At 52.3% G+C, this 115,343-nt stretch carries 98 protein-coding genes (2 of these 98 cut by a window edge); 53 read left to right on the forward strand and 45 right to left on the reverse strand.

All coding sequences use genetic code 11. From position 1 onward, the window contains the following. Positions 1-612, forward strand: partial view of a class I SAM-dependent methyltransferase gene (locus tag ABD931_RS18550; RefSeq protein ID WP_345269375.1) — the 3' portion only. Its footprint begins 93 nt before the window's first position; the window shows 612 of its 705 coding nt (coding positions 94-705); the start codon falls outside the window, past its left edge; the stop codon is at positions 610-612. 69 nt (positions 613-681) lie between these two features. On the opposite strand, the gene ABD931_RS18555 is transcribed toward ABD931_RS18550, so the two are convergent. Beyond that, on the reverse strand, positions 682-1,560 hold the full coding sequence (locus tag ABD931_RS18555; protein ID WP_345269376.1) for a mechanosensitive ion channel family protein: 879 nt from the start codon (positions 1,558-1,560) through the stop codon (positions 682-684). Positions 1,561-1,737: 177 nt separating this feature from the next. Here ABD931_RS18555 and ABD931_RS18560 point away from each other — a divergent pair, with 177 nt between their 5' ends. The 4 genes from ABD931_RS18560 to ABD931_RS18575 all read left to right on the forward strand — a co-directional run bounded on the left by ABD931_RS18560 (position 1,738) and on the right by ABD931_RS18575 (position 5,095). Further along, the gene (locus tag ABD931_RS18560; RefSeq protein WP_345269377.1) at positions 1,738-2,709 is read left to right on the forward strand and encodes a polyprenyl synthetase family protein; all 972 of its coding nucleotides are present in this window, start codon (positions 1,738-1,740) and stop codon (positions 2,707-2,709) included. Between the two features lie 16 nt (positions 2,710-2,725). Next, positions 2,726-3,346 (forward strand): rhomboid family intramembrane serine protease, encoded by a 621-nt coding sequence (locus ABD931_RS18565; RefSeq protein WP_345269378.1) that lies wholly within the window; start codon positions 2,726-2,728, stop codon positions 3,344-3,346. Between the two features lie 21 nt (positions 3,347-3,367). Continuing rightward, complete coding sequence (locus ABD931_RS18570; protein WP_345269379.1) at positions 3,368-4,228, forward strand: LytR/AlgR family response regulator transcription factor; 861 nt, start codon at positions 3,368-3,370, stop codon at positions 4,226-4,228. 147 nt (positions 4,229-4,375) lie between these two features. Beyond that, positions 4,376-5,095 (forward strand): DUF2306 domain-containing protein, encoded by a 720-nt coding sequence (locus ABD931_RS18575; protein WP_345269380.1) that lies wholly within the window; start codon positions 4,376-4,378, stop codon positions 5,093-5,095. On the opposite strand, the gene ABD931_RS18580 is transcribed toward ABD931_RS18575, so the two are convergent. The 3 genes from ABD931_RS18580 to ABD931_RS18590 form a co-directional block, all read right to left on the reverse strand. After that, entirely contained in the window at positions 5,073-5,687 is a 615-nt protein-coding gene (locus tag ABD931_RS18580) for an SGNH/GDSL hydrolase family protein (protein WP_345269381.1), read from the reverse strand. The two genes, ABD931_RS18575 and ABD931_RS18580, sit on opposite strands and share 23 nt — an antisense overlap. A gap of 213 nt (positions 5,688-5,900) precedes the next feature. After that, a complete protein-coding gene (locus tag ABD931_RS18585; protein WP_345269382.1) occupies positions 5,901-6,623 on the reverse strand; it encodes an ABC transporter ATP-binding protein in 723 nt (240 codons plus the stop codon). Between the two features lie 72 nt (positions 6,624-6,695). Then, complete coding sequence (locus tag ABD931_RS18590; RefSeq protein ID WP_345269384.1) at positions 6,696-9,704, reverse strand: tetratricopeptide repeat protein; 3,009 nt, start codon at positions 9,702-9,704, stop codon at positions 6,696-6,698. 173 nt (positions 9,705-9,877) lie between these two features. Here ABD931_RS18590 and glgX point away from each other — a divergent pair, with 173 nt between their 5' ends. From glgX to treY, 3 genes are read left to right on the forward strand one after another with little or no spacing between them, the layout of a single operon-like run. Then, positions 9,878-12,004 (forward strand): glycogen debranching protein GlgX, encoded by a 2,127-nt coding sequence (glgX, locus tag ABD931_RS18595; protein WP_345269385.1) that lies wholly within the window; start codon positions 9,878-9,880, stop codon positions 12,002-12,004. Continuing rightward, positions 12,001-13,842 carry a malto-oligosyltrehalose trehalohydrolase gene (treZ, locus tag ABD931_RS18600; protein ID WP_345269386.1) on the forward strand — a complete coding sequence of 614 codons (1,842 nt, stop codon included), beginning with the start codon at positions 12,001-12,003 and terminating at the stop codon, positions 13,840-13,842. Before glgX ends, treZ begins: the two co-directional genes overlap by 4 nt. Further along, positions 13,835-18,067, forward strand: coding sequence for a malto-oligosyltrehalose synthase (treY, locus tag ABD931_RS18605; protein ID WP_345269387.1), 4,233 nt, complete (start codon positions 13,835-13,837; stop codon positions 18,065-18,067). Before treZ ends, treY begins: the two co-directional genes overlap by 8 nt. 49 nt (positions 18,068-18,116) lie before the next feature. Here treY and ABD931_RS18610 read toward each other — a convergent pair whose 3' ends face one another. After that, positions 18,117-18,257, reverse strand: a complete 141-nt coding sequence (locus tag ABD931_RS18610) for a hypothetical protein (RefSeq protein WP_345269388.1) — start codon at positions 18,255-18,257, stop codon at positions 18,117-18,119. A 314-nt stretch (positions 18,258-18,571) separates the two neighbouring features. Here ABD931_RS18610 and ABD931_RS18615 point away from each other — a divergent pair, with 314 nt between their 5' ends. The 7 genes from ABD931_RS18615 to ABD931_RS18645 all read left to right on the forward strand — a co-directional run bounded on the left by ABD931_RS18615 (position 18,572) and on the right by ABD931_RS18645 (position 29,510). Continuing rightward, positions 18,572-19,537: a TIGR03885 family FMN-dependent LLM class oxidoreductase gene (locus ABD931_RS18615; protein WP_345269389.1), complete on the forward strand. Its 966-nt coding sequence runs from the start codon at positions 18,572-18,574 to the stop codon at positions 19,535-19,537. Positions 19,538-19,587: 50 nt separating this feature from the next. Beyond that, entirely contained in the window at positions 19,588-20,793 is a 1,206-nt protein-coding gene (locus tag ABD931_RS18620) for an SDR family NAD(P)-dependent oxidoreductase (RefSeq protein WP_345269390.1), read from the forward strand. Positions 20,794-20,865: 72 nt separating this feature from the next. Further along, positions 20,866-21,663: a tellurite resistance TerB family protein gene (locus ABD931_RS18625; protein WP_345269391.1), complete on the forward strand. Its 798-nt coding sequence runs from the start codon at positions 20,866-20,868 to the stop codon at positions 21,661-21,663. Positions 21,664-21,916: 253 nt separating this feature from the next. After that, positions 21,917-23,440 (forward strand): F0F1 ATP synthase subunit beta, encoded by a 1,524-nt coding sequence (atpD, locus tag ABD931_RS18630; RefSeq protein ID WP_345269392.1) that lies wholly within the window; start codon positions 21,917-21,919, stop codon positions 23,438-23,440. Positions 23,441-23,537: 97 nt separating this feature from the next. Continuing rightward, positions 23,538-23,780: an ATP synthase F1 subunit epsilon gene (gene atpC / locus ABD931_RS18635; RefSeq protein ID WP_345269393.1), complete on the forward strand. Its 243-nt coding sequence runs from the start codon at positions 23,538-23,540 to the stop codon at positions 23,778-23,780. Between the two features lie 69 nt (positions 23,781-23,849). Beyond that, entirely contained in the window at positions 23,850-24,677 is an 828-nt protein-coding gene (gene prmA / locus ABD931_RS18640) for a 50S ribosomal protein L11 methyltransferase (protein WP_345269394.1), read from the forward strand. Positions 24,678-24,680: 3 nt separating this feature from the next. After that, the gene (locus ABD931_RS18645; RefSeq protein ID WP_345269395.1) at positions 24,681-29,510 is read left to right on the forward strand and encodes a hypothetical protein; all 4,830 of its coding nucleotides are present in this window, start codon (positions 24,681-24,683) and stop codon (positions 29,508-29,510) included. Between the two features lie 85 nt (positions 29,511-29,595). Here the strand turns inward: ABD931_RS18645 and ABD931_RS18650 are convergent, their stop codons facing one another. Both ABD931_RS18650 and ABD931_RS18655 read right to left on the reverse strand, forming a co-directional pair. Then, complete coding sequence (locus tag ABD931_RS18650; protein WP_345269396.1) at positions 29,596-30,516, reverse strand: PfkB family carbohydrate kinase; 921 nt, start codon at positions 30,514-30,516, stop codon at positions 29,596-29,598. 127 nt (positions 30,517-30,643) lie between these two features. Continuing rightward, positions 30,644-31,828, reverse strand: a complete 1,185-nt coding sequence (locus tag ABD931_RS18655; RefSeq protein WP_345269397.1) for a GNAT family N-acetyltransferase — start codon at positions 31,826-31,828, stop codon at positions 30,644-30,646. 150 nt (positions 31,829-31,978) lie between these two features. Between ABD931_RS18655 and cysS the strand changes: the two genes are divergently transcribed. The 3 genes from cysS (at position 31,979) to ABD931_RS18670 (ending at position 34,910) form a co-directional block, all read left to right on the forward strand. Continuing rightward, positions 31,979-33,472, forward strand: a complete 1,494-nt coding sequence (gene cysS / locus ABD931_RS18660; protein ID WP_345269399.1) for a cysteine--tRNA ligase — start codon at positions 31,979-31,981, stop codon at positions 33,470-33,472. 68 nt (positions 33,473-33,540) lie between these two features. Beyond that, positions 33,541-34,530: a M28 family peptidase gene (locus tag ABD931_RS18665; RefSeq protein WP_345269400.1), complete on the forward strand. Its 990-nt coding sequence runs from the start codon at positions 33,541-33,543 to the stop codon at positions 34,528-34,530. Then, a complete protein-coding gene (locus tag ABD931_RS18670; protein ID WP_345269401.1) occupies positions 34,527-34,910 on the forward strand; it encodes a hypothetical protein in 384 nt (127 codons plus the stop codon). The genes ABD931_RS18665 and ABD931_RS18670 overlap by 4 nt, the downstream gene beginning before the upstream one ends. A 3-nt stretch (positions 34,911-34,913) precedes the next feature. Here ABD931_RS18670 and nadD read toward each other — a convergent pair whose 3' ends face one another. From nadD to ABD931_RS18705, 7 genes are all read right to left on the reverse strand, one after another. Then, positions 34,914-35,486: a nicotinate (nicotinamide) nucleotide adenylyltransferase gene (gene nadD, locus ABD931_RS18675; RefSeq protein WP_345269402.1), complete on the reverse strand. Its 573-nt coding sequence runs from the start codon at positions 35,484-35,486 to the stop codon at positions 34,914-34,916. A gap of 10 nt (positions 35,487-35,496) precedes the next feature. After that, complete coding sequence (gene gmk / locus ABD931_RS18680) at positions 35,497-36,096, reverse strand: guanylate kinase (RefSeq protein WP_345269403.1); 600 nt, start codon at positions 36,094-36,096, stop codon at positions 35,497-35,499. 10 nt (positions 36,097-36,106) lie between these two features. Beyond that, the gene (locus ABD931_RS18685; protein ID WP_345269404.1) at positions 36,107-36,343 is read right to left on the reverse strand and encodes a hypothetical protein; all 237 of its coding nucleotides are present in this window, start codon (positions 36,341-36,343) and stop codon (positions 36,107-36,109) included. Positions 36,344-36,506: 163 nt separating this feature from the next. Then, entirely contained in the window at positions 36,507-37,112 is a 606-nt protein-coding gene (locus ABD931_RS18690; RefSeq protein ID WP_370469334.1) for a sigma-70 family RNA polymerase sigma factor, read from the reverse strand. Between the two features lie 322 nt (positions 37,113-37,434). After that, a complete protein-coding gene (locus tag ABD931_RS18695) occupies positions 37,435-37,941 on the reverse strand; it encodes a hypothetical protein (RefSeq protein ID WP_345269406.1) in 507 nt (168 codons plus the stop codon). Continuing rightward, positions 37,938-38,777: a rod shape-determining protein MreC gene (gene mreC / locus ABD931_RS18700; RefSeq protein WP_345269407.1), complete on the reverse strand. Its 840-nt coding sequence runs from the start codon at positions 38,775-38,777 to the stop codon at positions 37,938-37,940. The genes ABD931_RS18695 and mreC overlap by 4 nt, the downstream gene beginning before the upstream one ends. 102 nt (positions 38,778-38,879) lie before the next feature. Then, positions 38,880-39,905 carry a rod shape-determining protein gene (locus ABD931_RS18705; protein ID WP_345269408.1) on the reverse strand — a complete coding sequence of 342 codons (1,026 nt, stop codon included), beginning with the start codon at positions 39,903-39,905 and terminating at the stop codon, positions 38,880-38,882. 181 nt (positions 39,906-40,086) lie between these two features. Between ABD931_RS18705 and ABD931_RS18710 the strand changes: the two genes are divergently transcribed. The 10 genes from ABD931_RS18710 to ABD931_RS18755 all read left to right on the forward strand — a co-directional run bounded on the left by ABD931_RS18710 (position 40,087) and on the right by ABD931_RS18755 (position 52,658). Beyond that, a complete protein-coding gene (locus ABD931_RS18710; RefSeq protein WP_345269410.1) occupies positions 40,087-41,595 on the forward strand; it encodes a GH3 auxin-responsive promoter family protein in 1,509 nt (502 codons plus the stop codon). Continuing rightward, positions 41,588-42,754, forward strand: a complete 1,167-nt coding sequence (locus tag ABD931_RS18715) for a 1-deoxy-D-xylulose-5-phosphate reductoisomerase (RefSeq protein ID WP_345269411.1) — start codon at positions 41,588-41,590, stop codon at positions 42,752-42,754. Before ABD931_RS18710 ends, ABD931_RS18715 begins: the two co-directional genes overlap by 8 nt. 154 nt (positions 42,755-42,908) lie before the next feature. Then, positions 42,909-44,225 (forward strand): RIP metalloprotease RseP, encoded by a 1,317-nt coding sequence (gene rseP / locus ABD931_RS18720; RefSeq protein ID WP_345269412.1) that lies wholly within the window; start codon positions 42,909-42,911, stop codon positions 44,223-44,225. A 2-nt stretch (positions 44,226-44,227) separates the two neighbouring features. Further along, entirely contained in the window at positions 44,228-44,740 is a 513-nt protein-coding gene (locus tag ABD931_RS18725; protein ID WP_345269413.1) for a DUF6702 family protein, read from the forward strand. 179 nt (positions 44,741-44,919) lie between these two features. Continuing rightward, entirely contained in the window at positions 44,920-47,409 is a 2,490-nt protein-coding gene (gene lon / locus ABD931_RS18730; RefSeq protein WP_345269414.1) for an endopeptidase La, read from the forward strand. Between the two features lie 32 nt (positions 47,410-47,441). Then, positions 47,442-48,647, forward strand: coding sequence for an AGE family epimerase/isomerase (locus ABD931_RS18735; protein ID WP_345269415.1), 1,206 nt, complete (start codon positions 47,442-47,444; stop codon positions 48,645-48,647). A gap of 90 nt (positions 48,648-48,737) precedes the next feature. Then, entirely contained in the window at positions 48,738-49,622 is an 885-nt protein-coding gene (locus ABD931_RS18740; protein ID WP_345269416.1) for an aldose 1-epimerase family protein, read from the forward strand. 109 nt (positions 49,623-49,731) lie between these two features. Then, entirely contained in the window at positions 49,732-50,832 is a 1,101-nt protein-coding gene (locus tag ABD931_RS18745; RefSeq protein WP_345269418.1) for a lactonase family protein, read from the forward strand. 213 nt (positions 50,833-51,045) lie between these two features. Then, the gene (locus ABD931_RS18750; RefSeq protein ID WP_345269419.1) at positions 51,046-51,381 is read left to right on the forward strand and encodes a hypothetical protein; all 336 of its coding nucleotides are present in this window, start codon (positions 51,046-51,048) and stop codon (positions 51,379-51,381) included. A gap of 155 nt (positions 51,382-51,536) precedes the next feature. Next, on the forward strand, positions 51,537-52,658 hold the full coding sequence (locus ABD931_RS18755) for a DUF1186 domain-containing protein (RefSeq protein ID WP_345269420.1): 1,122 nt from the start codon (positions 51,537-51,539) through the stop codon (positions 52,656-52,658). A 4-nt stretch (positions 52,659-52,662) separates the two neighbouring features. Here ABD931_RS18755 and ABD931_RS18760 read toward each other — a convergent pair whose 3' ends face one another. The 3 genes from ABD931_RS18760 to ABD931_RS18770 all read right to left on the reverse strand — a co-directional run bounded on the left by ABD931_RS18760 (position 52,663) and on the right by ABD931_RS18770 (position 55,412). Further along, positions 52,663-53,043: a hypothetical protein gene (locus ABD931_RS18760; RefSeq protein ID WP_345269421.1), complete on the reverse strand. Its 381-nt coding sequence runs from the start codon at positions 53,041-53,043 to the stop codon at positions 52,663-52,665. 90 nt (positions 53,044-53,133) lie between these two features. Next, positions 53,134-54,168 (reverse strand): zinc metalloprotease, encoded by a 1,035-nt coding sequence (locus tag ABD931_RS18765; protein WP_345269422.1) that lies wholly within the window; start codon positions 54,166-54,168, stop codon positions 53,134-53,136. 122 nt (positions 54,169-54,290) lie between these two features. After that, complete coding sequence (locus ABD931_RS18770) at positions 54,291-55,412, reverse strand: AI-2E family transporter (RefSeq protein WP_345269424.1); 1,122 nt, start codon at positions 55,410-55,412, stop codon at positions 54,291-54,293. A gap of 266 nt (positions 55,413-55,678) precedes the next feature. Between ABD931_RS18770 and ABD931_RS18775 the strand changes: the two genes are divergently transcribed. From ABD931_RS18775 to ABD931_RS18795, 5 genes are all read left to right on the forward strand, one after another. Next, the gene (locus ABD931_RS18775; protein ID WP_345269425.1) at positions 55,679-56,620 is read left to right on the forward strand and encodes an alpha/beta fold hydrolase; all 942 of its coding nucleotides are present in this window, start codon (positions 55,679-55,681) and stop codon (positions 56,618-56,620) included. Positions 56,621-56,684: 64 nt separating this feature from the next. Next, positions 56,685-56,924 (forward strand): hypothetical protein, encoded by a 240-nt coding sequence (locus ABD931_RS18780; protein ID WP_345269426.1) that lies wholly within the window; start codon positions 56,685-56,687, stop codon positions 56,922-56,924. After that, on the forward strand, positions 56,912-57,214 hold the full coding sequence (locus ABD931_RS18785; RefSeq protein WP_345269427.1) for a type II toxin-antitoxin system RelE/ParE family toxin: 303 nt from the start codon (positions 56,912-56,914) through the stop codon (positions 57,212-57,214). The genes ABD931_RS18780 and ABD931_RS18785 overlap by 13 nt, the downstream gene beginning before the upstream one ends. A 100-nt stretch (positions 57,215-57,314) precedes the next feature. After that, a complete protein-coding gene (locus ABD931_RS18790; RefSeq protein WP_345269428.1) occupies positions 57,315-57,743 on the forward strand; it encodes a MarR family winged helix-turn-helix transcriptional regulator in 429 nt (142 codons plus the stop codon). Positions 57,744-57,934: 191 nt separating this feature from the next. Continuing rightward, positions 57,935-58,150 carry a PQQ-binding-like beta-propeller repeat protein gene (locus tag ABD931_RS18795; protein ID WP_345269429.1) on the forward strand — a complete coding sequence of 72 codons (216 nt, stop codon included), beginning with the start codon at positions 57,935-57,937 and terminating at the stop codon, positions 58,148-58,150. Between the two features lie 154 nt (positions 58,151-58,304). On the opposite strand, the gene ABD931_RS18800 is transcribed toward ABD931_RS18795, so the two are convergent. After that, the gene (locus ABD931_RS18800; protein WP_345269430.1) at positions 58,305-58,820 is read right to left on the reverse strand and encodes a DUF6265 family protein; all 516 of its coding nucleotides are present in this window, start codon (positions 58,818-58,820) and stop codon (positions 58,305-58,307) included. 80 nt (positions 58,821-58,900) lie between these two features. Continuing rightward, a complete protein-coding gene (locus tag ABD931_RS18805) occupies positions 58,901-59,785 on the reverse strand; it encodes a universal stress protein (protein WP_345269431.1) in 885 nt (294 codons plus the stop codon). Positions 59,786-60,619: 834 nt separating this feature from the next. Here ABD931_RS18805 and ABD931_RS18810 point away from each other — a divergent pair. After that, the gene (locus ABD931_RS18810; RefSeq protein WP_345269432.1) at positions 60,620-61,708 is read left to right on the forward strand and encodes a DUF6544 family protein; all 1,089 of its coding nucleotides are present in this window, start codon (positions 60,620-60,622) and stop codon (positions 61,706-61,708) included. Positions 61,709-61,712: 4 nt separating this feature from the next. Here ABD931_RS18810 and ABD931_RS18815 read toward each other — a convergent pair whose 3' ends face one another. After that, positions 61,713-63,623, reverse strand: coding sequence for a RecQ family ATP-dependent DNA helicase (locus ABD931_RS18815; protein ID WP_345269433.1), 1,911 nt, complete (start codon positions 63,621-63,623; stop codon positions 61,713-61,715). A gap of 104 nt (positions 63,624-63,727) precedes the next feature. On the opposite strand from ABD931_RS18815, the gene msrB reads away from it, so the two are divergent. Both msrB and ABD931_RS18825 read left to right on the forward strand, forming a co-directional pair. After that, the gene (gene msrB / locus ABD931_RS18820) at positions 63,728-64,135 is read left to right on the forward strand and encodes a peptide-methionine (R)-S-oxide reductase MsrB (RefSeq protein ID WP_345269435.1); all 408 of its coding nucleotides are present in this window, start codon (positions 63,728-63,730) and stop codon (positions 64,133-64,135) included. A gap of 73 nt (positions 64,136-64,208) precedes the next feature. After that, a complete protein-coding gene (locus ABD931_RS18825) occupies positions 64,209-65,489 on the forward strand; it encodes a D-alanyl-D-alanine carboxypeptidase/D-alanyl-D-alanine-endopeptidase (RefSeq protein WP_345269436.1) in 1,281 nt (426 codons plus the stop codon). On the opposite strand, the gene ABD931_RS18830 is transcribed toward ABD931_RS18825, so the two are convergent. After that, complete coding sequence (locus ABD931_RS18830) at positions 65,486-66,790, reverse strand: APC family permease (protein ID WP_345269437.1); 1,305 nt, start codon at positions 66,788-66,790, stop codon at positions 65,486-65,488. The two genes, ABD931_RS18825 and ABD931_RS18830, sit on opposite strands and share 4 nt — an antisense overlap. A gap of 51 nt (positions 66,791-66,841) precedes the next feature. On the opposite strand from ABD931_RS18830, the gene crcB reads away from it, so the two are divergent. The 5 genes from crcB (at position 66,842) to ABD931_RS18855 (ending at position 74,539) form a co-directional block, all read left to right on the forward strand. Next, positions 66,842-67,234, forward strand: a complete 393-nt coding sequence (gene crcB / locus ABD931_RS18835; protein ID WP_345269438.1) for a fluoride efflux transporter CrcB — start codon at positions 66,842-66,844, stop codon at positions 67,232-67,234. Between the two features lie 101 nt (positions 67,235-67,335). Then, positions 67,336-68,778 (forward strand): M14 family zinc carboxypeptidase, encoded by a 1,443-nt coding sequence (locus tag ABD931_RS18840; RefSeq protein WP_345269439.1) that lies wholly within the window; start codon positions 67,336-67,338, stop codon positions 68,776-68,778. 210 nt (positions 68,779-68,988) lie between these two features. Further along, complete coding sequence (locus tag ABD931_RS18845; protein WP_345269440.1) at positions 68,989-71,880, forward strand: TonB-dependent receptor; 2,892 nt, start codon at positions 68,989-68,991, stop codon at positions 71,878-71,880. Between the two features lie 34 nt (positions 71,881-71,914). Continuing rightward, positions 71,915-73,606, forward strand: coding sequence for a beta-helix domain-containing protein (locus ABD931_RS18850; RefSeq protein WP_345269441.1), 1,692 nt, complete (start codon positions 71,915-71,917; stop codon positions 73,604-73,606). A gap of 180 nt (positions 73,607-73,786) precedes the next feature. Beyond that, the gene (locus ABD931_RS18855; RefSeq protein WP_345269442.1) at positions 73,787-74,539 is read left to right on the forward strand and encodes a M48 family metallopeptidase; all 753 of its coding nucleotides are present in this window, start codon (positions 73,787-73,789) and stop codon (positions 74,537-74,539) included. Positions 74,540-74,614: 75 nt separating this feature from the next. Here the strand turns inward: ABD931_RS18855 and ABD931_RS18860 are convergent, their stop codons facing one another. Continuing rightward, positions 74,615-75,772, reverse strand: a complete 1,158-nt coding sequence (locus ABD931_RS18860) for a hypothetical protein (protein ID WP_345269443.1) — start codon at positions 75,770-75,772, stop codon at positions 74,615-74,617. Between the two features lie 398 nt (positions 75,773-76,170). Here ABD931_RS18860 and ABD931_RS18865 point away from each other — a divergent pair, with 398 nt between their 5' ends. Both ABD931_RS18865 and ABD931_RS18870 read left to right on the forward strand, forming a co-directional pair. Continuing rightward, positions 76,171-77,220, forward strand: coding sequence for an alginate O-acetyltransferase AlgX-related protein (locus tag ABD931_RS18865; protein ID WP_345269444.1), 1,050 nt, complete (start codon positions 76,171-76,173; stop codon positions 77,218-77,220). A 209-nt stretch (positions 77,221-77,429) separates the two neighbouring features. Further along, positions 77,430-77,918 (forward strand): RrF2 family transcriptional regulator, encoded by a 489-nt coding sequence (locus tag ABD931_RS18870; protein ID WP_345269446.1) that lies wholly within the window; start codon positions 77,430-77,432, stop codon positions 77,916-77,918. A 3-nt stretch (positions 77,919-77,921) separates the two neighbouring features. On the opposite strand, the gene ABD931_RS18875 is transcribed toward ABD931_RS18870, so the two are convergent. From ABD931_RS18875 to ABD931_RS18885, 3 genes are all read right to left on the reverse strand, one after another. Then, positions 77,922-79,418, reverse strand: coding sequence for a DUF4301 family protein (locus ABD931_RS18875; protein WP_345269447.1), 1,497 nt, complete (start codon positions 79,416-79,418; stop codon positions 77,922-77,924). Between the two features lie 100 nt (positions 79,419-79,518). After that, positions 79,519-79,938 (reverse strand): rRNA maturation RNase YbeY, encoded by a 420-nt coding sequence (gene ybeY, locus ABD931_RS18880; RefSeq protein ID WP_345269448.1) that lies wholly within the window; start codon positions 79,936-79,938, stop codon positions 79,519-79,521. A gap of 124 nt (positions 79,939-80,062) precedes the next feature. Beyond that, positions 80,063-82,333 (reverse strand): ATP-dependent helicase, encoded by a 2,271-nt coding sequence (locus tag ABD931_RS18885; protein ID WP_345269449.1) that lies wholly within the window; start codon positions 82,331-82,333, stop codon positions 80,063-80,065. 231 nt (positions 82,334-82,564) lie between these two features. Here ABD931_RS18885 and ABD931_RS18890 point away from each other — a divergent pair, with 231 nt between their 5' ends. From ABD931_RS18890 to ABD931_RS18900, 3 genes are read left to right on the forward strand one after another with little or no spacing between them, the layout of a single operon-like run. Continuing rightward, positions 82,565-83,140, forward strand: a complete 576-nt coding sequence (locus ABD931_RS18890) for an RNA polymerase sigma factor (protein ID WP_345269450.1) — start codon at positions 82,565-82,567, stop codon at positions 83,138-83,140. Between the two features lie 57 nt (positions 83,141-83,197). Then, positions 83,198-83,818 (forward strand): hypothetical protein, encoded by a 621-nt coding sequence (locus ABD931_RS18895; protein WP_345269451.1) that lies wholly within the window; start codon positions 83,198-83,200, stop codon positions 83,816-83,818. Continuing rightward, positions 83,802-84,860, forward strand: a complete 1,059-nt coding sequence (locus ABD931_RS18900; protein WP_345269452.1) for a hypothetical protein — start codon at positions 83,802-83,804, stop codon at positions 84,858-84,860. Before ABD931_RS18895 ends, ABD931_RS18900 begins: the two co-directional genes overlap by 17 nt. Before the next feature lie 77 nt (positions 84,861-84,937). Here ABD931_RS18900 and ABD931_RS18905 read toward each other — a convergent pair whose 3' ends face one another. The 5 genes from ABD931_RS18905 to tpiA all read right to left on the reverse strand — a co-directional run bounded on the left by ABD931_RS18905 (position 84,938) and on the right by tpiA (position 89,577). Then, a complete protein-coding gene (locus ABD931_RS18905) occupies positions 84,938-85,441 on the reverse strand; it encodes a cupin domain-containing protein (RefSeq protein ID WP_345269454.1) in 504 nt (167 codons plus the stop codon). A gap of 55 nt (positions 85,442-85,496) precedes the next feature. Further along, the gene (locus ABD931_RS18910) at positions 85,497-87,086 is read right to left on the reverse strand and encodes a sensor histidine kinase (protein ID WP_345269455.1); all 1,590 of its coding nucleotides are present in this window, start codon (positions 87,084-87,086) and stop codon (positions 85,497-85,499) included. A 26-nt stretch (positions 87,087-87,112) separates the two neighbouring features. Next, complete coding sequence (locus tag ABD931_RS18915) at positions 87,113-87,628, reverse strand: hypothetical protein (RefSeq protein ID WP_345269456.1); 516 nt, start codon at positions 87,626-87,628, stop codon at positions 87,113-87,115. A 9-nt stretch (positions 87,629-87,637) separates the two neighbouring features. Then, the gene (locus ABD931_RS18920; protein ID WP_345269458.1) at positions 87,638-88,654 is read right to left on the reverse strand and encodes a hypothetical protein; all 1,017 of its coding nucleotides are present in this window, start codon (positions 88,652-88,654) and stop codon (positions 87,638-87,640) included. 158 nt (positions 88,655-88,812) lie between these two features. Then, positions 88,813-89,577, reverse strand: a complete 765-nt coding sequence (tpiA, locus tag ABD931_RS18925) for a triose-phosphate isomerase (protein WP_345269459.1) — start codon at positions 89,575-89,577, stop codon at positions 88,813-88,815. A 242-nt stretch (positions 89,578-89,819) separates the two neighbouring features. Between tpiA and ABD931_RS18930 the strand changes: the two genes are divergently transcribed. Then, positions 89,820-91,079, forward strand: coding sequence for an aspartyl protease family protein (locus tag ABD931_RS18930; RefSeq protein ID WP_345269460.1), 1,260 nt, complete (start codon positions 89,820-89,822; stop codon positions 91,077-91,079). Positions 91,080-91,196: 117 nt separating this feature from the next. Here the strand turns inward: ABD931_RS18930 and rpmB are convergent, their stop codons facing one another. After that, on the reverse strand, positions 91,197-91,436 hold the full coding sequence (gene rpmB, locus ABD931_RS18935) for a 50S ribosomal protein L28 (RefSeq protein ID WP_345269461.1): 240 nt from the start codon (positions 91,434-91,436) through the stop codon (positions 91,197-91,199). A 60-nt stretch (positions 91,437-91,496) separates the two neighbouring features. After that, positions 91,497-91,670: a C1orf53 family protein gene (locus tag ABD931_RS18940; RefSeq protein WP_345269462.1), complete on the reverse strand. Its 174-nt coding sequence runs from the start codon at positions 91,668-91,670 to the stop codon at positions 91,497-91,499. A gap of 121 nt (positions 91,671-91,791) precedes the next feature. On the opposite strand from ABD931_RS18940, the gene rocD reads away from it, so the two are divergent. Further along, positions 91,792-93,039, forward strand: coding sequence for an ornithine--oxo-acid transaminase (rocD, locus tag ABD931_RS18945; protein WP_345269463.1), 1,248 nt, complete (start codon positions 91,792-91,794; stop codon positions 93,037-93,039). Between the two features lie 79 nt (positions 93,040-93,118). Here rocD and ABD931_RS18950 read toward each other — a convergent pair whose 3' ends face one another. The 3 genes from ABD931_RS18950 to ABD931_RS18960 all read right to left on the reverse strand — a co-directional run bounded on the left by ABD931_RS18950 (position 93,119) and on the right by ABD931_RS18960 (position 96,079). Further along, entirely contained in the window at positions 93,119-93,721 is a 603-nt protein-coding gene (locus tag ABD931_RS18950) for a class I SAM-dependent methyltransferase (protein ID WP_345269464.1), read from the reverse strand. 166 nt (positions 93,722-93,887) lie between these two features. Beyond that, positions 93,888-94,994 (reverse strand): hypothetical protein, encoded by a 1,107-nt coding sequence (locus tag ABD931_RS18955; RefSeq protein WP_345269465.1) that lies wholly within the window; start codon positions 94,992-94,994, stop codon positions 93,888-93,890. A gap of 59 nt (positions 94,995-95,053) precedes the next feature. Beyond that, positions 95,054-96,079, reverse strand: a complete 1,026-nt coding sequence (locus tag ABD931_RS18960) for a WD40/YVTN/BNR-like repeat-containing protein (protein ID WP_345269466.1) — start codon at positions 96,077-96,079, stop codon at positions 95,054-95,056. Positions 96,080-96,271: 192 nt separating this feature from the next. On the opposite strand from ABD931_RS18960, the gene ABD931_RS18965 reads away from it, so the two are divergent. Continuing rightward, entirely contained in the window at positions 96,272-97,732 is a 1,461-nt protein-coding gene (locus tag ABD931_RS18965) for a S41 family peptidase (RefSeq protein ID WP_345269467.1), read from the forward strand. A 53-nt stretch (positions 97,733-97,785) separates the two neighbouring features. Here the strand turns inward: ABD931_RS18965 and ABD931_RS18970 are convergent, their stop codons facing one another. After that, positions 97,786-98,205 (reverse strand): gamma-glutamylcyclotransferase family protein, encoded by a 420-nt coding sequence (locus tag ABD931_RS18970; protein WP_345269468.1) that lies wholly within the window; start codon positions 98,203-98,205, stop codon positions 97,786-97,788. A 53-nt stretch (positions 98,206-98,258) separates the two neighbouring features. Here ABD931_RS18970 and ABD931_RS18975 point away from each other — a divergent pair, with 53 nt between their 5' ends. Continuing rightward, a complete protein-coding gene (locus ABD931_RS18975) occupies positions 98,259-99,743 on the forward strand; it encodes a TonB-dependent receptor (RefSeq protein ID WP_345269469.1) in 1,485 nt (494 codons plus the stop codon). 65 nt (positions 99,744-99,808) lie between these two features. Here the strand turns inward: ABD931_RS18975 and ABD931_RS18980 are convergent, their stop codons facing one another. Beyond that, entirely contained in the window at positions 99,809-100,399 is a 591-nt protein-coding gene (locus tag ABD931_RS18980) for a hypothetical protein (RefSeq protein WP_345269471.1), read from the reverse strand. Positions 100,400-100,587: 188 nt separating this feature from the next. Here ABD931_RS18980 and uxuA point away from each other — a divergent pair, with 188 nt between their 5' ends. Then, positions 100,588-101,832, forward strand: a complete 1,245-nt coding sequence (uxuA, locus tag ABD931_RS18985) for a mannonate dehydratase (protein ID WP_345269472.1) — start codon at positions 100,588-100,590, stop codon at positions 101,830-101,832. Positions 101,833-101,842: 10 nt separating this feature from the next. Next, a complete protein-coding gene (locus tag ABD931_RS18990; protein WP_345269473.1) occupies positions 101,843-103,951 on the forward strand; it encodes an alpha-glucuronidase family glycosyl hydrolase in 2,109 nt (702 codons plus the stop codon). 46 nt (positions 103,952-103,997) lie between these two features. Here the strand turns inward: ABD931_RS18990 and ABD931_RS18995 are convergent, their stop codons facing one another. The 6 genes from ABD931_RS18995 to ABD931_RS19020 form a co-directional block, all read right to left on the reverse strand. Further along, positions 103,998-104,399, reverse strand: coding sequence for a T9SS type A sorting domain-containing protein (locus ABD931_RS18995; RefSeq protein WP_345269474.1), 402 nt, complete (start codon positions 104,397-104,399; stop codon positions 103,998-104,000). 161 nt (positions 104,400-104,560) lie between these two features. After that, the gene (locus tag ABD931_RS19000; RefSeq protein WP_345269475.1) at positions 104,561-105,808 is read right to left on the reverse strand and encodes an MFS transporter; all 1,248 of its coding nucleotides are present in this window, start codon (positions 105,806-105,808) and stop codon (positions 104,561-104,563) included. Positions 105,809-105,839: 31 nt separating this feature from the next. Beyond that, the gene (locus ABD931_RS19005; RefSeq protein WP_345269476.1) at positions 105,840-107,087 is read right to left on the reverse strand and encodes an MFS transporter; all 1,248 of its coding nucleotides are present in this window, start codon (positions 107,085-107,087) and stop codon (positions 105,840-105,842) included. A gap of 38 nt (positions 107,088-107,125) precedes the next feature. Continuing rightward, complete coding sequence (locus ABD931_RS19010; RefSeq protein WP_345269477.1) at positions 107,126-108,394, reverse strand: MFS transporter; 1,269 nt, start codon at positions 108,392-108,394, stop codon at positions 107,126-107,128. A 72-nt stretch (positions 108,395-108,466) separates the two neighbouring features. Continuing rightward, on the reverse strand, positions 108,467-109,462 hold the full coding sequence (locus ABD931_RS19015; protein WP_345269478.1) for a hypothetical protein: 996 nt from the start codon (positions 109,460-109,462) through the stop codon (positions 108,467-108,469). 20 nt (positions 109,463-109,482) lie between these two features. Then, positions 109,483-111,390 (reverse strand): M1 family metallopeptidase, encoded by a 1,908-nt coding sequence (locus ABD931_RS19020; RefSeq protein WP_345269556.1) that lies wholly within the window; start codon positions 111,388-111,390, stop codon positions 109,483-109,485. Between the two features lie 614 nt (positions 111,391-112,004). Here ABD931_RS19020 and ABD931_RS19025 point away from each other — a divergent pair. Then, on the forward strand, positions 112,005-112,688 hold the full coding sequence (locus ABD931_RS19025) for a hypothetical protein (protein WP_345269479.1): 684 nt from the start codon (positions 112,005-112,007) through the stop codon (positions 112,686-112,688). Positions 112,689-112,799: 111 nt separating this feature from the next. Here the strand turns inward: ABD931_RS19025 and ABD931_RS19030 are convergent, their stop codons facing one another. Continuing rightward, on the reverse strand, positions 112,800-113,333 hold the full coding sequence (locus ABD931_RS19030; protein WP_345269480.1) for a DUF2911 domain-containing protein: 534 nt from the start codon (positions 113,331-113,333) through the stop codon (positions 112,800-112,802). Positions 113,334-113,408: 75 nt separating this feature from the next. After that, positions 113,409-115,343 carry the 3' portion of an excinuclease ABC subunit UvrB gene (gene uvrB / locus ABD931_RS29275; RefSeq protein WP_370469333.1) on the reverse strand. 1,740 nt of this gene lie beyond the right edge of the window, so the window shows 1,935 of its 3,675 coding nt (coding positions 1,741-3,675); the start codon falls outside the window, past its right edge — the gene reads right to left on this strand; the stop codon is at positions 113,409-113,411.

Raw genomic sequence — 115,343 nt, forward strand, 5'->3', positions numbered from 1 at the left:
CTGACTCCCGAAGTCCTTTCCGGCAAAACCATTTTTGTTCCACTCTGCGGCAAAGCCGTCGACATGGTTTACTTTAGCTATTATGCCGGGCGGGTAATCGGTGTCGAAATCGTGGAGAAAGCCGTCTTGCAGTTCTTCGCCGAGAATGACCTTCGGTACGAGCGCATTGGCAACAAATTCGTGTCGGGCAACATTACCATTTACTGCGCCGACATCTTTTCGTTAACAACGGAAGAAATCGGTGAGATCGACGTAATCTACGACCGGGCCTCGCTGGTAGCACTCCCCTACTCCATGCGGATAAACTACCTGCGGAAGCTGGAAGAACTGACCGAGCCGGGCTGTGTCTATTTCCTGAATACGCTGGAATATGCGCCAACTATGGATACTCCGCCGTTCAGCATTCCGCCGGATGAGGTAGATCGGTATTTTGGCAATTATGTCATTGTGCATGTCGAGCATGAGTTGCAGTCCAACCACGGTATAGTGCGAAAATTCGGTTTGACCTACCTGATTGAGCATGGTTTTATCATGCAGAAGCTGCACAAATCACACCACATACCGGCGGCCGAATTAGTCGGCAACCGCTATAGCTTTTCGTACGATTCCTGATTAAGGTCTTTACACCACTCACAACACTACTACTACATGAACCAGGCCGGGGCTAATGTCCCGGCTTTATTATTCTGTGGTTGCCGTCTCGTTTTGTCGGCGGTTTTTGAGGTCGAACGTGCTGGGCGGGAACATAATCAGGATCTGGTTGCGGTCGAAAGCTTCTTTAATCGTTTTAATGGCTTCGCTGGTAGCCAATGGCGCACTGGTTAAGGTCTGGTCAATCCAGAACCAGAGCATAAACTGCACCATATCGGCGGTAAAGGCTTTATAGTGCATTTGTAAAGGACGGTCTTTCCGGATGAATGGTAGCGTGTTGAGCGCCTTTATGGCTACCTCCTGCGCTTTTGCCAGATCATCGAGATACGATACCCCAGCCACAATTTCCAGCCGCCGTTCGCCCGATCGGGAGTAGTTGATGATGGGTTTTTGAAAAACGTCTTTGCTGGGAATTTCTATTTCCTGCCCCTGCATATTGTCCAGCACCACCGATCGAAGTTTGATGGAAATAACCCGCCCGGTAAAGCCATTGGTCTCAATGGTATCGCCCAGTTCAATTGGCCGCTGGATGGCAATCATGGTGCCGGAGATAAAGTTGGTGGTCAGGTCCTGAAAGGCAAAGCCAACCGCCAGGGCAATAACCCCCGCCCCGGCCAGCAGAGATGTAACTGTTTTGTCGAGCCCCAGCACGCCCAGCGCAAAAAATAGCCCCACCACATTAATGACCATGACCACAATGGTTTCAATCAGTCCTTCGAGCGATGCACTGCCGTTAACATGGCTAAGAACGCGAACCAGCACCCGCCGGACCAGCCGGGCAATGAGATTAAAGATAAGGATGACCAGAATGGCGACGACCAGGTTGGGTAGGTGACTGATCGCCAGTTTAGACCATAATTCCAGCCGCTGCATAATCAGCTTCACCATATCATTTACGTCCATCAGCATAAATACGTACGTTGAGGTTTTCTATAAAAACCACCTGCCATCTGTACTGTTTGCCGCAGTGTTTGTGACAGGCTGGATAGTAAGTGGTTATTCAGACAGGTATGCGAAGCCATGCTAAGTAAGCCAATGGTTACCGGCTAAGCGATTTTTGTTATTTTTGGCCCAAAACCCACAGGCATGACCCCAGCCAATTTTATTGAGGCACTTCATCAGGAGATTCACCAGACCCGGTACGGCCAGTACCCCGCCGAGCTATACGACCCTATCCGGTACATAATGAATCTGGGGGGCAAGCGCCTGCGCCCGCTCATGACGCTCATGGCCGCCTACCTCTACACCGACGACTGGCAGAAGGCCCTCAAACCCGCCGTGGCCGTGGAGGTATTTCACAACTTCACCCTGATGCACGACGATATTATGGATCAGGCTCCGCTGCGCCGGGGGCAGCCAACGGTCCACGAAAAGTGGAACCATAACATCGCCATTTTGTCAGGCGATGTTATGCTGGTGAACGCCTACGAACTGCTGCTGGCTGTGGAGACTCCTCACCTGAAACGGGTACTGGCGCGGTTTAACCGGACGGCCGCCGAGGTCTGCGAAGGTCAGCAGTGGGACATGAACTTCGAGACCCGCTGGGATGTCACCGAAGCCGAATACCTGGAGATGATTAAGCTGAAAACCTCTGTTCTGTTAGGCTTTGCCCTCGAACTGGGCGGGATTATTGGTGGTGCCGACGAAACCAACGCGACCCGGCTGCGCGAAGGAGGCATTGATATGGGTATCGGGTTTCAGTTAAAAGATGATTTGCTGGATGTGTATGGCGACCCGGCTAAATTCGGCAAGCAGGTGGGCGGAGACATTATTGCCAACAAAAAAACGTTTCTTTTGATAGAAGCGCTTCAACAAGCTACCGGCACCATAAAAGACGAACTGATCGGCTGGCTGAGCCGTACGGAATTCGACAAGCAGGAAAAAGTGCAGGCGGTTACGGCCATTTATGACCAGTTGGGCATTCGCGAAATCACCGAATCCCGCATTAACAAATACTTTGCCGAGGGATTTGCTAATTTTGAACAACTGGAAGCTAATTCCACCCGCAAGGAAATGCTGCTGGCTTTTACACACCAACTGGTAGAGCGCGAAAGCTGATTTAACCCCCGACATCATGAGTATCACCATCGCAATAATTGTCATTACCGTCATCATCAGTTTGTGGGCGATGAGAAATCCGTCTCTCATGGATCGCTGGGTGATGAATCCCTATAAAGTAGCCCATCAGGGACAGTATTACCGCCTGATTACGTCCGGTTTTCTGCACGCTGATTTTGGACACCTGTTCTTCAATATGTTCAGCTTCTGGATATTTGGCGGGCTGATTGAACGTATTTTTCTGGGGCTGTTTGGGACTAGTGGAGGCTTGTTTCTGCTGGCTTTTTACATTGCCGGCATTATTGTTTCCGACATTCCGACCCTGCTCAAGCACCGCAACAACAGCCGGTACAATTCGCTGGGGGCATCGGGCGGAGTGTCGTCTATCATCTTTGCGGCTATCCTGTTTTTCCCGCTTCAGGATTTGTGTCTGTACGGCATTTTTTGTCTGCCCGGCTTTATCTTTGGTATCCTCTACCTGATTTACTCCTACTATGAGTCCCGGCGCGGGGCAGGTTTTATCAATCACGATGCGCACTTCTACGGGGCTCTGTTCGGCGTACTTTGCATGGCCATTGTGTACCCGCCCGTAATACCGTCTTTTGTGGAACAAATTGCCGGCTGGCGGCTTTTTTAAGCAAATCAGGTAGCGTGTTTTATGCTGCGTATTCTGAAACAGCCTTATCCGATAGAAGAGGCAGGCAATCGGCTGATGTTCCGGATTGCCTGCATTGGTGCTTTTGTTGGTTTATTTCTGCTGCTCTTTCAGCCGTTTGGACTGAGTCTTTGGCAAACTGAGTACAAGACGCTGAAAATACTTGGCTTTGGGCTGATTACCTTTGTTATTACGGCGTTTAATTATTTTGTCTGGCCGGCTATCTGGCCCCGCCAGTTTTCGGATGAGCGCTGGACGGTTGGACGGGAGATCGCGCTCGTCCTCCTAAACATATTGCTCATTGCCCTGGGCAATATGTTATACATGACCTGGATGATTGGCCATCCGGCCTACGTGACGGATCTCGTCAGCGCAATCCTTATTACCTTTCTGGTAGGCATTTTTCCGGTAGCCGGCTCCATTATTTTCAACTACATTGTTCAGCTAAAAAAATATAGCCGCACAGCCGCCGAAGCACCCGTTCACGAACCGAAACCGGTACTCCCTTCAGGTGAGCAGCCGCTGGTGCTGCTGGCCGAAAACGAGAAAGATACCGTTACGGTAAAACCGTCTTCACTGCTATACATCGAGTCCAGCGACAACTATTCGACTATTGTAACGGATGAGGATGGACGGGCTCAGAAGACCTTGCTCCGCAGCAGCCTCAGCCGACTGGAGGGCCAGATTACGCATCCGGCCATTGTGCGGTGCCACCGTTCCTATATCGTGAACCTCGACCGGGTGGAGAAAGTGACCGGCAACGCACAGGGGTATAAACTCCATATGCTAAACGCGCAGCACGTGGTTCCCGTCGCCCGCAAGTATAACGACTCGTTCATCAGCCGGCTAAAAGCGACGGCCTGAGGGTTGTCAAACGTCCCAAACAGGCTGCCGGTTGTCCCTCCATTTGTCAAATAGCCCAAAAGATGGCTGTATACCCCTTTGATTTGATCCGTTCTGGGTAGCCGTGGTATGTTTGTTTCGTTCTCAAACGGCTAAAACCAACCTGTTATGGATCTCCTGGTAAAAAGTATGCTGATTGCCCACGTGGCGGCTGGGTTTACCGCTCTGGTAGTGGGTATTGTTCCGATGATCGCCAAAAAAGGAAGCCGGCTGCACAACCGCACCGGTCTGGTATTTTACTGGTGCATGGCCATCGTCTGCATTACGGCGGTGTATCTGGTGTTCTTTAAACCCAGCTCCCTGTTCCTGCTGTTCATCGCCATTTTAAGCTTCTACTTCTGTTTCTCCGGACGCCGGATGCTGCGGCTGAAAAGCCCCAACGGGCAGCCCACCCGCACAGACCGGCTGGCGGCCTGGCTGGCGGTCGGCGCAGCCATGACTATGATTGGGCTGGGGGGCTATAATCTGTACGGGCTATATACCGGTACCTTCTCGGTTTTTGGAACACTGTACATCTTCTTTGGCTTTTTGTTGCTGGGTAATGCCCGCTACGATGTGGTCCGGTTCCGCAATCCGGCAAAAGCAAAATACGGCCGTATGGAGTGGTTTTTTGGTCATATCACCCGAATGGTTGGGTCATATATCGCAACCCTCACCGCCTTTGCTACGGTAAACACCCGGTATATTCCGCACCAAAGTATCTGGGTTGACCTGGCTGCCTGGACTCTGCCGGGGATCATCGGCGGTATGCTGATTGCCCGGTGGATTATCTACTACAAGGCGAAGTTTGCCGAAAAGTCGGTGATTACTTCGCCAGTAGTTTCTTAACTACCGGCAATGCCTCTTCGGCCCAGAGCCGGTACTGCCGACCGGAGAAGTGGAGCCCGTCGGCCGCAAATTGGGAAGCGTCGCCGGCGGCTTTGCGGGATGTGGGCGTAATATCTATATAGGCGGTGTTCAGGGTTGCGGCTTCTTCCCGAGCTACGGCATTGAAGGCGTTTATCTCGGCGGCAATCTTCTGGCGGTCGCGGCCCTGGGCAAACGGTGATACACCCCAGTCGGGAATGGAGAGAATGAATACACGATCGGCATTCCCGCCGGCAAAGCGAATAGCCGTCTGGAGCAGCTCCCGAAATTCGGTGCGGTATTTTTCCGGAGTTTGGCCGCGATACTGGTTATTGACACCGATGAGGAGAGATACCAAACTGTAGGTTTTCTGGTTATTACTGGCTCTGATGGCAGCCTGTAGTTCATCCGTTGTCCAGCCGGTGCGGGCGATAATGTCCGGATTGGCAATATCGACCCCCTCTTTCCGAAGCAGTTCGGCTAATTGAATGCTCCACCGGTCTGTTTCGGGTACGCTTTCGCCGATGGTGTAGGAGTCGCCGAGGGAAAGGAAGGTTTTGGCGTGAAGAGTCATAGGGGAAGTGTCTTGCTTGGAGGGAGTGCAAGATAAGATGAGTAAGAAAATTAAGTTTATCATGCAGCGACGCAAAGCGATTTCCCACCGGGACGATAAGAGATTTTCAAGTTGTTGACGATGTGCCGGATGCTATCTTTAATCAATGCGTTGAAGTTTGCCAGCATGCCTAAGCGCATATCGCTTAAACAGAGATAGGTTAGCAACTGTTTGTTAAGACTCCACACCCACCGGCAACTTCGCTTTCCGAATATTCGTATTCCGAATATCGGTTTCGATCAACCCGTCCCGGAGCCGGACCACGCGGTGAGCATATTGAGCAATGTCTTCTTCGTGCGTTACCATGATTACCGTGTTGCCTTTGCTGTGAATCTGGTCGAAGAGGTCCATGATTTCGTAAGAGGTCTTGGAGTCGAGGTTACCCGTCGGCTCATCGGCCAGCAGAATACTGGGGTCGTTCACCAGCGCCCGCGCCACCGCTACCCGCTGCCGCTGACCACCCGATAGCTCATTGGGTTTATGGCCGGCCCGGTTCTCCAGCCCCACGTTTTTCAGCGCCAGCATGGCTTTCTCAGTGCGGTCGGCTTTGTTGTAGCCGGCGTAGATAAGGGGCAGCGCTACGTTCTCCAGCGATGACTGCCGGGGCAGCAGGTTGAAGGTCTGGAAAACAAAGCCAATCTCTTTGTTGCGCACTTCGGCCAGTTCGTTTTCCGACATATTGCTGACGTCCTGCCCGTTTAGCACGTAGCGGCCGGCAGTTGGCGTGTCCAGGCAGCCGATAATGTTCATCAGCGTCGATTTTCCCGAACCTGACGGCCCCATAAAGGCAACATATTCGCCTTTCCGGACGGCAATCGTAATCGACTTCAAGGCGTCAATAACCTCGCTGCCCATGACGTATCGTTTTGAGATGTCGGTGGTTTCAATGATGTTCATGTTTAGGTTACGGGAGTTTGTTGATGGTTGATGCAATGCGCCGGAAACAGAAACTCCCGGATCAAAACTAACTTATTGCAGAAACTTTTGCCGCTCTTTTTCGAGCAACGTCAGTTTATCCTGATAAGCAGCCAGAAACGTTCGATAATCGGTTGGCGAGGTGGCTCCCTGCAACCGCATCAGGGCATCCTCGGCATAGTCGGGTAAGCTCAGGTCCAGACAAAGCATGATATACGTTTTCAGCAGGGTCGGATTATCCTCATTGTATGGTAATGCGTTCAGCACCAGTTGGTAGCCCTGCCTGCTTTGTTTTTGCTGCTGCATCAGCCGGGCGGTGGCCGCTACGATGGAGGCATCCAGTGGGGCCAGTCTCAGCGCCTGTTCGTAGGCTTGCCGGGCCTGAGCGGTTTGTCGGTTGCGCTCGTAGGCCTGCGCTTTCAGAAAGGTTTGCTCCGATAGATGCTGCGGCACCACCGGACGATTTGCCAGCGCCAGCGCCGTATTAACATCACCCTTTGCCACGGCCAGCCGCATGGCGGTTAAGGTCCGGAGCGAAGCGGCAAAGGGCCGCAACTGGTTTTCGGCGGGTAGCTGGGTCAGCAATTGCGCTGCGGCTGGTCGCTGGTCGCGTTGCAGGTAATCGTCAATAACGGCTGTGCCGGCTACCGTCCGTAGATTAGGGTCATTTATAGTGGCCAATATTGTTTCCCGGTCGGTGGCATCAGGTCGGTAAGAGACATAAAAGGCTTTTTCTAAATCAGTTTCCGGCCGCTTAATGTCGTATAATGCCTGCTTCAGCGAAGCAACACCAGCGTCGTTGGCGGAGGCCATTTCCCACAAGGAACGGGCGGCTACCAGATCGCCCGCTTTGGTGAGCGCAATGGCCCGGTAGTAGGCCGACAGGGTATCCGGATTGAACTCAAAATTTTCGGCAGCTCGTCGGTATAGCCCCTGCTCCATCATCCACAAACCCGACAGCGTCCGGTAGAAGGCTCCGTTGCGTGCGTCGCCCTGGGCTAACTGACCCATCAGATCCAGCGCTACCGGATGATGGTGGTTGCGGTATTCGGCTACGGCGCGGGCCAGCAGCAGATCATCCGTAAAGTCCTGGTTAACGGGCTCCTGCGAGAGCCGTTGCAACGTGTTAGTTAGCATGGTGTCTGGGCGGCCAGCTTTCAACGTGTAATTGTAGATGCTGGCAAAGCGGCCAACGCTCAGCCCTTCTTTTTTCTTGTCGCCGTTGAGCCAGGCCGGGCGCTCAGGCTGGGTGGTATCCGTACCGGCGATCAGGCGGAGGGCTAAGGCATTGGCCTGGTACGATTCGTAGGAATTGTCTTTTACCGTGCTCAGCAGCGAATCGGCCGACAGCACCCGGGGGTTCCGTGCCCATAAGGCCAGCAGGTTCGTTTCCGGCACCTCCGAGCGGGCCGTGTTGCCGGTGGCCGACTGCAAAAAGTAATAGGCCGAATCGGCTACGCTGGTCCGGGCGTACAGGTAGCCCAGGTTGTTCTGCAACTCTCCGCTTCGGGGAAACGTTTTAATACCCCGTTGTAAATGCTTTACGGCTTCAAAGAAGAGATTGTTCTGAAAATAAACATTGCTCAGACCAGCATACGCTTCCGGACTAGGCTGCTTGAGCAGCGCCTGCTGGAAGTAATAAGCCGCCGTGGTCTTTTCGTCCTGCGCCAGCGCCAGCGATGCCAGGGCGTAGTTCGATTTATGGTTCTGAAACTCCTGCTTCAGCGCCATTTGGTAGTAGGTATTTGCGGAGGTGGTCTCCCCGGTAGCGGTGTATAAATCGCCCAGACCATTGTAATAACCCGTAATGCCTTGCCGGAGCGGGAAAAAGTTTTCGGTCGACAGTAATACGGCAATAGCGATAACCCCCGCCAGCCGGACCAGGCTCAACTCGATCCTGGGCGGCTTGTACATAATCCGGTACACGGGCAGCCCCTGACGGTACAGCGGCAGAAAGTTAAGCAGGATATACCCGAAGAACAGCACCCCCATAACCAGATGCGAGTACACAATGGCATCTTCAAACATCTCCACCAGCGGGTCATTGGCTGTGGCGAAGGCATAACTCATGGTGAGCGTGGTTAGCAACGCTAATCCCAAATACAGGTAAGCGCCGGCATCCTGAAACGGCAATTGCTCCTGCTGCTCGTTCAGCCGCCGGAATCCCCAGATGCCCAGCACCACCGAAATCAGGTACAGCACAAACGGACTGATGGCCAGCAACTCCCAATCGATGGCCTTCGTGTTTTTCAGCCAGACCAGCAGCAGATTCACCAAGTATAGCAGGCTGATGAATATAAAATTGCCGATGCCCAATGGTCGCCCGGCTACTCCCTGCGCATTTGTCCGCCCTGCCGAGGTGAGCCAGACCATGCCGGCTACAATTTCCAAGGAGATAACGAATATAAAGCCGACACTCAGCACAAGCAGCACCGGCATACCGTAGCTCACGACCGTTAGGGTTGGCAGCGGCACTTCCGCCAGAAAGCCGATGCCAAACACCACCAACATGATCAGCACCAGGAAAATGGTAAGCCGGCGGGGGAAACTGATATCCGGCCGGAAGGCATGGAAGTAGTAGCTGGTCAGCCCAAAGATGAACGCCAGGCCGATAAAGAGCGAGCGGCCGTTGAAGCTGGGCATTCCCATCATCTCCCACCGAAACATTGACAGGGCACCAATAAAGAATGTCATGGCAACCAGGTAATAAATGCGGCTGAGTTGCGAAATTGAACTCATAATCAAGGCAAAGGCGGCACCCATACCCAGCATCAGCACGGTAGCCATCCAGGGGTGTACCTGCATGGCAGATGCCACGAACTGTTCGGAAACGGCGTAGGCCTTGCCCTCGGCTGCGTAATCGAGCATACCGTCGGTGAAGGCATGCAGCGGAGCGGGTAATTCAATCAGTTCGCTGAGGATATCCCAGTGAACCACATTAGCCAGCCCCCGCCACCAGGCGACCAGAAAAACCAGTAAACTCAGCAAAAAAAGCCCGGCACTCAGCAGGTATATTATCCGGTACGACCGGTTCCAGCTATTCCAGAAAAAAAGCGATGTCATAAAGTATAGTATACGCCTTGAATAACGAACACAGGCTGTATATAGTTAGTGTCTTTCGGCTGCCGGTGAAATTTTCGGGAGGACTTATGATAATTTGAGTTATAGGAATGGACCGTTTCCGAATTTGTTGCCATCGAAAAACATACCTGAACGCTAAACATTCTACCTTACACATGACTATTGCTGTTTATCCGGGGAGTCCCTTTCCCTTAGGTGCCACTTGGGATGGCAAAGGTGTAAATTTTGCGCTTTATGCCGATAACGCCTATGGCGTAGACCTTTGCCTGTTTCAATCCAAAGAAGATGATGCCGAATCTGTCAAAATCCGCATTAGTGAGCGGTCACATCATGTATGGCACGTATATGTACCCGACCTGAAGCCGGGTCAGCTTTACGGCTATCGGGTATACGGCCCGTTTGAGCCGTGGAATGGCCACCGCTATAATCCAAACAAACTCCTGATCGATCCGTACGCTAAGGCTATTTCGGGTACCATCGACTGGCACGATGCCTTGTTTGGGTACGAAGTCGGTCACCCGGACGAAGACCTGAGCTTCAGCGGGATCGACAGCGCGCCCTACATTCCGCGGTCGGTCGTGGTCGACTCAGCCTTTGACTGGCAGGGCGTTAAGCAGCCCAAGATTTCCTACCACAAAACCATTATCTACGAAGCCCACGTAAAAGGCTTTACCAAACTGTGCCCGGATATACCCGAAGAGATTCGGGGCACCTACGCGGCTCTGGCCCATCCGGTGACCATCGGATATCTGAAGGAGCTGGGTATCACGGCGCTGGAGCTAATGCCCGTGCATCATTTTGTGGCCGACCGGCACCTGAAAGAGCAGGGACTTACCAACTACTGGGGCTACAATACCATCGGCTACTTTGCGCCCGACGTGCGGTACTCCAGCAGCGGAACCCTGGGCGAACAGGTGACAGAGTTTAAAACAATGGTCAGAGAACTGCACAAAGCCGGCATTGAGGTCATTCTGGATGTGGTCTACAACCATACCGGCGAAGGCAGTCACTTAGGCCCTACGCTGTCGTTCCGGGGTATTGATAATGCATCGTATTACCGCCTGGCGGGCGATGGCCGGTATTACATGGATTATACCGGCACCGGCAACACCCTCAACGCCATGCAGCCCAATGTGCTCCGGCTCATCATGGACAGCCTGCGCTATTGGATTCTGGAAATGCACGTCGACGGCTTCCGCTTCGACCTGGCGGCTACACTGGCGCGGGAGCTGCACGCCGTAGACCGGCTGGGTTCCTTTTTTGACATCATCCACCAGGACCCGGTTATCTCGCAGGTTAAACTTATTGCCGAGCCCTGGGACATCGGCGAAGGCGGCTATCTAGTCGGCAAGTTTCCGCCGGGCTGGGCCGAGTGGAACGGAAAATACCGCGATTGTATCCGGGACTACTGGCGGGGAGCCGATAGTATGCTGGCCGAATTTGCCGAGCGGTTTACCGGTAGCTCCGACCTGTACCGCGACGACTACCGCCGGCCGACTGCCAGCGTCAATTTCGTGACGGCCCACGACGGCTTTACGCTGAACGACCTGGTGTCGTACAACGAAAAGTACAACCTGGCCAATGGCGAAAACAATATGGATGGCGACAGCCATAACCGCTCCTGGAACTGTGGCGTAGAGGGGCCAACCCGGAACCGGGCCGTTAACCAACTCCGGGACCGGCAGAAGCGCAATTTTCTGACTACGTTGTTTCTGTCTCAGGGCGTACCCATGCTGGTGGCCGGCGACGAATTCGGGCAGACGCAGCACGGCAACAACAACGCTTACTGCCAGGATAACGAAATTTCCTGGCTCAACTGGGAAAAGGCCGATAAAGCCCTGCTGGAGTTTACCCGCAAGCTGATCCGGCTGCGGGTCAAGCACCCCACGTTCCGGCGCCGGCGGTGGTTCAAGGGGCAGCCCATTAAGGGTATTGGTCTGGAAGATATTGCCTGGTTTCGGCCGGACGGTACCGAAATGAGCGAAGAAAACTGGAACCACGACTACGCCAAATCGTTGGGCATCTTTCTAAACGGCCGGGGAATTCGCTCCGTCGGGCCGAAAGGCGAAAAAATTCTGGACGATAGTTTTTACATCATTTTCAACGCGCATCATGAGATGCTTACATTCCGGTTACCACCCGAACGGTGGGGGAATCAGTGGATTGAAGTGCTGGATACCAGTGAAAACAAAGTAGCCGACGAAAGTACATCTTACGAAGCCGGCGACACTATTAAGGTAGAGGGTCGCTCGGTTGTCTTGCTTAAACAACCTTTAGTATGAATTCAGTAAGTACCGCGCAACGTTCCCTGGGGGCTACCTTCCACAATAGTAAAGCGGAGGTAGTTGTTTGGTCTCCCCTATCTGTGACCGTAGAAATCTGTTTGGTGAAAAACGCCAAATGCCTGCCGCTTACCGAAAACGAATACGGCTACTGGTCGCTGACAACCGACGAACTTCAGCCTGGTGACCTGTACAGGTTTCTGCTGAACGGCGAAACCGAGCGCCCTGACCCGGCCTCGCTTTCCCAGCCGGAGGGCGTACACGGGGCCTCACAGGCGCTGGACCTGTCGAATTTTAAGTGGACAGATCACCAATGGAAAAACCTGCCGCTGGAGGAGTATGTGATGTATGAACTGCATACCGGCACCTTTACGCCGGAGGGTACCTTTGCCGCTATTGAAGCCAAACTGGACTACCTGAAGCAATTGGGGGTCAACGCCATTGAGATTATGCCGGTGGCGCAGTTTCCCGGCTCCCGCAACTGGGGCTACGACGGCGTTTACCCGTTTGCCGTTCAAAACTCCTACGGGGGTGCCCGTGGCCTGCAGCAGCTGGTGAACGCCTGTCATCAGAAAGGCATTGCCGTGGTGCTCGACGTGGTGTACAATCACATGGGGCCGGAAGGCAATTATTTCAGCAATTATGGGCCGTACTTCACCGATAAATACAACACACCCTGGGGCCAGGCTATCAATTTTGACGATGCCTGGTGCGACGGCGTCCGGCGGTACTTCATTGAAAACGCGCTGATGTGGTTCCGGGATTTCCACATTGATGCCCTGCGGATGGATGCCGTTCACGCCATCAAGGATTTTAGCCCTACTCATATCCTGCGCGAAATCAAACAGCATGTCGACCAATTGATGATCGAAACGAGCCGGCCGCATTACCTCATTGTGGAACTGGACCTGAACGATACCCGGTTTATCAATCCGCTCGACCAGCAGGGCTACGGCATGGATGCGCAGTGGATCGATGAGTTTCACCACGCTCTGCGGGTAACGGCAACGGGTGAGCAAAGCGGGTACTACTCCGATTTTACCGGCATCGCCCACCTGGCCAAAACGTACCGGGACGCTTACGTATACGACGGGCAGTATTCACCGCACCGCAACAAACGCTTCGGCATTAAGGCGGAGGCTAATCCGGGGAAGCAGTTTGTGGTCTTTACCCAGAACCACGATCAGGTGGGCAACCGCATGATGGGCGATCGCCTTGGGCAGTTGGTCAGTTTTGAGATGCAGAAGCTGGTAGCCGGGGCTATGCTGGTCAGTCCGTACCTGCCCATGCTGTTTATGGGTGAGGAGTATAATGAGCCGAACCCATTCCAGTACTTCGTCAGCCATACCGACCCTGAACTGGCCGAGGCTGTGCGAAAAGGGCGCAAGAAAGAGTTCGCTCACTTCCACCTGGAAGGCGAAGCGCCCGACCCGACAGCCGAAGAAACCTTTCAGCAGTCGAAACTACAATGGGAACGGGTAAATCAGGAACCCCACGCTACGCTGTTCCGCTATTACCAGACGCTTATCAGCCTGCGCAAACAACATCCGGCGTTGCGGCATTTGAATCGTCAGCATCTGAAGGTAAACGTTGATGAAGCCAACAAGACGCTGGTACTGCACCGCTGGCATGAAGACCAGCACATGCTGGCCCTGATGAACTTCTCTACAGAACCTCAGCACGTACCGTTTGACGGGTTTAGCGGGCAGTGGCAAAAGCTGCTGAATTCGGCTGACACTCAGTGGGGTGGTGCCGTTCTATCACCTGAATTTGTTTCCAGCGCATCATCCATTACCTTACAGCCCGAATCCTTCTCACTCTATACCAGCCATGTATAACCCCGTTGCCACCTACCGATTGCAGTTTCATGGTGAGTTCACATTCGACGATTTAGATCGCATTATTCCCTATCTCCAGAAGCTCGGAGTGGGTACCGTCTATGCCTCACCTATCTTTGAAGCACCCGCCGACAGTACCCACGGCTACGACGGTGTAAACCCCCATCGCGCCAACCCGGGTATTGGCACCCGAAAGCAATTGCAGGACGTCAGTCAGAGCCTGAAAGACCAGGGCATCGGCTGGCTGCAGGACATTGTGCCCAACCACATGGCCTTCCACCCCGATAACCCCTGGCTGACGGATGTCCTCGAAAAAGGACAGATTTCCGAATATGCGGCTTTCTTCGATGTCGCCTGGACAGGTAAGCTCTACCGGGGCCGCATTATGGTGCCTTTTCTGGGCGCACCGCTGGACGAAGTTATCGCGAACGGCGAGTTAAGCATCGTGTACGAGGACAACCGTTTCTATTTCCGCTATTACGACACCGACTACCCGCTGCACCTGCGTTCCTACGCTACCATCCTCAAATCCGGTCCTGAACAACCCTCCGATGTTGTTCAGCAACTGATTGGTCAGATCAATGACCTGCACGACATCGACGAGCCTAAAGCTTACGCCATCCGCTGGGAAGAGTTACGCCTTCAGATGGGGTCGCTGATGAAAAACGAAGCCGTGCAATCGGGAGTAGATGCCTGTCTGAACGCCGTAAACAAAAATAAGGAGTTGCTGAGACAAATTTCCGACGAGCAGATCTACCGGCTTTGCTACTACGGCGAAACGGATACGCAGATCAACTACCGGCGCTTCTTCACCGTCAACAGCCTGATTTGCCTCAACATCCAGGACAAAGACGTGTTCGACCACTACCACAAGCTTATTAAAAAGATGGTCGGGCAAGGCGTGTTCCAGGGACTGCGCATTGACCATATCGACGGGCTCTTTGACCCTACCGGCTACCTGGAAAACCTGCGCGAAATGGCCGGAGACGAAACCTATATTGTAGTGGAGAAGATTCTGGAGCCGGGCGAGGATATACCCAAAAGCTGGCCCATTCAGGGCAATACCGGCTATGATTTTCTCTCGATAGTCAATAACCTGTTTACCAACCGGGAGAGCGAAGAGACCTTCACGCAGTTTTATCAAAAGCTGGTTGGCGACAGTACGCCGGTGCATGAGCAGATCCTGCAGAAGAAAGCCGCTATTCTTCGGGAGCACATGGCCGGGGAACACGAAAACCTGTACCAGCTCTTTCTGGTACTGAATCTGGCCGATGAGCAGATGCTGGCCGAAATAGGATCCGACGTGCTGAAAGAGGCAATCGGTGAACTGCTGATTCTGTGTCCGGTGTACCGCTACTATGGCAATAAACTACCGCTGGGAGCCGAAGAAACAGCGGCCGTGCAGGAAATCCTGAGCGGTGTCCGGCAGCGTAAACCCGAACTCGGCGCGGCCGTCGATTTGCTGGAAAACGTGATGCTCCGCAAACCGGCCGAAGGCGATGAAGAGTACAACCGCAATGCGCAGCGTTTCTACCAGCGGTGCATGCAGTTTACGGGGCCGCTGATGGCTAAAGGCGTAGAAGATACGCTGTTTTATACCTACAACCGCTTTATCGGTCATAATGAAGTTGGCGACTCGCCTGAGGTGTTCGGCATCTCGCCCGGGGAGTTTCACCGGAAAATGCAGGAGCGGCAGCAAAACTGGCCGCTGTCTATCAACGCCACCTCCACGCACGATACCAAGCGGGGTGAAGACGTACGCGCCCGCCTGAACGTGCTGACCGACCTGGCCGACGAATGGACCGAAGCCGTACAGGAGTGGCAGCGCATCAACGCCGGCCTGAAGAAAAATGATGCCCCTTACTCCAACGACGAATATTTTATTTATCAGACCCTGATCGGCTCCTACCGGATGCCCAATCAGGACGAGGATGATTACAGGAACCGGCTGCAGGCGTATCTGGAAAAAGCCCTGCGCGAGGCTAAGCAACAGTCCAACTGGACCACGCCTAACGAGACCTACGAGCAGGCTACCAAAGACTTTGCGGTTCGGCTTCTGGAAGAGAAAGGCCCGTTCTGGAAAAGTTTTCGGAAACTCCACCAGAAGGTTGTGGATTTTGGCGTAGTAAACTCGCTGGCACAGTTGGTGCTGAAATTTACCTGCCCCGGCGTACCCGATGTCTACCAGGGCACCGAACTCTGGGACCTGAGCCTGGTAGACCCCGACAACCGGCGGGCGGTGAATTACGAGCAGCGGGAGCAATGGCTGGATGATATAGAAGCCCGCGCCAAAGACAAGCCAGAAGCCTTGCTGAAAGAACTCTGGAAAAATCGCTACGACGCCCGCATTAAGCTCTGGTTGGTGCATACGCTGCTGAACGAACGGAAGCAGCAGGCCGACGTTTTTGCGAAGGGCAAGTATATACCGCTCACCGTAGCAGGAAAACACAAAGACCATGTGCTGGCCTTTGCGCGTCGGCACCAGGGCACCTGGTATGTGGTGGCCGTGCCCCTGCACCTGGCAGCACTGAGCCGGAAGCAGAAGGAAGATGTGCTGGATCTGGACTGGAAAGATACCCGGATTGTGCTGCCGGCCAATGCTCCGGATGAGTGGGAAAGCTTACTGCTGAAGACTAAGGGCAAGCATGATAATGAACTTGCCGTCAAAGACCTCTTTAAGCGATTCCCGCTGGCGGTGCTGAAGATGCAGCAGCCGGTAACTAACCGGGCCGCCGGTATCCTGTTGTCCATCACCTCGCTGCCCTCGCCGTTCGGCATTGGCGATATGGGGCCGGAAGCACGGGCGTTTGCTGATTTCCTGTTTCGCAGCCGACAAAAATACTGGCAGCTACTCCCACTCAACATGGCGGAGAAGGCGCAGGGGTATTCGCCCTACAGCGCTATCAGTAGTATTGCCGGTAATACTCTCCTCATCAGTCCCGAATTGCTGGTCGACGAAGGACTGCTGGACAAAAAAGACCTGAAGAAATATCACCTCGAATCAACCGATAAAGTAGATTTTGGGGCCGCTGAGGGAGTGAAAGAAAAACTGTTCGATCAGGCATACGCCAATTTTGTCCAGGGTGCGTCGCCCGAACTCCAGCAGGCGTTTGAGCAGTTCTGCGAACGGGAGGCCAACTGGCTCGATGACTTTGCCGTTTACCTGGCCCTGAAACAGCAGCATAATGGCAAACCGTGGTTTCAGTGGCCGGATCAGTACAAAAAACGAGACCCCGAGGCATTACAGGCGTTTGCCGACGAACACGCCGAGACGCTGCACAAGATCAAATGGCTGCAGTTTGTCTTTGCCAAACACTGGCGGGAGTTCAAGGCGTACTGCAACAGCCTGGACATTCAGCTCTTCGGCGACCTTCCGTTTTACATCAGCTACGATTCCGTGGATGTATGGTCGAACCGCGACATTTTCAACGTCGATGACGAGGGGAAGATGACCGGCGTTGCCGGTGTACCCCCGGATTATTTCAGCGAAGACGGCCAGCTCTGGGGCATGCCTACCTTTAAATGGGATGTGCTGAAAGAACGCGGTTACGACTGGTGGATACAGCGCATCCGCAAAAACATGCAGTTGTTCGACCTGCTGCGGCTGGACCACTTCCGCGCCTTTGCCGATTTCTGGGATGTGCCCGCCGGCGAGAAAACCGCCCGGAATGGCCAGTGGAAACGCGGTCCGCGTGCCGAACTGTTCCGGATTTTGGAAGAAGAATTAGGCCACCTATCGCTGGTGGCCGAAGACCTGGGCGACATTGATGAGCCGGTGTACCAGCTCCGCGATGAATTTAACCTGCCCGGTATGCGCGTGGTGCAGTTTGCCTTTAACGACTCCCTGCCGGTAACCGAACATATTCCGCATAACTACAACACCACCAACTGCGTAGCTTATACCGGAACGCACGATAACAACACTACGGTAGGCTGGTACCGCAAAGATGCCGCCAAAGAGGATCGCAAGCGGCTGGATCAGTATGTGGGCACCGCCGTACGTGAAAAAGACGTGCATAAGGTCCTGGCCCGGCTCATCTACGGCTCCGTGGCCCGCATTGCCATGCTGCCGGTGCAGGATGTAATCGGTCTGGACGAAACCGCCCGGCTGAACACCCCCGGCTCAGGCGAAAACAACTGGCTGTGGCGGCTGAAGCCGGGGCAGTTGACCCAGGCCGAAGAGAAATGGCTGCGGAAAATGACCAGGCTGTTCAACCGGCGATAACTAAGAAGCTGAGTAACCAGCCATGTCGGCTGGTTACTCAGCTTCTTAGTTATTCAAACGTTTCTTTCAGCGTATCCACCCATTTAGGGTCTTCTACCTCATCTTCCAGCAGGAAAGAGTAGGGGTGCAGTTCCGAAAGGTGCGAGCAAACGATACGGACAATGGCAAACAAGGGTTCAGACAGAATCATATCCGGAATGCCCCAGATTAGCTCCCCCGCTACAACGGCAATAATGGTGAAAACAGGCCTCTCTATACCAGCACCCTGCTGGTATAGTTGACAGTAGCATGGTGGATTTTTTTGAACATCAGGTGAATAGGGCGGTTATTCCCCCATACGTTATGATCAACTTATTTAACAATGAAAACGAAATATTGGATTCTGACCTTGACGCTTTCTGACTATACTGGGTAGTATAACGCAATTCGGTTGCGAGTCTAAAACCGAACGAAAAGCCGAAGAGGTACAGGATGCCTACAAAGATCTTTCTGCTCAAATACGTTATGATTAAGATTGGATACCACTCCTCGCACGAACAATTTAAGCCCAGCACATTACTAAGGAACGTTCGACTGGCCCAGCAGGCTGGGTTTACGGCCGGTTCCTGCTCCGACCACTTTCATCCCTGGAGTAATACCCAGGGCGAAAGCGGCTTTGCCTGGTCGTGGCTGGGCGCGGCTTTGCAGGCTACCAACCTGAGCTTTGGCGTGGTCAATGCGCCTGGTCAGCGCTACCACCCGGCCATCATTGCCCAGGCCGCAGCTACCCTGGCCGAATTGTTTCCGGAGCGATTCTGGATTGCTGTAGGCTCCGGGCAGGCGCTCAACGAACATATTACCGGCGACAAGTGGCCATCCAAAGCCGACCGGAACGTTCGGCTAAAAGAGTGTGTCGATATTATGCGAGCGCTCTGGAACGGCGAAACAGTGACCCATAAGGGCCTGGTAACGGTGGAGGACGCTATTCTGTTTACCCGCCCGACCGTAAAGCCCCTGATTTTTGGGGCCGCCGTTACCGCCAAAACCGCCGAATGGGTGGGTAGTTGGGCGGATGGCCTGCTGACGATTTCGCAGCCCCGGGAAAAGCTGCAGGAGGTTGTGGATGCGTTCCGGCGCGGTGGGGGCGAGGGCAAACCCATGAACCTGAAAGTGCAGCTCTCCTACGCCGATACTGAGGAAACAGCGCTACAGGGCGCTCACCAACAATGGCGCTCCAATGTGTTCCCTAACAATGCCCTGACCGAATTACGAATGCCGGAACAGTTTGAAGCCATCGGCCAGATGGTGAAACCCGATGAAATTACCAATATGGTAAACATTTCGTCGGACCCGGCCCGCCATATTGCCTGGTTGCAGACGTACCTCGACATAGGCTTTGAGCAGCTTTATCTACATAATGTCAACCTGGAGCACGAGCGGTTTATCGACGTATTTGGCGAACGAGTGCTGCCTGCGCTGCTAACAAAATAAACATCATCTCTTCCTGATAGTTAACCATAAAGACCAACAAATCAACGATTATGAATACAGAATCACAAAAAACAGCCCTGATCACGGGGGCCTCCAGCGGCATTGGCCGGGAGCTAGCAAAGTTATTTGCTAAGGACGGCTATAACCTCGTTCTGGTTGCCCGGAGCGAAGACAACTTGCAGCAGTTTGGCGATGAACTGAAGCAACAGCATGGCCTTCAGCAGGTCACTATTGTCGACAAAGATTTGTCGAAGGAGAATGCGGCCCGCGACGTGTACGATGAGGTTACCGGGCAGGGTATCACTGTCAACGTGCTGGTGAACGATGCCGGTGTGGGGCTGCACGGTATGTTTGCTACCGAAACAGATTGGGAGAAAGAAAGCGCGATGATTCACCTGAATACCATTACGCTGACGCACCTGACCAAGCTGTTCCTGAAGGATATGGTTGCCCGCAATGAAGGTAAGATTCTGAATCTGGCCTCGATTGTATCCATCATGCCGAATCCGCTGATGGCCGTGTATGCCGGTACCAAGGCGTATGTCTATAATTTCACGCAGTCGCTCGTAAATGAACTGAAAGATACCAACGTCACCATTACGGCGCTGCTGCCCAATGCCACGGATACCGATTTCTTTAACAAAGCCGGTGCCGAGAATACCAAAGTTACCGAAAAGCTGGATGACCCGGTGATGGTGGCTAAAGATGGGTATAAGGCCCTGATGAAAGGAGAAGCCAAAGTGGTTGCGGGCGGCCTGGGTAATAAGTCATATGAGGTGCTGGCCCATATTGCGCCGGAGGAGGCTCTGAACGCCATGATGCGCAAAAACATGGAGCCAAAGGATGAAGAACTGGACGGTTCTTCGACAAACTCAAGCCTGGCCTGGGGCATCGGTGCAGCTGCCGCTATCCTGATCGGTATTGCGGCCGTAGCCGTGTATAACAACACCAGTGCGTACGACCAGCTCCGGTATCGGTATAAGTTCAGCAGAGCTAAGTCGAAAGTGGCCAATGCTTTTAACAATATGAAAGACAGTGTTGCCGATACCTGGTCAGATGCGGAAAACAGCGCTAAAAAGACGTGGGCAAACACTAAAGACGAAGCAAAAGACCGTTGGTCGGCTGGTAAAAATAGCGCCAAAGATACCTGGGCGAGCGGTAAGGATGGCACCCAGGAATCCTGGTCAGACGCCAGACACGGTGCCAAAGATGCCTGGTCCAGCGTTAGAAAAGCAGTCGTCGACGCAATGTCCTAAGGATAGGCTACGTATGGCAACAGGATTGTTTTATACGCTTCTGTTGCCATATTGATGTTAATTCATCAACGTATGGAGCAGCAGCAACAGACCTTACTCAAAGACTACTCATTAGAAGAACGGGGGGCTTACTTTGGCGCATTAGCGACCATGGCTTCGGCCGACGGCAATGTATCGCCCGAAGAACTGGAGTTTCTGCGCCTGATGGGCGAAGCCGCCGAACTCCCCGAGAACATGCGGGAAGAGGTGGTGCAGATTGCCAACAACCCGTCTGCTATTAGCCTTCAGCGCTGCCTGAATACCCTGAAAGGCAGCCAGCTCCGTTTTTCGTTTATCACCGATATTATCAGTTTCGCCAAATCCGACGGCAACTACTCGCCGGATGAGCAGGACCGTATAAAAGATATGGCGGCTTACCTGGAGGTTACCCAGGAGCAGTTTAGTATATTGGATCAGTTTGTCGACAAAGCCGGCGAAGCGCAGCAGCGGGGCGAAGATCCTACTTCGCCATCCTTTCTGAACAAGAGCGGCTTTGGCGATATGTTTAAAAACGTTAATATTTCTCCACAGATGGTGCAGGGGATGCTGGGTATTCTGGCACCAATCGTTATTGCGGGGATGATGCGGGGTGGCCGACGGCGAGGTGGTATGGGTAGCATGATTGGTGGTGGGCTGTTGGGCAGCTTGTTGGGCGGGGGCGGTATGTATCGCGGGAGTGGCCGGCATAGCGGTGGCATGGGATCGTTGATTTCGATATTGGGCGGATTGAATGGCAGGCCGGGGTATGATAGTATGCGTTCGGGCGGATTGGGTGGTTTGCTGGGTGGTATATTGGGTGGCGGCCGTCGACGGGGCGGATTTGGCTGGTAATACATACCATAGAATGGGATGGGGATTATGCCGCCGGGCCTACCTGGCTCCGGTGGCATAATCCCTTTTTTGTACAAATCACCAGTGGGCCGCGTAAGGCAGGCCGGAGCGGCTAAAAAGCTAATTTTAAAACGATTTTTGCTTTAGTGCGCTCATAATTAGATGAAGTTCAGACTTGGGTTTACGCTAATTTTCCTGTAATTTTGCGTGCCGAATCATAAGGCAACTTCTTTTATACCTACTTCAATACGCAATGATAACTGCAACAGCAACAAATAAGGGAAAGGTTACCCAGGTAATCGGTCCGGTTGTTGACGTGAGCTTTGAGGGCGAAGGGTCGCGGCTACCGGCGATTCTCGACGCGCTGGAAGTCACCAAGACCAATGGCCAGAAAGTAATATTGGAAACCCAGCAGCACCTCGGCGAAGACCGGGTTCGGACCATCGCGATGGACTCGACCGACGGTTTGCAGCGGGGTATGGATGTTATCCACCTGGGTGGCCAAATCACCATGCCGACGGGCGAGGGCATCAAAGGCCGTCTGTTCAACGTGGTTGGTGAGGCTATCGATGGTATTCCCCAGCCAAAAAGCACGGGTGGTCTGCCGATTCACCGGGCGGCTCCCCGGTTCGAAGACCTCGCAACCTCAACCGAAGTGCTTTTCACCGGTATCAAAGTGATCGACCTGCTGGAGCCGTACGCCAAAGGTGGTAAGATTGGTCTCTTCGGCGGTGCTGGGGTAGGTAAAACCGTACTTATTCAGGAACTGATCAATAACATTGCTAAGGCGTACGCTGGTCTGTCGGTGTTTGCCGGGGTGGGTGAGCGTACCCGCGAAGGAAATGACCTGCTCCGCGAAATGATCGAAGCCGGTATTATCCGCTACGGCGAGGCCTTTAAGCATTCGATGGAAGAAGGAGGCTGGGACTTGTCGAAAGTAGACCCGGCTGAACTGGCCGAAAGCCAGGCGACCTTTATCTTCGGTCAGATGAACGAGCCTCCCGGAGCCCGTGCCCGCGTAGCGCTGTCGGGTCTGACCATTGCCGAGCACTTCCGCGACGGCGACGGTACCGGACAGGGCCGCGACATTCTGTTCTTTATCGATAACATCTTCCGCTTTACCCAGGCTGGCTCTGAGGTATCGGCTCTGTTGGGCCGGATGCCGTCGGCCGTAGGGTATCAGCCTACGCTGGCTACCGAAATGGGTGCCATGCAGGAGCGGATTACCTCAACAAAGCGGGGTTCTATTACGTCGGTACAGGCAGTATACGTACCCGCCGATGACTTGACCGACCCCGCACCGGCCACTACTTTCGCCCACCTTGACGCCACAACGGTACTGAGCCGTAAGATTGCCGAGTTGGGGATTTACCCGGCCGTGGATCCGCTGGATTCAACCTCCCGGATTCTGAGTGCCGAGGTTGTTGGTGAGGAGCACTACAACACCGCGCAGCGCGTGAAAGAGATTCTGCAGCGGTACAAAGAACTGCAGGACATCATCGCCATCCTCGGTATGGAAGAATTGTCGGAAGAAGATAAGCTGGTAGTGGCGCGTGCCCGTCGGGTACAGCGTTTCCTGTCGCAGCCGTTCCACGTAGCCGAGCAGTTTACCGGTCTGAAGGGTGTACTCGTCCCCATCGAAGACACCATTAAAGGCTTCAACGAAATCATCGACGGTAAGTATGACCACCTGCCGGAAGCCGCCTTTAACCTGGTGGGCACCATCGAAGATGCCGTTGCCAAAGGCGAGCGCCTGATGAAGGAAGCAGGGCAATAAGAAATCGTTTGAGGTTTAAGGTTTAAGGTTTGAAGTTGCTCCGCTGGTTTGACTTCAAACCTCAAACCTTAAACCTCAAACCTCAAACGATAAAAAAATGCAACTCGACATAATTACTCCCGACCGGAAGGTGTTTTCCGGAGAAGCAACGTCGGTGACGTTTCCGGGAACCGAAGGGCAATTTCAGGTGCTGAACGACCACGCTCCGCTGGTGAGTACCCTGGCTCGTGGTCCGGTAACCATCAATGGTGGTGCCGGGCAGCAGGTCATCACCGTAGATGGTGGCGTCGTTGAAGTACTCCGCAACCGCGTGCTGGTACTGGCCGAAGCGGTGCTGTAAAAAGCATTTACTCAAATGGTATGAAGGACAGGCTTACTCAGGGCTTGTCCTTTTTTGTTTTCTTTGGTTATGAATTACATCGAACTGCAAGTAACCGTTTCCCCCGAGTTTTCTGATATTCTGATGGCCGAACTGGCCGAACTGGGATATGAGTCCTTCGTTGAAACCGAGGAGGGGCTGAATGCCTACGTGCTCGAATCCGATTTCGACGCGTCGGCACTGGCGGATTTAGTAACTAAATACGAGCGTCAAACCGCAATAGCCTACCAATTCAGTACGTTAGAGAAACAGAACTGGAACGAGGAGTGGGAGCGTAATTATCAGCCGATTGAGGTAGCCGGTCTGGTGCGGGTGCGGGCTTCTTTTCACAAGCCCGACGAGCGGTACGCCTACGACATGCTGATTAATCCCAAGATGTCGTTCGGTACCGGTCACCACGAAACCACCGCCATGATGCTGGAGCACCAACTAGCCATTGACCATACCGGCAAAACCGTGCTGGACGTGGGCAGTGGCACGGGTATTCTGGCCATTATGGCGATCAAACGTGGAGCCGCCAAAGCCCTGGCTTTTGATATTGAGGAGTGGGCGGTTGAAAATGCCCGCGAAAATGCGGAACTTAACCACTGCCCGCAGATAGAGGTGTTTCAGGGGACCATTGCCGATGTAGACCCGACCAACCGGTACGATGTTGTGCTGGCCAACATAAATCGGAACGTGCTGCTGGCCGAGATTCCATTGTACGCCAATTTATTGCATACGGGAGGTACGCTTCTGGTGAGTGGTTTTTACGAACACGACAGTCCGGATATCGAACAAAAAGCAATCGAAGCCGGTCTGACGATCAGCGGTAAACAGATACGCAACCAGTGGGCCTCGCTTCGTTTTACGAAATAGCTTATGAAACGTTATTACACCTATGGGCCTGCTGGCCGGAGCCTGATGGGATTTCTCATCCTGGCTGCTCTTTCGCTGGGGGGGGCGGTATATGGTCAGGCAGTAAAACTATCCGATAAGCCGGATCAGTTTCTGAGCGATCTTCAGAAATTGATGGCTACCGGTGGCCCGGTTTCGGTCAGGGCGCAGAAAAACCTGCAGGCACTCTGGGAAGAAAATCGCTTAAATCCGCAGCAGCGGGAGCGGATCATGGCCCTGAGCCGTAAGATGAACACCAAACGCTACCAGCCGGTGGCACATTTTACTCCGCTGTACGAGTCGCTGTACCAGGCTAGCTATGCCCAACAACCAGCCCTGCCGGCACAGGAGCTGGATAACCTGCTGACGGTAGCCGAAAAAACGGTTGAGCACAGCGACCAGAAGGCTTTTGCCAAAACAATGGAGACGCTCCGGCTTTTCCTGACGAGCCGGCTGCTCTATGCCGGTAATTACAACAAGCTTTACGCCCACGGAGGCACCTTCTCGCTTCGGTATCTGGATGCCGCCGGTAGAGATGCCGGTAATCAGCCGGACACTAAAACAACGGATGCCGAGGGTACAACGGCGGCTCCGGCTACGTCGTCCAGCCGCTTTGATGGCTGGGATGACCCCATTCCCCTCGATTCCGGCAAGACCCGCCCGCTTGGACCACGATTTATTCCTCAGCTAAAGCCGATGCCTGCGGTTACCGGGCCGGTGCTTACCTTGAAAAACAATACGCTGGCGATGGTTGCCAACGGCGACTCGGTGCTGTTGTCGGAGACTGGCGGGGATCTGATGCTCAAAGACGGTATCTGGGTCGGCAAAGGTGGAAAGTTTACCTGGGAGCTGGCCGGCCGGCCAGATATCTTTGTTACGCTGGATGAATACACCCTTGCCACCATGAGCCCGCGCCTGTCGGCAGATGACGTGACGCTGACGATGGGGCAGGGCTCCCGGCCGGTTAAAGGTGTTTTTGAGTATGTCAGCAAAAAGAGGGCTGCTAATCAGCCGGTTACGTATCCCCGTTTTATGTCCTGGCAAAGCGATGTAACTATGCCGGGGCTTGGCTCAGACCTGGACTACAAGGGTGGTCTTGCGTTGTCGGGCACCCGGCTCGTTGGGGCATCGGCCAGCGGGCAGCTTTCGGTGCTGACGGTTAAGCACAACGGTAAGCCTTCGTTCCGGGTGGCCGGCCGCCGGTTCGAGTTTGTCGATTCAACCATTACGGCTCCCGTTGCCTCCTTTGCCGGCTATATCGAGGCCGACTCGGTAACGCATCCGGCGGTGCAGTTCCGCTTCAACCGCACCGAGCGTATTGCCTGGCTCAATAAAATTGACCGCCTGGGCTATGGTAAAGTGCCCTATGCCGATAGCTACCATAAATTTTATATTCTGCCGGAGGTAGTGCGCTGGGATGTGCCGCGTCAGAAAGTAGACTTTTACCAGATTGGGGCTAAACATGAAGTGCCCATTCGGCTAGAGTCGTTCGACTACTTTGACCCGCAGCGGTACAGTACCATTTCGGTCGATTACGGCTTTCATCCGCTCCAGATTGCGGCCAACTATATTTCTACCAAAAAGACACAGACCTTCCTGCCCGATGATCTGGCGCAGTTCGCTAAGGTCAACGTTAATGCCCTCAGCGCAGCCCTCGACCGGATGGTGCGGGAGGGATACCTCGATCAGGACGCCAATACGGGCCTGATGCGGTTGAGCCGGAAAGGGGTCCTGTACATCCTGGCCTATGCTCAGAAACGCGACTTCGACAACTTTCAGGTGCAGTCGATGTTTGTCTCCAGCGACAGCACCAAGAACGCCAGCATCGATCTGAAAGACAAAAACAAATACCTGACCGTGCGGGGGGTAGACCGCTTCATCATCAGCGATTCGCTGAAAATCTTCGGTATTCCCAGCGATAAAACCCTGCGTATCGGCAAGGGACGTGCCTTTGTGATGAATGGACAGCTCAAGGCCGGCACCATCCGTTACTCTGGCCGGGACCTGGCGTTCGACTATGACAAGTTCTCCATGAACCTCAACAAGATCGACTCCATTACCTTCACTCCGCAGAAGCTGGCGGCACAGGGAAAAACCGGCGAGGTCGGGGGGGATATAAAATACGAAAAACCCGGCGTGGTGTATTTCGGCAGCGCCGACAATAAATCCGGGCGGATCAAAGACAAAAAGACGACCCAGCGGCTGGTTATGCCCGAAGGTATGACCGTGTATTTTAACCAGCCTATACGGGGTGATAAAATCTATAACGAGAAGGTGTATTTCAAAATACCCGCCATCGACAATGATAGTATCGGAAAAGGCGATATATCGTTTGTTGGCACCTTCTACTCCAATGGTATGTTCCCGCCGTTTAAAGCAGAGTTGAAGACCATGCCCGACAATACCCTCGGCTTTGTGCACAAGGCGCCGGCCGCCGGTTATCCTGTCTACGGCAGCAAATCCAACGTAAAGCTGACCGGAGAACTGGTCATGGATAAAGAAGGGCTCCGGGCCGAAGGCGGAGTACTGAATCACCTCACGGCCAGTCTTACCACCGATGGCGTGTTGTTTATGCCCGATTCGCTGGTGACATCGGGTAAAGCCGGCCAGATCCGGGAAGGCGTGGTGGGAAAAGGCTATTTCCCCAACGTTCAGCTCAACAATTACACTATGAAGTGGTGGCCTAAGGCAGATAGCATGGTCATTATAACCAAGGGCAATAACTTCAATTTCTACAACGGCACCACCAAGCTGGACGGCAATGTGGTACTACGCTCCAGCGGCCTGTTCGGCAATGGTACCCTGCGCCGGAATGATATTGAGGCCATATCCGAAAATATCAAGTTCAACAAAGAAGGGTTTTTGGCCGATAAGGCCCGGCTTCGGGTCATTGCGGATAAACAGGCCGGAAAGCCTATCCTGCTGGGTAACGACGTAGATGTTGATTTCAACCAGGTAAAGAGTATCGTCAACTTCACCATCAATAAGAAACAGCAGAGCATTGATGATACCCTCGAATCCAGTTTTGAGTTTCCGTACGCTGCGTATAAAACGTCTATCAACCGCGCTCAGTGGAATATCAGTGCCAAAACCATAGCGATGAAAGGCGATGTGAAAACATCGACGTTTACCGCAACGGGAGAGGAGCAGGAGGGGCTTACCTTTAACGGGTCGGCTGCGGTGTATGAGGTCGAGAAGATGACGCTCAACATCAGCGGAGTACCCTACATCAACTCGGCCGATGCCCGTATTTATCCCGATAAGGGGGTTGTCTCTATTCGGCGTAATGGCGAGATGCTGGCCCTGAAAAATGCCCGGCTGGAGCTGGATACCATTAGCCTGCACCACCGGCTGAAAAACGGTAATATTCAGGTCGTGTCCCGTACCCGGTTTGCCGGAGATGCTACCTACCAGTTTGCCACCGCAGCGGGCGATACGGCAAGCATCAAGATGGGCAGCTTTGATCTAAAGGAAGCGCCCGTGCTGGCGTCAAACGGGGTCGTGGCCGATACCCGATCGGCCCGTCGCCGGAGCAGCCAGAAACCGCTGACCACTTACTATACTGTGGCTCGTGCGGAAATTGAAGAAGACGACAAACTGCTGCTGGCCCCCAAAATGCAGTTCAAAGGGAATATTACCATGCAGGCTCCGGAAAAAGACCTGACCATTGATGGCTATATCAAACCGGCGCTGAAGAAGCGACAGGATCTAATCAGCGGCTGGATACCCTTCAAGGAGAAAGTGGTGGAGTCGATCGAGATTAAAGTCGACAACAAGCTTAAAAACGAGGGAGACCAGCCGCTGGTAGCCGGTATTCATTACCGGCTCGGCAGTACGGGCATCTACCCGACTTTCCTGTCGCCCAAAGAAGATCCGAAAGACGAAGATATCTTCACGGCTACCGGAGTGATGCGGTACGACTCCAAAGATAAGGTGTTCCGGATTGTATCGAAAGGAGCCGACGGACTGGAGGACATAGAAGGCGCATTTACGTTTGATGACAATAAAGGTAGTATGACCTTTAAGGGGCCGCTGACGTTACTGAACCCGACGCAGTACCTGACGGCTTCCGGTTCGGCACGCATCAACGTAGATAGTGCGCTGTACCGGCTTAACACATTTATGGTGTTTAACTTCCCCGTGGCTGAGCCGCTCAACACCGCTATGGCCGAGAAACTGGTTAAGGCCAACCTGGAGGAGAAAAATGATGAGGCTGCCGACGATGACCTGAACCGCTTGTCGGATAAACTGGCTCCCATCATCGGCGCAAAAGCGGTGGAAGAGTATCGGAATAAGGCCCAGAACCAGCACGTACCTCTGGTGCAGGCGTCGCCGAAGCTGAATGCCATGCTGGTGCTGGCAAATGCCAATCTGCGGTGGTCGGAGAAATATAACGCGTTCTACAGCACCGGGCAGTTAGGGATATCCAACATGAACACGGTTGATGTAAATGCGCAGATGGACGGCTTTGTGGAAATTCGCAAAGGGGCAGCCGGCGATGAGGTGACTATTTATCTGGAGTCGTCGCCCGATGTGTGGTTTTTCTACGATTATCATCCCGGCCAACTGGCCATTGTTACTTCCGAGCAGGAACTGAACGATCGCATCACGGCAGGCTCTAAAAACAGCAAATCATCGCTGGAAATTGTGCCGGCTAGTGTCGATGAAAAAACTATGTTTGTCGATCGCTACCTCGATCAGTACAAGACCAAAGCCAAACCCATCCCCAAAGCACCCGGCACCAAAGTGGTGAAGAAAGAGGACGAGAAGAAAAAGGAGAAAGAAAAGAAAGTGGAGGAGAAGGAAGGGTTTTAAGTGGACAGTTCTCAGCAGGCATTGGGCAGTCAACATATTTGATGGTGATGAGTACCTACTGCCTACTGAGAACTGCCCGCTGATTTTACTCTTCTATCCCAAACGCCGACAGGCGAACGAATTCGCTGACGCGCTTGCGGATATCGTCGGCGGTTAGATTGATGATGCGCTCGGCACCAAATTTCTCCACGCAGAACGAGGCCATGGCGGAGCCATAAATAATAGCCCGTTTCATGTTATCGAACGAAATATCATCGGTGCTGGCCAGGTAGCCGATAAAGCCGCCGGCAAACGTATCGCCCGCGCCGGTGGGGTCAAATACTTCTTCGAGAGGGAGGGCCGGCGCAAAGAAGATCCGGTCTTCGTGGAAGAGCAGGGCACCGTGTTCGCCTTTCTTGATAATAACGGTCTTCGGTCCCATCTCCTGTATTTTGGCGGCCGCCCGGACCAGCGAGTATTCTTTGGTCAGAATACGGGCTTCCTCGTCGTTTACCGTCAGCACATCCACCAGCGGCAGCACCTGTAGCAGGTCGTCCATCGCAATTTCCATCCAGAAGTTCATCGTATCGAGCATGATGAGTTTCGGCCGGTTTTTCAGGCGTTCAATCACCGTTTTCTGAATCGCCGGTGCCGTATTCCCCAGCATCAGGTACTGGCAATTCTGGTACGACTCAGGGATGATCGGGTCGAAGTTCTCCATCACATTGAGCTGCACCTCCACCGTATCGCGGGTGTTCATATCGTTATGGTAGCGCCCCGACCAGAAGAAGGTTTTCTCATCCTGGCGAATTTGCAGGCCTTCGGTATTTACGCCGTGCTGCACCAGAATACTAATCATCTCCGGCGGAAAATCGCCACCAACAACGGCCACCAGGTTGTTCTGCTTTGTGAAATACGAGGCCGATAGCGTAATAAAGGTAGCGGCTCCACCGATAATCTTATCGGTCTTCCCGAAGGGCGTCTCCAGGGCGTCGAACGCCACTGATCCAATGGTTAGTAAGCTCATTTCTCTCGTTTGAACGGTCCGCCGTAGCGGGTTTAACGTTTGACGTTTAACGTCTAAAGCCTGAGCATATCTGTTAACCGCCGGGCGGCCCCGCTCAACCCTTAAACGTCAAACCTCAAACGATATATTATATAATCGGGTGGCGTTTGAACTCCTTTGTCCGGTCGAAGAGGTAGCGGTAGGTGATGTGCTTTTTGTTGACCACACCCCCGAACATCTTGGAGACCCGAACCATCTTGACGTTGAAATCGCCGATCCAGTTTAATTCCAGGTGTTTATACTGGTAATCTTTTGTCCAGCAAATCTTTGAATAGGCAATGGCAATGGCCGACTCAATACCCCGCCCCTGATATTCCGGTACTACCCCGAACACCAGGCCGAAAGCTTTCTCATTGATCTTTCTGAGCTTGTAGTACAGAAAAATCAGCTTGCCCAGCAAATTCATCCTGCCGTTGACGTGCTTGAAAATCTGGTTCAGTTCCGGCAGCATAATAAAAAAGGCAATCGGCTCGCCGTTGCTGTAGCCGAACCAGACGAGTTCCTCCTCCAGGATCGGCTTCATCCGGTTCATGATCGCACGGGATTTCTCCACGGTCATATCTCCCACTCCCAGGTGTTTTGCCCAGGCTTTGTTGTAGACAGTCCGGAAGTCTTCGGCGTATTTCTCCAGCTTTGCCTTTTCGATATGCCTGAACTCGTAATCCGGTGAATTCAGAATCCGCTGCGCCCGCTCAAATACCGAGGGGTGAATCATCTGCCGGACTTTATCTTCGGGCATGGGCAGATAAAACGTGAGCTGCGCGAAGTATTCTTTAAACCCATACTGCTCGAAGAACGGAACATAATAGGGCTTGGTGTAGGGCATTCCGTAGTTCGGCTCCTTATCGAATCCTTCGACCAGCAGCCCCCACCAGCGGTCACGCTCCCCAAAGTTGATCGGGCCATCCATAGCCTCCATACCTTTGCTCACCAGCCATTCCTTGCAGGCATCGAACAGGCAGAAAGCCGCCGTCTGATCGTCGATGCACTCGAAAAAGCCCATGCCGCCCGTCGGCTGATCGTTGTTGAGGTTTGCCGTTTCGTTGTTGACAAACGCGGCTACCCGGCCAATAGTCTTCCCGGCATTGTCCAGCAGCAGCCAGCGGATGCAATCACCGTTTCGGAAGAACTTGTTTTTCTGCGGATCAAAAATACCTTCAATATCGGCATCCAGGGGCCGTATCCAGCACGGATCATTTTTGTACAGCCGGACCGGAAGCTTAATAAACTCTTTCCGATAAGCCGGGTTTGTACCCACTTCTACAAGCTGCATAGCAAACGGGGGTGGCTTGACAATCAAAGCGGCAAATATAGTGAAAAGGGGCCGACTTGTCGATTTACGGTCAACATTCCGTAGATTTGTACCCGCCGGAAATGCCTGTCGGCTACGGTGTACCGGCCCTGATTTTCATTGCAGCATCGAATGTCACAACCTGTTAAGTTATACAATACGCTTACCCGGCGGAAAGAGCCGTTTGAGCCGATTAACCCGCCCTATGTAGGTCTCTATGTGTGCGGACCCACCGTTTACAATTACGTTCACCTGGGCAATGTTCGTACCTTTCTTACCTTCGATACCCTGTTCCGCTACCTGACATATGTCGGATACAAAGTCCGCTATGTGCGTAACATTACGGACGTGGGGCACCTGGTGGGCGACAGCGACGAAGGCGAAGATAAAATCGGGCGGATGGCCAAGCTGGAAAAGCTGGAGCCGATGGAGATTGTGCAGCGCTATACCAACGATTTCCATCAGATCATGGAAATCTTCAATATTCTGCCGCCGAGCGTGGAGCCAACCGCCACCGGCCATATGGTGGAGCAGATTGAGGCCGTAAAAAAGCTGATTGCCCAGGGGCTGGCGTATGAGTCCAATGGCTCGGTGTACTTCGACATCAATACCTATAACCGGGAGGGCGGAAACTACGGCAAACTCTCCGGCCGCATTCTGGATGACCTGCTTAATGAAACCCGCGAGTTGGACGGCCAATCGGAAAAGCGCAATCCGCTGGATTTTGCTATCTGGAAAAATGCCTCGCCCGAGCATATCATGCGGTGGCCATCGCCCTGGGGTGATGGATTTCCCGGCTGGCACCTGGAGTGTACCTGTATGAGTACCAAATACCTTGGTAGCCAGTTTGATATTCACGGTGGTGGCATGGACCTGAAGTTCCCGCACCACGAATGTGAAATTGCGCAGGGCAACGCTCTGACCGGCAAAGACCCAGTCCGGTACTGGATGCACTCCAACATGCTGACGGTAAACGGGCAGAAGATGAGCAAATCGCTCGGCAACTCGTTTCTGCCTACCGAACTGTTTACGGGTAACCACCCCTTACTGGAACAGGCGTACTCGCCCATGACGGTGCGCTTCTTTATGCTACAGTCGCACTACCGGAGTACGCTGGATTTCTCAAACGAAGCCTTGAAGGCAGCCCAAAAAGGCTATAAGCGGCTGGCGAATGGCCTCCGGATTGTGAAGAGCATGGCGTTTATAGTAGAAGAAGGCTCGGTGCCGGACGAAACCCATCTGGCCGAGATCCAGAAACTGCGGCAGGGCTGCTTCGATGCGATGAACGATGATCTGAATACGGCTATCACCATTGCGCACCTGTTCAACCTGCTGAAGAAAATTAATCAGCTATATATGAACCAGCTTCAGCCCTCGGCGGTGGGGCAGGAGGCCTTTAACCTGCTGCGGGATACCTTTGTCGGCTTTACCGAAGACGTGCTGGGCCTGCACGAAGAACGTAATGAAAACGGTGACGCCCTGATCGACGGTATGCTTGATCTTTACAAGGAATACAAGGTGCAGAAACAATACGATAAGGTCGACCAGATACGTTCCTACTTCAAAGCGCAGGGGCTGGTTATCAAAGACATGAAGCACCGCATCGACTGGGCTTACGAAGAATAATGTCCCCGCCGGCATCCTTGCCGGCGAGACACTTTGTTCCTATTATCTTCTTCAGGAAACGCATTAACATGTTTAATAAAACCACACTGATCTACCTGCTGGCAACGGTGCTGGCCCTGGGATCCTGCAAAAGCCGGCAAACCCCAAGTGAGACCAAAGCCGAGCAGATAAAGCTGGCTCCGGCACCCGTTTTCAACGCCGATTCAGCCTACAGCTATATCGAAAGACAGGTAGCCTTTGGGCCACGGGTGCCCAATACCCCAGCGCACCAGCGCGCCGGCGATTATCTGGTGGCAAAACTCAAAGAGTATGGCTGGCAGGTGACCGAGCAGCCGTTTACCGCCACCACCTACGATGGTAAAAAGCTGAACGCCCGCAACATTATCGGCAGCTTTAACCCCCAGGCCGCGAAGCGAATCCTGCTGGCATCGCACTGGGATTCCCGGCCAACAGCAGACGAAGGCCAGGGGACACAGAATAAACCCGTGCCGGGTGCCAACGACGGTGCCAGTGGAGTAGGGGTGCTGCTGGAATTGGCCCGTACGTTGCAGCAGAGCCAGAACAAACCTGCTGTGGGCGTCGATATTATCTTTTTTGATGCCGAGGATTGGGGTAATTCCGAAAAAGCGAGCGATGAATACGGTGGATTTCTGCTGGGTTCCAAACATTGGGCGGCCAACCTGCATAAGCCCGGCTATTCGGCTTATTACGGCCTTCTGCTGGATATGGTGGGAGCCAAGGGGGCTACGTTCCTGAAAGAAGGTACTTCTATGCAGTATGCCCCAACCGTGGTGAACAATATATGGCAGATTGCCAGCCAGTTGGGCTACAGCCAGTACTTTGTGGACCAGTTAGGAGCCACGCTGACCGACGACCACGTGCCGGTAAACACCATCGCCAAAATTCCGATGATTGACATCATTCACTTGAATACCGGTGGTGACCGCACCTTCTTTGAAGACTGGCATACCGTTGAAGATGACATGCGCAACATCGACCGCAGTACGCTGAAGGCGGTGGGGCAAACGTTATTACAAGTCCTGTATAACGAAGAATGAAAAAGGCTCTTCTCTACTGCGGCATAGTAGCCATACTGGGTGGTTGTAGCGAGGCTCCGGATAAACTGGGCAGGCTCGATTTAGTGAAGTGGCGGCAGGACCGGGGTGGCTGCAACGGCCTCCGGTCTACGCTGGTTCCGGACCTGAAAGCTGTTCAGCAGGACCTGAAAGGCCGGTCAAGTAACGAAATCGGCCAACTGCTTGGCCGGCCCGATATTAACCAGATTGCTGACCGGGGGCAGAAGTTCTATATCTATTTCCTGGAGAAAGGGCCTCATTGCGACGACACTAAAGCTAAATCAGCCGCTCCCTCGGTAGCGATCCGCATGAGCGCCGTTGGTGTGGCCACCGAAGTGACTTTTCAGAACGGGCTGCCGTAAAATCTACACGTAAAACTTCTTTCGCAGAATCATCTCTTCCACGACCTCTGGCACCATATACCGGATGGAGCGGTTCTGCCGAATGCAGTCGCGGATGTACGTCGCCGAAATATCCAGTAGGGGAGCCTCTACCAACCGGACGCTGGTATGCTGTTTATAGGGGCTTTCAACGGCCCGGGGGCGCGGGTAGACGTACAGGCCGAAGTACTCCAGAATTTTGTCGTAGTTCTTCCAGTTTTCAAACTGCTCCAGGTTATCTTCGCCCATAATGAGCGTAAACTGGTGCTGCAGGTATTTCTCCTGAAGCCGCGCCAGCGTGTCGATGGTGTAGCTCGGCCGGGTCATCGAGAACTCAATGTCCGTCACTTTGAGCCGGCTATTGTCCGCAATAGCGCGTTCGACCATTTCGTAGCGGTCAAACTCGTGCAGGAGGCTTTTGTTTTTCTTAAAGGGATTTTGGGGAGAGACCACAAACCAGACCTGCTCCAGGTCTGTGGCGGTCGCCATGGTGTTGGCAATGATTAGGTGCCCAATGTGAATGGGGTTAAATGAGCCAAAGAATAAGCCAATCTTCATGCCGCATCTGCTAAATCACTACCGCTTTGGGTGGTACTTTCGATTCGTGGATGAAGTCGTCGGCCAGTTTCTGCGCTTTTTTCAAAGCATCTTCCAGGTTATCATTCACCAGAATAACATCAAACTGGTCCTGAAAGCTCATTTCGAAATGAACCTTAAACAGGCGCTTTGATAGGCTATCTTCGGTTTCGGTACCGCGTGTCAACAGGCGAGCCTTCAGCGTTTCTTCGTCGGGTACTCTAACAAACACGGCTAGTGCGCGGTCGCCGTAGTAGTGTTTCAGTTTCAACCCTCCCTGTACATCTACGTCAAACAGCACGTGCTTTCCTTCGTCCCACAACCGCTGAATTTCTGCTTTCAACGTACCATAGAACGCGCCAGTATATACTTCTTCCCACTCGACAAATTCGTCGTTATCAATCTTCTGCTTAAATTCTTCGGGAGTTAAAAAGTAGTAGTCTTTGCCGTTTTGTTCGCTGCGACCCCGACGGTCGCGCGTGCAGGCGGAGATAGAGAAGCCGAAGTTCGGATTGGTGGCTAAGAGGTGCTTGACGATGGTGGTTTTGCCCGAACCTGAGGGTGCCGAAAAAATAATGAGTTTACCTTCCAATGCCGCGAATTTAACTAACGATTTGAGACCGGATTGCCGTTGCCACCTTCTCGGGGCAGCACTTCTTCTCAATCTTACCCTGGAGGGCCTCTTTAATGCATTTCTCCAGTTTGTACATTTCAATACATGGTCGGCAAATATCCATATTCAGTTTGAAGTGTTCTTTTTCTTCCTCGGTTGCCCCTCCATCCAGAATTGCCTGAATTTTCTTCAGACACTCCGCCTGATGCTCACAAGTGTCTTTCATGGGAACTGTCCCCGAATGAACTTCTTCAGACATACCTTCCATACTTACCGAAGCTGATGAACGCAATGAACCTGACATTGGAAAAGTTAAATTAATTCCAAAAAATTTACAACATTATATTTCTTGTCTTTAGAACCGAATCTGTCCGGTAAAAAGTTTCCGGCTACTCATCATTTTTATTGTAACCCATTGATGCAGCATAATCTCTGAGTTTGTCTTTCAACAGGTTCCGGGCACGGTGCAGACGAGAACGTACCGTACCAATTGGAATGTCGAGAATCTTAGCCATTTCCTCGTATGTGAACCCTTCGATATCGCAGAGGATAATAACCGTCCGGAAATCGACCGGCAGCGAGTTGAGCGCACTGGCTACTTCGTCGCCGATCATGTCCTGCACCGTATCTACGCGGAGGTCCGTCGTATGTTCGGTTTCAGACGCTTCATCGGAATTATAGGTTGTTTCTACATCTTGGTAGTCAACCTTTGCCGGCTCCTTACTTTTTTTCCGGTAATCGTTGATGAAGCTGTTTTTCAGAATCCGGAACAACCACGCTTTGGCGTTAGTTCCCTGCTCAAACGAAGAGATAAAGCGAAACGCTTTTAAATACGTATCCTGCACCAGGTCGTTGGCGTCATCTTCGTCCATCGTCAGCCGGAAGGCAAAGTTGTACATAGAGTCTATATGGGGCATAAACTCTTTGTTGAAGACCTGGTGCTTTTGTTCTTCTGTATACCCTTGAAGTTGCGTATCTGCCATAAGTTCGGGCATCGTCGTCATAAAATTATAAAATGTAATAAATGTTTGTCAGGCAAGCCGGGGGGCTTCGGCGGCTTCGACCTTAAAACGCGTACTAATGTTTCATTCAAAAAGGGGTTTACAAGCTCATTACCTGCTTATTAGGGCAGGATTGCCAACCTGCCGGAATTTTAAAAACCTTATTCAATGGATAAAGCAAAAACGAACCGCAATGTTTTATCCTTGTTGCAAAAATCAATCCGATTGCCCCTTTATCCATTGAGCCGCAAGAAATACGACAAGTTGTCAGCGTACAAGGAAAACTGGATATGTGGTAATAAGTCGGCCTGGAAGGCTAATTTCTGGTAAAGAACTGAATCAGCACAATGCAGATGGTCGAAAACAAACTACTGGCTACCGTACGCAGCAAGGTTGGAAAAAACAACGTTACACTGCTCGCTTCAATAAAGAACAGGGCTGCGTGGTGAATCAAAGCAAGCACAAACACATAACGGAAAAAGGCGGCACTCCCCAGCCCTTGTAACGACAATATCAGCCGGGACTCCTGCACGCGCTGCGCCAGTTGAATTCTGACTACTGCCGGACGTAAATAAGCCATCAGCACGGTAGCGGCTGCGTGCATTCCCAGCGTATTATAAAATGTATCAATGATTATCCCTGTGGCGAAACCGATCAGCAGCAGAGCTGTGGTGCTGATTTCAATCGGCAGCAGCAGAATGCAGGCAATGTAGATAAAACTGAAGGCAAAATCGAACAAGACCAGATTACGGACAATCAGAATTTGCAGCGCCAGGTATAAAATAAAAAGAAAAAGGATGTTAATGATTTCGCGAATGGTCATTTTTGTTCAGCGTCAACTAATTTCTGTAACTGGTCCTGCTGCCTGATTAAACTGTTCTCAACGACATACACAAAGGAAAGATTGCCAAAATTAGTCGCCAGATCGATATCTATATCATGAAATGTCTGATTTGGCTGAACGCCCACGCTCCGCACCCGGCCAATCAGGATTCCTGGCGGAAACACGGAGTTATAATCCGAGGTTACCACCGAATCGCCTTTACTCACCGGTTTATACCGCGAAATATCGTATAGCTTCATCCGGTCGGGCAGAACGCCATCCCAGCGGGCGGTACCAATGTCATTTCCCTTTACCAGTCTGGCCGACACCCGGAACTCGGAATGCAGGATAGACGTGGCTACCGAGAAATGTTCGTTGCAGTAGCGAATCTTCCCGACAATGCCCGACGGTGAAATCACCGCCATACCCGGTTTAATACCCTCCGCCGTGCCTTTGTCAATAGTCAGGTAGTTGTTGGCCAGCTGGGTGGTGTTGTTAATCACCTTGGCGACGGTATACTTAAATCGCTTGGCAAAAACGGTATCGGCTCGGTAAGTGGCCGGGGCAATGGGTTGTTTCTGCTGTAACTCCGTCAGCTCGGCATGGAGTCGCATATTCTCGTCGGCCAGATCGGCATTGACCTGCTTGAGCCGCATATAGTTGCGGGCTGCATTGGACCAGGCCAGCATTTGGGCCGCGTAGCGATTGGAGGTGTTGAAAAAGCTGGCACTCCAGTAGTTGTTGGTATTGATAATAAAATAAAAACAGACTACTTCCAGCAATACAAACAGGATAAAATTGCGGCTACGGGCAATAAACGCAAAGAGTTCTTCCATGCACAGCGGAACGGAGGTTGGTATGTGTTGTTAAACGGAGATAGGTTTGAGCCAAAGGCCCAAACCTATCCGGCTTGGTTCATTTTAGGATTAATACTCTGCTTAGCTAATCAGAACGGACTTGTACATGTCCAGGTTCTTGATTACCTCACCAGTTCCTTTCACCACAGCTTTGAGCGGGTCGTCGGCCACGTGGATCGGCAGCTTGGTTTTAGCCGCCAGCCGCTTATCGAGGCCGTGCAGCAACGCACCGCCACCTGTTAGGTGAATACCATTGGTGTAAATATCGGCTGATAATTCCGGCGGTGAAATCTCCAGCGCCTTCATTACCGCTTCTTCAATTTTGGAAATCGACTTGTCCAGCGAATACGCAATTTCGCTGTAGGTCACCTTAATTTCTTTCGGTATACCGGTCATGAGGTCACGACCGCGAATTTCGTAATCAGCCGGCGGATTATCAAGCTCCGGCAGGGCCGAACCGACTTCCATTTTGATCTGCTCGGCCGAGCGCTCACCGATGAGCAGGTTGTGCTCCCGGCGCATATAATCCACAATGTCGCGGGTGAAAACATCACCGGCAATGCGGATCGACTGCTCACAAACAATACCCGACAGCGCAATAACCGCGATCTCGGTAGTACCCCCGCCGATATCGACAATCATTGTACCATTAGGTTGCGTAATATCGATACCAATACCAATGGCGGCTGCAATTGGCTCGTGTACCATATAAACCTCTTTTGCCCCAGCGTGTTCAGCAGAATCCTTTACGGCCCGCTTTTCTACTTCTGTAATGCCTGAGGGAATGCAAATAACCATCCGGTGTGACGGAGAGAACAGCCGGCTGCCTGTATCGATCATTTTGATCAGGCCACGAATCATTAATTCGGCAGCGGTAAAGTCGGCAATAACACCATCTTTGAGCGGCCGTATTGTTTTAATATTTTCGTTGGTTTTTTCATGCATTTGCATCGCTTTGTGACCAATAGCCAGCACTTTGCCGCTGGTTTTGTCCATCGCGATGATCGAAGGCTCATCCACCACAATCCGGTCCTTGTGAATGATCAGGGTATTGGCGGTACCCAGGTCAATCGCAATGTCGCTCGTTAAAAAATTGAAAAGTCCCATTCTAGGCGTGTGCAAAAGAACGATTAATGTCTATCTTTCTAATAGGATGCAAAAATATGGATTATTAGAGATAAACAACGCTGTTCTCTTGCGTGATTTAACACTTTTTTAAGATGATAGTCAGTTGGTTTGTCATATCTAAGCCCTGGGTAACGCCTAAAAGCGTTACCTTTGCAAGACTATGGGAATACGTTCGGTTTTAAGCCGGCCGCTGGCGCGATGGGTAGTTCAGCGGCAGCAGGAGTGGATGTACCGGCCCGCCGAAGCGCAGCAACGCTGGTTTCAGCACCTGGTCGGTCAGGCCCGCAATACACAGTTTGGTGCCGACCACCGGTTCCGGGATATTCAGACCGTAGCCGATTTCCGGCAGGCGGTGCCGGTGCGGGATTATGAAGACCTGAAACCGTATATAGAAAAAGTAGTGGCCGGAGAGCCTGATATCCTGTGGCCGGGCAAACCCTTGTATTTAGCCAAGACCTCGGGTACTACTTCCGGTACCAAATACATCCCGATCACGAGAGATTCCATCCCGAACCATATCAACTCAGCCCGCGACGCGCTGCTGAATTACATTTACGAGACAGGTAACGGCGCCTTTCTGGACAAGAAGCTGATCTTTCTGTCGGGGAGCCCGGAGCTGGATCAGAAGGGGGGGATCAATACCGGCCGGTTGTCGGGCATTGTCAACCACCACGTGCCGGCTTACCTGCGCACCAATCAACTGCCGACGTACGAGACCAACGTGATCGACGACTGGGAGACTAAACTGGACCGGATCATCGACGAGACCATCCATCAGCCCATGTCGCTGATTTCCGGCATCCCGCCCTGGGTGCAGATGTACTTCGACCGGATTCAGGAGCGTACCGGTAAGAAAATCAAGGATGTGTTCCCGCATTTTTCCCTGTTTGTGTACGGGGGCGTCAATTTTGAGCCGTACAGGGCTAAATTATTCGAAACTATCGGCAAAAGGGTAGATTCCATTGAAACCTATCCGGCTTCTGAAGGTTTTATAGCCTACCAGGATACTCAGACCGAAGAGGGACTGCTGCTGCTGCTCGACAGCGGTATTTTTTTCGAGTTTATCCCGGCCGAGGAGTTTTTCGAGGAAAACCCGCGCCGACTGACGATTGGTGAGGTGGAGTTGGGGAAAAACTATGCCGTTATCATCAACAACAATGCAGGCCTGTGGGGGTATTCCATCGGTGATACCGTGAAGTTTGTGTCCCGTGAGCCGTACCGGCTGGTGGTGACCGGCCGGATCAAGCATTTTATCTCAGCCTTCGGCGAGCACGTCATTGGCGAAGAAGTGGAGAAAGCCTTACAGTACGCGATGGCGCATCATCCGGAGACGGAGGTCGTGGAGTTTACGGTTGCCCCCATGGTGGCTCCTGCCGAAGGATTACCGCATCATGAGTGGCTGATTGAATTTGCCGCCCCTCCGCACGACCCGGCCGCGTTTGTTCGTGACCTCGATTCGCGCCTAACCGAACTGAACGTGTATTACGACGATCTGATATCGGGCAATATTCTTCAACAACTTAAGCTGACGGCGCTGCCGCGTGATACCTTCCGGAACTACATGAAATCGCTGGGTAAGCTGGGTGGGCAGAACAAGGTCCCGCGCCTGTCGAATGACCGAAAGATAGCCGAAGGCCTACTGGCTATAGCTAAGCAATCACATGAGTAAGAAACGCCATATTGCCATTCTCGGCTCCACCGGCTCCATCGGCACCCAGGCCATCGATGTTATCAAAGCGCATCCCGACGAGTTTGAGGTGGAGGTGCTGACCGCCAACAGCAACGCCGACCTGCTCATTGAACAGGCCGGCGATGTTAGGCCGAACGTGGTGGTGATCTGCAACGAAGACCTGTACGACCGGGTATTTGCCGCCCTCGACCCGCTTGGTATTAAAGTCTACGCGGGTATTAAAGCCGTAGCCTCGGTGGTGCAGATGGACAGTGTTGATATGGTCCTGACGGCTATGGTGGGCTATGCCGGTCTTTTGCCGACTATTAAGGCGATTGAGGCCGGTAAGCATATTGCGCTGGCCAACAAAGAAACGCTCGTAGTGGCTGGTGAACTGATTACCCGGCTGGCGCAGGAGAAAGGGGTTAATATTTACCCCGTCGATTCGGAGCACTCTGCTATTTTTCAATGTCTGGTAGGCGAGTTTCATAATCCGATTGAGAAGATTATTCTGACCGCTTCGGGCGGGCCGTTCCGGGGACAGACGCGGGAGTTTTTGCAGACCGTAACCAAAGCACAGGCGCTGAAGCACCCGAACTGGAGCATGGGAGCCAAGATTACCATCGACTCGGCCACGCTGATGAACAAGGGGCTGGAGGTGATTGAAGCCAAATGGCTGTTTGGGCTGGAACCGGCTCAGATTGAGGTGGTGGTACACCCGCAGAGTATCATTCACTCGATGGTGCAGTTTGAGGACGGCAGCATCAAAGCACAGATGGGCTTACCTGATATGCGGCTGCCGATTCAGTTTGCCCTGGGTTACCCAAGTAGACTAAAGTCCGATTTTCCACGTTTCAATTTTATTGATTACCCAAAACTGACCTTTGAACAGCCAGATCTTCAGACCTTTCGGAACCTGCAACTGGCCTACGATGCCCTGGCCAAGGGCGGTAATATGCCCTGCATCATCAACGCGGCCAACGAAATAGCCGTTGATGCCTTTCTGCACGACACCATCGGTTTTCTGGAAATCTCCGACATAATTGAAGAATGTACGCAGAAAATCGTGTACATTGGTCGCCCCGGTTACGAAGATTACGTGGAGACCGACAAAGAAACCCGGCGGGTTGCGAAGGAAAAAGTTAAAAGTTTTGTTTAAGTGGTAGAGGTGGTTTGAATCGAGCAAACAAATCATGGATGCACTGATCTGGGGAGCCATAGCCGGGATTGTTATTACACTGATCTTTATGTGGTTACGGAATCGCCGATCACCTTAAGTTGTTAACTCTTTATCGTTTATAGTACTAGACCGAATGGAAATTTTAATAATGGCGGGACAGCTCATTCTGGGGCTCTCCATCCTGGTGGGACTGCATGAACTGGGGCACTTACTGGCCGCCAAAATGTTTGGTATGCGGGTTGAGCAGTATTTCATCGGATTCCCGCCAAAAGTATTCAGCATTAAACGGGGCGAAACAGAATACGGCATAGGGGCGGTACCCCTGGGCGGCTTTGTCAAAATCTCTGGTATGATCGATGAATCACTCGATACCGAACAGATGAAAGCCCCCCCAAAGTCCTGGGAGTTCCGTGCCAAACCGGCCTGGCAGCGGCTTATTGTCATGCTGGGTGGTATCATTGTCAATATCATCACTGGTATCATTGTTTTTGTGGCGCTGACCTACAAAAACGGCAACACCTACCTGGCCGCCGAGGATGCCAAATACGGCATTGTTGCTTATGACCTGGCCCGTGAGATTGGCTTACAGACCGGCGATAAAATTGTAAAAATCAACGGAAAACCCTTCCAGGATTTCAATGCTATCCGAAGCTCAGATGTATTTCTGGGCAACAACAGCTATTACACCGTTGAGCGGAATGGGCAATTGGTTGATGTGTATATTCCTAACAACTTCATTGAAAAACTCTCTGATAAGAAGAGCGTTGGCCAGTTTATTGAACCGATACAGCCGTTTAAGGTAGGGGAACTGGTGTCTGACCAGCCTGCGGCCCGGGCTGGTTTGCAGAAAGGCGATGTGATTACCAGTCTGAACGGTCGCCCAATCCGGTACTACCATGAGTTTCAGGACGCTGTTAAGCCGCTGAAAGGTAAACCCATCATTCTGGGCGTAGAGCGGAACGGGAATCCGATAACGCTGAATCTGGCGGTGACGCCAGAAGGTACCATTGGCTTTTATCCCGAATTTCTGCTGAAGTACACCACGCAGGAGTACACCTTTGGCGAAGCCGTAGTGGTGGGAACCCAGCGGGCGTTTCAGGTCGTATACGATAACGTCAAAGGCTTCGGCAAGATTTTCCGGGGCGATGTGTCGGCCTCCAAAGCCCTCAGCGGCCCTATTGGTATTGCACAGAACTTGTTTGGCGGGGTTTGGGTTTGGGAGCGGTTCTGGTTTGTGACCGGTCTGCTGTCTATGGCCCTGGCCTTTATGAACGCCCTGCCGATTCCGGCCCTGGACGGTGGCCACTCGGTGCTGTTGCTGTACGAAATTGTTTCCGGCCGAAAGCCGTCTGACCGCTTCCTGGAGGCCGCGCAGCGGGTAGGTATGGTGATCCTGCTGGGTCTGATGGCGTTTGCTATATTCAATGATGTGTTTAAAGCCGTATTCTGACGTTGAAGCGACAAAGAAACCTCACCTTATTGGTCGTATTGCTGGCTGGCTTCCTGAGTGGCAGCCGGCCGCTTTTGCTTCATGACTTTCATACAAGTCTGACCCAGATGCAGTATAATGCAAAGGATAAGACCTTTGAGATCAGTATCCGCATCTTTACCGATGATTTTGAAACAGCCCTCACCCAGGAAAACAATGGGCAAAAGGTCCGCCTGACCCCCAATGACAATAACGACCTGCTGGTTGAGAAATACATCCGGAAGCACTTTGCCGTAGTCACGCCCCAAAAGCAGCGGAAGCCGTTTCAATACCTCGGGCATGAGCCCGAGGGTGATGCCAACTGGGTGTATCTGGAGATGCTTTATCCTGAGCCCTTTAAAGGCGGCACCATTCAGTATGATGTTTTAATGGAGCTGTTTGGCGATCAGGTAAACCTGCTGAATTTACAGTACCAGGGCCAGAAAAAGACGCTGATGTTCCGGAAGAATCAACCGATGCAGGAAATTGCCCTCTAATAATAAAATTGTTTTAGAAAGCACAGCCAATTATTTACTTTGCAGGAGACAACGCTGCCTGGAATTGGTTTATGTAAAGCAAGTATCGGCACAGTGCTTGCTCTATATACGCTTCCTTACCTAACGCCTTTTTTGACCGAGACATTTTGCAGAAAGCTGCCGTTTTGGCAGGTACCCATATGAAGTTAACCAACGAATTAGCTACTCGACTCCTTTTGACTGACACTGATCTGGACGACCTGGTGGATGTGCGTCTGGGCGCTCCGGAAGATATAGATGATGATTATGAATTGCCGGCCGATCTGCCCATTCTGCCGGTACGTAATACCGTTTTATTTCCGGGCATGGTCATTCCGGTCACGGTTGGCCGTCAGAAGTCCATCCGGCTGGTGAAAAAGGCTTACAAAGGCAATCGGATCATCGGAGTGGTGGCGCAATTGAATCAGCAGAAGGATGAGCCGGGTACCGACGATCTGTATCGCCTGGGTACTGTGGCGTACATCATCAAAATGATCACGCTGCCCGATGGCAATATTACCATCATTATCCAGGGCAAAAAGCGCTTTGAAATTCAGCAGATTACCCAGGAAGATCCGTATCTGGCGGCATCTGTTAAACAAATCGATGACAATTTTCCCGGCGCGAATAAAAAGGAAGGGAAAGCCCTGCTGCAATCGGTAAAGGAGGCCGCGTATAAAATCCTCCGGCTGAACCCGGAAATCCCGCAGGAGGCTCGTATCGCGCTCGACAATATCGAGAGCCCTATGTTTTTACTGCACTTCCTGTCGTCTAACATCAACGCTGAGGTGCAGGACAAGCAGCGGCTGCTGGAAATGCCCGACGGGGCTCAGCAGGCCACCCTGCTCCTGGAGTATATGCTCCGGGAGGTACAACTGCTGGAACTGAAACGGGAGATTCAGACTAAAGCCAGCTCCGACATTGACCAGCAGCAGCGGGATTACTTCCTTCGTCAGCAGATCAAGGTGCTCCAGGACGAACTGGGCATGGACAGCCCCGACCGGGATCTGGAAGAAATCCGGATTCGGGCCGACCGTAAGCGGTGGTCGGCTGAGACGCGGTCGCATTTCGACAAAGAGCTTTCCAAACTACAGCGTATTAACCCCATGGCCCCGGAATACCCGGTGACGATGAACTATATCGAACTGATGGTTGATCTGCCGTGGAATGAATATACGAAGGATAACTTCGATCTGAAGCGGGCGCAGAAGATCCTGGACGCCGACCATTTCGGGCTGGAGAAGGTGAAGGAGCGGATTATCGAGTACCTGGCCGTTCTGAAAATGAAGAACGACATGAAGGCCCCGATCCTCTGCCTTTATGGTCCTCCGGGTGTGGGTAAAACATCGTTAGGTCGGTCTATTGCGAAGGCCCTGGGGCGGAAATACAGCCGGATGGCCCTCGGGGGGGTTCACGATGAAGCCGAAATTCGCGGTCACCGCAAAACCTATATCGGCGCTATGCCGGGTAAGATCGTGCAGAATATCCGGAAATGTGGCTCGTCTAATCCGGTGTTTATTCTGGATGAGATTGATAAGGTAAGCTCCGATTTTCGGGGCGATCCGTCGTCGGCCTTGCTGGAAGTGCTCGACCCGGAGCAGAATTCTACCTTTACCGACAATTACCTCGAAGTCGAGTATGATCTGTCGCGGGTGCTGTTTATTGCAACGGCCAACTCGCTTGATACCATTCACCCCGCTCTGCGCGATAGGATGGAGATTATTGACATTGCCGGTTATACCGTGGAGGAGAAGATCCAGATTGCCAAAAAATACCTGGTTCCGAAGCAGCGTAAAGATCACGGATTGAAGCCTAAAGATCTTTCCATCGATGATAAAGCGATTCAGCGGATTATCGAAGGCTATACTCGCGAATCGGGCGTGCGGAATCTGGAGCAGAAGATTGGGGCCCTGGTCCGGAAGGTAACCAAAGCCATTGCCCTGGAAGAAGAATACCCGCGTATGATCAAAGCGGCCGATGTGCAGAAAATGCTTGGTGCCGAGATTTTCGACAAAGACCTGTATTCTGACGACGATATTGCCGGTATGGTGACAGGTCTGGCCTGGACGCAGGTAGGCGGAGAGATCCTGATGATCGAGTCCAGCCTGAGCCGGGGCAAAGGGGTATTGACTCTCTCTGGTCAGTTAGGCGAGGTGATGAAAGAGTCGGCGATTACAGCCCTGTCGTACCTGAAAGCACACGCCGAGGAACTAAATATTGACTACCGCATCTTCAACTGTTACGACCTGCATGTGCATGTGCCGGCCGGCGCGGTTCCCAAAGATGGCCCGTCGGCGGGTATTACCATGTTGACGTCGATGGCCTCTATTTACACCCAGCGGAAGGTACGGCCATTTCTGGCCATGACGGGTGAGATTACCCTGCGTGGTAAGGTACTGCCGGTAGGGGGGATTAAGGAAAAAATTCTGGCGGCCAACCGGGCTGGGGTAAAAGAGATTATTCTGTGCAGCAAAAACCGGAAAGATGTAGAGGAGATCAACCTGACCTACATCAAAGATCTCTCGTTTCATTATGTCGACACTGTCGATCAGGTGCTGGAAATTGCCCTCTTGCCGCAACAGGTAAGCAAACCCATGCGCTTTGTCCTACCCGAAGAGCGGGAGCGTGAAGTAGAAAAGGCTACCTATTAATTAATAGAACGCGTTCTGTCACCGTTCCATTCATGCTTGAGTTCCAGCGCTTATCGGCCCTCTACCAAGAGATGCTCCTGGGTACGATTGTGCCTTTCTGGCTCCGGCATAGTGCGGATAGAACCTGCGGTGGTTTCTACAATGTGCTGACAGATGCCGGGGAGGTCGTTGATGCCGACAAAGCTATAACCGTGCAGGCGCAGCAGGCATGGGCGTTTGCCACCCTCTACAAACAGGTCGACGCCCAGGCCGCCTGGCTGGAACACGCCCGCCACGGTGCCGACTTTCTCGCCAACTACGCCCACGATCACAAGCTTAACTGCTACAGTATTGTCGACCGGCGCGGACGACCAGTAGCGCCGGCTACAGATGCGCTACCGGATTGTGCCGTTGCGCAGGCCTATGTCCGTATGTTTGCGGCCACAGGGAATGATGATTGGGCAATGCCGGCTAAGCAAACGCTTCAGAATCTGCTCCGACGCCGGCAGGCCATACGTACCGGCAGGGCGCAGGAAATTGGCGGTTTTCGGCAGTGGCAGCACCTGAGTGAACCCGTAGCGGTGCTGAAAACCTTGCTGGATACCAGAGAGCTGCTGAGCGAGGAGAGCTGGAAAGAAGCCATCGGCGAGGTGCTGCACGAGCTGTTGCACGAGTTTACTGATCGCCGTGCTGACCTGCTGCGCGAGTATGTGTTGCCGGAAGGATCGTTCTGCAATACCCCTCAGGGCCGGCAACTGAGCCCCGGCCTGACGTTTCAGGCGGCTGGTTATATGCTGGACCTGGCGCATCTGACCAACAACCGTAAGCTGTCGATGCAGGCCATAGCCTGGAGTTTGCGAATAGCTGAGTGGGCCTGGGATACGGCTGTGGGCGGTTTTGTGCAGTGGGTGGACATGAAAGACCAGCCTGTGCCGGAGCCGACGGTGAACCACCGCCTGGCCTGGGTTCACCTGGAAGCCCTGTCGACGTTCATTAAAGGCTATCTATACACCCATCACCCTGAATGCCCGAAGTGGTTCAGCCGGGTGCATGACTATACCTTCACCGGCTTTGCCGACCCTACCGGGAAGGGCTGGTACCCGGTAATTGATGCCAAAGGTCAGCCCGTGCTCCCTCTGAAAGCGACACCAACCGAGGGTTGCTACCACCAGATAAAATGTATGCACGAAGCATGGCAAACGCTGGAGCAGTGTGCCCTGTTGCAGCCGGCCGGGCGCTACTCCCGGACGTATCGGTAAGCCATCGGCCTAATAAAACCCTATCCTATTAGTCTGATGGCATAGCCGGTAAGCTGTATATTGCAGGACCAACCGGTTAGATGTTTCCCTATGACTACGCTCGAGAACGAATACCTCCGTATCGATATTCAATGGAAAGGAGCCGAACTGGCCTCCATCTATGACAAAACCACCGAAACCGAACACCTCTGGCAGGCCAATCCCGACATTTGGCCATGGCACGCGCCTAACCTGTTTCCGGTAGTTGGTGGTTGCCTCAACAACCAGCTTCTTGTAGCTGGCCAGCGCTACCCTATGGAGCGTCATGGCTTTGCCCGGCACTCGGATTTTGAGCTGGTAGATTCAACTGATAACCAGGCACGCTTCTCGTTACGTGCTTCTGAGGCTACGATGGCGGTATATCCGTACCGTTTTAATTTTGAGGTTATATACGATCTTGAAGATCGATTATTGAAGATTACTTACCGGGTTATCAATGAAGACGAGCAGCCGGTTTACTGCTCGGTAGGGGCTCATCCGGCGTTCAGTGTGCCATTTTACCCCGACGAACAGTACGAAGATTACTACCTGGAATTTGAGATTGACGAGCCGCTGGAGCGGCATATGTTATCAAAAAACGGGTTCTTTACCGGCGAAACAGAACCCATTGTGTTGCAAAACCGCCGGTTGCCGCTAACCAAATACCTGTTTGATCAGGATGCGCTGGTGTTCAAGAACCTGGCCAACCGGCAGGTAATCATCCGGAGCCGGAACCACGATCAGATTGTATCGGTCTCATTTCTGCCCTTCAATTACCTGGGCATTTGGGCCAAACCGGGTGGGTCGTTTGTGTGCCTTGAACCCTGGCTGGGTTGCGCCGATACCGAAGGCAAACCCGTTGATATCCGGGAGAAAGAAGCCATTCAGCGGGTGGAGCCGGGAGATCTGTTTGAAGCCGCTTTTATCGTTGGCATCAGTCCACAGGATGCCTTATAAACCCACCCCATTCCGTTGTTTGTTTAGTCCTAAAAACCGTACATTTAGCCCCCTTACCTAACTCGTTATTTTCATGAAGCCAGTACTCGTTCTGCTATTCTTATTCCCAATGCTTGCCCAGGTTCAGGCCCAACCCAAAGAAATCCTGTACATCGGTACCTATTCTACCCGTGGCAGCGAAGGCATATACGTCTATTCGTTTGACCGCCGGACGGGAGCCTTGGAGCGCCTTCAGGGCATCACCCAGGGCAAAAGTCCTTCGTTCCTGGCTGTGCATCCCTCCGGCCGGTTTCTGTACGCCGTCAACGAAGGCGATCAGCAGGGAGAGGGCAAGTCCGGTACCGTCAGCGCTTATCGCATTGATCCGGCTACCGGTAAGCTGACATACATTAATCAGCAGTCGTCGCATGGCGGAGCGCCCTGCCACATCAGCATCGACAATACCGGCAAACTGGCTTTTGTCTCCAACTACAGCGGAGGCAGCATTACCGTGCTACCTATAGCCGCCGACGGTTCGCTGGGTACCGAAACCGACCATGTGCAGCATACCGGGAGTGGAGCCAACAAAGCGCGGCAGGAGAAGCCGCATGTCCACTCCGCCATTCTTTCGCCCGACCAACGGTTTATTTATGTCTCCGACCTCGGTACCGATAAGGTGTATATCTACGAAGTTGACAAAGCCAAAGGCAAGCTCAAACCAGCTCAGACGCCGTTTGTTTCTGTTGCACCGGGTTCGGGGCCGCGCCATTTTACCATTCACCCCAATGGCCGGTACGCCTATCTGGTCGAGGAAATGATCTCGTCGGTAGCCTCCTTCTCGCGGAATAGCAAAACTGGTGCCCTGACGCTGATGCAGGATCAGGTAAAAGCCCTGACGGATGAGTTCGACCCCAAAAATTCGGGTGCCGACATTCATACCGATCCCCAGGGCCGTTACCTGTACATGTCAATCCGGGGGCGAAATCTGCTGGCGGGTTTCAGTATCGGCAACGACGGGAAAATCCAATTAATAGGTCAGCAGGATACCCAGGGGAAGACGCCCCGCAATTTTATGGTGGATAACAAGGGGCAATTTATCCTGGCAGCAAACCAGGATACCGACAACGTGGTTCTGTTTTCGCTGGATGCAAAAACCGGCAAACTGACACCCACCGGGACCAATATACAGGTACCTGCCCCCGTTTGTCTGAAGATGGTGACGCTTAAATAATTACTATAGCAAACAGGCAAAATAATAAAAGCACCAAACCAAATCCCGAATAGCTGGTTTAAAATAGTGCAGTAACAACAAAAAGACACCCTCGGGACCTGGGTTGTAACGAGGTATGGTTTAATGGATGAATGCACTATGATTATGGAAGGGAATGTTGCTTTTGTATTAGAACTACTGTTTATACTGTCATTTTTTTTGCTGTGCGTATGGTTGGCAGTACGGTCAGACAACGAAACGAACACGCAGCAGGTACTGGTTACAGCGCCCGTGCCGGCATCGTACTTCGAAGAAGTGAAGCAGCGGAATGTGTCGCTGCTGGAGAAGGGGTACTACCTGCTGAAGCAAAAAGGTCAAATGCCTGTCAGTTGGGTTCGCCGGCAAACCTTGATTCATATCAAGACATCGCGGGAACGGCAACTGGAGCGCATCGAGCAGGATTACCGAATGAATCGTATTTCGGAAGCGCAGTATCTGGAGCTGATGGATCAGATCCTGGATTTGCTGAATCTGGAAAAGGCAACGCAGGCCGAAGAAGTGCTGGATTAACCGAAGCAGGAAAAGGCCCATAGCGATAATGAGCTGCCTTCCGCCTTTTCCTGCTTCTTTACTCTGCAACCTTAACTCGCTTTTCCGTTACCATTCCAGCAAAACAGTCAGGGTTCTCCCTTGCAAGCGCTCCTTTGTCATAAAACGTATAGACTATGGCAGCGCTAAACCCTAACGAGTTGGCCCAGATGATGGCCAACGCCGAGCGAATAGAACAAAGCCGTGAAGAAGCCATCACGGTCGATGGCGAGTTTCACTACGACGACCGCCAGACAACTGAGCCACCGGCGTTTCACCACCCCGAAATGCAATGGCTCTACACCCACGAATTTGACATCCCCGAAGAGAAGTTACAGACGCTGCTCGCCTTGCCCCGCGTCACGTTAACCGACGACCTATCAAAGGTTATGCTGGATATCCTGTACCGGCTCAACTACTTCGGTGAGCAGGAGTGGGAGCCGCAGACTCACGCTTTCCCGCTTCATGCCCTGCTGCTGATGGCTGAGCTAAAGGCCGATGAATGCCTGCCTGCCGTCCTGGAAACGCTCCGGCAGGATACCGAATTCCAGGAATTCTGGTTTGCCGATTGGCTGGATAATACCTACGGCCGCTATATTCGGTCTATTGCCGACCGGCAGTTTACGGCCCTCGCCAATTTTCTGAAAGAACCCAATGTCAATACCTACGCCAAAGGTGTCGTGGCCAGTGCTTATTCGCAGTGGGCACAAGACCAGCCTGAGCGTCGGCAAATTGCCCTGGCCTGGTACAAAGAGGTCTTTGAGTACCTGATCCGCCACGCCGACAATCCGGAACTGCTGGACACCGACTTCATGGGTTTCCTGATTGCCGAAATTACCGATTTACAACTCCGTGAGTTACTGCCACTAGTGGCCGAAGCATTTGAGCAGGGACTGGTAACCGATATGATTGTGGGGACTTACGCAGACGTTGAGCAGAAGATTAATGGTCCGGAACCTGCCGACCAGCGTTTGCCGTGGCGATCACTCACGGAACAGTACGCCTATATGCACAATCCGCACGCTACTCAGGAAGCAGATCTTCCTGAACTGGGCGACCTTCCGGCGGTTATCCCGCCAACGCCCCGCCTGGTGGAGCCACCGCCTTTTTATGAATCGAACGAACCATACAGAGCGGAGCCTAAAATTGGGCGTAACGAGAAAGTATCGGTCCGTTACAGCGACGGAAAAGTAGTCCATGACGTAAAATACAAGAAGATCGAAGCCGACCTGAACGCGGGTAAGTGTACGCTGCTATAGCTGTTTAGTTTCTTGTCGACTCCTCCGGCGCAATGCCTTTAGCACTCGCAATGATGGTTTTTACAACATTCGCCAATTCGTTAGGGGGCGTTGTGTGGTCGAAGAAGTTGGACTCGTAGGCTTGTTTGTCTGTTTTTACGGTAACCTGCGCACTATAGGCCGCATCAACGGCGGAGCGCTCGATGCTGGTTTTGATGGCCGGCAGATTGGCCAGTTTAATAGACTGGAGATTTTCAAGAAGTTGTTTCCATTGCTGTGGCTGCGTCTTGCGGGTGTAGACCTTATCGTTAATGGTAACCTGCGTCTGCTGCTGAGTAATGGTAATTACTTTCTGGTAGCCTCGGGTTTGCTGAGACAATGTCACGGATTCAATGGTCTCAGACATGGGCTTATTGGAGCAGGCCGTCAATAAAAAAAGCAAAAGATAAAATTTCATAAAGAAAAGCCCTCCCATTTCCGGGAGGGCTATTTTAGGTTAAGGAGTCGTTACAAAGCTGCTTCTGGGACCACCCGAAGCGAAAACAGCTCTGGCCCGAGTCTTCTGCCCTTCTGTGAACATGTACATGCAGGCGTCATATGTGTAATCCATATAGTTCATCGTCATCATATTGTTACCACAACCTACCGTGGGGTAGCCCGGACACCGATAGTTAGGACCGCCGGCCAGCGGAGTATCCGCAACAAAATCATCAACCCCACAGCCACCGTCTCCCCAGATATGTCGTAGATTCAGCCAATGGCCTATTTCGTGTGTAGCGGTTCGGCCTTTATCATAGGGAGCTTCCAGGTAGAAATTATTACTTACCGCAGAACTCCCAAAATATTGTGGTCCAACAACCACTCCATCGGTAGCTAAACTACCACCCGGAAACTGGGCGTAGCCAAGAATACCTCCGCCGATATTGCAAACCCAGATGTTCAGGCTGGTTTCAGGATTTATAGGGTCAGAGCCACCCCGCTTAGTGCTTTTTACGGCATCGTTGGTACCCCATTGGGTTTTGGTAGAACTCTTTCGGATTGTACGTGCCAGGACAAATTGAATGTTGAAATTGGCTACACGCGAAGCAAACTCGGCGGGTGTTTGGCTGGCATCACTGTTCAGTTTCTGGAAATCAGCATTCAAAACAGCAATCTGCGACTGAATCTGGGCATCGGAAATGTCCTCCTCCGGCTTATTTACATTGGAAACAACATGTACGTAGACAGGAATGGTAATAGTGGCAGTTGTTGAGACGGGTCCGCCACCTCCGCCACCAGGTTTCGAATTGCCCTTTTGGGCGGCAAACCGTTGGGTATGCTCTTCGATCTCCTGCATCTTCCGGAGCAGACCGGGGTTCTCTTTCACTTTTTCTTCCCATACTTTCATGGTGGCGCAGCGATCTTCTTCTGAAGCTACACGGGCATTGTGATCCGATAAGCTGCCGCCAGGTTCCTGAAGGGTAGGTTCAAAACAGGAAGAGACAGCGTACGCTATAAATCCGGCAACAAGGGGTAATGTGATTTTTTTCATGTCGTGATGAGGTTAAGAAAAATACTATACTGGTTGCGGTAATAACAAAACTAAAAAAAACCGTTATTAACGCTATAGTGCTATGGGCCAAATTGTTATCTTACTATTAAATGGTAACCTGCTTAGGCTGGTTTTTTCGTTTCTTTAACCCGGATGCGCCGTCGGTTCAGTCTGAACAGGCCGGTGCGGGTTTCGTCCGGCGTTTCATCGCCCAGCAGCATACCCCAGGGTTTAAGCCCTTCTACCCGGTCGAAGATAACTTTCATGATGGCTATGGCCGGAATCGACAGAAACATACCGGCTACCCCCGCAAGTGCTCCGCCAATCAGCACGCCTACAATCGATGCTAAGGCATTAACGCGCACCTTAGAGGCTACAATGAGTGGCACTAGTAGGTTATTGTCGATCAGCTGCACAACAAGAAAAACTCCTAAAACGCCCAGTAGCGTCCCTACGTCCTGGTGGTTGATCAGCGTAACAGCTACGGCCATACAGGTGGCTACAAGGCCGCCAATGTACGGAATCAGGTTCAGAATGGCCGCTACTACGCTTAGCAGGATGGCGTACTCGATACCCAGCAGCAGCAACCCGACCGCGTTGAGGGCCGCTACGCCCGCGGTCTCGATCAGCAGCCCAACCATATAGCTTTGAATAATTCCCTTGACCTGCCCCAGCACCTCGCGGACCCGTTTGTAGTGCTGCTTGGCAAATAAGGCAACCAGCACGTTAAGCAGCATAGTCCGGTAATACAGCAGCAGAAACACGTAAAAAGGCATCAGCAGCAGCGTGCCAAGTGGTCCGGTGATTAATCCTAGGGTCTCTGTTCCCTGCAAACTTTCCATCGTTTGGGCCTGGGCCTTTTTCAGGTATTGCTCCTGCCGGCTGTAGGTAACGTTGTACTCCTGACGAACCCAGCGCCGAACATTTCGGTACACATTATTAAAGCTTTGTTTCAGGCGAGGCAGATCGTCCGTAAAATCGGCAAGCTGGACCGATAGCAAAAAGGTTACGCCGGCCACTACGGTAATGGCCAGCATAACGGCCAGGATAATGGCTATGATTTTGTGCATGCCCAGACGAATAAACCAGTTCTCGACCGGCCGCAGCAGCACCGCCAGCAGGCCCGATAAGGCTAAAGGCACCAGAATATCCTGCCCAAAATAAATGCCGGCGATTATAAGCGCCAGGGAAAGCAGCGAGTGCGACAAACGATGGTAAAAGGGTTTGGGAGCATCTGAAAGCATAGGTATGGTGTCTCTGATAAATATACCGCAAAATATAGCGGATTTGTGGGAATGTACGTGAGTGGGGGAAAATACCTATTCAGGAGGAAGGGAATACCGTAGGAGAGGAGGGAGGGAATAGGCGATTGTAGGAGGGGATTGGTCGGGATTTAGCGGGATTGGTCGGCTTATAGCCGGGCTTCGGTCAGATAAACTGGCAAGGCCTTTTGGGGCAGCGTAGCTTTGTTCGGTTGTATAATCAACCACACCATTTTTTTGAAAAGCTTATGAAAACGCTGCTTTTATCTCTCCTTAGCCTGATGGTTGCTGTTGCCTCCTACGCGCAGCAGGTTCCTGAAGAAACGTTCTATTTTACCACGTCTGATAGCACCCGCCTGTATGTCCGGATGGTGGGGCAGGGCGAGCCTTGCCTGTTTCTGCACGGTGGACCCGGGTCTACCAGCCATTACTTTGAGGCTTCCGGTGGGCACAAGGTCGAGGAGTTTATGCGCATGATCTATATCGACCTGCGGGGCAGTGGCCGCTCGGGCAGTGCGCCTTCCGGCAACTACGCCATAGCCCGGTTGGAGCAGGATCTGGAAGAACTGCGGCAGCACCTCGGGCTGGCTCAATGGTCCGTAATGGGTCATTCCTTTGCCGGTCTGCTGATGACCAACTATGCAGCACACCATCAGGCCTATATTCGCTCATTAATTTATGTAAATACTACCCTTGACCTGACCCGCTCGGCTGAAAGCTGGGTGGACTTTGGTCTTCAGGAACTGAAAATTGCCGATGCCACGCCGTACAAAGATCCATCCGTGCCGGTGATGGAGCGGATGGGGCGCATTAGTGAGCAGCTTCAAGCCCATAAGGTCTGGTACAAGCTAATGTTCAAAACGCCGGAGGCCAAAGCCCTGAGCGATTCGATCAGCTTTAACGCGATCAGGAACTTCAACGGGGAATATGGTATGAAAGTCTGGGGCAATGCTGAGTACATGCAGGATATGACACCCCTGACCGCACACATCTCCGTGCCGGTGCTGGTCATTGCCGGTGCTCAGGACTATGCCGTAGGGCCTGCGCACTACAGAGTCTTCCGCTTTCCTAAAGCGCGGCTGGTTATGTACGACGGCGGTCACGCGCCGTACCAGGAAAGCCCGGAATGGTTTGTTGACAAGGTCCGGAAGTTTATCAACCGGCAGCCGGTGGGTGTGTCTCTTTTATGAGATAAGCTGGGAATTGCAACCCAAACCGGGCCCTATCTGGTTATAGTGTTAAACAGACCGCACTATGGAGGCAATGCAGGTACGTGCCCGGTTTCACGAATTGATAGACCGGATTGAAGACACCGATCGATTAAAGACCATATACGATGCGCTGGCGGATGCCGATCAGCTATCGGCCGAGGTGACCGACGAGCTCATTGATGAGCAGCGGCAGCGGCTCGAACTTTCTATTGAACAGGTAAAATTAGGTGAGGTAGTTCGGCACCAGGACCTTAAGAAAATGATCTCCCGATGGCTAAAATAAACTGGACGCGCGAGGCTACCCGAGAGTTGCAGATGCTTATTACCTACCTGCGCGGTAACTGGTCGAAAACGGTAGCCGAAGAGTTTGTGACGACCTTACATGAGAAGCTGAAGCTGCTACAGGAGATACCCGAAACAGGGGTGGTTTCCTATGAGTATGACACCATCCGGCGGCTGCTGATTACCCCAAACAGGGTGCTTTATTACCGGGTCACTAACGACCAGATTTTTATATTAAACGTGTTTGACCTGCTGGTAAATGCAGAAGACAATCTGTATCCTGGCTTTTAAAATAAGCAGTAGGACGGCCAGTATAATTCTTGCCTGATGTATGGGCTTCCACGTGGAAAGCAGTACTTTTGGCGATGTTGCATATCCAACAAAATTACCCGTGGATCACCAGAATAATTTCGCCCGGCTGGTAGGTGAAGTAGCTACCGAACTCGCCCGCAAGGTCGAGAGCCAGATGAAGACTGCCGGCCTGCCCATCACCCCCGAACAGTATCGGGTGATGGCAGTACTTTGGAACAAAGACGGTATCTCCCAAATTGAACTGGCGGCCCGCAGCCGGCGCGATCGGGCCAGTACGACCCGTATTGTCGATTTGCTGGAAGAAAAGCGCCTGATCGCCCGAATACCCGACAGAAATGACCGGCGAATCAACCTGGTTTACCTGACCAAGCAGGGCCGGGAACTTGAGAAGCCCGCCAGCGCCTGCGTTGAGCGCTCCATCGCCGAATTGCTGACGCCCCTGGCTATGGACGAGCAGTGGAACCTCACAATATTACTGCGAAAGATTTTGAAGGAAACAAAAAGCTAAAATCATTGTCATCCTCTGTTGAGTATGCAATTGTAAGACATGAAACTAATATTGACCTGGTTTCACGATGTTCACCAGTGCCTTGCCAAGAAAAAATAGGGTGATCGGAGACGGGAGACGTAACATTTCTGAACTGCCGGTATCTTTCAGAAAAGCAAAATTGTACCAGGTTCACCTGCGGCTTCCGTCTCATGAAAGCAATTTCCTTTAGCCTCTTTCCGGCTTTAAGTTTGCCGGCCTTAAGCCGGTTGGCTACGCCTGTTCATATCACCGATGATCGTAGGACACCCGGTGTTAAATGGAAGATAAAAACGCAGGAGCTGGTGATCGGGTCTCCGGTAATTCAGGGCAATCTGGCTTACGTCGGTAGTCTCGACAGCACTCTCTACGCCATCGACGCGACGTGAACACCGGCCGAAAGGGGAGATGCAGGGTTCGCCGGTGGCTGGTAACGGACTACCGCATGGGTGCTATCTTCTCCGTCCCGGCGGTGTCTGGCAAGCGGTTAATCATCGGCAGCGCCGACGGTGTGGTTTACTGTTTGGAGGAGACGTGAGGTGCTTACCGAACCCGGTTAAATACGAACAAATCGTTGAAGGCCCACTTGCCGTCCTTCTGCTGACCCCGCTGGATGACCAGTTGATCGGGTGAGCGCTTTTCGTAAATAATTCGGATGGAGCCGTCTTCTTTCTCGAACAAAGCGCGGTCTTTGCCGGCTTCAATAAACTTGTAGCGGTCCGAGACATCTTTCTCTTCACGGCCTACCAGGCCGGGGCCGAAGTGCTTCACCAGGACAATGGGGCCGCGATCGGTCTGTTCAAAAATCAGCATCTCGTACATGGTGACTTTGTTGTCTTTCATCATGCGCATGAAGCCGCTGAGGTTGTCGCCGGCCGGAGCAATCCAGGCCGCTTCAATGGGGCCGCCGTTAAAGGTGCCCAGCCAGCGGCCTTCCATAAAGGCAACATCGGCAAGCGAACCGGTTTTGGCAGTAGTCTGAGCGGAACTATCCAGGCTGATGAAACAGCTAACCAGGCAGAGAAGCGCCAGTGTGGCGCAGAAGCGAAACTTGTTCATGAACGGGTAAGAGTTTATAGCCAATCAGCTCGAAAGATACAGCAATTGGGCGTTAAACCATTCACCATTTTTCTCAACCGCTAGGCTTTTACCGCCGAAGAACTGTCAATCACCGCCATCTGCAACGGAATACTCATCACCGGAATACTGGCGTGGCCGACGGTGTCTTCGGTGACGCTGCCGAACAGCAGATGCGAAAGCCCCCTCCGCTGGTGTGTACCCATAGCTATCAGGCTGGCGTTTTGCTCTTTCGCGAAATTGACAATGGCCTCTTCCTCATCAAAAATGTTTTCTTTGGTGGTATAGACGCCTGCCAGCTTCAGACCGGCCGCTTCGGCGAGTTCGTACGCACGGGCTTCAATGGCTTCTTCGTCGGGCAGATCGGCCGGGTTGTTCAGATACAGCAAATGAACCTCGTTTTCGCAGACCTGCTGAAACTGTGCCAGAAACTGGAATGACGCTGCCTGATCGTCTTTCAGCGTTGACGGAAAAACAACGGTAAAAAAGTTTTGACTATCATACTGTAGCGGAATGGTAAGCACCGGGCAGGAGACGCGCCGGATCACTTTCTGCGTATTCGAGCCTACCAGATAGGCATCGGAGTTCCCGGCTCCCAGGGTGCCCATTACCACCAGATCGGCATTTTCTTCCTGCACAACTATGGTCAGTATATCGGCCAGTTTGCCCGCCCAAACTGACGTCCGGATAGGAATGCCGGCAAAGGTTGTGTCGGCGGCCAGTTCCTGCAAAATTCTGGCAAAGCGTTCATTTACCTTCTCCTCATAGATTTCTGCCAGGCTTTTATCAAACTCGCGGGCTTCAATAAGCGGAGTGGTATAGGCCATTATGTCGTTTGTGTGCATCAGCACAAGTTCACTGCCCGATTTGCGGGCCAGGTTGGCGGCTGCGCGGAGAGCCTGTCCGGAATGCGCCGAAAAATCAGTAGGGACCAGAATCGTTTTCATCAGAATAGCTTGGGGGTTCTTAAAAGACGATACAAAGCTATTCCTGGATTTGGCTCATAGCCCTAATAGCAGTTAGCCGACTTACTGACTTTTGTCAGTTGTAAACTCAGGCTTGAACAGCCAGAGACAAATCGTACTTAAAGTAGCCTGGACGACTGACATCTTTTAAGGATTAAGGGGTATTCCATAGACTTGAATTATATTTGGAGAACTTGTTCCCGCCTACTTGATTGCTAATCAATGAACATAGATTACCCGCCACTGCGAAGGGATTTCAGGAAATTGGACTCTGGCAGTTGGACCACTATTTTCTGGAGCCTTTTCGGGAGGGAGCCGAACGTCGGAAAAGACTAATTGACCGGTTCAACGTTTCTTTGAAAGAATTAGCTAAATTAGGCATTCCTCTTGAGGCAGAAAATTTGAAGTAAAAGACCTGTCCGGTAAAATCTACAGCAGTAATGTGCCTGAGAGCCTGATGCCGGCACTCTCCGCGCTTCGGATAGGCAAAGAGTGCCGGGGTGTTTTTTGGCTTTTTATTACTTAGAACCAGGCCACTGGTGAAAAGAAAAAGACCTACGAGCTAAAGAGTATTGAATCGACGCAGGCTCTCCGCAAAACGGCTGCTCCACAAATTGCCATTCCGTTCAAACTGTGACTGAATGCCTGTGAGACATCACCGGTGTTCTTGAATTGCCGATTTTGCCATACTTACTTCTTGCGCTTGCGAATTTGCCCATTCCGGGTTGACGGAAATCAGGAGCTGACTTGAAATGCATCATTGAAGGGTACGTGCCTGCCCGCATACCTTTACGGCATGACTTCTTCCGTACAGGTATGTTTCGCTATGTCTTAATTTTTGGGCTGATGGTCTACGGCCTTATTCACCTGCTGGGTTTCAGTAAAGCCTTTTCCTACGGCAACGTCTCCCAACTGACCAGCAACATCGCTAAACCCGTAGGCCTAATCTGGGCGGCAACGGCTATTCTGTTTACGGCTGCGGCTGTTTTGCTGCTCCTGAAAAAGGATGGGTGGTGGATGCTGGGCCTGACAGCGGCTGTGGTATCGCAGGTGCTGATTGTCAGCGTCTGGCAGGATGCTAAATTTGGCACCCTTCCGAACCTGATTATTCTGGTAGCCGCTCTGCTGGGGTATAGCGACTGGCGTTTTGAAAACCGATACCAAACGGACGTCCATGCCGGCTTAGAGCGAATTAGTGCAACAGATACGGACCTGCTGACTGAAGCGGATATCCGGCATCTGCCGCCCCTGGTACAGAACTACCTCCGGTATGTGGGCGTGCTGAACAAACCCAAAGTAAAAGACTATCATATTGGCTTTGAGGGACAGATGCGGGAGAAAGGCAAGGACTGGTTCACGTTTCAGTCGGAGCAGTACAACTTTGCCGATGTGCCTACACGACTGTTTTTTATGAAAGGAAAGCTGTTCGGGGTAACAGTACCCGGCTATCATGCCTATAAGAATGGCACGGCCACCATGCAGATCAAGCTGTTTGGCCTGCTTCCCATTGTAGATGCCAAAGGCAAGGAGCTGACTAAAGCGGAAACCGTTACCCTGCTCAACGATATGTGCCTGCTGGCTCCGGCAACCCTGATCGACAGGCGCATCCAATGGGAGCCAATTGATGACTCATCCGTAAAAGCCATTTTTACCAACAACAGCATCACCGTTTCCGCTATTCTCTACTTCAACGCAAAAGGACAACTCACCAACTTTGTCTCCGACGACCGCTACGCCATTGCCGATATGAAACAGTACCGCTTCTCAACACCCATTACGGAGTACCGGAGTTTCAACGGCTTTAACCTGGCCAGCTACGGAGAAGCCGTATGGCACTACCCCGACGGCGCGTTTAGCTACGGACAATTTCATCTGAAGAAGGTTGAATACAACTGTAGGGTGTAGGTAATCAGCCGTTCAGCATCAGATTGCCGCCCGGATTGTAGCGCAGCTCTTCCTCCGCCAGCATCTGCCGGACGGTTTGCGCTAAGGTATCGGCGTCGGCGGTGGTGAAGAAATCGGAGAGCCGGCGGGGGGAGATGCCCTGGCCGTTGGTGCCGGCAACGTACTGCCGGACCTGCTCGCGCACGGAGGCCGCACCGGCTCCGATCTGCCGTTTGTTCTTCAGACAATTATCGCACACTCCGCAGGCATCGCCCGGCTCCTCGCCAAAATAGGCCTGGAGCAGCCGGGTCCGGCACTGTACCGGGTGCTGCGCGTACTGAACGGCAGCCCGCACTTTGGCCAATGCCCGCTGTTTGCTTTGCTCCAGTTCCAGAATGTTCAGCGGGAGTTGACTGGCGTCGAAACGGGGGGTTAGGAAGGTGAGTTGTGGCTTGTCTTTCTGCTTCTCGTAATAAACGATGTTGCGCTGATGTAACTGCTCCAGCATGGTTATAATCTCCGACTCCGATACCAGAAAAGTCCTGGCCAGATCCGATTCGGAGATAGTTAGCATTCCGGTGAACAGTTCGCCCCCATATTTGCGCAGCACCAGTTTTAGGAACGGATCAAAGCGCGGGTTCAGCACCTGAAACTCGTACAACTGCCGGTGGTCAATGGCCATCATCAGCTTGGAGGGGTGGTAGAAGGCTTCACTCAGTTCTATAAACCCCTCGTGCTGGAGTTGTTTCAGCGCGTAATGCGTTTCCGTCGGAGGGAGTTGAAAGGTATTGGCGAAGGTATTCAGGTCGAAATCGTAGCTGCTGAATTCACCCCCGCCGGCGGGCACGGCCGTATAGTTGCCCAGCGCCTGGTAGACACGGCGAATCAACTCGGCGGGCGGGTACTGCTGTTCGGTGCGGAACTCGACGGTGGTCAGGTCGGCCTGGTTGTAGAGCAGCACGGCATAGGCTTTCTGCCCGTCGCGCCCGGCCCGGCCGGCTTCCTGGTAGTAGGCTTCGAGGTTATCGGGTACATCGAGGTGAACCACTACGCGTACGCCCGGCTTATCAATCCCCATGCCGAAGGCGTTGGTTGCGACCATGATGCGGGTCTGGTCGTTGAGCCAGGCGTCCTGTTTGTCGGACCGCTGGCGGTTGCTCAGACCGGCATGGTAGTAATCGGCGGCTATGCCGTTCCGGTAGAGAAACTCCGCCACCTGCTGGGTTTGCCGGCGGCTGCGGACGTATACAATGCCGCTGCCCGGCACGCCGTTCAAGACTTTCAGCAGCCGGGTTTCCTTGCCTTCTTCCAGAATAGCCGAGTACGACAGGTTCGGCCGGGCAAACGTCTGCCGGAATACCTGCGGGGTCCGCATCTCCAGCTTCTCCTGAATATCGGCCTGCACATCGGGCGTGGCCGAAGCCGTCAGTGCAATAACCGGCGTATCGGGTATGAGCGCCCGAAACTCGGCGATTTGCAGATAAGGCGGCCGGAAGTCATAGCCCCAGGCGGAGATACAATGGGCTTCGTCGACGGCCAGCAGGCAGACATCCATCTGCTTCACCCGCTCCACCATGATCTCGGTCCGGAGCCGTTCGGGCGATACGTAAAGGAATTTGGTGTTACCGTAGATGCAGTTGTCGAGGGTGGCATCGATCTCCCGCCAGTGCATGCCGGAATAGATGGCAGCCGCCGGAATACCCCGCCGGCGTAACTGCTCCACCTGGTCTTTCATGAGGGCAATGAGCGGGGTTACCACAATGCAAACGCCTTTCATGGCCAGAGCCGGCACCTGGAAGCAAATCGACTTGCCACCCCCAGTGGGGAGCAATACCAGGGTATCGTGCCCGTCCAGCACTGCATTGACAATGTCTTCCTGCAGCGGACGAAACGATGGATACCCCCAGAATTGCTGTAATATCTGCCGAATGGTCATAGTCCCTTTCCCAATGTTGCTAAGTTACGGCCAACCTCAGACAAAATTGATACGTATTTTGTTTATGTGTAGTACAACTTTACGGAAGAAATCCGCTACGCATTATGATTGAGAAAGTTATAAAATCGGACGAAGAATGGCGCAGGATTCTGACGCCGGAGCAATACCGCGTTACCCGGCAGAAAGGTACTGAGCGGGCGTTTACCGGCGAATACTGTGAGGCCAAAGACCCCGGCATTTACGCCTGCGTCTGCTGCGGCACCGACCTGTTCGAGTCTAAAACCAAGTTCGATTCGGGTACCGGCTGGCCCAGCTTTACCGAACCTATTGAAGCCGAACGCATTCGCCACGAAAAAGATTTCAGCTACGGCATGAGCCGCATCGAAGTGCTCTGCAACGTCTGCGACGCCCACCTGGGCCATGTCTTCAACGACGGCCCACCGCCGACCGGGCTGCGGTACTGCCTGAACTCGGTATCGCTGGTGCTGAAGAAGGAGGCCGAAGAAGTTTAAATGGTTTGAGAAGTTTTAAGGTTAAGTAGCCGCAAAACCGGCAGATGTCGCCGGTTTTTTGTTTTTTTGAGGTATGGTAAAATACCTCCTCCCGGCGCTCCTGCTTCTATCCATTCTAAGCTGTTCACCCGCCCGGCGCATTAGCCGGGATCTTCAGCGTAACGCTGCCTATACCGACCACTTCACCGGCTTTGCCTTGTATGACCCCGGTCAGCAGAAAACGTTGGTAGCTTACAACGCCGATAAGTATTTTGTGCCGGCCTCCAATACCAAGCTGTTCAGTTTCTACGCCGGTCTGACGGCGCTGGGCGATTCCATTCCGGCACTGCGGTACGTAGTGCGGGGCGACTCGCTGATTTTCTGGGGCACCGGCAACCCGTTGTTGCTCAACCCCGATCTGCCCGATACGGCCGCCCTGCGTTTTCTGCGGAGCCGACCTGAAAAGCTTTTTTTTTCGGTCCGCAATTTTTCAGGCCCTAGGTTCGGCCCCGGCTGGTCGTGGGATGATTATAACGATTACTACTCGACGGAGATAGCGCCCTTCCCGATATATGGCAACATTGTGCGGTTTATCGCCCCCGACCGGGTACCGAACTTTTATGTACATCCCCGCTTCTTTGCGGATAGTGTCCGGCGTTCGACCAACCCCAAAGAGCCTGCTATTATGCGCAGAGCCGAGTGGGCGAACCAGTTTATTCGTCCGGCAGCCGATAAGCCTTTCCAGCGAGATGTGCCGTTTCACTGGACGCCCTTATTGGCGACAAAACTGCTAACCGATACGCTGAAACGGGAGGTGCATTTAATAAACAGACCCTTCGACCGGTCGGCTAAGGTACTATACGGGCTACCGACCGACTCGCTGTATAAGCGGATGCTCCAGGTCAGTGACAACATGCTGGCCGACCATCTGCTGCTACTCGTTTCTTCCACCAGTGATACCCTGAACGCACAAGGGGCCATTCAGCAAATGCTGGCGAAGTACCTCAGTGATCTGCCCGGCCGGGCGGTATGGGTAGACGGCTCCGGCTTATCGCGGTATAACCTCTTTACTCCGAATCAACTCATTGCGCTGTTGCAGAAGATATACAAGCAAGTACCCCAGGAACGCCTGTTCCAGCTACTACCTGCCGGTGGCCGCTCCGGTACACTGCGGACGCTACACAAGACAGACCAGCCGTATATTTTTGCTAAGTCCGGTTCCCTCAGTGGTGTGTATAACCTCAGCGGCTATCTAATTACCCGAACTGGCAGGGTGCTGCTGTTCAGTATGATGCACAACAACTTTGTACAGCCAACCAGCGAAATCCGCAAGCGCACTGCCGATTTCCTGGAGAGAGTACGAAACCGCTTTTAAGCCTGTTTGATGAGCCGATACGCCGGATAGCTGATGGCAATAAAGCCGATGGCGTATAGACTACTGCTTGGATCGCCGATAACCACGCCCACCAGAAAGGCCAGCGATGCAATCAACAATGTCCAGGTAGAAAACGGATAGCCCCAGGCCAGAAACGGACGCTTCAGGTCAGGCTCCGTCTGCCGTAGCCGGATTAGTGAGGCAAAGCCTGATGCGTAGCACAGCACGAAGAAGAAAGTAGCAATGTCGGAGAGCTTTTCGTAGGTATTCGTCAGGATAAAAAGAATGGAGGTGCTCGCCGTCAGAATCATGGCGATACCGGGCGTACCTCCGGCATTTACCGAAACAATTTGCTTAAAGAACAGCCCGTCGCGGGCCATGGAGAAGATAACGCGGGGATTAAACATAATCTGGGCGTTGATAATACCCATGATGGAAATCATCAGCAGAAACGTAACCGCCCGGGCGCTGGCCGGACCGTAAATCGCCTGAATGGCATCAGCCGCCGGTAGCTTGGACTGGGCCAGCTCCGGTACCGACAAAACGTACAGCAGCGCTACATTGACCAGCACATAAATAGTGATGATCATCAGCACCCCGCCCATCATGGAGCGTGGCAGGTTCTTGTCCGGGTTTACATCTTCTTCCGTAAAATACGCGGCTGTGTGCCAGCCGTCGTAGGTATAAAAAACGGATTGCAAGGCGGCCAGTATCCCTACCCACAGACCACCCTGCGCCAGCGGCTTAAACGACTCGGCCGGGACGTTGGCCGGTGTATCGAACGCAAAGCAGGCCACCACAAAGGCCAGCAGCCCCACGGCTTTTACAAAGCTCATGACCTCCTGCGCCCGGCTGGCTAACCGAACGCCTACCCAGTGAAAAGCCACGAACGCCACCAGAATGCCGATGGCCATTGTTTTGATGAGGTCCGTGCTACCGGGTATCAGTAAAGCGATGTACTCGCTCATCACCGAAGCCGAAAACGCCATGGCCGCCGTACTCCCCAGCCAGCTAACCAGCCCAATGACAAAGCCGACGTAATTGCCGAACGCCCGGCGGGCATACACATACCAGGCTCCGGCTTTGGGCAGCATCGTTCCCAGTTCAATGATAGACAACGAACCAACCAGCGCGTACAGTCCGACAATAAGCCAGATTGCAATGATAAGGGTTGGATCGCCCAGTTCGGCAGCAATGGTGCCGGGTCGGCGTAAGATGCCCGTGCCGATGGTACCGCCAATGGTAACCGCGATGCCGAAGCCCACGCCCAGCAGGCGCGAGAGGTGAGTACGTTTGGCCATATGCGGCTAAAATAAGGTTTTTCCCCTAAAACCCTGTAAGTTTACCGCGTAATGAGAGCTATTCTGACAAATCCGTATCTGCTGGTGCTGGTCGGTGGCGGAGTAGGCAGTTTGCTGCGTTACCAGACCGCCCGCTGGCTATCGGCTACCGTTTTGGGTGTTGTGTTTCCGTCGGCGATTCTGCTGGTCAATGTAGCCGCCAGCGGTGTGTTGGGGTTAGTTCTTGGATGGGCGTTAGCGCGGTCGGGTGGCAGCGACGAGCTCCGGCTGCTGGTCGGTGTTGGGTTTTGCGGAGGGCTGAGCACGTTCTCTACGTTTAGTATAGATACCCTGCTGCTGTTGCAGCAAGGCCGCTGGGGAGCCGCGTTGGTGAACATTACCCTAAACGTGATTTGCTGTTTGCTGGCTTCGATGGCTGGCTTCTGGCTTGGGTCGAAGTTGTAAAACGGACCGAACAATACACCCGCCAACCAATTTGTATTATGAACCTGAAGTTGGGCTGTCGCCCAGCCGGATTTACAATCCGGGTTACTGTTATCGTATTAATGACCCATTTCGCTAACGCGCAGGATGATATAGCGCTGGCCCGTCGCCTGCATGACGCACATACTATATATAAGGAAGCAGCACTCACGCACCGCCGGTTTAAACACCAGGATATGCTGCCCCTGCTCAACCAATTAACCAGTCAACCCGTCTTCCAACTAAGCCAGGTGGGTGAGTCGGTGGAGAAGCGGTCGATTCATCAGGTGAAGGCGGGAAACGGACCGGCAAAGGTGCTGCTGTGGTCGCAGATGCACGGCGACGAAGCCACGGCGACCATGGCGATATTCGATATTTTCAACTTCCTGCAGGGTAAAAACGACGGTTTTGATGAGTTGAGGGCTTCTATCCTCAGCAAGACAACGCTCTATTTTGTACCGATGCTCAACCCCGACGGGGCCGAGCGGTTCCAGCGCCGGAACGCGCTTGATATTGACCTGAACCGCGATGCCCTGCGGCTGCAATCGCCGGAAGCAATCCTGCTGAAAAACCTGCAGCAGACGCTGCAACCGCTGGTGGGCTTTAACCTCCACGACCAGAGTCCACGTTACAGCATCGGCAAAACCGGTAAACAGGCGGCTATTACGTTTCTGGCCACGGCGTACGACGAAAACCGTTCGCTGAACCCGGTGCGCGAGCGGTCGATGCGGCTGATTGTGGGCATGAACCGGGTGCTGCAACAGTTTATTCCCGGTCAGGTTGGCCGTTATGACGATGAGTTTGAGCCTCGGGCGTTCGGGGATAATATCCAGAAGTGGGGCACCACGCTGGTTCTGATTGAATCGGGGGGCTATGCCAACGATCCCGAAAAGCAGTACCTCCGCCAGCTCAACTTCGTGGCTATCCTGACCGCCCTGAAAGCCATTGCCGACCAGTCCTATGAGAAAGAGACTATCGACGAGTACTCCGCCATTCCGGAAAACGGTAAGCAACTGTTTGATGTGCTAATTCGCAACGCCCAGGTGAACTACAACGGTGCCAGCTTTAAAGTAGATATTGGCATAAACCGGTATGAAGAAAATGCCGACCAAAGCCAGCGTACTATCCGTCCGTTCTTTTACCGCAGTGTTATTGAAGACATCGGCGATCTGTCTACGTTCAACGGAATTGAGGAATTGGATGCTACAGGTCTGCAAGTCTTTCCGGCCCGTATTTACCCTAAAACTCTGAAAACTACTGCTGATCTGCAAAAGCTTAAACTGGACGATCTGAGGAGAGATGGGATAGTGGTTTTCCGCACCAGGAAAGTCGCAAAAAATGAGTTTCCTGCCCAGCCGGTGCATCTGCTATCAGACGGCCAACTGTCTGCCCAGCCGCTTGGTATTGACCAGATTCCGACGTTTTTATTGACGGACGGTGCCGCCATCCGATATATTTTTGTAAATGGCTTCTACAATAGTACCAGCAGATCAACAGTATTGACCCATAACGGCGTTGCCCAATAATTTTTTCTCATAAGCTTCTTCTGCCGAATCTTCTACTGGATTTTAAAAGTTTGCGTATATATACTTCTGCGAGAAAAGGACATATGCAAATGTCTAATTATCAGATATTTGCGATAGGTGGTAAATATAATCCTACCGTAATGTTGGCATAACATTGGCTTAATATTGTGGCGCTACTTTCGCAGCGTCAAAACGACTGATTAAGCCAATATGAAAAATCTTATTGTAGCTTTTGGACTGCTACTTTTCTCAATAACGGTCTCTCTCGCCCAGACGGGTACCATTCGCGGGAGCGTCAGGGATGCCAAAACCAAAGAAGTATTAATAGGCAGTACCGTTCGGGTAGACGGTACGCCATTAGGCGCCACTACCGACGTTGAAGGAAACTTCGTTATCAACAATGTTCCGGCCGCTACCCACAAAATCATTATCTCCTACATTTCGTACCAGACAAAAGAGCTTACCGGTGTCCGCGTCGAGTCTGGAAACACCACCGTCATAGAAACTGCGCTCGACGAAGGGGGAACCTCTCTCCAGGAAGTAGTAGTCAAAGCCAGCCGCGCTACTAATACCGAAGTTGCGGTAATCACTGAAATCAAACAAATGAAGCCCATTGCGGTGGGTATTTCAGCCGCGCAGATTCAGAAATCTCAGGACCGCGACGCAGCCGCAGCCATCCGCCGGGTGCCGGGTATCAGCATTGTCGACAACCGCTTTGTCTTAATCCGGGGCTTGGGTACCCGCTACAATCAGGTGATGATCAACGATGTAATCGCTCCGTCAACCGAAGTTGAATCCCGTTCTTTCTCGTTCGATATTGTACCGAGCAACATTCTGGATCGGATGATCGTCTACAAATCCGGTTCGGCTGAACTGCCCGGTGATTTTGCCGGCGGTGCCGTTAAGATTTACACGAAGCGCCGGCCGGATCAGAACTTCCTGGATGTAGGCTTTACGGCTGGTTTCCGGCCTGGTACCACGTTACAGAACGTACAGACCCATGAGCGCAGCGGCCTCAACCTGCTGGGTCTCTGGGGAGCGGATCAGCAGATTTCGAGCAGTTTCCCTACCAGTTCCGGCGTGTTCAACGACCTGAATGCGGCTCAGCGGGCGGCTTACGCCCGGCTGTTGCCCAATACCTGGGGCCTTCAATCCAAAAATATAAGCCCCGATTTCCGCTTTGCCCTAAACACCGGCCGGCGGTTCGACGTTGGGGATGTCCGTATCAGCAATCTGACCAGCGTCAACTATAGCCTGACCAATCAATTGGCCAATGTAGACCAGCGGATCTACCAGAGTGGTGCTACCGCCAATGATCTGTTTGAGCAGTACAACGACGCTAACTACAGCCGGGGCACGCGCTTAGGCGTATTGCACAACTGGACGGCCCGTTTCTCACCTAGGTTTACACTGGAGTGGAAAACACTTTTCAACCAGTTAAGCAGCACTGAAACAGTTGTCCGGGAAGGGCAGCGTGTAGTTGATGGCGTTGACGTACGCAGTATTTCGGAGCGTTTTGAAAACCGCAGTATCCTGAACTCGCAGATTCTGGGTGAGCATACTATCAGCGACCTGTCGAAAATCAACTGGATCGCGGCTTATGGTTATTCGGGTCGCTGGGAGCCGGACTGGAAGCGGGCCCGATACCTGCGGGCTGCCGGCTCTACGGGTCCGGATGGTCAGCCAACACCATACCAACTGTCGGTTCCCAGCCAGCCAAACCCAATTGATGTCGGTCGTTTCTTCTCGAAGCTGAACGAAAACGTACTGTCGGTGGTCAGCAATTATGAGCATACCTTCGGAACTCCGGAGAATCGGGAGCCTAACCGCATCCGCGCCGGTGTTTACGGTGAACGCCGTAACCGTGCCTTCTCCGCCCGTTTCTATGGCTACCAGGCCGTTGGTGCGGCTGGTGACCTTACCCGCCGGGACATCAATACCATCTTTGCGCCGGAGAATGTAACGGGTCAGCCGGGTGGCTTCTCCCTCCTGGATGGTACCAAAGACCTCGATTCCTACGATGGGTTCAATACCTACGCAGCCGCTTATGTGAGTGGCGATGTAAACTTCGGATCCAAAGCAAACCTGACCCTTGGCTTCCGGGGCGAATTTAATAACCAGACACTCGAGTCAGTGGTGGTGGGTCAGCGCCGGACACTGGTAAACAATGATGTGTTCAGTCCGCTGCCGTCGCTGAACTTTACCTATAAACTGACCGACCAGCAGAACTTGCGCTTTGCATTCTCCTCAACCGTAAACCGGCCTGAACTGCGCGAATTGTCTCCATTCAGCTATTTCGACTTTAATCGCCTGGCCGATGTACGCGGTAACCCATCTCTGAAAACAGCTACCATCCAGAACCTGGATGCCAAGTGGGAACTGTACCCGACGCAGAACGAACTGATTTCTGTAACGGCCTTTTACAAGAACTTTAACAATCCGATTGAAGAGTTCCTGCTGCCGAGCGGTAACGGCCTTTCCTACACTTTTATTAACACGAAGGCTGCCCGTAACTATGGGGTAGAAGTAGAATTCCGCAAAGGCTTCCCTAACGCAGCCAGTATTTTCCTTCAGAACCTGCAGGTTGTTGGTAATGCGTCTGTCATCCGCAGCCGTGTGGTGCTGGGTCAGTCGGTTCAGGCACCGGACCTTAGCGGGCAGATTAACAACTACGACCTGACAGGCGTAACCGATACGGAACGGGCGCTGGCTAACCAGTCACCTTATCTGATTAACGCCGGTATTTACTATACCGAGCCGAGAACCGGCTTACAATGGAATATCTTGTATAACGTAGCCGGCCCCCGGATCTTCTCGGTGGGAAACCTGGATAACCCAACAGTATACGAAATGCAGCGTCATGTGGTAGATCTTAACATTAGCAAGACCTTCAATAAGCAGCTTGAGCTTCGCCTGGGTGTGCAGGATCTGCTGAATGCACAGTTCCGCTTTGCGCAGGACTTCAACGGTAACGGCCGGATTGATCACGATGTGACCTCCCGTACGGCCAATGCCGATCAGAATGTCAGAACGTTCCGTCGGGGGCAGTACGCTACGGTATCGGCAATCTATACCTTCGGGCGCCGAACCATTATTCCTTAAGTTAAATCCAGTTTGACCTAATAATCCAACTATTATGAAGTTTATCCAAAAATGGCAGTCTACACTGTTGCTTTTGCTTGGCCTTACGGTGGCCTTTACCGCCTGTAAGAACGATACTGAGCCGGAGGCAGTCCTGAGCATTACCAGTGTCAACCCGACAACTGCTCCCATTGGCAGCACAATTACCATTACGGGTACTCAGTTCAACTCAACGCCTGCCAGCAATACCGTTACGTTCGGCGGTAATGCTATTGCCAATGTAGTTACAGCTTCACCAACTCAGTTGGTAGTTACCGTTCCTTCCAATGCGCAGAATGGCCCCATTACGGTAATGACGGGTGCCGGCCGGTCGGCTATCAGTACCCAGACATTTACGTTAGGTGCCCGTCCGGTTGTTCAGGTGCAGGGTGAAATTACGACCAACACCACCTGGACACGGAACAATGTGTACCTGCTTCGTGGCTTTGTTTATGTGACGAATGGAGCCGTATTAACGATTGAGTCTGGTACGCTGATTAAAGGTGGTGAGCCTTCTACAGACCCGGCTGGTCAGCAGCGGGGTGGTACGCTCATCATTGAAAAAGGCGGCCGGATCGAAGCCCGAGGTACTGCCGCTCAGCCGATCGTCTTTACATCGAACCGGCCGGCCGGTCAGCGGGGCTATGGTGACTGGGGTGGCGTTGTACTCGTTGGCCGCGCTCCGCATAACCGCCCGGCGGCTACAACGCTGGAAGGAGGTATTCGCGGAACGATGGGTACGGACGCTATTGCCAACGATAACTCCGGTACGCTGCAATATGTGCGCATTGAATTTGCCGGTATTGCGCTTACCAATGCAAATAACTCCGAGATCAATGGCTTGACACTGTATGCGGTTGGCTCCGGTACAACCATCGATCACGTGCAGGTCTCCTACTCCGGTGACGATGCCTACGAATGGTTTGGCGGTACTGTAAATGCTAAATATCTGGTTGCTCACCGCACGTTTGATGATGATTGGGATACCGACTGGGGTTATACCGGTAGAGTTCAGTTTGCCGTTTCGCTGCGTGATCCGGCCATTGCTGACCAATCGTTCTCTAATGGTTTTGAGTCTGACAACTTCAACCCTGGTGAGCCGGCTACGGCTGCGAATGCCGGTCTGCCGCTGACTGCTCCTATTTTTGCCAACGTCAGCAACTTTGCCTTCAGTGGGGCACCGAGTACAGCCTTTGCGGCTCCGGCGAGTGGTGCCTATCAATCGGCTATGCACCTGCGTCGGAACACGGCTATCAGTATTTATAACTCGGTGTTTGTTGGTTATCCGGAAGGTCTTCGTCTGGATGGTACGGCTACGCTGGCCAACGCCACCGCCGGTACGCTGGATCTGCGCGGCATTACGTTGGCCAACGTGGGTATTGCCAACTCAACTACGTCTATTCCGGTTCGGGGTGCGGGTGGTATAACGGATGCTCAGGCACAAGAGTTTTTTAACGCCACAGCCCGTAACAACCAGGTCATTCCATCGGCCAGCCTGGCAACCCTGCTGCTGAACGCCAACAACTTCAGCCTGACCAACCCGAACTTCCTGCCGCAGACAGGTTCTCCCTTGCTCCAAGGTGCGGTTACGGGGGGGAAGCTTGCCGACTCGTTCTTTACGGCAACCACCTACCGGGGTGCATTCGGTACCGAGAACTGGACACAGGGCTGGACCAACTGGGATCCGCAGAATACGAACTATAACTAAGCACAAGATCTTTATTTTTTCATATTGGTGTCGCACAAAAAGACCGGGGCTTTGCTCCGGTTTTTTGTTTTTGTAGACCCCTGTAAGCGATACATAAGACATTAAACCTTTTGCCCCATTGAATAGTCAAAGACTATATCTATCAGTAGATAGTTTTTTTGTTTACCAACAGACATACCTATGAACCGAATAGCAAGCATCTTATTTCTGTTTTTCTGGATACCGGCGGTAGCAATGGCCCAAAGTGGGGGCCTGGTAGAGGCCGGTAAGGCAGCTTTTGCGGCTGCTACATTAACCAATGAGCAGGTAGCCGGTTACTCCCGGCAGGCCGTGCAGCAGATGGACGCCAAGTACCCGGTAGCCGGTCCGAATGACCCATATATGCAACGGCTGAACCGCATTGTGAATCGTCACCGTACCATAAGCGGAATACCCATCAATTATAAAGTATATAAGACCAGGGATATCAACGCATTTGCTACGGCTGATGGCAGCGTACGGGTTTTTCAGGGTCTGATGGATATCATGACGGATCAGGAAATTTTAGCCGTTATTGGTCATGAAATTGGGCATGTTGTCAACAAAGATTCACGGGATGCTATGAAAAGTGCACTTTGGCGGGCTGCCGGAATCAACGCACTGGCGTCTACATCCGGCACCGTTGGCAAATTGTCCCGGTCGCAGTTAAGCGGAGTCGCCGATTACCTGTTGGGTGCTAAGCACAGCCGCGATCAGGAAACGGAGGCTGATGATTACAGCTATCAGTTTCTGAAACGCAACGGCTACAGCGTACTGGCATTGGCTACATCCTTTGAAAAGCTGGCTAAGCAGGGTGGGAGTGGGGTCCCTCAGTTTCTTTCCACCCATCCTGATAGTCGTGCACGGGCCGCACGGGTAAGGAATAGGGCTCGTAGTGAGGGCTTGGCCCGTTAACATAAAGAGAAAACGCCTGATACGGCTAATTAAAAACGTAAAACAGCTTCACGACGGTAGAGTCTGAAGCTGTTTTTACGCATGCCCCCATTGTTCAACACACCTGAGCAATAGGTTTGGTATATAATGAAAATGACTATCCCATACTGTAACAGGCTTGATTAGGTTTATTAGCATGATCAAACACAACAACAGCTGTAACGAGCTTTCCTGAGTAGCTTCTTTTAATATTAACAGGCAAAAAAACAGAAGCGGAAAACTATAGGCCATACTTCTGTCTATATCATAAACGAGTATTGATGTTAAAACGCTGAAAAATAAACAAATAGTGTAAAGTAGTAAAACCTGATACTGGTGCCGGTACAACAGAAGCAGAGTGGTGGCAACCGCCAATAGCCACAAAGCCCCAAATGTTGAAAAGATGGATAAAGCTCCGTATTTCAGATTCGCCTGCAACGCGTCACTACCTATATTTGACGTCAGCGTCGGAAAATTAAAAAAATACGCTAGCGTAAAACGACCTATAAGATAAAATACGCCCCCAAAAAGTACTCCGGCAGAGTACCGATTGAGCGGAGTAAATAAAAATGGAGTATTCGAGTTTGTCTTGTTGCCATAAACCGACCAGAAGAGATAAAGCCAGGTGGCGTTTATAATGGCCCGTTCATCACACCAGGCGGCAGCAAACGTAGCAATAAGAATAATCAGCGGATTTTTAAAGTAAAGCGCGATTAACAGGCAGAGGAGAGGATAAGCATCCGGGCGTCCAAAAACATCATAAGGTCCGGTGAAAACAAAGTAACAAGGCAGAGACGCAATCACAAACAGAATGGTGTTTACACGACTATTTACCAACTTATACGTAACGCCAATCATTAGCCATAAAAAGAATCCACAGCATATGAGCTGACCCAGATAAATGCCATACCGGTTGAGCGCAAAAAGTTTGGCCAGCAGCGGAACCGCCAATCGAAAGACCATCTTTTCAATATGAGAGTTTCCAAAGGCTATAGGCCGCTGAAGAAAATTCCTGCTTTGAAACTCAATAGTTTCCCAATTTAGGTTCCGATCAAAAATATAATGAAAATTAAAAAACGGAGCAGTCAGAAAAATGAGTATTAGTAAACTTAATAACCACGTCTTGACGTGCCATTGGTATGATTGACTAAACCGGTTAATCTGATTGGTAAATTTCGTATAGCTGATGATAAGAACATCGTTCCAGTCATTCATAGGTGGTTATCGTAGTACTGAATGCAGACGCCTGACGTATAGGGCTTTAGATATAAAGCCTCGTAAACTTATGTAACTCCGGAGACAAAACAAAAAAGATTGGAAAATTCAGCCGACCCCTATTAACAGAAGCAGTTTTGCCTGAAAGTGGGTCATCACCAATAAAGTTGTGGGGCACCCTTCGCTTGCTTCTGGCGTACTGGTTATATTAAATGGAAATAGTAAATTGGCGCTAACATAGCCTCAGGTACTATGCAAAAGATGTCTTATCGGAGCTGGTGCTTCGCAGATTACCGTGGCAAAGACACAGAAAAAGCACAGCATTGCTTCCGCTGTGTTGAAAAGGCCGGTATTGAAAACGAAATACAACCTAATAGTAAACCTGATTACTTTATCATATGCGTAATATCCTGAAAATAGCTATTTCGTATGGTATTCTGGCAATCGTAACGGTATTAATTTGTGAAATAGGCCTGAGGGTATATAATTTTTTCTATCCAAGCCCTATTTTTTATGATACCTCCTATAACCGGTATCGGGGCAAGCCCCATGAAATGTACTTCAGGCACAGATTGAACGTTCATGGGTATAATGATACAGAATTCTCGGTCAATCAGGACAAATTCCGCATTGTGGGACTGGGAGATTCTTTTGCGTTTGGCGTTGTACCGTATGCTTATAACTACCTGACCCAACTGGAGCAGAAATTACCGGGAGTTGAGGTGTACAATATGGGAATCCCCAGTATAAATCCGGAGAACTATTATAGCGTTTTAACCAAGGAAGGAATGTTGCTTAATCCTAACCTAGTCCTGGTCTCGTTCTTTATCGGGAATGATTTTGAGATTCCCGTTCGTCGGCGATACACCTACAGCTATACGATAACGTTACTAAATTACCTGTATTCCATGCAGGGAAAGATAAGCAGTGGACCCGGCTCCCCAGATATGTACTGTGATACCTGTGCCAGCTTTAAAAAGAAGGATTACCTGGAAATAGAACGAAACCGGGTAGATTTTTTTAGTGGATACGTCCATAAGAACGATTTTTCGAAGTATGCCGCACAGTCATTTGCCGCCCTGGTCAACATCAGAGACTGGTGCCAGGAGAACAACGCTAAACTGGTAGTGGTCCTGCTACCAGACGAGGCCCAGGTGAGTCGGGGCTTACAGGAGGAAATTCGCACTATGTATTTTTCTGATCAGAAAGAACTTCCTCATGATTTGACTTTTGGCAATAGATGGTTGCACGAACAGCTGACAAATGCCGGTATTGCGTACATCGATTTGCTCGAACCGTTCCGGCAGGCAGCTCTCCACCAGACCTTATACAAGCCCTATGATTCTCACTGGAATATAGCCGGTAATACCCTGGCGGCTCAGGTGCTAACCGACTCTTTGCAAAAGTACATAAACGCACCAATACCGATAAAACCCGTGACGTACTAGTATGTACATACAATGGATCTTACCATACGGATATGATGGGATATTGTGTATCTTTCAAATTAACAATGGAATAAAATTTAGATGCTTCGGTCTATAGGTTAAAATCTGTTTAAAAAGTTGCCTGATACAGAGAACGTTCCTAACTTGCCTCATTGAATTTATCACCAGGAACAACTACCCGCCATTCGATAAGTTTATACACCGTAACAATGATTTCCAAGAAAGCGAAGTACGCTATCAAAGCGCTCAAAGTCCTTACCGAAGAATACGGCAAAGGTCCTGTATTAATCTCTTACATCTCGGCCAAGGAACACATTCCAAAGAAGTTTCTGGAGGCTATTCTGCTGGAGCTTCGGAACCACGGAATCCTTCAGAGCCAGAAAGGTAAGGGCGGGGGCTATCTGTTACGGGTCGATCCGGGGCGGGTTAACCTGGCGCAGGTCCTGCGGGTGATCGACGGCCCTATTGCGCCTACGCCTTGTGTTTCCCTGAATTTCTATGTTCGCTGCGACGACTGCGAAGACGAAATTACCTGCATGCTCAAACCCATTATGGAGCGGGTACGGGATGCCAACCTGGGCGTGTACGAAAACACAACCCTGCTCACGTTCGTCAACCCGTCGACACTGGTGACTAAAGAAATACCTATCGGCGAGAAGCAGCAAGCCGACGAGGATGCCGGCCTGCTGTCTGCATAATACCTAGGCGGGTTGGTGTTCTTTCCGGAGCAGGTCGTTGACCGTCTTTACCGGATTAAACGTAATAAGCGGCACCTCTACAAAAATGGTATTCCAGTCGGCCATTGCGCCGTTCCAAAGCCCGGGCAACTCCTGGGCTTTTAAGTCTTTCCCATCTTTCGACTTTTGGGTGATAAAGCCGGTCTGCGGGTCGCGGTAAGCCGGCAGATTGTACTTCTCGCCATGCCGGTTTCTCAGGCCGCATACCAGATCCACGGGGTTGAAGTGCGTAGCCGTCTCAAATGTCGATTTCTGTTGAGCATTGCTCATGTCAATCTGCGCCGACTCAACAATCTGGAGCGATACGGAACCGTCACTGTTCTGCGCCCAGAAGGGGCCGCCACCCGGCTCGCCTACATTCTGCACCATACCACACACGCGAATGGGCCGGTCGAGCTTCCGACGATAATAATCCAGCTTCTCCGCCTTCGACCACTGGTCGAACTGTTCCGGGGGCAAAACGCTGAGTTGCTGCCGCAGGAACTCATTCACTTCAGCCAGGTAGCCTTCGCTGACGTCTTCACCTGCGAGTAGTTCCTGGAACCGGAACAGTTGCTGCTGCGTATCGAGCAATACAGTTCCCAAAACCTTTTTGTAGGTAATGGTGGTTTCTTTCAACTCGTCGGGTACCACGTTATCAATGTTCTTGATAAATACCAGGTCGGCTTCGATGTCGTTGAGGTTCTCGATCAGGGCACCGTGGCCAGCCGGTCTAAACAGTAATGTACCGTCCTGATTGCGGAAAGGCGTATTATCCATATTGACCGAGATGGTATCGGTCGCTTTCTTCTGCTCCGAAAAGCCAATATCGAAAGCTACCGCCAGCCAGGCTTCATAATCGCCTTTTGTGTCGGCAATCAGTTTGTCGAACCGCTCGGCGTGTTCGGGGGATACCGTGAAGTGGATACGCACCAGGCCGTTGGCGTTCGCGTAAGCCGCGCCTTCAACCAGATGCTCTTCTACCGGGGTGCGTGGCCCATCAGGATACTTATGAAATTTTAACAGGCCTTTGGGCAAACTGCCGTAATCCAGGCCTTCTTCGGTTAGCAAGGCTTTCAGCACCGCCTGCCGGTCGGCACTCTCGATATCGAGACCTTTTTCAGCTAACACAGCCTTTAGGTCTTCATAAAAAGCAAAGTCTGGTAGCCGGGCAAAAAACTCGTCGGTGGCTTTGTCGGATTTTCCTTCCAGCGCGGCAAACAGCGATTTAAACATGCGGGTGGCGGCTCCGGAAGCTGGTACAAACTTCATCAGCGAGTAATCGCCGGAGACCTCGTCGTATCGGCGGGTGTAGCTGGTTAACTGGGCTTCCGGCACACGAATGAGGCCATCGCCGACGGTGGCTGCTTTAATGACGTGCAGGTATGGAAAGCCATTGACAAAATGTTGGATTTGCTCATCAATCTGATTGAGCGAAGCGCCCTGCGCCAATATCTGATCCTGATCTTGTTCGGTAAACATGAGTGAACTGGGTAAAATAAAAAAGCCGTTCGAATGAACGGCAAATACGGATTTTCAACCAATTAACGCAAGACGGTTCTTAAAATCTTAACAAGTGCCTTTAGCTGTTCCAGGCGGTCAGCCATTCGTCTTCTTTCCGGCGCATGGCAGCGGCTTCTTCGTTGGTTTTATCACCGTAACCGCAGAGGTGCAGCAGGCCGTGGGCCAGTACCCGGTGCATTTCCTGCTCGGCGGAGACATTCAGTTGTCGGGCGTTGTCGGCTACCCGGTCGACGCTGATGTAAATATCCCCTTCTATTTTATCCGCTGCCTCACTCTGGTCAAACGTGATAATGTCGGTGTAATAATCATGGTCGAGGTAATCTTTATTGATTTGGAGCACGTACTCGTCGGAGCAGAAAATATAATTTAACTCGCCCACCGCGAAGCCTTCCTGCCCGGCCTGGTTTTTGAGCCACTGCCGGACAGCCTGCTTTTGGGGGAGTTTGTAGGGGGTATCTTCGTTGAAGAATCTGATCATTTTGATGGCGGAACTAATAGAACGCGGATGACGCGGATTGGGCGGATACACGCAGATTAAATTTAAAAAAGATTCGCGTAAATCAGCCCAATCCGCGTCATCTGCGTTCTATTCACGCGTTCCATCAAACAATCCTCAATTTCGCAAAGCTCAACAGCAGTGTCTTTTCACCAGCAGTTTCAAACTGGATCACGGCTTTGCGGTCGGTGCCGTTCTGGTCCACCAGCTTTACGGTGCCGAAGCCGAACTTCATGTGCTCTACGCGCATACCAGCGGCAAGCCCCGATGTATCACTCGGGGCAAAATCGGCGGATGGCGTGTGAGCTACCGCCGGCTGCGGGCTTTGCGACTTAGCTGTTTTTTGAGCGAGGGAGCGAACGAAGCTCATGGAGCCGCCGGACGGTACATCCCGCTCCTGGGTAGAGGTATCGGTCATGCGCATGCGGGCCATTTTCAGATAACGCTGGTCTACCTCCATCAGGAAGCGGCTGGGTTCGCAGACTTTCAGACGACCGTAATGGTAACGGGTTTCGGCGTACGACATGGTCAGCCGCTTCTCAGCGCGGGTGATGGCGACGTAGAATAGCCGGCGCTCTTCTTCCAGATCGGCGCGGCTTTCGAGCATCATCTGGCTGGGGAACAGGTCTTCTTCCATACCCACAATGAACACGTTCCGGAATTCCAGGCCCTTAGCCGCGTGGATGGTCATTAACGTTACCTTATCGTTGTCGCCGTCTTTATCGTCTTCGTCGGCGGTGGTCAGCAGCGAGACGGATTGCAGGAAGGAACTCAGGCTTTTGTCGTCGTTTTCCGGATTATCCACAAACTCCTTGATGGCATTCAGCAATTCCTGCACGTTCTCGTAGCGGGCCAGTCCTTCTACCGTCTTGTCTTCGTACAGTTCCTTCAGAATACCGGAGGCTTTGGCAATATGAGAGGCCACATCGTAGGCATCTTTCTTTTCGAGCAACAGCTTAAAGCTCTTAATGAGGTCAGCAAATCCCTCGATGGCAATCCCGGCCCGGCCAGCCACGTGTTTGGTGACATTAGCGACAATCTCCCAGACGGGCACCTGTTTCTCGGCGGCCAGCACCGCAATCTTCGCTACGGTTGTATCGCCGATGCCGCGCTTGGGCAGGTTGATAATGCGCTTGAAAGCCTCTTCGTCGCTCTGATTTACCGTAAACCGCAGATAAGCCAGCAGGTCTTTGATTTCCTTGCGCTGGTAAAACGACGTACCGCCAATAATCCGGTATTTGATGCTCAGCTTCCGCAGGGCTTCTTCAAAAGCCCGCGACTGGGCATTGGTCCGGTACAGAATGGCGAAGTCCGTGTTTTTCAGCCCCTCCTGCATTTTGATCTCAAACAGGGAGGTTGCAATAAGCCGGCCCTCTTCGTTATCCGACGATGCCTTGATAATATCAATCAGCGGTCCTTCTTCATTATCTGTGAAGACGTGCTTTTCCAACTGGCTGCGGTTGCGGGAAATAATCGAATTAGCCGCCTGCACAATGGTTTTGGTGGAGCGGTAATTCTGCTCCAGCTTAATAACCTTTACGTTCTCCTTGCCGTAGTCCCGCTGAAAGTTCAGGATGTTTTCGATATTGGCTCCCCGGAAGGCATAGATACTCTGCGCATCGTCGCCCACGATGCAGATGTTCTGATGAACGGCCGCCAGCTTGCGCGTGATGAGGTACTGCGATACGTTGGTGTCCTGAAACTCATCCACCAGCACGTGCTGAAATTTATGCTGGTACTTGTGCAGAATATCCAGGTGATCGCGGAACAGCACGTTGGTATTGAACAGCAGGTCGTCGAAATCCATGGCGTTGGCCTGGAAGCACCGCAGGCTGTACTGCTTGTAGATACGCCCAACTTCCGGCATTCGGGCTGCCGCATCGTCGGCCTGTATAATGGGGTTGTTCAGGTAGTCGTCCGGACCGATCAGCCGGTTTTTGGCTCCCGATATGCGGGAAAAGACGTTGTTTGCCCGGTATACCTTATCATCCAGCCCCATCTCCCGAACAATGCTCCGGATCAGCGACTTGGAATCGTCGGTGTCATAAATAGAAAAATTGCTGGTGTACCCGATGGCTTTGGCCTCGATCCGGAGAATCTTGGCGAACACCGAGTGAAAGGTACCCATCCAGATGTTCCGGGCTTCGGTGCCAATGACCCGCTCGATGCGGTGGCGCATTTCGCCGGCCGCTTTGTTGGTAAACGTCAGGGAAAGAATCCGGTAAGGGTCAACGCCATTCTCTATCAAATACGCAATACGGTACGTCAGCACGCGGGTCTTGCCCGAGCCAGCTCCCGCTATAATCATCAGCGGGCCGTCTCCATGCATCACGGCCAACCGCTGGGGTTCATTCAAACTCGATAAGTAATCTATCATCAACTAGTCGCTCCTTATCAGATAACAACCAAAGGTAGCAAAAAATTTGCCGGCAGGGAATTCCCTCGGGTACGGAGAGGCTATGGTAATGCGTTTGGAAACGAGCCGGTTACAGATGAAAAAATTGTTTGCCGGTCATAAAATTTTTAACCAAGGTGCAACGTTTGTTTGCGTACTTTGTCTTTACCCTGAAAAATGACCTAAATAGCGACGCGTCGCGGTACGTACCTTTTGGAAGCTAAACTTTACATAGATAGACACACCGACCTGGTTGAGCGTTGCAAACTTGGCGATCGGAAGGCTCAGTATGAGTTGTATCGACAATATGCAAAGGCTATGTACAACGTCTGTATGCGTATTCTGAACCATGCCGGCGAAGCCGAAGATGTGTTGCAGGAGGCTTTTCTGGATGCCTTCAACAACATTGGCTCGTTTCGCCAGCAGTCGACCTTCGGAGCGTGGCTGAAACAGATTGTTGTCAACCGGTCTATCAATCACCTCCGCAGCCGCTGGGGTCGTTCATCTAACCTGCAGATGGTTGACATAGACGACTACCGCCTGGGCGAAGACGACGGCTACGACATTGCCGACGACGAACCCTACGACGAGGAGGGAATTAAGATGGAGGTTGAACGGGTCCGACAGGCGGTACAAACCTTACCGGAAGGCTATCGAATCGTGCTGACGCTTTACCTGTTTGAAGGGTACGACCACGAGGAAATCGGGCAAACGCTGGGTATCAGCGAATCTACCTCGCGGTCGCAGTATCTGAGAGCCAAAAGGCGGCTGCTCAACATTTTAAAATAACGTTTTTCACTCCTGTACCAACAGGCTACATAAACCGTAGTAACTAAGTAACGAATTATGAAAGACAAACTCGAACGATTCATACGGGATAACCGGGAAGATTTCGATGTCTTTGAGCCCCGACTGGATTTGTGGAAAGATATTGAACAGGGACTTGAACAGGGAACCGGTACTTCAGATGCTTCGGCTGGTCTGGCCGGCGCGAGTTCCGGCCCTGGCGGCAAAGTCAGACCGCTGTACGGCCGGTCTGGGTTCCGCAGCCGGCAGTTCGACTGGCGAGTGGCAGCCGCCATAACGCTGCTGATGCTGACGAGCGGATTTCTGTACCTGAATCACCAGTATGGTATTGCCAAACAACCTGAAGTGGTGGCAATTAATCCGGCTTACGCCAGTGACTTTGTTCAATACACCCGGCTTATCGACGCCAAACGTGCTGAGTTGAAGCAACTAACCGAAAGTAACCCGGCCTTGTACCAGCAATTTGCGACCGACCTCGAACGGCTGGAAAACAGCTACAAGAATTTAAAAGCTGATTTGCCGAAGAACCCCAACCAGGAGGTTTTGATCCAGGCCATGATTCAGAACCTCCAACTTCAAATTGACTTGTTGAATCAACAACTCAATGTCATCCAACGAATTAAAAATCAAGAGAAGCCATCCAATGAAAACATTATGTAAGGTCCTGCTGGTCTGCCTGCTACCCATGCAGTTGCTGGCGGCTCAGACCGGCCTCGTTGAAAAGCGAAAGACGATTATTAAACTGTACGACGTAACCGCCAAAGACAACCTGCTGGTCGAAAATCAGTTCGGGCAGGTAAAGGTTGGCTTGTGGGATAAGAACGAAATCCGGGTACAGATTACCATTACGGCAAACTCCAGCTCAGAAACTATGGTGCAGCAGTATCTTGACGCTGTTGATATAGAAGAAAAGCGTAACGGCGATCAGATTTCGCTCCGCACCATTATCAACAAAGGCTCGGCTTCTAACTGGCGCATGGGCACCTGGCGCAGTAAAGACGGGCAGGAGGAAAGCAACTCCGTGCGGATCGACTACGACATTACAATGCCCAGATCCAATGCGCTCAATGTGAAAAATCGCTTTGGCAACACCGATATTCAGGCATTCCGGGCACCGCTCACCGTTCACCAGCGGTACGGTACATTCTACGCCACCGAACTGACCGGCCGCCAGAACGATATCAACGTAGCGTATGGTAAGGCTGATATACGGAAGCTGGAGAACGGTAAACTGATCATTGCCTACTCCACCCTTGACCTTGATCAGGCAAACGTGCTCATGCTGGATAATAAATTTGGCAAGCTGAAAATTGGCGAAGTTGGCCGGATTGAAGGAAATATTGACTATTCGGGTGCCAAAATTGGTACGGTGAGGCAGTCGTGCAACATTAAGCTCGACTTCTCCGGGGGCTTCAAAATCGAACAGTTGCCAAAAAGCGTCGATGATGTGAAGATTAATGCCAACTACTCGTCGGTTGTACTACCGGCCTCCGATGATGTCAACTATGATTTTGATGTGACCGTTACCCACGGCGGTTTCCGCTATGCCAACGACAGCAAAATTAAGTTCAGAACCCAGCCGAACGAAGACGAATCTCGCCGTGGCCCCGTCACTACCCGCCAGTATGCCGGGCAGATTGGCCAGGGAACCGGTCCGAAAGTGATCGTAGTGGCAAAATTTGGTGATGTTAGCCTGCGGTAAAGCGCCTGTACCCCGGATTGAAAATCCGGCTGTTTGTAACCGGAATTACATGGCTCCGGCCAGCCGGTCCGGGGTACTTAATCCTCCGTCAGCATCTCAATAACTGCGCGGTGTTGCGGATACGCCCGAAGCAGTATCTCCCGTTGCCCTAACTCAAAATCGGCAAAGTCGAAACCCGGTGCTACGGTGCAGCCAACCAGCGCGTATTCGGTGCCGGCTGCCGGTTTGGCACCGAACCAGCAGCCGGCCGGCACCACCGCCTGAAATACCTCGCCCTGATCGGGATTATTGCCCAGCCGGATTACGGATAGCTTGCCCACGGGATCGATAACAAATACTTCCAGCGGTCCGCCGGTATAAAAGTGCCAGATCTCATCGGCCTGTATCCGGTGCAACGTCGAATAATGTCGGCTTTCGAGCAGAAAGTAAATGGCGGTCCCAACGCTGCGGTCGCCGGCAAAGCGGGGCGGCAGGGCGGTCTGCGCAATCGTTTCGGTGGAGCGGTAGGTCTCAGTGAAGTAGCCGCCCTCCGGGTGGGGCTGCAACGCTAGTCGGGTGACCCAATCGGCTGCGGTGAACATAAGCGACAAAAGATTTTTGGGTGCAGAAGGAGAGAAGGTGAGTTTGTCGCATTCATCAGGAATCAAGGGGCAGTAAGATGCTGAACTCGGTGTATTCGCCTTCCTGTGTATCAACCGTTATATCTCCTTTGTGTTCTTTGATAATGTCCTGACTTAGATAAAGCCCCAGGCCGGTGCCTTTAGCCGTAGGCTTGGTTGTGAAGAACGGAGAAAACAGTTGTTTGACCTCGGTATTCGAAATACCCTTGCCGTTATCTTTTACCCTCACGTTAAGGTTGCCGTTTACGAATTCGGTTTTAATCTGGATCTCCGGCGCGTATGGATTAACTTTTTGTGATTTTTCGTAAACGGAGTAGAACGCGTTGCTGACGAGGTTTATAATCACCGATTCCATTTCGTACGGCAGAATATTAACCCGTTGGTCTGCATTATCAAAATCGGTAATTACTTTCACATGGAAGCCTTTGTATTCGGCCCGCGCTTCCTGAAGTGCTACGCTCAAGCTGTTTTCGATCAGGGCATTTATATCGGTCGGAATAAACTCGCTGGAGCGCTCTTTCAGGAGCTTTTCCATGCCTTTTACAATACGGGAGGCACTGCTGCCGTGCTCACCCACTTTGGTCAGGTTGGCTTCGATTAGCTGTAGCAGGTCGGCAACATCGGTATAAGCGTCTTTGGTAAGCTGTGATTTTTCCTGATCGATGACCTCTTTTACTTCCGACAGCAAGTCGACAGCTATCTGGGAGAAGTTGTTGATGTAATTGAGCGGGTTCAGAATGCGATCGACAATGCCTTTGGTGAGTTGGCCGATGGAGGCCAGCTTCTCCTGACGAATTAACTGCTCCTGCGTTTCTTTCAGGTCGACCAGTGTTTGCTGAAGGTCGACCAGCAGCTCTTCGGTCTTTTGCTTCTCGATGAGCAACTCACTGGTGCGCTGCTCAACCTCCTGCCGGGCAACGGCCAGATCACCAACCATTTTGTTGAAAGCCGTGCCCAGTTCGGCAATTTCGTCGTTGGTTCGTGTAGCAACCCGCTGGCTCAGGTCTCCTTCGCCCACTTTGTAGGCAGCATTGCGCAGCGCTAGTACCGGTATGGAGATGTTTCTGGCCAGCCAAAATCCGATAGCGCCCCCAATGCCAAGTACCAGGGCACTAACAAACAGGGAGGTTAGCCGAATCTGCCTTTTCGCTTCGACAATTTCGTCGGTGGCAAACGCCAGCAGAATTTCGCCGTTCATCATGGGGGTCGCAAAGGCCGACCGCTTCACTACGGTAGAATCATTGGACGTGGCATCTACATCGACAGCGGCCCCTTCCGGATAGGTTTTAAAAATGGTTCTTGCCAGGCTATAGGCCGAATGCCGATTGTTCCAGACCGTATCTACCTGAAGCAGGCTGATGTACCGGAGCTGCGGGTCGTCTCTGACAAAGTCCATGGCCATCTGTACGCCCTCGAAATTTTGCTCGGTCATGGCAATTCTGACCCCCAGCGCTACCGTATTCGCGAAATTCTGAACCTCCTTATTGAAGTTGTTGAGCAGGTAGCGGCCCTGCACCAATGGCACGTACAGGAGAATAAACGAGGTAAACAACAGGACCACCGTCAGCACTGTTATCCAGATCTTGGTCTTTACCGTTGTCCGCATAAGAAAAACCGCCTTAAAAACGCTCACTATAAAGACCGTTTCCCGTCGACCAGCACCGTTTTAGCCGCTCCGGAGAGTTGACTAAGCACGCCAATAGCACCCTGCGTTTGCGCCACAAAGGACTCCAGTTCGGTTTCTGTATTGAAGAAGTTAGGGGCATCGGCTTTGCCCTGGAAGACCAGCGCCAGCCAGTATTTATTCAGCTCATGCGCTGTCATGTTAAAGATTTTTTTACCGGTATCCAGGCCGACGTTGGTGTTCGTTTTCATCAGGGCAATAATGACTTTGCTGCCGTCGGACCAGCGCTGCCGTTCGCCCCGCAGAACAGCCCGTAGCTGGTTTTCTTTTAGTTCGACGGGCACGCCTTTCACATTACCGATAACGGTAAGACCGGCATCCTGATAATACAAAAGCCGGAGGCCACCCTCCGAAGAGTCGGTTGGTACGGCAGCCAGCAACGTCTGGGCCTGAGCGCCTGAACCGACCAGCAGCAAAAACAGACCTACCAAGGAGGCTATAGGACGCATATGCTTCTTCATCATCGATGTATATTAGAAACCGATAGCCAACTGTGCCTTCAAGCCATCTGAGATACCGGAAAGTTCAGAATTTTGGTTTTGATATTCAAGCTTGACTACGGTGAGGTAGCTAATCTCGTAACGGAATCCGGCGGCAAACGATGTCGTATTGTTTTTCACGTAGAATGCCTCACCGGTCGTGTACTGCAGGTTATCATACCGGAGGTAGGGTATAAAGCGCTGGCCGATCCGCACGCCTGCGTATACGTACGAAGCCAGGGTATTCCGGTTACCGGAGGCTGATGTCTGGTTGTTGGCAGATGTTCCTTCGACTACAAACTCAAACTTCTTTCCGAAATAAGCGGCAGAACCCGTAATCAGGTCCTGCGTAACCTGTTGCCGGATGGGCCGGTCGTTTATGACCGTTCCGGCCGAGATTACATCATGGTAGTAGGAGGCCATTATTTTTAAATCCTGCACCGGTTTTATATGCACCGATGCCGTTACGGCCTTGAACCGGTTGTTGTCGATAAAATCACCGGAGCCGATGCCGTTAGTAATCATCAGATCATAGCCGAAGCGCAGTGAACCCAGGTTTAGCCCCTGAAAGCTGATGCCGGTACCCCGTTTCGGAATAATATCGGCTTCGAACAAAAGCGGCCACTCAACGGTCGGGTAAAAAATCCGGCCCCGGTGGTAGATGTCGTTCCAGTAGTTAACGGGGGGATGATGCCGGCCCACCAGAATGTTGTGGTTGCCGTAATAATTGTATTTAATCACCATTCGCTCGATAGCCACGTTGAAACCGGTTGGGGACTGGGGCGACACCCGGAACGACGTTTCGCCCAGGAAAGAGAACCGGTCGTTCAGTTCAGAGGTGATAAAGAGGGTCTGCTCGCCGAGCGTAAAGTCGACCCGGTTATTCTGATAGGCTGTAACAAAATCAAAAAAGCCCCTGATTTGGGTCCGCTGGGCCTGGGATGAACAGGCTACGGAGAGCAACAGGAACAGGAGTGCCGTACGAAACCGCTTATCTGGTACAAGTTCCATAGGGGGTCTGGTGTTAGATAAACTGGCAATAAGGCGGTGAGCAGCCTGACTTGCCAGCGCAAAAACAAAATGGGCAGCGACAATGCGCTGCCCAAGTTATCAATTATATCAAAGGTATCCAGCCGTGTCCGTTTAAAAATTTGCCGGATACTCCCCGCTTATTGTCTCGCTTTCACAATGTTAGTGAACTCCCTTGATTTCAGCGAGGCTCCGCCGATCAGCCCGCCATCAACATCGGGACAGGCAAAGAGTTCCGGTGCATTCTTCTCATTGCAGCTACCACCGTACAGGATCGAGGTGTTTTGGGCGGCCTCTTCCCCGTACTTTTCGGCAATGTGCCGGCGCAGCAGCTCGTGCATTTCCTGCGCTTGCGCTGTGCTCGCCGTCAGACCCGTGCCAATGGCCCAGATGGGTTCGTAGGCGATCACGATATGGGCAAACTGCTCCGGTGACAAATGAAACAGGCTTTCGGTAAGCTGCTGCCGCACAAAATCCTGGTGGATACCAGCTTCCCGTTGCTCCAGCGATTCGCCACAGCAGAAGATAGGCGTCAGCCCGTTTGCCAGCGCCTGATTTATTTTTTCAGCCAGTTGAGCGTTGGTTTCGTGGAAATACTGCCGCCGTTCGCTATGGCCCAGAATCACATATGGCACGCCAATGGATTGCAGCATAGGTGCCGAAACTTCGCCGGTATAGGCACCCGACGGTTTTTCGTGGCAGTTCTGAGCACCCAGCGATACGCGACCGTTGCCGGAAAGATACTGCCGGACGGTAGTGAGGTATACGGCCGGGGGGCACAGTACAACCTGCACATCGCCGGTCACCTCGTCATTGACCATATTAATTACCTCCGATACCAGGGCCTTGGCTTCGTCGAGGGTTTTGTTCATCTTCCAGTTGCCGGCTACAATTTTCTTGCGCATAAGTCAGTAAGCTTGGGTAAGTAATTCTAGGTCAGTTTAGTTGAACAAACCGACATGCTTTTTGCGTTTTAATACTGCGGGCGAAATTAGCCAATTTTAGCGGATTGCTTTTGTGTCTTTTCCAGATTTGGTTCACTGGTTTGGTACCGGTTAATCAAATAAGGACAGCTATGGCTCTTTAGTGAATTAAATTGTGTTATGTCAGCAAAAAGTTTTAAATTTCGTATATAAATCTTCGCTCTATGAAAACCCTGTGCTGGATGGTGAGCTTGTTGGGGGTGTGGCTTACGGCAGCAGGTAACAACCCCAAAGTACCGGACAAAGACCGTTATGGGTTTTACCTGACCGGAAACCGCACTTATACCCGAATTCCGTTTCAACTTCACTCCAATCTTATCCTGGTTCCTGTAAAAATTAATACGTCAGATACACTTTACTTCATCCTGGATACGGGCGTCAGTGCCACCATCATCACCGATCCGGCGGCCATACGCAACCAAAAGCTCAAATTTTCGCGCAAGGTAAAGATAACCGGTGCCGGTGAGGGTAACCAACTCACGGCTTCGGTTGCAATCGACAATCACATCAGCATGGGCGGGATGCAGGCCGCTCACCAGAATATTGTAGTGCTGGACGATGACGTGCTGAAACTGTCGGAATACGTGGGCGTACCGGTTCACGGCATATTCGGCTACGAGGTCTTTGATAATTTTGTGGTTTCGATTGACTTCACTGCGAGGGAGATCATTCTGATGCAGCCGCGTAAATACAAATATCGCAAGTCGAAAGGCGACCGCTACCCCATTACCATTCAGGACACCAAACCGTATCTCGACGTTATGGCTGTTGTCGACGGTGACCGGACCATGCCCCTGCGGGTGGTACTGGATACGGGCGCCGGCCACGCGCTGCTGCTCGACCGCACCCGCGACCCCGAAGCCTTACCTTTGCCCGAAAAAGTAATTCGGGCTCAGTTAGGCCGTGGCCTCAACGGGGTTATTAACGGCAGCATGGGCCGTATTGAAAAAATAAAGCTGGGGCGTTATGAGTTAAAGAACATTCTGGCTTCATTTCCCGATAGCATTTCGTTTGGCATGAAGCTGGTGAATGCCCCTGAGCGGCAGGGTAATGTCGGCTGCGAATTGCTGCGCCGGTTCCGGGTCACGTTTAATTATCAGGAGCGGTACATTGTGCTGAAACCCGTCCGACGGCTCATGAAAGAATCGTTTGAGCATGACATGAGCGGGCTGGAGCTGAAAGCTAAGGGTGAGCGCTTCCGCAACTATTACATTGATAAAATCATTGACGGCTCCCCGGCTGATATGGCTGGGTTGCGCGAAGGCGATGAGCTGATGTTCATCAACAACAATCCGGCCGGTGAGATGACCATCAGCGATATCTATAAATTATTACAAAAAGGCGAAGGCAAAGAAATTACCTTGCTGGTGCGCCGTAGCGGACAAATCGTAATTGCCCAGTTTGCGCTGAAACGGCTGATCTGATTCGCCGATTACCCCAACTAAAAAAGCCTCTTCCGCAAGAAGAGGCTTTTTGGGTACTTTAAATGCCTTGTTAAAAAACGTGGGACCGGGCCTAGATGCCGCGCAGCCGTAGCGTTTTTAGATAGAAAGCGTACCTTTTTTGTGTGCGTCACGGAGGGTAGCTTCAAGACCTTTCTTGTTGATGGTCTTGATTGCCGACGTTGACACGCGCAGCGTAACCCACTCGCCTTCCGACTCCAGGAAGAAACGCTTCTTCTGAAGGTTAGGGTAGAATTTCCGCTTGGTTTTATTATTGGCGTGAGAAACGTTGTTTCCAACCTGCGTTCGCTTTCCCGTTATTTGACAAACTCTGGCCATGACCGTACTCGTTTTCCTTTTGAGGGTGCAAATTTGCGCAATTATTTGGTAACCTGCAAACTATAGCTCTCTTTTTTTGTAGCCGTAGGGGCAATGACGACATCCGTTTTTACAGCAGTACCCTCGTTTCAGGTGGTAGGACGCCGTAAAAACCAGAAAATTGCGCTCATCGTAGTAATAGTCTTCTTCATCTAATCCAGGCACTTTCGGTTTCCTGCGTGCGTGACTCTTCATAGTTGGCAGTATAGAGCAAAATTGGTAGCTTTGGTGGGTAACCGGCTGTTGATACAAATGGTTATATTTAAACGAACTATTTATGACAGTCGCCTAACTGCCAGTAAATTAACACAATAGCATGGAGTCCACACTACACTCATCTGCCACCGAACGGGCCATCGGGCTGGAATGGAAATATGGTGCCCACAATTATAAACCCCTGCCGGTGGTGCTCTCCCGCGGGCAGGGCGTCTTTGTCTGGGATGTCGATAACCGCCGGTATTTTGACTTCTTGTCGGCCTACAGCGCTGTCAGTCAGGGACACTGCCACCCGCATATCATCAATACTATGATGGAGCAGGCGCAGCGGCTGACGCTGACCTCCCGCGCCTTTTTTAACGATCAGACCGGCGTGTGCGTCAAGTACCTCTGCAACTATTTCGGCTACGACAAAACCCTGATGATGAACTCCGGGGCCGAAGCCGGCGAAACCGCCCTGAAGCTGACCCGCAAGTGGGCCTATCTGGTCAAAGGTATTCCGCAGGATCAGGCCAAAACCGTATACGCCACCGGCAACTTCTGGGGCCGTACCCTGGCGGCTATTTCTTCGTCGACCGACCCCAGCAGTACCCGCGACTTTGGTCCGCTGCTGCCCGGCTACGTGCTGGTGCCTTACAATGATCTGAATGCCCTGGAAGAGACCTTCCGGAATGACCCGAATATAGCCGGCTATATGGTAGAACCCATTCAGGGAGAAGCAGGCGTTGTGGTGCCGGATGAAGGCTACCTGCGCGGAGTTCGGGCGCTCTGTACCAAATACAATATCCTGTTGATAGCCGACGAAATTCAGACCGGTATCGGCCGGACCGGCAAACGGCTGGCTTGCGATTATGAAGACGTAAAACCTGATTTGCTGGTATTGGGCAAGGCCTTGTCGGGCGGTACCATGCCGGTATCGGCGGTACTGGCCGATGATGAGGTGATGCTGACGATCAAACCCGGCGAACATGGCTCTACCTTTGGCGGTAACCCACTGGCCTGCGCGGTAACAGTGGCAGCTTTAGAGGTAGTTGAAAACGAAAAGCTGGCCGATAATTCGGCGACTATGGGTGAGATTTTCCGCGCCCGTATGAACGCGCTGCGCGAGAAGACCGACCTGGTGAAACTGGTTCGGGGCAAAGGGCTGCTCAATGCTGTAGTTATCCAGGAGCGTCCTGAATACGGCGAAGGTACGGCTCTGGAGCTTTGCATGCGGCTGCGCGATAATGGCCTGCTGACCAAGCCTACCCACGGTGATAAAATCCGCTTTGCCCCCCCGCTCGTCATTACCGAAGAGCAGATGCACGAAGCCTGCGACATCATTGAGAAAACAGCACTGGCTTTTTGACGGCTTAAAACACAGAAACGGTCGGCTCCCAGTACGCGTTTTAACCGCTTCTGAGAACCGACCGTTCCGTTTATCCTGTTTACCGGCTGCGCGGTTTCAATATCCGGCAGGTCCAGGTTACATTCCGGATGTTGGTTACCTTATTTTCATCAAGAAACTCATAGTACGGGTATAAATTGCTCCAGATAGCGTCACCCTTTGGCGAAAGTAAGGAAATCATGAAGAAGCCGTCCGGTGCCAGATAGGCCTGCAGTCGATTGAGCAGCTTGACCGCATCGCCGGAGAAATATAGCGCTTCGTTGATACAGATTACGTCGAAGGTACCCTCAGGCACATACGTATCCATATTGCCCTGGTAAAAGGTTGTTTTTTCGTCTCCCCGCTTTTCGTTACCGATACGGGCAGCCTCGCCGGAAAGGTCTACGCCCACATAACGCGAATAGTTCTGTTTCTGAATGCTATCGTTCAGGACACCTTCTCCGCTACCGAGGTCCAGAATCGTACCTCCTCTTTTCAGGTAGTTGAAGTACCCGGCCAGAATCTGATGATGAGCTAACTCATCCAGACGCCCTAGCCACTCCCAGCCACCATGTTTGTATTGATGATCCAGACGAGCTTTGTAGCTCCTGAAAATTTTACGCTGGATAAACGATACAACTCTGTCCCAGGTTGTTTCTTGCACAAGTGCTTCCATTAATTCTATAAGGAAAAAGACGGATGATAAACTGTACAATAATAATTCCTTAAGAATTTAAAACAAAAGCCGGATGTACAAAATATAGTTAAACTCTCATTAAAGATAGTATTGCTATCAATTTTTTAGGCGTTTACCCTTTCCGGAGAACGACTTAACGCACCTTACCATCATTTTCATAGAAGCCTCGTTCTTCCTCGGTCCCATCTGCATTGTAAAGTATACCAGGGCCGTGCCGACGACCATTGCGGAAATACCCAACAAACCGGTCGCCGTCTGAGAAGTAATAAGTGCCCCGGCCGTTGGGCGTGTTACTCGTGAATTGACCGGCGTAGCGATCGCCGTTGCGGTAATAGTAAATACCGTTGCCGGCGCGAATATCATCTTTAAAGCTTCCCTTGTATTTTATCTTGCCGTCGGCATAATATTCAGTCCCCGACCCGTGCTTATCACCCTCGTCAAACTCTCCTTCGTAACGCTCGCGGGTGGGATACATAAAGATGCCTTTGCCGTCGACACAATCACCGGCCAGGCAACCGACGCGATTGGCCGAAACGCGGGCGGGTTTGTTTTCAACGGTAGTAGGAGCGGCCGGAGCTGGTTTGCTGGATGCGATGGTTGTTGGGGCCGGCCGACCGGCCGTTCTGGTGCGGGGATACATTTCTTCGGCCTCCATCCAGCCCTTGCGGATGTATTCGACCCGCGATAATTTGGCCGGGTGAGTAGAGGTAGGCTGCTCGTTACCCAGCGCTTTGATGGCTACCAGGGATTCCTCCAGCGAAGCCCCTAACTGATGCAGCACAAAACCGGAGAACTTATCGGCTTCAAGCTCTTTTTGCGGCTGCCCACCCCGGCCGTCGATAGTGTGCCCCTGCAAATGATGGCCAATCTCGTGCGCCATGATGCTGATCGCCGACCAGTCGGTTTCGGTGACGGTCTCAATCCGCTGCATAAACGCACCGTCGTAGATAATATATCGCTGCCCGCTGACCACGGTGGCAAAGCAGTTCTGGGTATTGGGGCACTCAATAATTTTGAAGTTCCGCATCAGCCCGATCGGCTTCAGAATGCGTTCCACTACCTTTTCGGCATGGCCGTTAGACGAGTAGCGGAGGTAATCACATGTCGCCAGTGGACCGCGGATACCGGTGTAATTACAGACAAAGGCCCCATTGGTGGGGGGAGTTTGGAGCACCGGAGCCGGCGCAAAGGCTGACAAGGTAAGCAAGCCAGCAGCAACACATACCGTATACGAATTCATAAACAATGCTGGGTGGTACGAATACGGTTCTAAAACGACTACCCACCGCTCCGGATTGTTCAACGGAACGTCTGCCGGGCAATTTTTCCATGAGCGCCCACCGCCCAACAGGCATTTCTTACGCACGATAGGGCGTGAAACCCTTCACCCTCCGCCTGTGTCCAGCTTTTCCCATTATCGGCTGACACACTTGTACCCGACGGGCCGACAACAACCAGCCGCCCGTCGGCCAGCCGGCCTACAGCTTCTTTCAACCCCTGTGGAACCGCTGGGGTAGTCGCCTGCCAGGTCTGCCCGCCATCGGCAGTAACAATCACGTTCTGCACCGGCTCTATTTCCTGCCGATAATCACCGCCGGCGGCCATTCCGTTCCGGCTGTCCCAGAACCGCAGGCCAAAAATACCCGACGATGGTCCTGCTTTCATGGGTGTTTCGCTAACCGTCCAGCTTTTGCCCCGGTCCCGCGACCGGAATATCCGACCGGCCGTAGCACCCCCGGAGCCAATCCAGACGTTCTGACTACCTTCGACCACCATTGATGAATTACTGGCTGCAAAGGCTGCTTCGCCGGGCTGCATGGGCGGCAGGGCCTCCGGCGGCACACGCTGCCAGGTCCGGCCACCATCATTGGTCAACAGGATAAACCATTTACCATCGACCGGATCGCTGAACACGATACCGTGCCGGCGATCCCAGAAGGCAATGCCGTCGAAGAAGACCCCGGCGGTCTGTGTCTGAAACCGGAGTTGCCAGGTCTTGCCGCCGTCCAGGGTTTCGTAAATACGGGCCTGACCGCGTTCGGCGGGGCCGGCGCTGGTAACAAAAGCCCGGTTGGCACTGAAAGCCACGATGCCCCGAAAATCGAGCGAATCGGCACCGGGTACGTTGCGCACCTGCCAGGTAGCCCCGCCGTCTGTCGTGCGCAAAATGGTACCCTGCGAACCACCAGCCCACATAATATTGGCACGGGGAGTACTTACTGATCGGAAACTGGCACCGGTACCGGGCTGTTGTAGCTGCCATTGGGCGTGTGCCGGCCAGCCGAACATGAGAAAGAGCAAAAGCAGCGAATAGTTATGGGGCATGGCACTTTGTCTGGACAAGCATTTACTTCCGGGCACAATCATACAGAAATTCTTAAAACAATTGCGGTGAGACAACTGGTTATACAAAGTTTTAAATCTCGTTCATGACCAAATTTTAATTGGTTTTTAAGCACTTATCGGCCCTTGAAACCGTTTAATGAATACCTAACTAAGCAAGAAAAACGAAGCTATATGCATCAACGTCGTGACTGGCGTTCCGCCCTGCTACTGCTGGCGGCCGGATCGTTTCTGATGACCTCCTGTAAAAAGGAGATTGATTCAATCACCCCGCAATCATCCACAACTACATCGACCACCAGTACTTCTGATCAGGAGGTAAATAAGTGGATCATTGATAACCTGAAAATCTATTATTACTGGAACGATAAACTTCCGGCGAATCCGAATAATACCCAAAAGCCGGCTGATTTCTTCAAATCCTTACTCTACAGCTATGACGCCACGGTCCGGCCCGATGGCGACCGGTTCTCCTGGATTCAGGAAAGCGCCGACGAACTGAAAGCGTCGCTGAGCGGGGAGTCGAAAACGACCGGTATGGAGTATCAACTGTACCGCCCCGCCGGAACAGATGATATTTACGGAAAGGTATTGTACACGCATCCCGGCTCGCCGGCTGCCCTGGCAGGCATTAAGCGCGGAGACATCTTTTACAAAGTGAACGGGCAGAAGCTGGTTACGGCTAACTACTCACAGCTTCTGGCCGGTGATGGGTCGACGTTTACCTACGGCTTTGCCAAACTACAGGATGGTAAGATTGTGACCACAGACGAGACCAAGACCGTGACTCCGGTGGTATTACAGCAGAACCCCATTCTGATGGATACCGTGTATACCATTGCTGGTAAAACCATTGGGTATTTTGTTTACAACCAGTTTGTACCCGGCCCCAACGGCAGCAGTGTACCTACCTACGACAACCAGTTAGACGCTATTTTCGGCAAGTTCAAGGCGAAAGGTGTCAATGAACTCGTTATCGACTTCCGCTACAATCCGGGCGGTTACGTATCATCGGCCACCAACCTGGCCAGTCTGATCGGCCGGGGCGTTGACCAGTCTAAAGTATTTGCCCGCAAGGAGTGGAACAGTACGTTGACGCCCGAACTGGAGAAACAGTACGGCAAATCGTTCTTCTACGATTACTTTAAAACGAAAGCCAACAACATCGGCGGTAATCTGAATCGGGTGTATGTGCTCACAACCCGGCGGACGGCTTCGGCCAGTGAGCTGGTGATTAACGGCCTTCGCCCCTACATGACTGTAACTACGATTGGGGCAACCACTACGGGCAAGAACGTAGGTTCTATTACCATCAGCGATGATACCAAGAAGATTAAGTGGGGAATGCAGCCGATTGTGTCAAAGTCGTTCAATTCCCTGGGACAGTCGGATTATACGGCTGGTTTTATTCCGGCGGTGAAAATCGATGAGTTGCTGACGCAGGACTGGAAGCAATTTGGTGACATCAGCGAAGTAATGCTTAATGAGGCCATTTACCAGATAACGGGTGGTCGTACGGCACGTCGCCCGGCCCCTCCGCAAGAGTCGACAACCATCATCTCGTCGTCTATTGAACAGAAAGCCGGCGGTAGTAATATGTTTTTCGAGGCCCCTGCGCTACGGGTAAATCAATAAGTTTTTTGCATTAACTAGGCCAGAAAGCAACCCATTGGGTTGCTTTCTGGCGTTTATAGGTATGGGCTAAAATCGCCCGGCCTGATTTGTGGCAACGTTTCGGTAGATTCGTTATACAAATAAACCCAGCAGGGCAGCGTTTGTCTAATGCCTATAACCGGCAGTAGTTTCCGCACGAATAGCCCGGCACCAGAGCCGCTATCAGCCGTGTCTTCGTAAGCGTCGAGGATCCGCAGCAGCTCAGCCGGCGCGTGCATCCGGTAGATTTCGCCCAGGATCTGGTCGGTGCCGGTAGGGTCAAAGACGGCACCCGGAAACCAGCCGACGCGATAGAGCCGACCCGGCAGCCGACCCTGGCCGAGGTATGTACTCTGGCGGTGAAGCTGTTCGGCAACGGGATTACGGGCCTGCTGCATCAGCGTACCGTATACGAATAACAAATCGGTAACCGATGATTCTTTAGGGTCAGACACTGTTTTTATAACTTTGAAAGCATTAAATTAAGCATCGACAAACACCGGACGACATGTACGAGAAAAATATAGGAACAAAACAGAAGGCCCTGCGGATAAACCTGGACCGGAAAATCTACGGCTCTTTTGCCGAGATTGGCGCCGGTCAGGAAACGGCTGCGGTGTTTTTCAAGGCGGGGGGATCTTCCGGGACTGTCGCCAAAACAATGTCGGCCTACGATATGACTTTTAGCGACGCCATCTATGGTCCGGAAGAAAGCGGCCGGTATGTCGTAGAGTCCAGGCTGTTGAAAATGCTCAACAAAGAATACAGTCTGCTCGAAAAACGACTGGCCGAGAAGCGTGGGGCCGATACCACATTCTTTGCTTTTGCCAATACGGTTGTCGCCTTAAACTATCAGAAAACCAATGAAGGGCATGGCTGGCTGGGGCTGCGGTTTCAGCTTACCCCGCAAGCGGCTTACAACGACGTGATTATTCATGTTCGGATGCTCGACAACGAGAATATTCTCCAGCAGCAGGCGCTCGGTATCATCGGCACTAACCTGATTTACGGCTGCTTCTACTACTATAAATCGCCCGAAACGCTGGTGTTGTCTCTGATGGATGACCTGACGCCGGAACGCATTCAGATCGATATGATTCGGTTCGACGGTCCGGACTTTGCCGGCGTAGACAACCGGCTGATGAGCCTTCACCTGGTGAAGAATGGGTTTACGGATGCGGCCCTGTTCGGTCCCGACGGGCGGGTGTTGCAACCGTCGGAAGCACTCTATAAAAAGCATATTCTGCTGTTGCGCGGCCGGCTGCGCCCGGTTACCAATGTTCACGTCGATATGTTCGAGAACGGCCTGAAGCAGTTTGAAGCCGAACCGGACGTTGACTGCGAACGGGTAGTTTCGGTTTCGGAACTGACGCTGCACAACCTGAAGGCTAATGAGCAGGGGATTGATGAAAAGGATTTTCTGGACCGGGTGGATATCCTGTGTTCGCTGGGGCAAACGGTAATGATTTCCAACTACCACGAATACTACCGGCTGGTGGCGTATCTGTCGAGGCTCACTCGTCTGAAGATCGGCCTGATCCTGGGCATTCCGAACCTGGAATATATCTTTGAAGAGAGCCATTACGAATTTCTGCCAGGGGGTATTCTGGAGTCGTTTGCGACGCTGTTTAGCCGTAAGGTAAAGTTGTTTGTCTATCCCACCTTAAAAGAAGGCCAGATATACACCTGTCAGGATTTTCATCTGGCTCCCAATCTGGAGCCGCTGTACCAATACCTTGTGCAGAACGATAAGATTGAAGACATCCGCGATTACAACGAGCAGAACCTGCATATTGAAACCGATCAGGTGCTGGAGATGATACAGCGGGGCGAAGACGGTTGGGAGCGAATGGTGCCCGAAAGTGTTGTCCGGCAAATCAAAGATAACTGCCTGTTTGGGTATCCCTGCGACGTGCAGTATACACCCATTGGCGAGCAGGTACGCAAGCAGGTCGAGGCCGAGCATGTGGCCACCAGCGAACCTCAGGTGTAGCAACAAAAAGCCTCGTTCCATAAAGAATGAGGCTTTTTGTTGCTACACCTGAACATGTCTGCTTGTTACCGGTTCTGATACGTTTGGTCGTAATAGCTCTGGCTGAACGTAGCCCGCGTCCGTAGAGTATTCAGGATATAAACGCCACCCAGTCCAACAAAATGCAGGCCGATCCAAAACCAGGCCAGCTCGTTTCGTGTGCTAAAGAATAACAGGAAAAATGCCAGCGAAACCGAAATGGCCGAAGCAATAGCCAATAGTGTTCTTGATGATAGGTTATCAGCCCGGCCTGAACGTAAAATCAGGAAATTATACATGGCCTGCGTAGTCTGAATAGATCCATAAATCAAAGCCCAGAAGCCCAGGTAATCCATAAACAAGCGGGGCTCCCTAACAGATGACACCAGGACCACTATACCCAATCCAAGATCGGTAAGTGCCTGAATTAAATGAAACCAGTAACTTTTGTCAATTAAGCGAATCGGTATTGAAAATACGAAATGGGTAATACCTGCAATGATAAAAAGTATGCCCACTATCGTTATTATTGCCGAAGGGCCATCTCCGGAAAACATAGTTAATAAGCCAATGATAACCAGCAGCGCAGACTTGGCAAGCAGCAGACCCCACTTTGGCACTATATTTTTTCTTTCCATAACGTTAGTAGTCTATCTGACCAATAGAATTTAAAATAAAACCCGACGTTACTGGTTGTTGTTTGTGAATTCTGCATTTCTGGGTATAAGACGGTATAGCCTTGTTACTTTGTACTTTTAATTGGGATAATTCGGTTTTTTGGCGGCTAAGGATGTAACGGGCTGCTTTCAACAGTTTTTTAAGTGGAATGAAAATGCTACAAACAATGCGGTGGTTCGGCCCCAACGACCCCGTTTCACTGATGGATATTCGGCAGGCCGGGTGTACCGGTATTGTCTCGGCGCTGCACCAGATTCCGGTGGGTGAAGTCTGGCCGGTTGGGGAAATACAGAAGCGGCAGCAACTGATCGAAGTCGGCAACGAGCGGTATTCCTCCCTGCACTGGGTGGTGGTGGAGAGCTTGCCGGTACACGAGGATATTAAGAAAGGTCGGCCGGGCCGGGCCACGTACATTGAAAACTATAAGCAGTCGCTGCGCAACCTGGCCGCCTGTGGTATTAAAACCGTATGCTATAATTTTATGCCCGTGCTGGACTGGTCGCGCACGAATCTGAACTATCAAATGCCGGACGGCTCCCGCGGCTTACGGTTCGTCTGGGAAGACTTTGCCGTGTTTGACCTCTGTATCCTGAAACGGCCCGGTGCCGAAGCTGATTATGAGCCGGAGACTATAGCCGCAGCCCATGATAAGTTTGCGCAGATGAGTCCTGAACGGATTATGGAGCTGTCATCAATTGTGCTGCTGGGCCTGCCCGGTTCCGAAGAAAGCTTTACGCTGGAGACCTTCCAGGGCTTGCTGGACGAGTACAAAACTATTGGAGATAAAGCTCTGCGGGAAAACTTGTATTACTTCATCGGCGAGGTAGCGCCGGTGGCTCAGGAGGTGGGTATCAACCTGTGTATTCACCCCGACGATCCCCCGCGCCCGTTGCTGGGTCTGCCCAGGGTGGTCAGCACCGAAGCAGATCTGGCACAGCTTATGGCGGCCTGCAACATCACGGCCAACGGGATTACCTTCTGCACCGGCTCACTGGGCGTCCGCCCCGATAACGATCTGCCCGGAATGGTCCGGCGGTTTGGTGAGCGCATTCATTTTATTCATTTACGAGCTACAAAGCGCGAAGAAGACCCGCGCAATTTTCACGAAGCCGACCACCTCACCGGCGATGTAGACATGTATGCTGTGGTAAAGGCCCTTGTGCTGGAGCAGCAGCGACGCGCCCACTACGGCGTCGGCGAAACGGCTATACCCATGCGCCCCGACCACGGCCATCAGATGCTCGACGACCTGCATAAAAAGACCTACCCTGGCTACTCCGCCATCGGCCGCCTGCGGGGCCTGGCCGAAATTCGCGGTCTGGAACTGGGAATTCTACGGGCGCTGGAAGACAAAGAACTGGTGACGATAAAGACTGCTACGATCTCTGCGTAACAACCAACCCATGAAAAAACTACTGATCGCTTTACTCCTTCTCACCTACAGCGCCCACGCCGACGACGGCTACCGCCTGTGGCTGAAATACGACTTAATCAAGGATGCCGCCAGGCGCGATACCTACGCCCGCTCTGCCCAATTCATCGCCGTAAGCGGCAACAACCCTATTCTGACAACAGCCGCCGGAGAGCTGCAAGCCGGTTTGCAGGGACTAGTAGGCAAGGCTATACCCATTATCACAAATGCCGGCAACCGCACCGGCGGCATTATTCTATCGGTCAGCACCGCTCCGAATGCCGACGGGCAGGCGCTTAACAACGAAGGGTACCGCATCAGCAACCGGCAGAATAATATCTTTATTGCCGGCAAAACCGAGGCCGGGGTACTGTACGGGGTCTTTGCCCTGCTGCGGCAACTGCAAACCCAGCAACCCATTACCAGCCTCAACCTGACCAGCAATCCGAAGGTGCAATACCGGCTGCTCAACCACTGGGATAATGTAAACGGCACCATCGAACGCGGGTATGCCGGCTCATCGCTCTGGAAGTGGTACGAACTGCCCGAACGGCTCGACCCGCGCTACCGCGATTACGCCCGTGCCAATGCCTCCATCGGCATCAACGGTACGGTGGTGAATAACGTCAACGCCAGCCCCCGCTTCATGACCGGCGAGTACCTGCAAAAGGTAGCCGCGCTGGCTAATGTGTTCCGGCCGTATGGTATCCGGGTGTATCTGTCGGTGTACTTTCCGGCTCCGCGTACGGTGGGGGGGCTGAAAACCGCCGACCCGCTCGACCCGGAGGTGCGGGCGTGGTGGGCCAATAAGGTGAAGGAAATTTATAGCGTCATTCCTGATTTCGGCGGTTTTCTGGTCAAGGCTAATTCAGAAGGCGAACCGGGGCCGCAGGATTATGGTCGTAATCATGCCGACGGGGCCAATATGCTGGCCGAAGCCCTGGCCCCGTATGATGGCGTGGTGATGTGGCGGTCGTTCGTCTACAAAGCCGACCCGAAGGGCGACCGGTTCAAAGCGGCTTACGAAGAGTTTAAACCGCTGGATGGGCAGTTCAACAAAAAAGTGCTGGTGCAGGTGAAAAACGGCCCCATCGACTTTCAGGTGCGGGAGCCATTCCATCCGCTATTCGGAGCTATGCCGCAGACCCCGCTGGTGATGGAGTTTCAGTTGACGCAGGAGTACCTCGGCTTCGCCACCCATATGGTGTACGAAGCACCTCTGTTTAAAGAAACCCTTGAATCAGATACCTACGCCAACGGTAAAGGCTCTACCGTGGCGAAGGTAGTCGACGGCAGCCTGCACGGTTACCAGATCACGGGTATGGCGGGGGTAGCCAACACCGGCTCCGACCGCAACTGGACCGGCCACACCATGGGGCAGGCGAACTGGTACGCCTTTGGCCGGCTGGCATGGGACCATACCTTATCGTCTGAAGTTATTGCCAACGAGTGGGTGCAGATGACGCTGACAAATGAGCCAAAAGCCGTGAAAACCATAACGGATTTGATGCTGCGCTCGCGGGAGGTTTACGCCAGCTACACTAACCCGCTCGGCGTCCACCATATTATGGGCTACGGCATTCACTATGGTCCCGAACCCTGGCTTGACAAAGCCCCCCGCCCCGACTGGCGGCATACCTACTACCACCGCGCCGATTCTGTGGGCATTGGCTTCGACCGCACCGCAACGGGCAGCAATGCCCTGAGCCAGTATACGCCGGAGGTGCAAAAGCAGTGGAGTACTATGGAGACCTGCCCGCTGCCCTACCTGCTATGGTTCCATCACGTACCCTGGACAAAACAGCTACGCACCGGCCGGACACTCTGGGACGAATTTGTGACCCGCTACTACACCGGTGCCGATTCTGTGCGCTGGATGCAGCAGCAGTGGGCGCAGGTAAAGCCGGCCGTAGACCCGGAGATTTTTGAAGATGTCGCCGGTCGCCTGGCTGTACAGCAGAAAGAAGCCATTTGGTGGCGTGATGCCTGTGTACTGTATTTCCAGCAATTTGCCCGCCGGCCCATTCCTGCCCCCTTTAAAAAGCCCGAGCGCACCCTGGAGGAAGTAAAGCGCCTGGTAGATATTTACCAGATGCGGTAATTGACTGAAATCAGAATGGGGCCGTCCGGCCCCATTCTGATTTCAGTCAATTCATGGTAATCATGCGTTGCGGAAGAGCTTCCTGCACGCCGGGTGTGGATAGGCGGAAGGAGCGCTCGGCGCTTTCCTGCCCGTCGCTAATCCGAAACGTATATAGTCCATCTTTAACCTGGCTGAGGTCGAAGCGCTGGTGGAAGGCTTTCGTTTTCTTCGAGATCACGCCTGAATATAGGATTTGACCTTTGTCATCGCGCATTTCCACCTGGAGACGGCGGTCATCGTTGGGCTTCTCTACACTCATCCATACTTTCGAGGCATCGGCGGCCGGGTACATGGCTACCGCAAACGATTTCTTGTCCGGACCATCGCCCTGACCAACTGCCAGCGACGACACAAGGACCAAAGCTCCCATCAGGATTTTTGCAGCGGGTTGAACGAACGTTTTCATGGTGATGCAGATTTTAAAGGTGATTGTGTTGTGTTTTATTTCACCCTAAAGATGCAATCCGGAGCCCATGTGTAATGGAATTAGGAGCAGTGGCCGAAAAAACGGATAAATGGTAAGCGCATCAAAAACGGCGCTCCGTTGGCTAAAAATACTATATTGTGTCAGCCTTCGGTATACTCTAAGTCTTTCCCGAACGTTTCGTCTATTCTGGTCAGCGACCAGAATCCGACCAGAAAACAGACCATACCAACCACCGCCCCGGCCCCGATAACCCCCAGCGCCGGCTTTAGCATCTGAAAGGCAGGAATTGTGAGCAGTGTGGTGGCCCGCACATTGTTGGCTACCGATGTGGTTGCTGTTGCCCGCAGGTTGGTACCAAAGTGTTCGGCAGTAACAGTCAGAAAAAGGGCAATGTAACCTATGGCAAACCCCAGCCCGGTGCAGGTTGCATAAAACAGCCCGGCCGATTGAATGCCCGTAAACAGGTAAATGCCGACAAATGCTGCCGTTAGCCCCATCATCAGCCCAATGGCCCATCTGCGTGACCTCATCCACTGGCTGAGCGGTCCGCTCAGCAGGTCGCCCACCACCATACCGATATAGGTGTACATCACGCAGCGGCCCGGCAGAATCGGTTCCGGAATACCCAGCGCCTGCCCGAACTCGTTGCCGAACGTAGCCAGAATACCAATAACAAAATAGGTAGGCACGGCCAGGCCCATACAATGCAGGTAGGCCGATAGCCGCCGTCGGTTGGTAAACAGCAAAATTCGCAAACTTCCCCGCCCAACAGCCTCCTGTTTCATTTGCAGGTACATGCCTGATTCAAACACGCTCACCCGCAGCAACAGCAGAACCACGCCAAGACCGCCACCAACCAGATAGGTTGTTCGCCAGTCGAACAGGGTAACGGTAAAATAGGCCACAACGGCCCCCATTAAGCCCACTCCGGCTACAAGGGATGAGCCAAAGCCACGCAGTTCCTTAGGCAGAATCTCGCTGACCAGCGTAATGCCCGCGCCCAGTTCACCGGCCAGGCCCAGACCCGCAATAAACCGCAGTAAGGCGTACATCTGGGGGTCCTGCACGAAACTACACGCAATATTGGCCACCGAATAGGTGATGATAGAACCAAATAAAACGGATAGCCGCCCCCGTTTATCGCCTAAAACGCCCCATAAGACCCCGCCGATGAGCAGACCGGCCTGCTGCCAGTTATAGATGCGCCCGCCAATGAGCGAGATGTCTGCTTCAGACAGGTTCAGGTCTTTCAGGCTGGGTACCCGGACGATGTTGAACAGGAGCAAATCGTATACATCCACAAAATAGCCCAAAGCGGCCACTACAACCGGCAGGGAAAACAGGGATCGGTACGAAACAGCAGGGGGCCGGAGTGTGTTGGGTTGCATATCCGTAAAGTGAAGAAAAGTCAGAATAGCATTATTCGTGAAAATCAAGGTCTTTGGCAAACGTCTCTTCCATCCGGCTGAGCGCCCAGAAAGCCAGGGCGTACACCACGAGGCCAATTAACCCAGCAGCTACCAACGGACCGAGTGAGGGGCGAAAAAACTGAAAAAGTAACGTCATCGGAATGACCGTTCCGCGCATCATACTGGGAACCGAGGTAGTCGCCGTTGCCCGCAGGTTGGTGCCGTACTGCTCGGCCACCATGGTCAGGTACATGGCCGCGTAGCCGGTACAGAAACCAGCCAGCAAACAAATCAGGTATAATCCCTGAGCCGTGGGCACCCGGCCAAACAGAAAAACACCACTCAGCAGGGCGCTGGTCAGCAGCAATATGCCCACCGCTTTCCGGCGCGACTGCAGCCATTGACTGAACGGACCCGACAGCAAATCACCACCCGCCAGCCCCAGGTAAATCAGCATCACGCATTGGCCGGGCTTAACGGCTTCGGCTATACCCATAGCCAGCCCGAACTCATTGGCAAATGTGGCCAGTACGCCTACGATATACCAGATGGGAACGCCTACCGCCACGCAGCGCAGGTACTTCCGGGCTTGCGGCCAGTTTTCAAAAAAATGCAGGAAGTTCCCCCGGCTGATGTGCGCCTTTTCTTTGAGCTGCTCGAACAAACCGGATTCAAACACGCTGATCCGGAGAAACAGCAACAGGAGGCCTATACTGCCGCCGACAAAAAAGGCCGCCCGCCAGTCGAATAGTTCAACGGCCAGGTAAGCCACTCCGGCACCCAGGTAGCCAATGCCGGCCACCAGCGAGGTGCCATAGCCTCTGATTTGTTTGGGAAGCAGTTCAGCCACGAGGGTGATAGCGGCCCCTATTTCGCCCGATAAGCCCAAACCGGCCACAAACCGCAGCACGGCATACGTATTTACGTCCTGCACCAGCCCACAGCCCAGATTGGCCAGCGAGTAGGTGATGATGCTGCCAAACAGGACCGATAGCCGCCCGTGCTTATCACCCAGGATACCCCACAGAATACCGCCCAACAGCAAACCGGCCTGCTGACAGTTCAGCACAAACGTGCCGGCGGTTGAAATCTCAGCGTCTGACAAGCCGAGTGATTGTAAACTGGGCACCCGCACAATGCTGAAAATAAGCAGGTCGTACACATCCACAAAAAAGCCCAGCGCCGATACGACAACCGGCAGCGAAAACAGGGGCCGATACGAGATAGTGGACTGGGGTGAGTGAATGGTTTGGGGCATGGGCTTGTGGGAGCAAAAGAGAAAAGGGGCAGGCTGGTTTACTCTTCAAGATAATTCAGGTCTTTGCCGTGAGTTTCGGGAATGGTCAGGATGGAGTAAAAGCCGATGGCAAAGCTAATCAGCCCGACCACGACACCGGCATTGATGACATCTAGTGATGGCTTCAGGCTGATGTACAGAAAGTTCATGAAAATAACCGTACCGCGCACCATGTTCGGTACCGTAGTAGCGGCCGTAGCCCGCAGGTTGGTGCCAAACTGCTCGGCTCCGATGGTCACAAACATGGCCCAGTAGCCAATGCCGATACCCATACCGACGCAAAGTATATACAGCGTAGTGGCGCTCTTTTCGCCGGTGTAGAGGTAGATGAGGCTGAAGAATAGCGTAATGAGCATCAGCAATGACACCGCTTTTTTGCGGGAAGCCAGCGCCTGGCTGATGAACCCACTGGCAATATCGCCAATGGCCAGACCGGTATAACACCACATTATTGCCAGTCCCGGCTTGATAGGCTCTGCAATGCCCAGCGCCTTGCCGAACTCGTTGCTGAATGTTGCCAGAATGGCAATGACAAACCAGGTGGGCAGGCCGATGCCGATGCACTTCATGTATTTTGAAAACCGGGTGCGGCTGGTAAAGAATGCAAAGAAGTTACCTTTCTGTACGTGCTTCTGCCCGGCTACGTCTTTGTACATCCCCGATTCAAACACCCCAATCCGCAGCAGCAGCAGGCCAACTCCCATAGCCCCGCCGATGAAAAAAGACCACTGCCAGCTAAATAGCTCGACGGTGAAATAGGCCACCACCGCCCCTAGCAGGCCAATACCGGCAACCAGGGAGGTGCCGATTGCCCGCAGCTCTTTTGGCAGTACCTCCGATACCAGCGTAATACCGGCACCCAACTCGCCGGCCAGCCCGATACCGGCTATGAACCGCATAGCCGCGTAATACGTGATTGGGTCCATAAACGTGATCCGGTCGACAAAGCCGCAGGCAATATTGGCAATGGAATAGGTGATGATGCTGCCGAACAGGACCGACAGCCGCCCCCGCTTGTCGCCCAGTACTCCCCACAGAATACCGCCAATGAGCAGGCCCCCCATCTGCCAGTTCAGGATCATGGCACCAACGCGGGACACCTGCTCGTCGTTCAGGCCTAAGTCTTTCAGGCTGGGTATGCGCACTATCCCGAACAGGAGCAAATCATAAATGTCGACAAAGTAACCCAGGGCGGCTACGATAACCGGTAATCCGAAGAGGGTATGGGTAGCAGATTTGGGTTTTGGGCTAAGTGTCGGCGTTGACATAGAAATTCCGGAAAACTACAAAGGAAATTCTGCAAGTATACAATGCAGCCGTATAAATACGAAGTAAATAGCTTATTCGGTCGTTTTTTTGGTAGTATCAAGGTTAGAGGCCGGTCGGGCTGGTTCATTGGTAAGTGGTTCATTAGTTCGTGTTTCATCGGTTGTATGGGATGGGGTTTCAATTGTGGATGGCCCGGCATATACGGCGGGTAGAGGCATACGCTGGTCATACACCTGCCAGGAAACGCCTAAGGTCGCTACTTTCAGGCCAATGCGCCCGGCAATAAACACTTGCTGAATCAGGAGCATCAGCAGTATGGTGGTCCAGTTACTCATGCCTACGGCGCTTTCAATGGTAAAATATAAGGCAAACAAGCCGGCCCCCATAAGCAGTAGCACCCAGTACAGGCCGTAGGTCCAGACTAGGTGACGAAACACCAGTGCGCTTGCCCGCCTAAAGGCCCGTAGCGCATTCCGTTCATCCCGGCGCAGCATATCTACTTTGGCATAGTCTCCAATGCACAGCACCAGCGTTACCATAAGCGCAAAAGCCAGAAAGCAGCTCAGACCAATCCCAAATAGCTCTCGCTCCGATAACGCATCGGCGAAAGCCAGGATAAACAAGGTACACACGATCAGCCAGACAAAAGCCAGAAGCAACACAACTCCTGTACTAAGGGCAAACAAACCCACGTACCGGCGGAAGTAATGGCTACAGGCCTGCCAGAACGCGCCCAGTATCACTGGCCGGTGCGGTTCGGCAAACCGCATCAGAATGCCCCCGGTAAAGAAAACGCTCAACAGCAGGTAGACCACACTCGCCCAGCGGCCAACGGACAGAAGCGGGCTAATGGCGTTTCCCTTTTCCTGCATGAAATCAGTAAACACCGTATAATCAAACCCATCCAGCAACGCATCAAACGCGAGTGAATGGTCGGTTTCTGCCCTCACCGCACCGTAAAAAGGTAGGGCTACCAACAATCCCAATACCAGGGAGATCAGATAGATAACCAGTACCATTCGGCGGGAATGCCATGTAATACGCAGCGATTGCATCAGGAAAGACATAGATCGGTGAAGGTATGTTGTTATGCCAGCCAGGTCAGCCATTGCATCAGGTTTTGAACCCAGAAAAGAAACTTAGCGGTGTATTTGGCCGTTGGCGCGGCCGAGGTTCGGATAGCGTAGCTGTTGTTGTTCAGATTGGTGTCGATATACAGCGTTTGGTCAGGGTCTACCTGCGCCCACTCGACACGGCCGGGCTGAACTAAAACAAATGTTTCGGACCGGGCTTTACCGTCCCATTGGAGCCGCTTTTCGCTGCCGTCGTCAAAATGTACCAGCACTTCCACGGGCATCTTCGCATCACCCAGACGGTAGACTGTTACCGTCGAGCGGTAGTTGGCTCCCTGTTTGCTGTTCCGGACCATATGAAGCTCATAGTCGCAGACCTGATCGCCGTAAAGCACCTGGTTGAAAAACCAGTTCATATCCGGCCCGTAGCGGTAATCCAGCCGCCGGGGCGTTATTTCGTTGACGATGGCGATGAAATCTTTACCGCTCGGATGCCGGAACTTCCAGCGATTAAAATATGTCTGCATGACCTCGTCCATGAGCGGTCGCCCCAGCAAGCCCTCCAGCGTTTTCATCCAGGTAGCCGTTTTGCTGTAGGTGAGCGCCCCATAATAATTGCCGGGGAGTTGCCAGGTGTTGGCGTAAGATGGGCTAATAGCCGGATTATCAAGGTGAACGTACGTATCCCGCGACATCTCAAAATCACCCATTCGCAGGCCCAGCCAGTCAACGACCGAGGTCTTACGCCCGTACGTTTCGTCCATGATCCGCCCTTCATAATACTGGTTAATCCCTTCGTCGAGCCAGGCTTCTTCAAACTCGTTACTGGCCAGCAACTGCATAAAATACTGATGGCCGAACTCGTGGATGGTTACCATCTCCGCCAGCCGTATTCCCGCCGGCAATCCCCAGGCTGTGCCGGCCGTGATAAAGGTAGGATACTCCATGCCGGCCGCACCCGATGCGTGAAAAGGGGGGTCAACAATGGTCAGGTTAGGATACGGGTAGCGGCCGAGGTATTTATCAAAATACGCCAGCGCGGCTTTGGCGGCCTCCAGGTGACGCTGCGCCTGGTAGCGGTGTTCGGGTTGCAGCAGTAGCTCGATGCTGACGTGCCGCCATTTATCCTCCACTACCTGAAAATGCGGGGAAGCTGTCCAGGCAAAATCAACAACATCTTCGGCCCGGTAGCGGATGGTTTTGGTGCCGTTGCGGTTCAGGGTTTCGCCCTGCATCAGGCCGGTGGCACTCACCCAATATTCTTTGGGTGTGGTCATGCTTACGTCGTACACGCCATAGTCGGCGTAAAACTCAGAGTTGGCATGAAACTGATGGGTATTCCATTGGCCGGTGGTAGCGTACCGGGTGCCGGCTGGTTCGTACACACCAATTTTAGGGAACCACTGACCCACCAGAAAAAAATCGCGGCTGTAGCCGGTACGGGCAAAAATCTGGGGTAGCTTGGCCCGGAAGGCAATGTCGAGCGTGATGGTTTCGCCCGGCCCGACGGGCTTGCTCAATGGCACCCGGATCACTGTCTGGTCGTCGGTATTACCATCGTCGGGCTGGAAAAACTGAATCTTAGGAGTTAGGTTCTCCCCGTTGCGAACCCGCATCGACAGCACATCGATGAAGCCGTAGGCCTCTTTGCTCGTCGCGTTGATGTATTCCCCCCGCAGTTGCCCGCCCGACTCGCGCATGAACGTCGACTGCTGATTTTTGAAGGCATTGAGGTACAGGTGAAACTGCAGCTCCCGAATGACATCCGTAGACGGATTACGCCAGACCAGGGTTTCGCGGCCCGTGAGTCGCTTAGTAGCCGGGTTCAGCTCCACCTGAATCTGGTAGTTGGCAATACTGGGGGATTGGGCCGCTGCTGAAAATGGAGCCACGACAAATAGTGCCGTCACAATAAGCAGCATTAAGTATTTATACATCAGCATAGGCAGCGTTAATCATTGAATTAGTTATAGCTAGCGGCACAGCAGGCCTTTTTGCCGATAAATAAATTTGGTAAGTTTTACAACAACCACAATTAAAAAAACAGTAGAATTGCTGTCAGCGAGTAATAGGACGAAATTATCCTTTTCTGCGTTTGCCTACATTGTCTCTGGAAGTATACGGAAAAATATAACCTATTGCCATAAAGAACGATAAGGATTAATCCTGCATAATTTATGCACATTCGCTTAAAGTAATAGTCTCATCGCTTATCACTAAACAAATTTCTTTTATGGACGTAAAATCTATTGTAAAATCGGTATTGGCCGTCTTGCTGGTTATGGGTTTGGAAAACTGTCAGCAACCAGTTGACAATCTATCTCCAAATACGGCCAAAAGTATGGCAGGCGCAAAGCAGGGTACGAAAACCTCAACTACGGTTGGTCCCTACTCCATAACTTTTGTTAGTGCAACACAATCCACAAACCCCAACAGGACCACGTTTACGTATACAGTTCAGCGAACAGGACCGGCGCAGGGTAATGGATTAAGTCACGTAATTTTCAGTCTGGGTGCCTGCCTTAACGCTTCTAATGTGGCAGGCGCTTCCATTGATGACAAACCGTATGCAAAGCTGGCCTACTCCGAGGGGAAAGGTACCGGCTGTAATCCTGCTGGTACAATCCTGAAATTTGACGATTTAGCAGACAATCTATCAAACGGGCAGCCGCACACATTTTCGTTTACAGTGAATAAGCTGGTTGGCACTACGGATGGTACAATTTTTACCAAAGCGGGCAAATCCTGTTACAGCGGAACCGTAACGTCGCCTGGTTGTGAAGGGGTAACGTACGAATTAGGTGGCCGCATGGAGATCCGGTATTGTACATACTACCCCATAGCCTCTGGCATAACAGGTTCCTATGGTATTCACATAAAAGACATTGAGGTCTTGCTTAAACAGAATGGAATAACTATTAAGAAAACCTATACAGATTGTGACGGCTATTTTAAGTTTACCGACATTCCGGCGGGTAACAATTATTTTGTTATTGTAGAAAGCACCCCCGCAAGAGAATTCAAATACGCCCATGTGATGGTTGATCCGATGGACATTCCCAGCACCTACTACAATACCCATAAGAATAACGTGGATTTCTGGCTGGATACATTCAATCCGGGTGAGTGTAACCCCGCTGATGATAATCCAATTCCGGAGATTAACAGCGGTTTTGTACGGACAGATCCATTTGTAAACACAGGCATCTGTAATCTGTAACTAATTACCCACCTAACGGCCCGCCGGTGTCGGCGGGCCGTTCTTTTTCGACCCGTAAACACCGGCAATCCCGCAGATGGCTGGTGTTTATTATGCAGGGTTACCAATAGCCTATCGTTCCCGCTTTCGGATAGGGACAACTGCTTCCGTTTCATCCCAGGCGAGCAGCATATCAGTGCCTTCCGGCTGCGGTACGAAGCTGATAAAGAACTGCTCGGCCGGCTGTTCCCGTTTTCGGGTTGTTACCGGCACGCGCAGCACATCTTTGGTCTGATCGTAGTTGGTGCCCCACTGCCCGGTTTCCTTATTGAAGATAATGATCCAGCCGGCTTGTGAGGGTATCGACCAAAGCGAATATTCCCCTTCGTCGAGCGGCTGCCCGGCCACGGTTACATCTTCGTCAAAATCAATGACAGTAGCTTCGTTAGCTCCGGTACGCCATACTTCGCCATACGGTACCAGTCCACCAAAAATCTTACGACCTTTCTTATAAGGCTGGCTGTATTCCACTTTAATACGAAGGCCATTTTGTTCGATTTCCGCCGTAGCCGCCGGGCTAAAGGATTTGGTATAACTGCGGAACCCGATGAAGGCAAGGAGTAGAACAACCAGAACAACACCGACAATGATTAGAACTCGTTTCATGAGCAAATAAAGTTTATCATTCAGGGGTTAATAGTATGAAAAAAGCCGGTTGGTACCAATCGGCTTGTTAACGTATCAGGACTGTTTTGCTGTTTTCAGCCTATCGCGTAACTGAAACAACTCGTCGCGCAGGCGTGCAGCCTCCAGAAAGTTAAGCTCTTTGGCGGCTTTTTCCATTTTGTTCTGTGTTTCGGCAATGAGCTGCTCCAGGTCATTTTTGCCCATGTACTGCACCACCGGATCAGCGGCAATCCGGATCTCTTCGGGCTCCACGTAGTACTGGCGGGTAGCCGGTTTAGAGTCTGCTACTTTGGTTTGTTCCAGAATCGCTTCGCGGGATTTGAGTACCGTAGTCGGCGTAATACCGTGCTCTTCATTATAGACCTTCTGGATGGCCCGGCGCCGGTTGGTTTCGTCAATGGCTTTCTCCATAGAGCCCGTAATCCGGTCGGCATACATCAGTACCTTTCCGTTGGCGTTCCGGGCGGCCCGACCAATGGTCTGAATCAGGGAGCGAATGTCGCGCAGGAATCCTTCTTTGTCGGCATCCATAATGGCTACCAGCGATACTTCGGGCAGGTCAAGTCCTTCCCGCAGGAGGTTTACTCCCACCAGCACATCAAACAGTCCCAGCCGCAGTTCCCGCAGGATTTCGACCCGATCCAGCGTTTTTACTTCCGAGTGAATGTAGCGGGTTTTGATGCCGACGCGGTCGAGGTATTTACTAAGCTCTTCGGCCATACGTTTGGTCAGCGTGGTCACCAGCACCCGTTCGCTGCGTTTGATGCGGGCGTCTATCTCTTCGAGCAGATCGTCAATCTGGTTCAGACTTGGGCGTACTTCAATTTCGGGGTCAAGCAGTCCAGTGGGCCGAATCAATTGCTCGACCACCACACCCTCGCTGATCCGCAGCTCATAATCGGCCGGGGTGGCGCTGACGAAGATGGTCTGCCCCGCCATCTGCTCAAATTCCTGGAACGTGAGCGGGCGGTTATCCAGGGCCGACGGCAGCCGGAAACCATAATCCACAAGCGCTTCTTTGCGGGAGCGGTCACCGCCCCACATGGCCCGAATCTGTGGCATGGTAACGTGGCTTTCGTCGACCACCAGCAGGTAATCTTCGGGGAAATAATCCAGCAGGCAGAACGGCCGCTGCCCCGGTTTCCGGCGGTCGAAGTAGCGGGAGTAGTTCTCGATGCCGGAGCAATAGCCCAGTTCCCGCATCATTTCCAGGTCAAACTCGGTGCGCTCTTTGATTCGCTGCGCTTCCATATCCCGGAATTCCGACTCAAAGTACCGGACCTGCGCCACCAGATCATCCTGAATTTCGTGGATGGCGTTGTTGAGTGTGTCCCGGCCAGTCACAAAGAGGTTGGCGGGGAAAATGGTAATCATCCGTTCGTCAGACAACTTCTTACCCGTATTCGGATCAATGCGCTGGATGGCCTCTACCTCATCGCCGAAGAAAATGATCCGGTAGGCAAAGTCGGCGTAGGCGACAAACACATCTACAGTATCACCTTTAACCCGGAAGTTACCCCGCTGAAAATCGCCCTCAGTCCGGCTATACAGAATCTCTACCAGCCGGAACAGAAACTGGTTGCGGCTGATAATTTCGCCGACACCCAGCCGCACAACATTATTCTTAAACTCCTCGGGGTTACCCATACCGTAAATACACGATACTGAAGCCACCACAATGACATCGCGTCGGCCACTCATCAGCGCCGACGTCGCCGACAGCCGCAGCTTATCAATCTCTTCATTGATAGCGAGGTCCTTTTCAATGTACGTGTTTGTGGTGGCGATGTATGCTTCCGGCTGGTAGTAGTCGTAATACGAAATGAAGTACTCGACGGCATTTTCGGGGAAGAACTGCTTAAACTCGCCGTAGAGCTGGGCCGCCAGCGTTTTATTGTGGCTAAGCACCAGGGTCGGGCGATTCAGTTGGGCAATAACATTGGCGACGGTGAAGGTATTATGCACAAAAAATCCTCCCATACCGGATAG

The organism is Nibrella viscosa (genome assembly GCF_039541875.1).
Taxonomy (GTDB): domain Bacteria; phylum Bacteroidota; class Bacteroidia; order Cytophagales; family Spirosomataceae; genus Nibrella; species Nibrella viscosa.

Excerpts from the sequence above, each read along its gene's own strand:
- ABD931_RS18825 (WP_345269436.1), top strand. The coding sequence starts at position 64,209 with ATGGTAAAATACCTCCTCCCGGCGCTCCTGCTTCTATCCATTCTAAGC.
- ABD931_RS18850 (WP_345269441.1), top strand. The coding sequence starts at position 71,915 with ATGAAGTTTATCCAAAAATGGCAGTCTACACTGTTGCTTTTGCTTGGC.
- msrB (WP_345269435.1), top strand. The coding sequence starts at position 63,728 with ATGATTGAGAAAGTTATAAAATCGGACGAAGAATGGCGCAGGATTCTG.
- ABD931_RS18905 (WP_345269454.1), bottom strand. The coding sequence starts at position 85,441 with ATGTTCACCGCAGCCGATTGGGTCACCCGACTAGCGTTGCAGCCCCAC.
- ABD931_RS18775 (WP_345269425.1), top strand. The coding sequence starts at position 55,679 with ATGAAAACGCTGCTTTTATCTCTCCTTAGCCTGATGGTTGCTGTTGCC.
- ABD931_RS18665 (WP_345269400.1), top strand. The coding sequence starts at position 33,541 with ATGTTTAATAAAACCACACTGATCTACCTGCTGGCAACGGTGCTGGCC.
- ABD931_RS18755 (WP_345269420.1), top strand. The coding sequence starts at position 51,537 with ATGGCAGCGCTAAACCCTAACGAGTTGGCCCAGATGATGGCCAACGCC.
- ABD931_RS19030 (WP_345269480.1), bottom strand. The coding sequence starts at position 113,333 with ATGAAACGAGTTCTAATCATTGTCGGTGTTGTTCTGGTTGTTCTACTC.
- ABD931_RS18770 (WP_345269424.1), bottom strand. The coding sequence starts at position 55,412 with ATGCTTTCAGATGCTCCCAAACCCTTTTACCATCGTTTGTCGCACTCG.
- ABD931_RS18610 (WP_345269388.1), bottom strand. The coding sequence starts at position 18,257 with ATGATTCTGTCTGAACCCTTGTTTGCCATTGTCCGTATCGTTTGCTCG.
- ABD931_RS18670 (WP_345269401.1), top strand. The coding sequence starts at position 34,527 with ATGAAAAAGGCTCTTCTCTACTGCGGCATAGTAGCCATACTGGGTGGT.
- ABD931_RS18800 (WP_345269430.1), bottom strand. The coding sequence starts at position 58,820 with ATGAACAAGTTTCGCTTCTGCGCCACACTGGCGCTTCTCTGCCTGGTT.
- ABD931_RS18615 (WP_345269389.1), top strand. The coding sequence starts at position 18,572 with ATGATTAAGATTGGATACCACTCCTCGCACGAACAATTTAAGCCCAGC.
- ABD931_RS18900 (WP_345269452.1), top strand. The coding sequence starts at position 83,802 with ATGAAAACATTATGTAAGGTCCTGCTGGTCTGCCTGCTACCCATGCAG.
- ABD931_RS19015 (WP_345269478.1), bottom strand. The coding sequence starts at position 109,462 with ATGTCTTTCCTGATGCAATCGCTGCGTATTACATGGCATTCCCGCCGA.
- ABD931_RS18910 (WP_345269455.1), bottom strand. The coding sequence starts at position 87,086 with ATGCGGACAACGGTAAAGACCAAGATCTGGATAACAGTGCTGACGGTG.
- rseP (WP_345269412.1), top strand. The coding sequence starts at position 42,909 with ATGGAAATTTTAATAATGGCGGGACAGCTCATTCTGGGGCTCTCCATC.
- ABD931_RS18810 (WP_345269432.1), top strand. The coding sequence starts at position 60,620 with ATGTTTCGCTATGTCTTAATTTTTGGGCTGATGGTCTACGGCCTTATT.
- ABD931_RS18965 (WP_345269467.1), top strand. The coding sequence starts at position 96,272 with ATGCATCAACGTCGTGACTGGCGTTCCGCCCTGCTACTGCTGGCGGCC.
- ABD931_RS18915 (WP_345269456.1), bottom strand. The coding sequence starts at position 87,628 with ATGATGAAGAAGCATATGCGTCCTATAGCCTCCTTGGTAGGTCTGTTT.
- ABD931_RS18865 (WP_345269444.1), top strand. The coding sequence starts at position 76,171 with ATGCGTAATATCCTGAAAATAGCTATTTCGTATGGTATTCTGGCAATC.
- ABD931_RS18710 (WP_345269410.1), top strand. The coding sequence starts at position 40,087 with ATGGGAATACGTTCGGTTTTAAGCCGGCCGCTGGCGCGATGGGTAGTT.
- ABD931_RS18955 (WP_345269465.1), bottom strand. The coding sequence starts at position 94,994 with ATGAATTCGTATACGGTATGTGTTGCTGCTGGCTTGCTTACCTTGTCA.
- ABD931_RS18555 (WP_345269376.1), bottom strand. The coding sequence starts at position 1,560 with ATGCTGATGGACGTAAATGATATGGTGAAGCTGATTATGCAGCGGCTG.
- cysS (WP_345269399.1), top strand. The coding sequence starts at position 31,979 with ATGTCACAACCTGTTAAGTTATACAATACGCTTACCCGGCGGAAAGAG.
- ABD931_RS18735 (WP_345269415.1), top strand. The coding sequence starts at position 47,442 with ATGCTTGAGTTCCAGCGCTTATCGGCCCTCTACCAAGAGATGCTCCTG.
- ABD931_RS18975 (WP_345269469.1), top strand. The coding sequence starts at position 98,259 with ATGTACGAGAAAAATATAGGAACAAAACAGAAGGCCCTGCGGATAAAC.
- ABD931_RS18740 (WP_345269416.1), top strand. The coding sequence starts at position 48,738 with ATGACTACGCTCGAGAACGAATACCTCCGTATCGATATTCAATGGAAA.
- ABD931_RS18875 (WP_345269447.1), bottom strand. The coding sequence starts at position 79,418 with ATGTTTACCGAACAAGATCAGGATCAGATATTGGCGCAGGGCGCTTCG.
- ABD931_RS18620 (WP_345269390.1), top strand. The coding sequence starts at position 19,588 with ATGAATACAGAATCACAAAAAACAGCCCTGATCACGGGGGCCTCCAGC.
- ABD931_RS18695 (WP_345269406.1), bottom strand. The coding sequence starts at position 37,941 with ATGACCATTCGCGAAATCATTAACATCCTTTTTCTTTTTATTTTATAC.
- ABD931_RS18785 (WP_345269427.1), top strand. The coding sequence starts at position 56,912 with ATGGCTAAAATAAACTGGACGCGCGAGGCTACCCGAGAGTTGCAGATG.
- ABD931_RS18705 (WP_345269408.1), bottom strand. The coding sequence starts at position 39,905 with ATGGGACTTTTCAATTTTTTAACGAGCGACATTGCGATTGACCTGGGT.
- ABD931_RS18920 (WP_345269458.1), bottom strand. The coding sequence starts at position 88,654 with ATGGAACTTGTACCAGATAAGCGGTTTCGTACGGCACTCCTGTTCCTG.
- ABD931_RS19010 (WP_345269477.1), bottom strand. The coding sequence starts at position 108,394 with ATGTCAACGCCGACACTTAGCCCAAAACCCAAATCTGCTACCCATACC.
- crcB (WP_345269438.1), top strand. The coding sequence starts at position 66,842 with ATGAGAGCTATTCTGACAAATCCGTATCTGCTGGTGCTGGTCGGTGGC.
- ABD931_RS18655 (WP_345269397.1), bottom strand. The coding sequence starts at position 31,828 with ATGCAGCTTGTAGAAGTGGGTACAAACCCGGCTTATCGGAAAGAGTTT.
- lon (WP_345269414.1), top strand. The coding sequence starts at position 44,920 with ATGAAGTTAACCAACGAATTAGCTACTCGACTCCTTTTGACTGACACT.
- ABD931_RS18715 (WP_345269411.1), top strand. The coding sequence starts at position 41,588 with ATGAGTAAGAAACGCCATATTGCCATTCTCGGCTCCACCGGCTCCATC.
- ABD931_RS18690 (WP_370469334.1), bottom strand. The coding sequence starts at position 37,112 with ATGCCCGAACTTATGGCAGATACGCAACTTCAAGGGTATACAGAAGAA.
- ABD931_RS18855 (WP_345269442.1), top strand. The coding sequence starts at position 73,787 with ATGAACCGAATAGCAAGCATCTTATTTCTGTTTTTCTGGATACCGGCG.
- glgX (WP_345269385.1), top strand. The coding sequence starts at position 9,878 with ATGACTATTGCTGTTTATCCGGGGAGTCCCTTTCCCTTAGGTGCCACT.
- ABD931_RS18645 (WP_345269395.1), top strand. The coding sequence starts at position 24,681 with ATGAAACGTTATTACACCTATGGGCCTGCTGGCCGGAGCCTGATGGGA.
- ABD931_RS18860 (WP_345269443.1), bottom strand. The coding sequence starts at position 75,772 with ATGAATGACTGGAACGATGTTCTTATCATCAGCTATACGAAATTTACC.
- treZ (WP_345269386.1), top strand. The coding sequence starts at position 12,001 with ATGAATTCAGTAAGTACCGCGCAACGTTCCCTGGGGGCTACCTTCCAC.
- ABD931_RS18580 (WP_345269381.1), bottom strand. The coding sequence starts at position 5,687 with ATGACTCTTCACGCCAAAACCTTCCTTTCCCTCGGCGACTCCTACACC.
- ABD931_RS18815 (WP_345269433.1), bottom strand. The coding sequence starts at position 63,623 with ATGACCATTCGGCAGATATTACAGCAATTCTGGGGGTATCCATCGTTT.
- ABD931_RS18940 (WP_345269462.1), bottom strand. The coding sequence starts at position 91,670 with ATGAAGAGTCACGCACGCAGGAAACCGAAAGTGCCTGGATTAGATGAA.
- ABD931_RS18745 (WP_345269418.1), top strand. The coding sequence starts at position 49,732 with ATGCTTGCCCAGGTTCAGGCCCAACCCAAAGAAATCCTGTACATCGGT.
- mreC (WP_345269407.1), bottom strand. The coding sequence starts at position 38,777 with ATGGAAGAACTCTTTGCGTTTATTGCCCGTAGCCGCAATTTTATCCTG.
- tpiA (WP_345269459.1), bottom strand. The coding sequence starts at position 89,577 with ATGCGCAAGAAAATTGTAGCCGGCAACTGGAAGATGAACAAAACCCTC.
- ABD931_RS18795 (WP_345269429.1), top strand. The coding sequence starts at position 57,935 with ATGAAAGCAATTTCCTTTAGCCTCTTTCCGGCTTTAAGTTTGCCGGCC.
- ABD931_RS18575 (WP_345269380.1), top strand. The coding sequence starts at position 4,376 with ATGGATCTCCTGGTAAAAAGTATGCTGATTGCCCACGTGGCGGCTGGG.
- ABD931_RS18685 (WP_345269404.1), bottom strand. The coding sequence starts at position 36,343 with ATGAAAGACACTTGTGAGCATCAGGCGGAGTGTCTGAAGAAAATTCAG.
- ABD931_RS18650 (WP_345269396.1), bottom strand. The coding sequence starts at position 30,516 with ATGAGCTTACTAACCATTGGATCAGTGGCGTTCGACGCCCTGGAGACG.
- ABD931_RS18590 (WP_345269384.1), bottom strand. The coding sequence starts at position 9,704 with ATGACATCGCTTTTTTTCTGGAATAGCTGGAACCGGTCGTACCGGATA.
- ABD931_RS18895 (WP_345269451.1), top strand. The coding sequence starts at position 83,198 with ATGAAAGACAAACTCGAACGATTCATACGGGATAACCGGGAAGATTTC.
- ybeY (WP_345269448.1), bottom strand. The coding sequence starts at position 79,938 with ATGATCAGATTCTTCAACGAAGATACCCCCTACAAACTCCCCCAAAAG.
- ABD931_RS18780 (WP_345269426.1), top strand. The coding sequence starts at position 56,685 with ATGGAGGCAATGCAGGTACGTGCCCGGTTTCACGAATTGATAGACCGG.
- ABD931_RS18830 (WP_345269437.1), bottom strand. The coding sequence starts at position 66,790 with ATGGCCAAACGTACTCACCTCTCGCGCCTGCTGGGCGTGGGCTTCGGC.
- atpD (WP_345269392.1), top strand. The coding sequence starts at position 21,917 with ATGATAACTGCAACAGCAACAAATAAGGGAAAGGTTACCCAGGTAATC.
- ABD931_RS19020 (WP_345269556.1), bottom strand. The coding sequence starts at position 111,390 with ATGCTGCTTATTGTGACGGCACTATTTGTCGTGGCTCCATTTTCAGCA.
- uxuA (WP_345269472.1), top strand. The coding sequence starts at position 100,588 with ATGAAAATGCTACAAACAATGCGGTGGTTCGGCCCCAACGACCCCGTT.
- ABD931_RS18885 (WP_345269449.1), bottom strand. The coding sequence starts at position 82,333 with ATGATAGATTACTTATCGAGTTTGAATGAACCCCAGCGGTTGGCCGTG.
- ABD931_RS18840 (WP_345269439.1), top strand. The coding sequence starts at position 67,336 with ATGACCCATTTCGCTAACGCGCAGGATGATATAGCGCTGGCCCGTCGC.
- ABD931_RS18960 (WP_345269466.1), bottom strand. The coding sequence starts at position 96,079 with ATGCCCCATAACTATTCGCTGCTTTTGCTCTTTCTCATGTTCGGCTGG.
- ABD931_RS18995 (WP_345269474.1), bottom strand. The coding sequence starts at position 104,399 with ATGAAAACGTTCGTTCAACCCGCTGCAAAAATCCTGATGGGAGCTTTG.
- ABD931_RS18980 (WP_345269471.1), bottom strand. The coding sequence starts at position 100,399 with ATGGAAAGAAAAAATATAGTGCCAAAGTGGGGTCTGCTGCTTGCCAAG.
- ABD931_RS18570 (WP_345269379.1), top strand. The coding sequence starts at position 3,368 with ATGCTGCGTATTCTGAAACAGCCTTATCCGATAGAAGAGGCAGGCAAT.
- ABD931_RS18870 (WP_345269446.1), top strand. The coding sequence starts at position 77,430 with ATGATTTCCAAGAAAGCGAAGTACGCTATCAAAGCGCTCAAAGTCCTT.
- ABD931_RS18565 (WP_345269378.1), top strand. The coding sequence starts at position 2,726 with ATGAGTATCACCATCGCAATAATTGTCATTACCGTCATCATCAGTTTG.
- ABD931_RS18845 (WP_345269440.1), top strand. The coding sequence starts at position 68,989 with ATGAAAAATCTTATTGTAGCTTTTGGACTGCTACTTTTCTCAATAACG.
- ABD931_RS19000 (WP_345269475.1), bottom strand. The coding sequence starts at position 105,808 with ATGCAACCCAACACACTCCGGCCCCCTGCTGTTTCGTACCGATCCCTG.
- ABD931_RS18625 (WP_345269391.1), top strand. The coding sequence starts at position 20,866 with ATGGAGCAGCAGCAACAGACCTTACTCAAAGACTACTCATTAGAAGAA.
- rocD (WP_345269463.1), top strand. The coding sequence starts at position 91,792 with ATGGAGTCCACACTACACTCATCTGCCACCGAACGGGCCATCGGGCTG.
- prmA (WP_345269394.1), top strand. The coding sequence starts at position 23,850 with ATGAATTACATCGAACTGCAAGTAACCGTTTCCCCCGAGTTTTCTGAT.
- ABD931_RS18805 (WP_345269431.1), bottom strand. The coding sequence starts at position 59,785 with ATGAAAACGATTCTGGTCCCTACTGATTTTTCGGCGCATTCCGGACAG.
- ABD931_RS18990 (WP_345269473.1), top strand. The coding sequence starts at position 101,843 with ATGAAAAAACTACTGATCGCTTTACTCCTTCTCACCTACAGCGCCCAC.
- nadD (WP_345269402.1), bottom strand. The coding sequence starts at position 35,486 with ATGAAGATTGGCTTATTCTTTGGCTCATTTAACCCCATTCACATTGGG.
- rpmB (WP_345269461.1), bottom strand. The coding sequence starts at position 91,436 with ATGGCCAGAGTTTGTCAAATAACGGGAAAGCGAACGCAGGTTGGAAAC.
- treY (WP_345269387.1), top strand. The coding sequence starts at position 13,835 with ATGTATAACCCCGTTGCCACCTACCGATTGCAGTTTCATGGTGAGTTC.
- ABD931_RS18560 (WP_345269377.1), top strand. The coding sequence starts at position 1,738 with ATGACCCCAGCCAATTTTATTGAGGCACTTCATCAGGAGATTCACCAG.
- ABD931_RS18930 (WP_345269460.1), top strand. The coding sequence starts at position 89,820 with ATGAAAACCCTGTGCTGGATGGTGAGCTTGTTGGGGGTGTGGCTTACG.
- ABD931_RS18585 (WP_345269382.1), bottom strand. The coding sequence starts at position 6,623 with ATGAACATCATTGAAACCACCGACATCTCAAAACGATACGTCATGGGC.
- atpC (WP_345269393.1), top strand. The coding sequence starts at position 23,538 with ATGCAACTCGACATAATTACTCCCGACCGGAAGGTGTTTTCCGGAGAA.
- ABD931_RS19005 (WP_345269476.1), bottom strand. The coding sequence starts at position 107,087 with ATGCCCCAAACCATTCACTCACCCCAGTCCACTATCTCGTATCGGCCC.
- ABD931_RS18765 (WP_345269422.1), bottom strand. The coding sequence starts at position 54,168 with ATGAAAAAAATCACATTACCCCTTGTTGCCGGATTTATAGCGTACGCT.
- ABD931_RS18760 (WP_345269421.1), bottom strand. The coding sequence starts at position 53,043 with ATGTCTGAGACCATTGAATCCGTGACATTGTCTCAGCAAACCCGAGGC.